This window comes from Vibrio sp. STUT-A11 (assembly GCF_026000435.1).
GTDB lineage: Bacteria > Pseudomonadota > Gammaproteobacteria > Enterobacterales > Vibrionaceae > Vibrio.
The window spans coordinates 1,440,697-1,556,039 of sequence record NZ_AP026764.1 but is presented as its reverse complement, the minus strand read 5'-3'; the positions used below and the strand labels follow the sequence as shown (position 1 = coordinate 1,556,039).

The 115,343-nt window shown below is 42.8% G+C and carries 100 protein-coding genes and 1 pseudogene (1 of these 101 running past the window's edge); 50 read left to right on the top strand and 51 right to left on the bottom strand.

Annotated features, from left to right (window positions below):
- Both OO774_RS22640 and OO774_RS22635 read right to left on the bottom strand, forming a co-directional pair.
- A protein-coding gene (locus OO774_RS22640) for a formate--tetrahydrofolate ligase (RefSeq protein ID WP_264906932.1) crosses the window boundary here: on the bottom strand, positions 1-1,310 show its 5' portion. Its footprint begins 439 nt before the window's first position; only the first 1,310 of its 1,749 coding nucleotides appear in the window; the start codon lies at positions 1,308-1,310; its stop codon lies beyond the left edge, outside the window.
- 221 nt (positions 1,311-1,531) lie between these two features.
- Entirely contained in the window at positions 1,532-2,836 is a 1,305-nt protein-coding gene (locus OO774_RS22635; protein ID WP_264906931.1) for an inosine/guanosine kinase, read from the bottom strand.
- Positions 2,837-3,272: 436 nt separating this feature from the next.
- Here OO774_RS22635 and OO774_RS22630 point away from each other — a divergent pair, with 436 nt between their 5' ends.
- On the top strand, positions 3,273-5,261 hold the full coding sequence (locus OO774_RS22630) for a hypothetical protein (RefSeq protein ID WP_264906930.1): 1,989 nt from the start codon (positions 3,273-3,275) through the stop codon (positions 5,259-5,261).
- 52 nt (positions 5,262-5,313) lie between these two features.
- Here the strand turns inward: OO774_RS22630 and OO774_RS22625 are convergent, their stop codons facing one another.
- Both OO774_RS22625 and OO774_RS22620 read right to left on the bottom strand, forming a co-directional pair.
- Entirely contained in the window at positions 5,314-6,858 is a 1,545-nt protein-coding gene (locus tag OO774_RS22625) for a hypothetical protein (RefSeq protein ID WP_264906929.1), read from the bottom strand.
- A gap of 81 nt (positions 6,859-6,939) precedes the next feature.
- Positions 6,940-9,456, bottom strand: coding sequence for a hypothetical protein (locus OO774_RS22620; RefSeq protein ID WP_264906928.1), 2,517 nt, complete (start codon positions 9,454-9,456; stop codon positions 6,940-6,942).
- 509 nt (positions 9,457-9,965) lie between these two features.
- Between OO774_RS22620 and OO774_RS22615 the strand changes: the two genes are divergently transcribed.
- From OO774_RS22615 to OO774_RS22580, 8 genes are all read left to right on the top strand, one after another.
- On the top strand, positions 9,966-11,096 hold the full coding sequence (locus OO774_RS22615; RefSeq protein ID WP_264906927.1) for a polysaccharide export protein: 1,131 nt from the start codon (positions 9,966-9,968) through the stop codon (positions 11,094-11,096).
- Between the two features lie 274 nt (positions 11,097-11,370).
- The gene (locus OO774_RS22610; protein WP_264906926.1) at positions 11,371-12,834 is read left to right on the top strand and encodes an undecaprenyl-phosphate glucose phosphotransferase; all 1,464 of its coding nucleotides are present in this window, start codon (positions 11,371-11,373) and stop codon (positions 12,832-12,834) included.
- A 38-nt stretch (positions 12,835-12,872) separates the two neighbouring features.
- Positions 12,873-13,973 carry a glycosyltransferase gene (locus OO774_RS22605; RefSeq protein ID WP_264906925.1) on the top strand — a complete coding sequence of 367 codons (1,101 nt, stop codon included), beginning with the start codon at positions 12,873-12,875 and terminating at the stop codon, positions 13,971-13,973.
- A 254-nt stretch (positions 13,974-14,227) separates the two neighbouring features.
- Positions 14,228-15,283: an O-antigen ligase family protein gene (locus OO774_RS22600; protein WP_264906924.1), complete on the top strand. Its 1,056-nt coding sequence runs from the start codon at positions 14,228-14,230 to the stop codon at positions 15,281-15,283.
- 257 nt (positions 15,284-15,540) lie between these two features.
- Complete coding sequence (locus OO774_RS22595) at positions 15,541-17,784, top strand: polysaccharide biosynthesis tyrosine autokinase (protein ID WP_264906923.1); 2,244 nt, start codon at positions 15,541-15,543, stop codon at positions 17,782-17,784.
- 93 nt (positions 17,785-17,877) lie between these two features.
- On the top strand, positions 17,878-18,579 hold the full coding sequence (locus tag OO774_RS22590) for a hypothetical protein (RefSeq protein ID WP_321274164.1): 702 nt from the start codon (positions 17,878-17,880) through the stop codon (positions 18,577-18,579).
- Positions 18,566-19,348: a hypothetical protein gene (locus OO774_RS22585; protein WP_264906921.1), complete on the top strand. Its 783-nt coding sequence runs from the start codon at positions 18,566-18,568 to the stop codon at positions 19,346-19,348. Before OO774_RS22590 ends, OO774_RS22585 begins: the two co-directional genes overlap by 14 nt.
- Positions 19,338-21,332 (top strand): lipopolysaccharide biosynthesis protein, encoded by a 1,995-nt coding sequence (locus OO774_RS22580; RefSeq protein ID WP_264906920.1) that lies wholly within the window; start codon positions 19,338-19,340, stop codon positions 21,330-21,332. Before OO774_RS22585 ends, OO774_RS22580 begins: the two co-directional genes overlap by 11 nt.
- A 113-nt stretch (positions 21,333-21,445) precedes the next feature.
- Here the strand turns inward: OO774_RS22580 and OO774_RS22575 are convergent, their stop codons facing one another.
- Positions 21,446-21,913, bottom strand: coding sequence for a CreA family protein (locus OO774_RS22575; protein WP_264906919.1), 468 nt, complete (start codon positions 21,911-21,913; stop codon positions 21,446-21,448).
- A 270-nt stretch (positions 21,914-22,183) separates the two neighbouring features.
- On the opposite strand from OO774_RS22575, the gene OO774_RS22570 reads away from it, so the two are divergent.
- Both OO774_RS22570 and OO774_RS22565 read left to right on the top strand, forming a co-directional pair.
- The gene (locus OO774_RS22570) at positions 22,184-22,693 is read left to right on the top strand and encodes a flavodoxin (RefSeq protein ID WP_264906918.1); all 510 of its coding nucleotides are present in this window, start codon (positions 22,184-22,186) and stop codon (positions 22,691-22,693) included.
- Between the two features lie 311 nt (positions 22,694-23,004).
- The gene (locus OO774_RS22565) at positions 23,005-23,673 is read left to right on the top strand and encodes an HAD-IA family hydrolase (protein ID WP_264906917.1); all 669 of its coding nucleotides are present in this window, start codon (positions 23,005-23,007) and stop codon (positions 23,671-23,673) included.
- A 453-nt stretch (positions 23,674-24,126) separates the two neighbouring features.
- On the opposite strand, the gene OO774_RS22560 is transcribed toward OO774_RS22565, so the two are convergent.
- Positions 24,127-25,557: a methyl-accepting chemotaxis protein gene (locus OO774_RS22560; RefSeq protein ID WP_264906916.1), complete on the bottom strand. Its 1,431-nt coding sequence runs from the start codon at positions 25,555-25,557 to the stop codon at positions 24,127-24,129.
- Between the two features lie 565 nt (positions 25,558-26,122).
- Here OO774_RS22560 and OO774_RS22555 point away from each other — a divergent pair.
- Together OO774_RS22555 and OO774_RS22550 are read left to right on the top strand one after the other, a co-directional pair.
- Positions 26,123-26,719, top strand: coding sequence for an ACP phosphodiesterase (locus OO774_RS22555; RefSeq protein ID WP_264906915.1), 597 nt, complete (start codon positions 26,123-26,125; stop codon positions 26,717-26,719).
- Positions 26,720-26,786: 67 nt separating this feature from the next.
- Positions 26,787-28,037: a DEAD/DEAH box helicase gene (locus OO774_RS22550; protein ID WP_264906914.1), complete on the top strand. Its 1,251-nt coding sequence runs from the start codon at positions 26,787-26,789 to the stop codon at positions 28,035-28,037.
- An 84-nt stretch (positions 28,038-28,121) separates the two neighbouring features.
- On the opposite strand, the gene OO774_RS22545 is transcribed toward OO774_RS22550, so the two are convergent.
- On the bottom strand, positions 28,122-28,754 hold the full coding sequence (locus OO774_RS22545; protein WP_264906913.1) for a hypothetical protein: 633 nt from the start codon (positions 28,752-28,754) through the stop codon (positions 28,122-28,124).
- Positions 28,755-28,956: 202 nt separating this feature from the next.
- Here OO774_RS22545 and OO774_RS22540 point away from each other — a divergent pair, with 202 nt between their 5' ends.
- The 3 genes from OO774_RS22540 to OO774_RS22530 all read left to right on the top strand — a co-directional run bounded on the left by OO774_RS22540 (position 28,957) and on the right by OO774_RS22530 (position 30,475).
- Positions 28,957-29,199, top strand: a complete 243-nt coding sequence (locus tag OO774_RS22540; protein ID WP_264906912.1) for a DUF2164 domain-containing protein — start codon at positions 28,957-28,959, stop codon at positions 29,197-29,199.
- A 170-nt stretch (positions 29,200-29,369) separates the two neighbouring features.
- Positions 29,370-29,909, top strand: coding sequence for a cytochrome b (locus OO774_RS22535; RefSeq protein WP_264906911.1), 540 nt, complete (start codon positions 29,370-29,372; stop codon positions 29,907-29,909).
- Positions 29,906-30,475 (top strand): YceI family protein, encoded by a 570-nt coding sequence (locus tag OO774_RS22530; RefSeq protein WP_264906910.1) that lies wholly within the window; start codon positions 29,906-29,908, stop codon positions 30,473-30,475. The genes OO774_RS22535 and OO774_RS22530 overlap by 4 nt, the downstream gene beginning before the upstream one ends.
- Positions 30,476-30,564: 89 nt before the next feature.
- On the opposite strand, the gene focA is transcribed toward OO774_RS22530, so the two are convergent.
- A complete protein-coding gene (focA, locus tag OO774_RS22525; RefSeq protein WP_264906909.1) occupies positions 30,565-32,016 on the bottom strand; it encodes a formate transporter FocA in 1,452 nt (483 codons plus the stop codon).
- A 256-nt stretch (positions 32,017-32,272) separates the two neighbouring features.
- On the opposite strand from focA, the gene OO774_RS22520 reads away from it, so the two are divergent.
- A complete protein-coding gene (locus OO774_RS22520) occupies positions 32,273-33,178 on the top strand; it encodes a LysR substrate-binding domain-containing protein (protein WP_264906907.1) in 906 nt (301 codons plus the stop codon).
- Between the two features lie 224 nt (positions 33,179-33,402).
- Complete coding sequence (locus tag OO774_RS22515) at positions 33,403-33,888, top strand: DUF1097 domain-containing protein (RefSeq protein ID WP_264906905.1); 486 nt, start codon at positions 33,403-33,405, stop codon at positions 33,886-33,888.
- Positions 33,889-34,015: 127 nt separating this feature from the next.
- Here OO774_RS22515 and OO774_RS22510 read toward each other — a convergent pair whose 3' ends face one another.
- On the bottom strand, positions 34,016-35,650 hold the full coding sequence (locus OO774_RS22510) for an ATP-dependent endonuclease (protein ID WP_264906903.1): 1,635 nt from the start codon (positions 35,648-35,650) through the stop codon (positions 34,016-34,018).
- 258 nt (positions 35,651-35,908) lie between these two features.
- Here OO774_RS22510 and OO774_RS22505 point away from each other — a divergent pair, with 258 nt between their 5' ends.
- The 3 genes from OO774_RS22505 to OO774_RS22495 all read left to right on the top strand — a co-directional run bounded on the left by OO774_RS22505 (position 35,909) and on the right by OO774_RS22495 (position 39,661).
- Entirely contained in the window at positions 35,909-37,651 is a 1,743-nt protein-coding gene (locus OO774_RS22505) for a bifunctional UDP-sugar hydrolase/5'-nucleotidase (RefSeq protein ID WP_264906901.1), read from the top strand.
- A gap of 520 nt (positions 37,652-38,171) precedes the next feature.
- The gene (locus OO774_RS22500) at positions 38,172-39,191 is read left to right on the top strand and encodes a TerC/Alx family metal homeostasis membrane protein (protein WP_264906899.1); all 1,020 of its coding nucleotides are present in this window, start codon (positions 38,172-38,174) and stop codon (positions 39,189-39,191) included.
- 278 nt (positions 39,192-39,469) lie between these two features.
- Positions 39,470-39,661: a hypothetical protein gene (locus OO774_RS22495; protein WP_264906897.1), complete on the top strand. Its 192-nt coding sequence runs from the start codon at positions 39,470-39,472 to the stop codon at positions 39,659-39,661.
- Between the two features lie 163 nt (positions 39,662-39,824).
- Here the strand turns inward: OO774_RS22495 and OO774_RS22490 are convergent, their stop codons facing one another.
- The 3 genes from OO774_RS22490 to OO774_RS22480 all read right to left on the bottom strand — a co-directional run bounded on the left by OO774_RS22490 (position 39,825) and on the right by OO774_RS22480 (position 44,350).
- Positions 39,825-40,382 (bottom strand): alkylphosphonate utilization protein, encoded by a 558-nt coding sequence (locus OO774_RS22490; RefSeq protein ID WP_264906895.1) that lies wholly within the window; start codon positions 40,380-40,382, stop codon positions 39,825-39,827.
- 296 nt (positions 40,383-40,678) lie between these two features.
- Positions 40,679-43,087 (bottom strand): VolA/Pla-1 family phospholipase, encoded by a 2,409-nt coding sequence (locus tag OO774_RS22485; RefSeq protein WP_264906893.1) that lies wholly within the window; start codon positions 43,085-43,087, stop codon positions 40,679-40,681.
- A 21-nt stretch (positions 43,088-43,108) separates the two neighbouring features.
- Positions 43,109-44,350: an outer membrane protein transport protein gene (locus OO774_RS22480; RefSeq protein WP_264906891.1), complete on the bottom strand. Its 1,242-nt coding sequence runs from the start codon at positions 44,348-44,350 to the stop codon at positions 43,109-43,111.
- A gap of 407 nt (positions 44,351-44,757) precedes the next feature.
- Here OO774_RS22480 and OO774_RS22475 point away from each other — a divergent pair, with 407 nt between their 5' ends.
- Complete coding sequence (locus OO774_RS22475) at positions 44,758-45,786, top strand: site-2 protease family protein (RefSeq protein ID WP_264906889.1); 1,029 nt, start codon at positions 44,758-44,760, stop codon at positions 45,784-45,786.
- A 78-nt stretch (positions 45,787-45,864) separates the two neighbouring features.
- On the opposite strand, the gene OO774_RS22470 is transcribed toward OO774_RS22475, so the two are convergent.
- Positions 45,865-46,653 (bottom strand): M48 family metallopeptidase, encoded by a 789-nt coding sequence (locus tag OO774_RS22470; RefSeq protein ID WP_264906886.1) that lies wholly within the window; start codon positions 46,651-46,653, stop codon positions 45,865-45,867.
- A 169-nt stretch (positions 46,654-46,822) separates the two neighbouring features.
- Between OO774_RS22470 and OO774_RS22465 the strand changes: the two genes are divergently transcribed.
- The 5 genes from OO774_RS22465 (at position 46,823) to cutA (ending at position 49,876) form a co-directional block, all read left to right on the top strand.
- Positions 46,823-47,251: a hotdog fold thioesterase gene (locus tag OO774_RS22465; RefSeq protein WP_264906885.1), complete on the top strand. Its 429-nt coding sequence runs from the start codon at positions 46,823-46,825 to the stop codon at positions 47,249-47,251.
- Between the two features lie 12 nt (positions 47,252-47,263).
- A complete protein-coding gene (locus OO774_RS22460; protein ID WP_264906883.1) occupies positions 47,264-47,497 on the top strand; it encodes a DUF3389 domain-containing protein in 234 nt (77 codons plus the stop codon).
- 79 nt (positions 47,498-47,576) lie between these two features.
- Positions 47,577-49,298 (top strand): SgrR family transcriptional regulator, encoded by a 1,722-nt coding sequence (locus tag OO774_RS22455; protein ID WP_264906882.1) that lies wholly within the window; start codon positions 47,577-47,579, stop codon positions 49,296-49,298.
- The gene (locus OO774_RS22450; RefSeq protein ID WP_264906880.1) at positions 49,282-49,533 is read left to right on the top strand and encodes a hypothetical protein; all 252 of its coding nucleotides are present in this window, start codon (positions 49,282-49,284) and stop codon (positions 49,531-49,533) included. Before OO774_RS22455 ends, OO774_RS22450 begins: the two co-directional genes overlap by 17 nt.
- 10 nt (positions 49,534-49,543) lie before the next feature.
- Positions 49,544-49,876 carry a divalent-cation tolerance protein CutA gene (gene cutA, locus OO774_RS22445; RefSeq protein ID WP_264906879.1) on the top strand — a complete coding sequence of 111 codons (333 nt, stop codon included), beginning with the start codon at positions 49,544-49,546 and terminating at the stop codon, positions 49,874-49,876.
- On the opposite strand, the gene OO774_RS22440 is transcribed toward cutA, so the two are convergent.
- Positions 49,838-50,434: a DUF2238 domain-containing protein gene (locus OO774_RS22440; protein ID WP_264906878.1), complete on the bottom strand. Its 597-nt coding sequence runs from the start codon at positions 50,432-50,434 to the stop codon at positions 49,838-49,840. The genes cutA and OO774_RS22440 overlap by 39 nt on opposite strands.
- A 262-nt stretch (positions 50,435-50,696) precedes the next feature.
- Between OO774_RS22440 and OO774_RS22435 the strand changes: the two genes are divergently transcribed.
- Both OO774_RS22435 and OO774_RS22430 read left to right on the top strand, forming a co-directional pair.
- The gene (locus OO774_RS22435) at positions 50,697-51,536 is read left to right on the top strand and encodes a 2OG-Fe(II) oxygenase family protein (RefSeq protein WP_264906876.1); all 840 of its coding nucleotides are present in this window, start codon (positions 50,697-50,699) and stop codon (positions 51,534-51,536) included.
- A gap of 71 nt (positions 51,537-51,607) precedes the next feature.
- The gene (locus OO774_RS22430) at positions 51,608-52,222 is read left to right on the top strand and encodes a DNA-J related domain-containing protein (RefSeq protein ID WP_264906875.1); all 615 of its coding nucleotides are present in this window, start codon (positions 51,608-51,610) and stop codon (positions 52,220-52,222) included.
- Between the two features lie 47 nt (positions 52,223-52,269).
- On the opposite strand, the gene OO774_RS22425 is transcribed toward OO774_RS22430, so the two are convergent.
- From OO774_RS22425 to OO774_RS22410, 4 genes are all read right to left on the bottom strand, one after another.
- On the bottom strand, positions 52,270-53,925 hold the full coding sequence (locus tag OO774_RS22425; protein WP_264906873.1) for an ABC-ATPase domain-containing protein: 1,656 nt from the start codon (positions 53,923-53,925) through the stop codon (positions 52,270-52,272).
- A 123-nt stretch (positions 53,926-54,048) separates the two neighbouring features.
- Positions 54,049-55,971: a sensor domain-containing phosphodiesterase gene (locus OO774_RS22420; protein WP_264906872.1), complete on the bottom strand. Its 1,923-nt coding sequence runs from the start codon at positions 55,969-55,971 to the stop codon at positions 54,049-54,051.
- A 188-nt stretch (positions 55,972-56,159) separates the two neighbouring features.
- Positions 56,160-57,359 (bottom strand): enoyl-ACP reductase FabV, encoded by a 1,200-nt coding sequence (gene fabV, locus OO774_RS22415; RefSeq protein WP_264906870.1) that lies wholly within the window; start codon positions 57,357-57,359, stop codon positions 56,160-56,162.
- Between the two features lie 82 nt (positions 57,360-57,441).
- Entirely contained in the window at positions 57,442-58,044 is a 603-nt protein-coding gene (locus OO774_RS22410) for an arylesterase (RefSeq protein WP_264906868.1), read from the bottom strand.
- Here OO774_RS22410 and OO774_RS22405 point away from each other — a divergent pair.
- The 3 genes from OO774_RS22405 to OO774_RS22395 all read left to right on the top strand — a co-directional run bounded on the left by OO774_RS22405 (position 58,043) and on the right by OO774_RS22395 (position 62,967).
- The gene (locus OO774_RS22405) at positions 58,043-58,735 is read left to right on the top strand and encodes an ABC transporter ATP-binding protein (RefSeq protein WP_264906866.1); all 693 of its coding nucleotides are present in this window, start codon (positions 58,043-58,045) and stop codon (positions 58,733-58,735) included. The two genes, OO774_RS22410 and OO774_RS22405, sit on opposite strands and share 2 nt — an antisense overlap.
- Positions 58,735-61,191 (top strand): FtsX-like permease family protein, encoded by a 2,457-nt coding sequence (locus tag OO774_RS22400; RefSeq protein ID WP_264906865.1) that lies wholly within the window; start codon positions 58,735-58,737, stop codon positions 61,189-61,191. Before OO774_RS22405 ends, OO774_RS22400 begins: the two co-directional genes overlap by 1 nt.
- 342 nt (positions 61,192-61,533) lie before the next feature.
- A complete protein-coding gene (locus OO774_RS22395; RefSeq protein WP_264906863.1) occupies positions 61,534-62,967 on the top strand; it encodes an FAD-dependent oxidoreductase in 1,434 nt (477 codons plus the stop codon).
- A 53-nt stretch (positions 62,968-63,020) separates the two neighbouring features.
- On the opposite strand, the gene OO774_RS22390 is transcribed toward OO774_RS22395, so the two are convergent.
- The 3 genes from OO774_RS22390 to OO774_RS22380 are packed head-to-tail and all read right to left on the bottom strand — an operon-like array spanning position 63,021 to position 65,391.
- Positions 63,021-63,956, bottom strand: a complete 936-nt coding sequence (locus OO774_RS22390) for a biotin-dependent carboxyltransferase family protein (protein ID WP_264906862.1) — start codon at positions 63,954-63,956, stop codon at positions 63,021-63,023.
- Positions 63,953-64,636, bottom strand: a complete 684-nt coding sequence (locus tag OO774_RS22385; protein ID WP_264906860.1) for an allophanate hydrolase subunit 1 — start codon at positions 64,634-64,636, stop codon at positions 63,953-63,955. Before OO774_RS22385 ends, OO774_RS22390 begins: the two co-directional genes overlap by 4 nt.
- Positions 64,636-65,391, bottom strand: a complete 756-nt coding sequence (locus OO774_RS22380; protein ID WP_264906858.1) for a 5-oxoprolinase subunit PxpA — start codon at positions 65,389-65,391, stop codon at positions 64,636-64,638. The genes OO774_RS22385 and OO774_RS22380 overlap by 1 nt, the downstream gene beginning before the upstream one ends.
- Positions 65,392-65,863: 472 nt before the next feature.
- On the opposite strand from OO774_RS22380, the gene galE reads away from it, so the two are divergent.
- The gene (gene galE, locus OO774_RS22375; RefSeq protein WP_264906856.1) at positions 65,864-66,883 is read left to right on the top strand and encodes a UDP-glucose 4-epimerase GalE; all 1,020 of its coding nucleotides are present in this window, start codon (positions 65,864-65,866) and stop codon (positions 66,881-66,883) included.
- A 577-nt stretch (positions 66,884-67,460) separates the two neighbouring features.
- Positions 67,461-68,351: a LysR family transcriptional regulator gene (locus tag OO774_RS22370; RefSeq protein WP_264906855.1), complete on the top strand. Its 891-nt coding sequence runs from the start codon at positions 67,461-67,463 to the stop codon at positions 68,349-68,351.
- A gap of 102 nt (positions 68,352-68,453) precedes the next feature.
- On the opposite strand, the gene OO774_RS22365 is transcribed toward OO774_RS22370, so the two are convergent.
- On the bottom strand, positions 68,454-71,087 hold the full coding sequence (locus tag OO774_RS22365) for a bifunctional acetate--CoA ligase family protein/GNAT family N-acetyltransferase (protein WP_264906853.1): 2,634 nt from the start codon (positions 71,085-71,087) through the stop codon (positions 68,454-68,456).
- Between the two features lie 243 nt (positions 71,088-71,330).
- On the opposite strand from OO774_RS22365, the gene OO774_RS22360 reads away from it, so the two are divergent.
- The 4 genes from OO774_RS22360 to yciH all read left to right on the top strand — a co-directional run bounded on the left by OO774_RS22360 (position 71,331) and on the right by yciH (position 73,853).
- Positions 71,331-71,900, top strand: coding sequence for an SPOR domain-containing protein (locus OO774_RS22360; RefSeq protein WP_264906851.1), 570 nt, complete (start codon positions 71,331-71,333; stop codon positions 71,898-71,900).
- 149 nt (positions 71,901-72,049) lie between these two features.
- The gene (locus tag OO774_RS22355; protein ID WP_264906849.1) at positions 72,050-73,039 is read left to right on the top strand and encodes a D-alanine--D-alanine ligase; all 990 of its coding nucleotides are present in this window, start codon (positions 72,050-72,052) and stop codon (positions 73,037-73,039) included.
- Positions 73,040-73,156: 117 nt separating this feature from the next.
- Positions 73,157-73,537 carry a DUF3319 domain-containing protein gene (locus tag OO774_RS22350; protein ID WP_264906848.1) on the top strand — a complete coding sequence of 127 codons (381 nt, stop codon included), beginning with the start codon at positions 73,157-73,159 and terminating at the stop codon, positions 73,535-73,537.
- A 4-nt stretch (positions 73,538-73,541) separates the two neighbouring features.
- On the top strand, positions 73,542-73,853 hold the full coding sequence (gene yciH, locus OO774_RS22345; RefSeq protein WP_264906846.1) for a stress response translation initiation inhibitor YciH: 312 nt from the start codon (positions 73,542-73,544) through the stop codon (positions 73,851-73,853).
- A gap of 283 nt (positions 73,854-74,136) precedes the next feature.
- Here the strand turns inward: yciH and OO774_RS22340 are convergent, their stop codons facing one another.
- From OO774_RS22340 to OO774_RS22325, 4 genes are read right to left on the bottom strand one after another with little or no spacing between them, the layout of a single operon-like run.
- Positions 74,137-74,502, bottom strand: coding sequence for a hypothetical protein (locus OO774_RS22340; RefSeq protein WP_264906845.1), 366 nt, complete (start codon positions 74,500-74,502; stop codon positions 74,137-74,139).
- A 23-nt stretch (positions 74,503-74,525) separates the two neighbouring features.
- Positions 74,526-74,732: a hypothetical protein gene (locus OO774_RS22335; protein ID WP_186809021.1), complete on the bottom strand. Its 207-nt coding sequence runs from the start codon at positions 74,730-74,732 to the stop codon at positions 74,526-74,528.
- Positions 74,733-74,744: 12 nt separating this feature from the next.
- A complete protein-coding gene (locus tag OO774_RS22330) occupies positions 74,745-75,026 on the bottom strand; it encodes a G5P family DNA-binding protein (protein ID WP_264906844.1) in 282 nt (93 codons plus the stop codon).
- Positions 75,027-75,042: 16 nt separating this feature from the next.
- Positions 75,043-76,341: a phage/plasmid replication protein, II/X family gene (locus tag OO774_RS22325; RefSeq protein ID WP_264906842.1), complete on the bottom strand. Its 1,299-nt coding sequence runs from the start codon at positions 76,339-76,341 to the stop codon at positions 75,043-75,045.
- 96 nt (positions 76,342-76,437) lie between these two features.
- Between OO774_RS22325 and OO774_RS22320 the strand changes: the two genes are divergently transcribed.
- Positions 76,438-76,866 (top strand): helix-turn-helix transcriptional regulator, encoded by a 429-nt coding sequence (locus tag OO774_RS22320; protein ID WP_264906841.1) that lies wholly within the window; start codon positions 76,438-76,440, stop codon positions 76,864-76,866.
- A gap of 548 nt (positions 76,867-77,414) precedes the next feature.
- On the opposite strand, the gene OO774_RS22315 is transcribed toward OO774_RS22320, so the two are convergent.
- Positions 77,415-77,600: a hypothetical protein gene (locus tag OO774_RS22315; protein ID WP_180770818.1), complete on the bottom strand. Its 186-nt coding sequence runs from the start codon at positions 77,598-77,600 to the stop codon at positions 77,415-77,417.
- Between the two features lie 350 nt (positions 77,601-77,950).
- Between OO774_RS22315 and OO774_RS22310 the strand changes: the two genes are divergently transcribed.
- Both OO774_RS22310 and OO774_RS22305 read left to right on the top strand, forming a co-directional pair.
- Complete coding sequence (locus OO774_RS22310) at positions 77,951-78,406, top strand: helix-turn-helix domain-containing protein (RefSeq protein ID WP_264906839.1); 456 nt, start codon at positions 77,951-77,953, stop codon at positions 78,404-78,406.
- Between the two features lie 159 nt (positions 78,407-78,565).
- Positions 78,566-78,838: a hypothetical protein gene (locus tag OO774_RS22305; RefSeq protein WP_264906838.1), complete on the top strand. Its 273-nt coding sequence runs from the start codon at positions 78,566-78,568 to the stop codon at positions 78,836-78,838.
- Here the strand turns inward: OO774_RS22305 and OO774_RS22300 are convergent.
- The 3 genes from OO774_RS22300 to OO774_RS22290 form a co-directional block, all read right to left on the bottom strand.
- Positions 78,804-81,809 carry a Tn3 family transposase gene (locus OO774_RS22300; RefSeq protein WP_140116173.1) on the bottom strand — a complete coding sequence of 1,002 codons (3,006 nt, stop codon included), beginning with the start codon at positions 81,807-81,809 and terminating at the stop codon, positions 78,804-78,806. The two genes, OO774_RS22305 and OO774_RS22300, sit on opposite strands and share 35 nt — an antisense overlap.
- A gap of 83 nt (positions 81,810-81,892) precedes the next feature.
- Positions 81,893-82,192, bottom strand: a complete 300-nt coding sequence (locus OO774_RS22295; protein ID WP_016151372.1) for a type II toxin-antitoxin system RelE/ParE family toxin — start codon at positions 82,190-82,192, stop codon at positions 81,893-81,895.
- Positions 82,185-82,427 carry a type II toxin-antitoxin system ParD family antitoxin gene (locus OO774_RS22290; protein WP_016151373.1) on the bottom strand — a complete coding sequence of 81 codons (243 nt, stop codon included), beginning with the start codon at positions 82,425-82,427 and terminating at the stop codon, positions 82,185-82,187. Before OO774_RS22290 ends, OO774_RS22295 begins: the two co-directional genes overlap by 8 nt.
- A gap of 195 nt (positions 82,428-82,622) precedes the next feature.
- On the opposite strand from OO774_RS22290, the gene OO774_RS22285 reads away from it, so the two are divergent.
- Positions 82,623-83,258, top strand: a complete 636-nt coding sequence (locus OO774_RS22285; protein ID WP_031847521.1) for a recombinase family protein — start codon at positions 82,623-82,625, stop codon at positions 83,256-83,258.
- 585 nt (positions 83,259-83,843) lie between these two features.
- Here the strand turns inward: OO774_RS22285 and OO774_RS22280 are convergent.
- Positions 83,844-84,476, bottom strand: a complete 633-nt coding sequence (locus OO774_RS22280; protein WP_102969726.1) for a thioredoxin domain-containing protein — start codon at positions 84,474-84,476, stop codon at positions 83,844-83,846.
- A gap of 601 nt (positions 84,477-85,077) precedes the next feature.
- On the bottom strand, positions 85,078-87,390 hold the full coding sequence (locus OO774_RS22275) for a heavy metal translocating P-type ATPase (RefSeq protein WP_213968112.1): 2,313 nt from the start codon (positions 87,388-87,390) through the stop codon (positions 85,078-85,080).
- 62 nt (positions 87,391-87,452) lie between these two features.
- On the opposite strand from OO774_RS22275, the gene OO774_RS22270 reads away from it, so the two are divergent.
- From OO774_RS22270 to OO774_RS22260, 3 genes and pseudogenes are all read left to right on the top strand, one after another.
- A complete protein-coding gene (locus OO774_RS22270; protein ID WP_025590161.1) occupies positions 87,453-87,902 on the top strand; it encodes a Cd(II)/Pb(II)-responsive transcriptional regulator in 450 nt (149 codons plus the stop codon).
- 447 nt (positions 87,903-88,349) lie between these two features.
- Positions 88,350-88,631 (top strand): annotated as a pseudogene (locus OO774_RS22265) (recombinase family protein); the annotation flags it as partial.
- Positions 88,632-89,085: 454 nt separating this feature from the next.
- Complete coding sequence (locus tag OO774_RS22260) at positions 89,086-89,307, top strand: hypothetical protein (RefSeq protein ID WP_264906826.1); 222 nt, start codon at positions 89,086-89,088, stop codon at positions 89,305-89,307.
- Positions 89,308-89,384: 77 nt separating this feature from the next.
- Here the strand turns inward: OO774_RS22260 and OO774_RS22255 are convergent, their stop codons facing one another.
- The 9 genes from OO774_RS22255 to OO774_RS22215 all read right to left on the bottom strand — a co-directional run bounded on the left by OO774_RS22255 (position 89,385) and on the right by OO774_RS22215 (position 98,606).
- Positions 89,385-89,777, bottom strand: coding sequence for a universal stress protein (locus OO774_RS22255; RefSeq protein WP_264906824.1), 393 nt, complete (start codon positions 89,775-89,777; stop codon positions 89,385-89,387).
- A 636-nt stretch (positions 89,778-90,413) separates the two neighbouring features.
- Positions 90,414-90,578 carry a YoaH family protein gene (locus OO774_RS22250; protein WP_020334875.1) on the bottom strand — a complete coding sequence of 55 codons (165 nt, stop codon included), beginning with the start codon at positions 90,576-90,578 and terminating at the stop codon, positions 90,414-90,416.
- Between the two features lie 42 nt (positions 90,579-90,620).
- Complete coding sequence (locus OO774_RS22245; RefSeq protein ID WP_264906821.1) at positions 90,621-91,748, bottom strand: conjugal transfer protein TraF; 1,128 nt, start codon at positions 91,746-91,748, stop codon at positions 90,621-90,623.
- Between the two features lie 59 nt (positions 91,749-91,807).
- Positions 91,808-92,689, bottom strand: coding sequence for a DUF2861 family protein (locus OO774_RS22240; protein WP_264906820.1), 882 nt, complete (start codon positions 92,687-92,689; stop codon positions 91,808-91,810).
- A 5-nt stretch (positions 92,690-92,694) separates the two neighbouring features.
- The gene (vxrB, locus tag OO774_RS22235; RefSeq protein ID WP_264906819.1) at positions 92,695-93,363 is read right to left on the bottom strand and encodes a response regulator transcription factor VxrB; all 669 of its coding nucleotides are present in this window, start codon (positions 93,361-93,363) and stop codon (positions 92,695-92,697) included.
- Positions 93,338-94,792 carry a sensor histidine kinase VxrA gene (vxrA, locus tag OO774_RS22230; RefSeq protein ID WP_264906817.1) on the bottom strand — a complete coding sequence of 485 codons (1,455 nt, stop codon included), beginning with the start codon at positions 94,790-94,792 and terminating at the stop codon, positions 93,338-93,340. The genes vxrB and vxrA overlap by 26 nt, the downstream gene beginning before the upstream one ends.
- Positions 94,793-94,948: 156 nt before the next feature.
- Positions 94,949-96,325: a Re/Si-specific NAD(P)(+) transhydrogenase subunit beta gene (gene pntB, locus OO774_RS22225; RefSeq protein WP_264906815.1), complete on the bottom strand. Its 1,377-nt coding sequence runs from the start codon at positions 96,323-96,325 to the stop codon at positions 94,949-94,951.
- Positions 96,326-96,334: 9 nt separating this feature from the next.
- On the bottom strand, positions 96,335-97,891 hold the full coding sequence (locus OO774_RS22220; RefSeq protein ID WP_264906814.1) for a Re/Si-specific NAD(P)(+) transhydrogenase subunit alpha: 1,557 nt from the start codon (positions 97,889-97,891) through the stop codon (positions 96,335-96,337).
- Between the two features lie 433 nt (positions 97,892-98,324).
- Entirely contained in the window at positions 98,325-98,606 is a 282-nt protein-coding gene (locus tag OO774_RS22215) for an HlyU family transcriptional regulator (RefSeq protein WP_264906813.1), read from the bottom strand.
- A 343-nt stretch (positions 98,607-98,949) separates the two neighbouring features.
- On the opposite strand from OO774_RS22215, the gene OO774_RS22210 reads away from it, so the two are divergent.
- Positions 98,950-100,215: a GGDEF domain-containing protein gene (locus tag OO774_RS22210; protein ID WP_264906811.1), complete on the top strand. Its 1,266-nt coding sequence runs from the start codon at positions 98,950-98,952 to the stop codon at positions 100,213-100,215.
- A 117-nt stretch (positions 100,216-100,332) separates the two neighbouring features.
- On the opposite strand, the gene OO774_RS22205 is transcribed toward OO774_RS22210, so the two are convergent.
- Positions 100,333-101,298: a diguanylate cyclase gene (locus OO774_RS22205; RefSeq protein ID WP_264906809.1), complete on the bottom strand. Its 966-nt coding sequence runs from the start codon at positions 101,296-101,298 to the stop codon at positions 100,333-100,335.
- A 234-nt stretch (positions 101,299-101,532) separates the two neighbouring features.
- Here OO774_RS22205 and OO774_RS22200 point away from each other — a divergent pair, with 234 nt between their 5' ends.
- From OO774_RS22200 to OO774_RS22190, 3 genes are all read left to right on the top strand, one after another.
- Positions 101,533-101,970, top strand: a complete 438-nt coding sequence (locus OO774_RS22200; protein ID WP_176293407.1) for a DUF3069 domain-containing protein — start codon at positions 101,533-101,535, stop codon at positions 101,968-101,970.
- A gap of 481 nt (positions 101,971-102,451) precedes the next feature.
- Positions 102,452-103,615 (top strand): YjgN family protein, encoded by a 1,164-nt coding sequence (locus tag OO774_RS22195; RefSeq protein ID WP_264906807.1) that lies wholly within the window; start codon positions 102,452-102,454, stop codon positions 103,613-103,615.
- Entirely contained in the window at positions 103,615-104,412 is a 798-nt protein-coding gene (locus OO774_RS22190; protein ID WP_264906805.1) for a M48 family metallopeptidase, read from the top strand. The genes OO774_RS22195 and OO774_RS22190 overlap by 1 nt, the downstream gene beginning before the upstream one ends.
- Positions 104,413-104,515: 103 nt before the next feature.
- Here the strand turns inward: OO774_RS22190 and modC are convergent, their stop codons facing one another.
- Genes modC through OO774_RS22170 form a run of 4 tightly spaced genes read right to left on the bottom strand, consistent with a single transcriptional unit; the run spans position 104,516 to position 108,592 of the window.
- A complete protein-coding gene (gene modC / locus OO774_RS22185; protein WP_264906803.1) occupies positions 104,516-105,631 on the bottom strand; it encodes a molybdenum ABC transporter ATP-binding protein ModC in 1,116 nt (371 codons plus the stop codon).
- On the bottom strand, positions 105,631-106,317 hold the full coding sequence (modB, locus tag OO774_RS22180; protein ID WP_264906801.1) for a molybdate ABC transporter permease subunit: 687 nt from the start codon (positions 106,315-106,317) through the stop codon (positions 105,631-105,633). Before modB ends, modC begins: the two co-directional genes overlap by 1 nt.
- Positions 106,318-106,319: 2 nt before the next feature.
- Positions 106,320-107,081, bottom strand: a complete 762-nt coding sequence (gene modA, locus OO774_RS22175) for a molybdate ABC transporter substrate-binding protein (protein ID WP_264906800.1) — start codon at positions 107,079-107,081, stop codon at positions 106,320-106,322.
- 59 nt (positions 107,082-107,140) lie between these two features.
- Positions 107,141-108,592 (bottom strand): cobyric acid synthase, encoded by a 1,452-nt coding sequence (locus tag OO774_RS22170; protein WP_264906799.1) that lies wholly within the window; start codon positions 108,590-108,592, stop codon positions 107,141-107,143.
- Between the two features lie 245 nt (positions 108,593-108,837).
- Between OO774_RS22170 and OO774_RS22165 the strand changes: the two genes are divergently transcribed.
- Positions 108,838-109,374, top strand: coding sequence for a hypothetical protein (locus OO774_RS22165; RefSeq protein ID WP_264906798.1), 537 nt, complete (start codon positions 108,838-108,840; stop codon positions 109,372-109,374).
- 67 nt (positions 109,375-109,441) lie between these two features.
- On the opposite strand, the gene OO774_RS22160 is transcribed toward OO774_RS22165, so the two are convergent.
- The 5 genes from OO774_RS22160 to nrdD form a co-directional block, all read right to left on the bottom strand.
- Positions 109,442-110,122 (bottom strand): ATP-dependent zinc protease, encoded by a 681-nt coding sequence (locus OO774_RS22160; RefSeq protein ID WP_264906797.1) that lies wholly within the window; start codon positions 110,120-110,122, stop codon positions 109,442-109,444.
- 12 nt (positions 110,123-110,134) lie between these two features.
- Positions 110,135-111,322, bottom strand: a complete 1,188-nt coding sequence (locus OO774_RS22155; RefSeq protein ID WP_264906795.1) for an amino acid aminotransferase — start codon at positions 111,320-111,322, stop codon at positions 110,135-110,137.
- Positions 111,323-111,479: 157 nt separating this feature from the next.
- Positions 111,480-112,334, bottom strand: coding sequence for an AraC family transcriptional regulator (locus OO774_RS22150; protein ID WP_264906794.1), 855 nt, complete (start codon positions 112,332-112,334; stop codon positions 111,480-111,482).
- A gap of 312 nt (positions 112,335-112,646) precedes the next feature.
- On the bottom strand, positions 112,647-113,117 hold the full coding sequence (gene nrdG, locus OO774_RS22145; protein ID WP_264906792.1) for an anaerobic ribonucleoside-triphosphate reductase-activating protein: 471 nt from the start codon (positions 113,115-113,117) through the stop codon (positions 112,647-112,649).
- 81 nt (positions 113,118-113,198) lie between these two features.
- A complete protein-coding gene (nrdD, locus tag OO774_RS22140; protein ID WP_264906790.1) occupies positions 113,199-115,319 on the bottom strand; it encodes an anaerobic ribonucleoside-triphosphate reductase in 2,121 nt (706 codons plus the stop codon).
- Positions 115,320-115,343 lie beyond the last annotated feature (24 nt).

Here is a 115,343-nt window from a genome sequence, read left to right as displayed (position 1 = left end):
GAAAACGCGGTACTTATGGCAACATTGACACGTGGGTCATACTCACGAATCAAATGACGCAGCGCTGAGAGCTCCTGTTCGCAGTCTTGCGGAAATTGGTTAATCGCGACAACGGCCGGGAGGCCATACTTCTTAACGTTATCTATATGCCACTTTAAGTTTTCGAATCCGGCTTCTAGTGCTGGTTTATCTGGGTTAAATATCGAATCAGGAATCGCAACGCCCGGGCGAAGGTCATAATGTCCTGAATTCGCTTTAATACCACGCAGAGTTGCAACGATAACAACACAGTCGGGAGCGTGGTTTGAGGCTGCTGCTTTTATATTGCAGGCCTTTTCTAGCCCCATATCCGATCCAAAACCGGCTTCAGTTACGGTGTAACTAGAAAGTTTTAGTGCAATTTCATCTGCAATGATAGAAGAGTTACCGTGAGCAATATTAGCAAACGGACCAGCGTGAATAAGAGTAGGGACTCCTTCTAACGTCTGCATCAATGTCGGTGCAATAGCTTCTTTTAATGTGACTGCCATTGCCCCAGCGACTTGAAGATCTTCGGTTGTGACAGGGTGACCATCCAAATCATATGCGACAACGATTTGACCGATCCGCTTACGCAGATCTTTTAGATCTTTAGCTAACGCGATGATCGCCATTAGCTCAGAGGCCGCAGTAATGTCGAACCCTTCGCTTCGTTCGATACCATTAATGGTTTTTTCTGGTTCATTTAAACCAATCGTTACCATGCGTAAAGCACGATCATTGTGGTCCATCACGCGTTTCCACGTGATACTGTTGATATCAATTTTCAACGCTTTTAAACCGGTACGAGCTTCAAATGCGTTATAGCCTTGACGTTGTTCGTGATAGATACGTGCATCTAGCGCGGCTGAAGCAAGGTTATGAGCAGCGGTAACAGCGTGAATATCACCAGTTAAATGTAAGTTTAACTCTTCCATTGGTGCAACCTGAGAGTACCCACCACCTGCTGCACCTCCTTTGACCCCAAAGACTGGCCCCATAGAAGGCTGTCTAATACAAGCCATTACCGATTGGTTCAGCTTTGCTAAACCTTGTGCCAGTCCAATCGTTGTAACCGTTTTACCTTCGCCGAGGGGGGTTGGTGTTATAGCAGTGACTAATACTAATTTACCGTCTTTGTTATCTTTGAGACGATTTAAACATCTTGGATGAACTTTGGCTTTGTGTTTGCCGTGCGTATCATATTCATCAGGCTGTAAACCTGCATTCGCGGCAATAGTATCGATTGAGGATAGAGGGGTGTTTCGGCAAATTTCAATGTCGGACTGCATGGATGCTCCCAAAGTGACTAAACCGTAGTGCATAAAGCGAAGGCATTGCTGTTACGCAATCGTTTGCGCGAGAATAATACTGGTAAAAAACTAACTGTAAAGAATTTAATGCGAATCTTTGCGGTGCATATTAGCAAAAACAACCAAACACTGCTCTAGATCAAAACAAAAAGGCCACCAAATGGTGACCTAAGTGAATTTTTACACTGAAAATCAGCTTATTAGCGATCCCAGTATGCCTCTTCTAAACTGTCTTCGCGTTCAGGAAGTGCACGAGACAGGCGAGGAGAGTGCTGTGTTAATACTTCATAACTCACTCGGTTTGCGTATTTACAAATTTGGGAGAGCGAAGAGTATGTTAAGCAGCGTACTTCGTGCTTTTCTGACCCCGGCACTTCTTTCTGGTGGAATGAGTTTGCTGCCATATCATGCAGAAGTGCTGAAAGTGCTGCATCGCCAGCACCATTAGTATTCTTAATTTCCAGTGGTCCGCCTAAGTATGGGCCAATGTGAGAGTACACTTTCATCGCATTTTTACAGTCAGATTTGCGCATTGCTCGGCTAAATTCGTATTGGTTGAATTCACCAATGCTGCTTTCCAAAATGTCATGCGTGGTTTCACGTTTTACTGTCTCGTCAGTGTATCCTGCCATGTACAAGCCATTTGGACCTGCGGTGCACAGAACTAGGTCGACCCAATCAAGCGTTTTATCGGCTGCTGCTAGTGGATCGGTTAATCCAGTTAGAGCCGCGCCTTCCTCTTCATTCATAGCAACTACAGATACATTTTCACGAATGTATTCCTGCCACCACTCTGCATTACCTTCGATCACGTATTTCGTTCCTAGCGTAAGTACAACCGGGACATCGTGCTTTTTAGCATAATCGATCGCTTTCTGTACCGCTTGTGGCATTGGGTCTTCTTTTTTGCCACGCATGAGATAAGAAGAGACGACCAACGCTGATGCTTTGCTGAATACTTCTTCCGGAATACTTTCTGGTAGAAGTTGGTTCATGTGACCTTCGTTTATCGCAAAGGTACGTTCGCCATCTTGAGAAATAAGGGTATAGCAACGACCAATAGGGCCATCTACCGTTTGTAGATGATTAAGGTTCATGCGAGAAGAAGTTTTACATAGGTATCGGTATGCAAATGAACCTACTTGAATGTTCTTAGACATGACGCCTAGAAGTACTGATTTACTGTCTGCAAGTACTGAGTAGTTGTGCAGCGTATTACCAATGGTATCTCCAGGATATTGGTGCGTAATCAGGCCTTGTTCAACCAGCTCTTCGTACAGTGCATCGGCTTTGTTCTCTTCAAGAACGAGAGAGTGTCCTTTACTTAAGTTGTACTTCTCTAAAAACGCATCGTCTACACGCGCTTCGATATCGACGATGGTTTGGCCTACACCGACAATCGTTGGACGATATAACTTTGGTGTTTGTCGAATTTGGTTAACGATTGGATCACGAGCGTGAGTTGGAAAGTAGTGTTTAGATTTACGCTGGCCGGGAAACTTCATGCTTGTTCTTGAGTGAGAAAAAAAGAGGCGGGATTGTATCACATAAAAAATGAAATTAGATGATGTTTGTTGCAATAAAAAGTGGCAACCAACACGTTTTTATGGGCTTTAGAACCACAAATAATAAGATATTAGTTGGCTTTTGCTTCGGTAGGCTCGACGTAAGCTTTCGTAGCCGACAATGGCTCCGTGGGTAAACTGTGTTTGAAACTTCCCGATGTCTCTTTGGTTGAGTACATAAATTTTGGATTTTTGAATCAGAAATCTGGCGAACCTTCATCGATTTAAAGCTAGGGTGGATACTCTATGCAGTGTTGACTACTCTTTATGAGTAGATATCTATCTTGAATAACATCGAAATCACCCCTTTATTTATAAGGGGTGGGGGAAGTTTTTGAAGAAACATTGTTTTCTTCATATGCTTAGGTATTGAATTATGGGTTTTAAAAAAAATATTTTTTTAGTGTGTTGTGTGTTTACGTCTGCATTGGCAAGTATATCTGTGTCATCGGCAAACACTTATTTCGTTGCTCCATATGGGAGCGATGAAAGTTCTGGTTTGGCTGATAGCCCATATCAGAGTATTAATCATGCTGTTAAGAATTTGAAACCAGGCGACACTCTTTATTTATACGGTGGTACATATTATGAGTCAGTGGAAATTGAAGTTAGTGGTACACAAGAGAAACCAATTTTAATTTCTTCTGTTGAAGGTGAGAGAGCTGTAATTGACTCGGGGTTTCAAGAATTTCGACAACCGGGCAATGAGGATTGGGAGTTGGTGAATGAAAAGCTTGGTGAATACCGATCCGTTAGAGAATGTGATAGTGACGATATATACGGATATGTCTTAGGGGTTCCTGGTTATGTCAATGAAAGAGTGAAACTTATTCCTTATGAGAAAGAAAAATATTTTCGTGCGACTACGGATGAGTACGATGGGAGAAAAAGTGAGTTTTACGTTGGTCCCGGCACGATGGAAATAGACGATAGATGTCACATTCGTCTTTCAAAGACAGAAGCGTTGAGAAATGCAGAGGCTCGCTATGGACAGGTATTTGAACATGAAAATAGTGATCCCAGAAACTTTCAAATTATTTTGTCTCAAGAATCCAATACGTTGTTAGTTAAAGGGAGTTATCTGACTTTTAAGGATATAACTATCAATCAGGCTAAAGATACCATTGAGCTTGATGATGGCGCACAGCATGTGACCTTTGATGGTATTACAGCATGGATGGGTAATACGACGATTTCAACAAAGGATACTGACGTTAACAATATCACGATTACCCACTCACAGATTTTGGGTGATGATCCTTATTGGATTTTTTGGAGTGATATGAAAGACGATCCCGAACCAGCGACACGCGCCAGAGGAACCTCCATTAATTTGAAAGGAGGCTCGAAAAACTGGTTTATTTCCTGGAATTTGATTAGAGGGTCAGGACAAGACTTGATCGCCACATCTAATGGCGAAGATAGGATCTTTGTGCACCACAATCGCATCGAAAACTGTGGTGATGATGCCTTCGAGTTGGAAGCGGATGAGAAATATGGCGGTACGGGTGACATCGGCCAGATAGTCATTCACGATAACTTTATCTTAAACTGTTTGGTTGCTGTGTCTTTAGGGCAGGATACCGATGACATGATAGGTCCGCTACTCTTTTATCGCAACGTCGTACTGTTATTACGCGATCATCCTGTAAATCGTCAAGAAGGGATAAATTCATGGAACGGGGGCGGGCAGTTTGGGTATGGAAAAATGTTTAAGCAAGCTGGTAGTGGCTATGCCTCAGAAAATGCCCATTACTATCAGAATACGTTGGTCATGCTGAACTCACACAAAGGTATTGTACCCATTCCGAAGGAGCCAAAGGGCAGTACGTTTGCTAATAACATTGTAGTTATGATTAATGGTGAAATCATCGAGTCCTATGACTTAGACAAAGATCAGATAGTCGATGGCAATTTATATTGGAAAGTGAATGAACAGGATGATGAGCCGTTATTAGATGGCGAATCTACTGTCGGAGACTTATCGCTTCGATACGGTGCTGAGCAGAACAGTATCGGTGATATACCCAAGCGTGGTAGCAATCCCGAGTTTAGCCATTTTATCCTCAACATCGTAGATAAAACTCAGAAATATTGGGCCCTAGAGCCGGATTCCGAGGTGTTTGGTTTTGCAGATTTTATTTTGACGAGTGAAAGCCCGGGAGTGGGTAAATCAATAGCCGTTACTTGTCGTAATATTACAGGCACTGATGAAAAAGGCGATGGTTTTTGCTCCCCTAATGGCGTGTTGGTTGGTTCTTCACTTGGCGGAAATATGGGGGCTTTTCCTTCGGCTATCGACGCGAGCGAGTACGCGGTATTTCCCTTTGTGTTAGAGAATACTTCTCCCACTGTTGAACCTTGATCTTAACATTATGGTTTCTTTTCCGGGTGCAACACCGGAAAAGAAACATTATTCAGAACTCACGCCAGATTACATGTTTAACTTCAAGTAAAACATGTTCTATTGGCTGGTTAGCATCGATATCTACGACGCGTGTAGCTGCTGGGTATTGTAGACTGTTTATAGCGTTAATACGCTTATTACACTGTTCATAACTAATATCTGACTTTCTTTGCACCGCAACGTCCGGTGACACATTCAGCCTGATAACAACGTCGGGAAAATAAGTTTCTGCTTCACGATAAGGCTTACCCTCCCATTCGGCGAGAGCACGAAGTATCTTCCACGGATGATTTAACCAAGAGTTAAGCAGAGGCCCATCGTTGAATCCCATAATTTGATTTTGCGGATAACGGTCGCAGAGCACAACCATCCCGCGGTTGCGAGCCAACGTCGCCCGGCGAAGCTTGCGATGTTTCTCAATACACAGAGTTGTCGCCCAGACAGCTTTGGCCCATTGTTTAAATAATGATGGGTTTGACGGATTACTTTCTTCCCCCTCACTACCAACATCAGTGTGATTTAGATTGCTCGATGTCTTGGAAGATTTGGGTAACAGCTTAGCGATTAGCTTTAACGGCCAGCGTATCAAAGAACTTGGACCATCCCCACTGCCAAAATAGAGGCTAATGACGTCCATCTTCCAGGATAACCATTGTTGCACTGCTTTCACATGCGTTGATTTACCGGAGCCATCACACCCCATTATCGCGATTAACAGACCACCACTGGCACTGATTCGTCGCAGCGGAATAGGAGCATGAATGTACCTCTTGTTAATACCACCACATACCCAATAAAGCTCGCGTACGGTTCTGCGCCATCGAGCATGTAAGGGGGAATATGTTCTGAAAAGTTGAATAGTCTGCTTGGTACTTTTACGAAAGTGCAGGATCTGGCTAAGGGAAGGGGCGTCTGAGGAGATGATACTTTTAATTTGTGTTGCCGCCTCTTCTCCTAGCAGGGGACCAGTCAGTTCATACATACCTGAAGAGGATATTCGTTCCTTCAACCATATAAATTCCTTGAGTCTTTCTCCGCGGAAATAAGGTTTACCGAATTTATCAAGCATCCGGTCTCGGGTTCGGAATTTGAGTATGGAGCGGACGATGAGGAGGAGCATTTCCATATGTGGTTCTACCACATAAACTTTCTCCTTTTCGTCATAGTGACGGCTTAATAGTATTTGATGCTCCCAAGGTAAACGGTATCCCTTCAGATGTGGTTCACCACAAATTAACTGGTAGTGAAGATGTAAGTGAACCATTCTTCCGGTAGAAGCATCAACAGATAGGTAGTCTTCTACCGCCGGATATCCGTGAGTTGCCATCGCATTAAAAAGTTTAAAGCCTGAGTCAGCTAATGCTCTGTTAAGGGCATGGGTTTTACCTTTCTCAACTAAAACATCGAGATCAGTAATACCCAGTAAGCCTTCTCTTAAATGTTCGTTACTTTTCCAGTGACAGTACAAGATATTCGATTGTTCCATTTTACTGAAAAGTTTGGTGACGACATCCAATCCGTCAATGGAGTTCAATTCTGGACTTACGATACCCACTCTCTTGGTTCCTTATGCATCAATGAAAATGGGATGATGTCCTATCTTCATTTACTTTCGGTTCGTGTCATATCAGGCAACTCAATTATTCAGCGTATATTCAACATAGAGAAGAGGAGCACCGTCTGAGTCACCATCGTATGATTCGGCTACCCGCTCACCAGTCCCAGTTATAATGATAGCCAGTGAATTACCAGTGATCCAATTACCCTGAGAGGTAATTTCGGCAATCAATGTACTGATATCAGGTGTTTTTTGTGTACTGCCCGCTTCTCCAACGGCTAACCAAGAGTCAGGACTCCAGTTCACCTTCGCTTCTGTAAGTGGTCGCGATGAGATGTTTAAATTTTCGGCTGTAAACCCCGCTGCGTTGACTGATTTTTCTCCCTGAATAGTCAGAGCCGTGACCGTTGATTTCACTTCATCAACCTGAAATTGGATGTATGCCGCTGTAATGGTTGATCCTGATGGAATATCTATATTATTAAAACGAATACCTACAGTTTGATCAGAACCGTCATACACAAGTTCTAAATCGCTGCTGTATAATTTTATGCGGCCTCCCGCTTTTTCTTCGGCGTCATCAGTGCTTGATTCTACACGGCGAGTTAATGTCTGAGCGCCTTCCTGAGTAACGGTTATGGCAATGTCATCGAAACCAATAAGTTCTCCGTCATTGGCTGTAAGACGTAACACATAATCACCAAGAGCAGAGAATGAGGCTGTGGTTTGCGTATCGTTGATGTTTGCAAACGTCACATCACCTTCGCCACTGACCTTACTCCAGCTTGTCGTTAATGCACTACCGGGGATGCCATCATCAGTAACCTCACCCACTAGGTTTGCCGAGTTCGAAAAAGTGATTAACTGATCTTCACCTGCATAGACTTCTGGTGGTAAGTTTCCTGGGATATAGGTGTATTCTATGTAAAGCAGAGGAGCACCATTCTGGTCGCCGTCATATGCTTCAGCAACACGTTCACCCGTTCCTGAAATAATAATGGCAAGTGAATTACCACTGACCCAGCCGCCTTGGCTGATAACTTCGCTAATGATGGGTTGAAGGTCAGGGGTTCGCTGATTTGTTCCCGCTTCTCCAACGGATAACCATGGATCAGGATTCCAGTTGTTGACGGATGCACTAGTTCGAGGCCGTGAGGAAATGTTCATATTCTCTTTTACAAAGCCTGCTGCGTTAGCTGAAAGTTCGCCTTCAATAGTAAGCGACGTGTCAGTTGACTTGACTTCATCAGCCTGGAACTGGATGTATGCCGCGGTAATAGTAGAGCCCTGTGGAATGTCAATATTATTAAAACGCATGCCGACAGTTTGATAAGAACCATCATAGACCAACTCTAAATCGCTGCTAGCGATAGATACACGGCCACTTGCTTTCTCTTCAGCGTCATCAGCACTGGCCTCAATACGACGACTCAAAACGTATTGACCATTTTGTAGGGCCACATTGATAGTAACCTCATCGTAACTTTGTAGTTCTCCATCACTGGTAGTCAGGCGCAATACGTAATTGCCTGCCACAGAAAATGAAACCGTCGTCTGCGGATCACTGTCGTTTTCGAAGGTAACTTCTCCTTCACCGCTGATCACAGACCAGTAACTAGTCAGTGTGCTGGTAGGAATACCATCGTCAGAAACCTCACCCGAGAGGGTGGTGGGGTCAGGTAAAGTGATTGATTGGTCTTCTCCTGCTGAGACGATGGGTGCAGAGTTACCCTGTGTAAAAGGTGGTATCTCCATGACATATATTTTACCGTCATTTTCATTTGGGTCACTGTCATTATCCCAACCACGAGCAGTCATATAGACAGTGATGGAATCCCCCAAATTGCTAGGAGGTATCATCGTTATTCCTGATGGCTTTTTGGGATCAGCAATAGAAATATCTATAGTTCGAACCAGTTGCCCGTCTGGGGTGATCTGAATAGCAAATTGACCATTCGCATCAATCAGGTAGAGCGTATCTGTGGTTACGTCGTAGTAGATGCTTTCTGGATTAGTCACTCCCAAACTACTGAGATTAACACTGGTGACTAAATCGTCAACACCGTCGAATAGACCATTAGGTCCGGGGTCAACGCGAAAAATAGTATCTAACACTCCGTCGACGATATACAAGACACCCTGACCGAATGTGACATCTTCAGGGTCGTTAGAGCCAAACGCTGAAGTAGAGAACGACGTGACAATATCATCAGATGTCATACAAACTCCATCGGTACCAGGGTCAATTTCATAAATTGACTTGCTACCTGTATCATCAGAGATAAAGCAGTGATGGTTGTTTGGATTGACTGTTATACCCGTTGGCTCATCAGAAAACGAAATCGTCGAATAGCGACCATTCGCAACCACGCCGCCGGTTGTTGGGTCAATTTTGAAGGCGTTAACCTGGTCGGTAGGGAAAAGCCAGGACATCTCATTGATTTCACTATCTGTCATCAACAATTTATTCTCTGATGGCAAGTAAACAATACCTGCTGGATCGGGACTTGGGTAATTTGAAGTATCAATGACTTGAATGAGGTTAGCCTGCACTTCATCTGCCATCGAATAAGAAGGGGAACATATTGAAAACACAATGAAAACAGTGAATGCGTAGGCGGCGATAGTCGTATTTATGCAACTTGAATACACACTGGTTTTTTTTATTTTTATGTTACTGATAAACATAATATTAACCCTCTATTGCCATTGATTCTTCGTAGAAACTATAAAATACAACAGTGTTATATAGTGTCTATTATTCAATTATAATTCAGTAGTAAGCATAGAGAATCTAATGTCATTAATCTCGTTCTTATTTTTAAGAAAACAGGGGAAGTTTTTCTATTAAGACCGAGAATTTAATGATAACTAGTTATTTTCCCTAAAATAGTTCAACAGAGTCTTAGTGATTTAAAAATGCTAAATAAGTTATGAGTGTTAGAGATACTAATTCAAAGAAATGTATTTGATTTTTATCCTAGCCTAGCCTTGCTTAAACTACATATGTTTACTTTTATTAATAGAAACTAGGCATAGCAGTCTCTTGTCTTCGCAGCTTCCCTAATACAGGGGAGTGAATGATTTTCCGGGAGTCAGCACAAATGAAATCAAAAACAACACTTCTACTCGCCATAGTACTAACAACATTTCTTGCAGGTTGCACCGTAGTACCAGGCTCGGACATTTCTCTAGGTGACAAGACCGTTATTGTGTCTGATGCCTCAAACAGTGAAGTATCAGAAAAAATCAATATCTATCGGCTAGATGCCTATTCTGTCGCGAGATTTAGAACGGTTACCAATACAGGTTCCCAGCCAAACAGAACGCTGGATAAAAAAATCGCTAATTATGAATACATCATTGGTCCTGGTGATATTTTGAATGTAACGGTGTGGGATCACCCAGAACTGACCATACCTGCAGGCTCGTACCGTAGTGCCTCGGAAGCAGGAAATTGGGTTCATGCAGATGGCACTATCTTCTATCCTTATATCGGTGCAATAAAGGTAAGCGGCAAGACTGTTACACAAATCCGTGCGGAAATTGCTCGTAAACTTAATGCGTACATAGAAAGGCCTCAGGTAGATGTGAATGTCGCGGCATTTCGATCACAAAAAGCTTATATCACTGGTGAGGTTTCTTCCCCAGGCCAACAACCTATTACGAACGTACCGTTAACTCTGTTGGATGCGGTCAATAATGCAGGAGGGTTAGCGCCAGATGCTGACTGGCGTAATGTCACATTGACTCGTAGTGGAGAGGAACAACAAATTTCGCTATATGCTTTGATGCAGCGTGGTGATCTCACACAAAATCGGCTACTAAAAGCAGGCGACATTATTCACGTACCTCGTAATGATTCACAGAAGGTATTTGTTATGGGGGATGTGAATGATCCGAAGTTACTGAAGATTGATCGATCTGGAATGAGTCTCACTGAAGCATTAAGTAGTGTGGGTGGTATTAATGAACTGTCGGCCGATGCAACAGGGGTATTCGTTATTCGCATCTCCAAAAACAAGAAAGAGCGTTTGGCAGATCTTTATCAACTTAACATAAAAGACGCGTCAGCATTGGTCATTGGTACTGAGTTTGATTTACAGCCTTATGATGTTGTCTATGTAACAGCTGCACCAATCGCACGTTGGAATCGCGTGATAAGTTTGATGTTGCCGACGATTACAGGCTTTAATGAATTGAGTGAAGGCACACTTCGAGTACGAAACTGGTAGTGTCGTCAGGAAGGGTATCGGTGTTGAGATACGATTTCTTGAACACGCATTTGTTGAGCGACTGTTACTGAATGATATCATCCATTGCATCAAGTCTTTATTATTTCTTGAATTTTTTCTTTTGAGAAAATAAACAAGCTTGTATCGATAAAAATAATGTTCCGATTGCATGCATAGATTAAAAAACTCACTATAATTAGGTTTGTTAGTAATTGCAATTTTTATTAGTAATTACATTTGTTTATTAATAATCATAATAATGGTGGTACTGAAAATGCCTGACAGGGAGAACAATAAAAATAACGTCGCTACTAAACAGTATGCGCATAAAAGGCTGTATCGATATCATCAAACACTGTCTGTTCACATTCAACTTTTTTTAAGTATGGCTTCTTCTTGCTTAGTTTTGATTGGAGTAGCCTATTGGCTCAATGAGTCGAATATTGAAACTTATAAAATCTTAGCCATCATTAACTGCATGACTATCTTCATCGTATTCCAAATGATTGGCGTTTATCATCAATCTAGCGGGATCTTACTTGGACGACGAAGAACTCTGTTGTTCGGACTCTGGGTTCTTAGTAAAGCTTGGTGTGTCGTAATAATAGTTATGGCATTATATATTTATCTGATAGACACTTTCAATGTCCTTAATTTAGAGGTGTTAATTATATGGTCTGTAGTTGGATTCTTCATTCAAGCCGGTTGCTACAGCTTTATTTATCTCGTATCAAAAAAATATCGCTCTCGTTTAACTAACTCGGTACCTTGTTTGATTGTTGGTACCAATGAACTTAGTAAAAATCTCCTCGTTAATATCAACAGTAACATATGGCTCACTGAACGTGTGATTGGTGTTCTAAATACCTCAGGGGCATGGGATAACTCTGCTCCCATACTAGGGGAGGTAAATGATATTCGCGAAGTGATTGAAAAACATAAAATTAAAAGAGTCTATATCACTCTGATGTTAAGTGAGTTGAATAAAATAGAGGATATAGTAAATCTTCTAGATAATAAGTGTGTCGATATTATTTGGGTACCTGATATATTATCATTTCATACCATTGATAGAGGCATCAGAGAATTATCCGGTCTGCCATTACTTGTTTTATCTGGAAGCCCAATGAAGAAAATGACGGCAGTGTTAGTCAAATCCTTAATGGATAGAGTGCTTGCGTTTGTAATGTTGATTCTTCTGTCACCAGTTTTCATCATAACAGCTGTGGCGATAAAACTCACATCACCTGGCGCAGTGTTTTTCAAACAGAAACGGCATGGTTGGGATGGTAGTTATATTGAAATCTGGAAGTTTCGTTCTATGTATACGCCAAAGGTTGGTAGTGAGTTTGAATTGGCGAAGCGTAATGACCCTCGTGTCACCAACGTAGGTAAATTTATTCGTAAAACAAGTATTGATGAACTACCACAGCTCTTTAATGTGTTACAAGGTAACATGTCACTTGTTGGACCTAGACCACATGCGGTAGAGGTAAACCAATTCTACAGTCAATATATTCCAGATTTTATGCTGCGCCATCGCATCAAACCCGGTATTACGGGACTTGCTCAAATATGCGGATACAGAGGTGGTGATGATTGCACTATTGGAACTTTGGATATTATGAAGAAAAGAGCGACGTATGATATTGAATACATTAATAACTGGAGTTTGTTCCTTGATATGAAAATATTACTTCTGACACCGTTAAAAATATTTTCACACGACGCATACTAGTTATTCATCATGAAATTCTAATCATTAAGGATTGAGTCATGGAAAATAATAATAAGCGGAAAATAATTCAAGTTACAGAAAGCTTTGCTTATGGAACGGCTAAATCGATCAAGCAGTTATGTGCGCTTCTGAAGGAAGATTATGAAATAACGGTTTTTTACTGCCATCGTGATGAAACCCAAGCAGAAATTAAAGATATTGATTGTGATATCACTTGGATAGAGATGTCTTCCGAAGGGAAACTACGTCATTTGAAAAATGTACTTTTGATTCGCAAGTTTATTAATAAAGACACTTTTGCTATTCATGGACACAGCAGTTTTGGCGGTTTATACGTACGTCTCGCTGCTATAGGAAAGAATATACCATTTGTTTTTTATTCTCCCAGAGGATATGCATTTCTTAGGCAAGATATGAATGTTGTCAGTAGATTCATATTTTTGCTTGTTGAAATGTTTTTATCTCTATTTGGTCATACTGTAACTTGCGGTATGGGAGAGTATGAAGTAGGAAAAAAATTCACTAGAAATATTTCTAATATCAATAATGCAGTAACAGTTAAAGAAATTCCAAAATCGCATGACGATCATATGTTTAAAGTAATATCAGTCGGGCGAATCTGTTACCAAAAAGGGTTTGATATTTTTATACAAGTCGCTAGAGAGTTAAAAGATAGTGAATTTACTTGGGTTGGTTCATCTGACCCTGAATACCTTTCTTCTGTCATAAAAAAATATGGGGAATTACCTGGTAATGTTAAAATAATAGGATTTACTGAACAAGCTGAGTTATTTGAAAAAATAAGTCAATCATCACTGCTGTTTCATCCTTCAAGGTGGGAAGGGCTTTCGCGAGTTTTGATCGAGTCACTGTCTTTAGCTATGCCCATTGTGACCTCAACTTGCCACCAAAATTTGGATTGCTTATATCCTAGACGTGATGACGTCGTTAATGGTGAATATAATAATGGATTTGCATGTAATAGTGTAGAAGATTATATCTATGCGATACAAACATTAAAAAATAGCCCTGAACGCATTTCAAATATGAGAAAGAGTTCGTTCGAACTTGCAAAAAATAATTTTAATACAAGCGATATGAAAATGAAATGGCTAAAGTTATATCAGGGAGAGTACTAGGATAGCATTGTTGAATAATGAGCTTAAAGGAAACATGATGTAAAATGAGCAGACACTACTTAACTAACACTTTTTCATCATTGATGACAATTGGTTTAGCTTTAGCTTGTATGCCCAGTCTGATGAGGATTGGTAATTCAAGTGTAAGTCTTACTTATGTATACATATTGTTATGTTTTACCATATTGTTGTTCATAGTATTGAAAGACAAGACTATGTTGTCTTTCTACCATTACGAAGCACGGAAAAATCGCATGTTATTCATTTCAGTACTGATGCTATTTTTTCTACATGTCGTAAGTGTGGCGCTTTCTGATGACGGATTAGTGTCCAGGGCACTAATTTCGCTAATAATTTTCATTACCTCTTTTCTTTATTTTTCGTTTGTTTTTTATAATGATAATAAATTTTTTGAGCGTTTTTACTTCTTTATTACTATAGGGTTATTACTGAATCTTATTGCAGCTTTAATGCAGAAAGCAGGGTTTAACCTTGGAACTTCTTACTATGAAGGCCATGATCGTTTTACTGGTCTTTTTTCGAATCCAAATCAGTTATCCATTGTTGTAACAACGACATTTATCTTTTACGTGGATAAAATTGAAACGTATCAACGGCGAGTAAACAAGATTTTGGCTTTAGCTATGGTAGGTGTTTGTTTCATGTTGTTGCTATTGGCAGGATCTAAAACTGGAATTATTGTTTCGTTTTTAATTGTATTGTGTTTTTTTGTTGCCCGTAAGAGCCTTACTAAATTTATACTTGGGATTGTTTTTCTTTTTTTAGCGCTATTCTTAATCAAAGAGAGTGGGGTCTTACAGTCTGTTAATCCACGACTTTTCGACGTTCTCTCTACTCTATCTCCAGATACTGTGCTCGAATACCGTACTGTTTCCTCGAGAATAGAATTATGGGAATACTCGTGGAAGATAGGCACCAGTTACCCGTATCTTGGAGAAGGGTTAACCAGTACTTTACCTGAACCTATACGTCACAGCCATAATATAGTGATAGACTATTTGCGGATGTTTGGACCAGCTGGTCTGATAGCTATATTATTTTTTATTTATGCAATAGTTTCATACCGTATCTATATACCTGATAATTCGTCTGGAAACCAAAGAGCTAAAATCTGCAAGATTTCGATAATTGCTTATCTGCTGTCTAATATGATGAGTGATTCTATGGGGCCTCAGACTGTGTTTTTCTTAGCTTTTTTTGCCTCTTATCTTGCTGTCCATTCGTCTATGTCCGTTAGCTATACTAATATTAATAAAGCAAAGTTAGATAGTGATCTCGTGGCAAGGTAATCATATGAAGCACAACTTTTGATAACTTACTTTCGTTTCCGGTTAGATCAGCTCTTCTATTAGGTGAGTTTCAGGCGTTTTCCGTTGAACCAATAGCAGCAGAGCCGGAGTTAAAAAAGCTATACATGATTTTGTGTGAAAGGGCAGAGTGATCGACTCTGTCAGAGATAACTATTAATCAGGAGTTACTGTCAGTAGAACTGGTCAAATTGCAAAAGTAGACGATCTGATCATGTTAGCTAGGAGCTTGTTTAATCATGTTTAACAACATACCACAATTTGAGCAAGACACACCATGGAGCAAGGAAAATCAAGTTTCTCTCCGTGATTATTTTGCCGTGATCAAGAGAGTCTGGTGGAAAATACTGCTCATATCCGTAATTACCACCTTGCTGGTTGCAATTGTCGTTTCGTTTATCCCACCAGTTTATAAGGCTAATGCCACTCTCATTTTCGAACCTGAAACGCCAAGAATGATCTCGATTGAACAAATCTATATACCCGATAGCAGAAATAATGACGAGTTTTATAAGACGCAAACCGAGATCCTGAAGTCTCGTCCCTTAGCAGAAGAAGTTATCAATAAATTAGGGTTGGTTGATGTTCTTAGTAGTAGTAGCAGTGATAAATTCAGTGTGGGTTTTATTATTGAAAGTATTTCAGGTTATCTGAGTGATGCTAGGGAATGGGCGACTCATTTTTTTGGTATTGCTCCATCAACAACAGAGATGATAACACCTGTAGATCCGATGAATCGTGCGATAGAGAAGTATTTTGAGAATCTCGAGATTGCTCCGGTAAACAATACTCAGTTAGTAAAAATAAAGTTCAGTTCTACAGTTCCTAAGTTGGCCGCTGCTGTTGTCAACACTCATGCTGATGTGTATTTAGAGAGTGCTTTGGACGCAAAATTGTCTGTTACTAAGTCTACCGAGCAGTGGATGACGAATAGACTGTCAACCTTAAAAGGTACTCTTGAGCAGTCTGAGCAGGAGCTGCAAGCTTTTCGTGAGAAAGAAAAGCTGGTTGATTCAGATGGTTTACAACATTTACCTACGTTGACGTTGAATGAATTAACAACCAAGTTGGTCGAAACTCAACAGCAACTGTCTTTAACAAAAAATGCTTATTCACAGGTCGCCAGTTGGGGGGGGAATGCTTCTAAGACAGTTAACTCCATTCCATCCGTACCAGAAATACTCAATGATCCTTTGATACAACAACTCAAGAGCCAGCTGGGAATCGCTAAACAGAAAGTCAGAGAACTTAGCGTTCGCTATCGGTCACTTCATCCTGCGATGGTGGCCGCCCGAGAAAATGTAAAAACCATAGAGGATACTTTACTTAGTCAGGCAACAAGCGTCATTCAAGGAATCAAGACAAAATATGAAGCGACTGCTGCTAATGAGAAGTCTATTCAAGAAGCCATTGAAGCAACAAAAAATCGCTATCATGAATTGGGTAGAAAAGCCTCTGCACTGGATGCTTTAAAGCGAGAAGTGGACGCGAATCGTGAGCTTTATGCACTCTTTTTGAAAAGAATAAAAGAAACGACGGAAATGAGTTTTGCCGATTCGGTGAATGCGAGGGTAATTGTTCCAGCCATTGTACCTTATGAACCGTTTAAGCCACAGAAAGCGTTAACCATTTCCATGACTTTCGCCGTCAGTTTATTTTTTGGCGTTTTTATCTCATTTGTCCGAGACTCAATGGATAACCGCCTGACTAATATCGGGGACGTTGAACTTAAACTGGGATATCAGTTGTTGGGCGTTGTGCCTATGCTTGAAACAAAACAAACAAAACAAACAAAACAACAGCCCGCTTTGTTACTCAATAAGTTTAGAGATGATGATGCCCCTGAGAGACGTTTTATTGAGGCAATGCATTCTTTGCGTGCCGGGATCATTCTTAGTGAAAAACCGAGTAAAACGATCATGGTCACATCGAGTTTAAGCAGCGAAGGTAAATCTAATCTTGCGATGAATCTGGCTTATGTTTGCAGCTTATTTGAACGAGTTGTGCTTGTTGAATGTGACTTGTGCCGCCCAGTCGTGGCTAACGGGCTCAATATTGATTCTAGAACTCCGGGATTACTAGAGTTAGTTGAAGGAAAAGCATGTTTAGAAGACGGTTTGGTTGAGCATAAAAACTTTCATGTTATTCATGCAGGCAGCAGCCGTGCTCAAGATTCTAAGGTGGTCATTGGCTCTTCTGAATTTAAGCATTTGCTGGAATCGTTAGCATCAAAATATGACAGGGTTATTCTTGATTGCCCTCCTGTTTTGTTAGTCAGTGACCCTGAAATTATTTCTACTTATACCGACATGGTGGTTTATGTGGTGAGAACTGGCTCGACACAGATTACTCAGATTAAAAACGGTATAGAGAAACTGATGCGGATAAAAGATCAACCGATCAAAGTTGTCGCAAACGGGTTTGATGATCCTTTTACCTCAAACTACAAATATTACAGTGATTATTACGGTCACTCGAAGTAGTGATAACGTTTTGGTTTTGGGGAGAAGATTATTTTGATCGTCGAGTTAGTAGGGTGTACCAGCTCCGGGAAGTCGACGTTGCTGAGAAAAATAGTGGACAGGCATCAGGACAATTGCCCTGAAGTGATAGCTGCGCAGACGTTTGTTTTTCGAGTGACACACCTGTCCTGGTTAAAACACGCAATGCTCAGGCGTATTGCTACTAACCTGATCGGCTTAGTCTATTGTTTACTTAATTTTCATAAAAACATAACTATACTTAATTTTTCTTTTGCTTACCTTAAACGACTTCCTTCTACAATCAGTTTACGCGAGCGGATAAAAATAGCCCGGATAGTGCTTCGTAATACCGGTATTTATGAGTTGATTCGTCGTTATGATAGCAAGGAGACGATCGTCGTTCTTGACGAAGGTTTCTTACAAATTGTTCACTATTTATTTGTCTATGAGTCGATGGCTCCTGATATAAAACAGGTAGATAAACTTCTCTCACAGATACCTATTCCAGACGCTGTGATCCTCCTGTCCGCACCTAAACGGGTGCTTAAAGAGCGAACGCTGGCTCGCGGTCATGACCGAATCAAAGCTGGTTCTTCCGAAGCGGTTGAAGCCTTCATTAGTCATGCGTTAGAAGTATTTGAATGCCTTAAAGCATCTCCAGAAATCAGACAAAGGTTAGTCGCCGTCAATTCCTGTAGCAATGTCCAACCTTTCGTCACTAACGGGGATCAAAGTTCTGATGTAAATAGAATCATCGAAATTTTGATTAGTGGATGTATATATGGCAAAGCATGAACAGGGGAATGGTCGTGCAGCGGTGATAGCATTAGTTGGACCTGAAGCGACAGGTAAGAGTACGATAGCTCGAGAGTTGGAAAGTTGGCTAGCCTCCATGTACAACGTTCGTTCCATACATGTTGGAAAACCCCCCGCAACCTGGTTAACATTTCCTGTACGTATATTATTGCCCTTGGTTAAAAGACTCTTTCCAAAAAGTAGGACATCTAGGTTAAAGGGGTACGTTACCTCGGCGCAAAATTCTGATATCAGCGATGTAGACGAACCCCAACGAAATACTATTTGCTTTTCAGCATTGGTCAATGCTGTCTGGAATGTTTGTATTGCCTGGGAGCGCTGTAATCTACTCGTGTCCAGCCATAAAGCTGCTAATAACCATACGTTTATTGTGTGTGACCGTTACCCTTCCTATCAGCCCGGAGCGATGGACAGTGCCAGGCTGACTTTGCATGTCGAGCAAAAAGGGCTTAAGGCGTCTTTATACAATCAATTAGCATTGATAGAACATCGAATATATCAGCAAATTCCAGCCCCAGATATTGTTTTGCAGCTCAGTGTTTCTCTTGAAACAGCAAAACAGCGCAACAGAGAGAGAGTCAAAGAAGACAAAGAAGGCGATCGATATATAGAAGCTCGTCGCCTGCATACGCAAAGCTGGCAGCGAATGGGGAATGAAGTCATCTACCACATTGATACTGAGCAGCCTTTCGCTGATACGGTTAACAGGGTCATCGATGTTATTAAGAAGGCAGTAAATGGTAAATGACAAATCACATTCGTCTCGTGTGCTCGATGGTGCCGCGATAACTACAGTTGCAGCGGTGACTCAGGGTATAGGTCAAATATTACTGCTTGCAGTATTGGCTAGGCATATCAGTCAAGAAGGGTTTGGACTGGTCACGGCAACATTGGTGGTTATTGGTTTAGGGCGTCAGTTCACAGAGGCATTGATAAGACCTGTCATTATCCAGAGAGAGCATTTGTCTGTGCAAGATATCGGCACCGCATCACTGATTTCATGGTGTTTTGCATTTTGTGCCGTTATGTTGCTATTTTTCTTTGCACCCCAGATAGGGAACGTATTATCTGAACCAGATATCGTCCCCATAATTAAAGCGCTTTCATTTATTTTTGTCATTCAGGCACCATCTCTGGTCGCTGAGGGGGTGCTATACCGTGAACTCAAGTACCCATCAATCGCTTTTGCAGAAATGATGTCATTTTTGTTCGGCTATACACTGGTTGGCGTAGTTCTGGCTCTAGAAGGATTTGGTGTATGGGCTTTGGTTTGGGCCTATTTAGCTCAGGTAGGAGTCAAATGCATTTTCTTGATCTGGCAAAAGCCTAAAACGCTGATAATCGCTTTTCATCTTCGAACATTTCGTCACATTATATGGATGTCTGGCGGATTTAGTGTCGCTAAAGTATTAGGATACATCGCTACTCAGATCGACTATCTGGTTGTTGCTGCAACAATGAACTCCACGGCTGTTGGTATATACGGCAGGGCTTATCAATTAGTTGGTATGCCATCAATGCTGATTGGACAAGTGCTAGAGCGTATCATGTTTCCCATTTATTCCCGGCTGCAGAATGATCGTCAAAAAGCAAAGGATTACTATGGTAACGCGGTAGCACTCAGCTCCACAATAATGGCTCCTATGACGGTCCTGTTTGTCGTGCTCGGGCCGGAAATTGTGCATCTTATTCTAGGACCTGATTGGTCAGAGACAGTATTACCATTACAGATATTGTCATGCGCTATAATTTTTCGTATGGGCTATAAAGTGAATGACCCCTTAACTAAGGCAACTGGTTTGGTGTATCAAAGGGCATTTAGACTGGCGATTTACGCCTGTGCTGTAGCTGCAGGTGCTTATGTGGGGTCATGGTGGGGCTTGCCTGGCGTCTCATTGGGAGTGTCATTAGCGATTGTTCTGAATTTTTTCTTGATGGCTCAGTTAACCCTAAATTGGTTAAAGGTTTCTTGGCATTGGTTTGCCTTGAAACATATGCGAGCCGGAGTGTTAGTGTTGTTTTATTTTCCGTTATTACAGGGAACCTCCTCACTATTACACTATTTTGAAGTCGGTTATTTAGGCGTTATTTTCGGCGTTCTTACCGTCTTATTTGTTTCAGTTTTACTGCAAGCGATTATTTGGCCTTCACATGTTTTTAATTCTGATGTGCGTTGGTTCTTTCGAATTCTTGCTTTGCGTGTTCAGCCACAACGAAAAAGCAAACCGTCTTTAGACAAAAGGAATGAAGGCGTTGTCGTAGAACTTGATGGTTTAACCAAAGGTGAGCGAACAAGTATTCCAAATATCATAGTCAACAAATTAAGTAATGAAGGTATCCCTTCATCTGAGGTTTTAAAGCCTTTAAAACAGTACAAGTCAATGGTTGTCTATTACCTACATTGTCTAAACTTGGTTTGCCACGCATTGAAGCGATCTCCAAGGGCGACACTCTATGAGGTGCTGATGATTATTGGCTCCGAAACGCACATACCACATAATCTAGTAACAAATCTTATCTCATCTATCGCTTATCGGGAGCTTGTATCCAGAGCACAGTTTAAACGAGGTATTCATTTACTAGTGAGTGAGCCTGAAAAACCAGGTTCGAAATTATTTAAGCCAGACATATATCTTAATTTGACGGATTCTGAAGAGGAGAGCGGGTTACGGGAGCAGCGAATAGCAATGTTACTGAAGTCTAGTTGGTATGCGCGTAACGTCGAAGTTTAAACCATTACCTGCTACTTGAACCATATTAACTAGATAGACGCGGATGAGGCTCTGAGATTACTGAAGTGTTGGAAAGAGGATATTGGCCGCCATGAGATGGCGGCACTCTATTGTTAATTTTCTTTACTTGGTTGAATGTAAGCTTTTGTTCCCCACAGCGGTACCGTTGACAAACTGTGTTTGAAACTACCAGACGTCTCTTTGGTTGAGTATGAAAGGTACATCAGTGTTTGATTTTCTGGATCAAAAATACGGCGAATCTTCATCGATTTAAAAAAGATACTTTTTGATTTTTTAAAAACAACCTCGCCAGATTTGCTCATATCAATATTAGCGAGCATTTCAGGTGTAATTTCACCCGTTTGGCGACAAGAGATAGAGCTATCACTCGGGTCTGCCAGACTAAAATCCGCTTCAATACTGGCTACGTGACAAGTAACTCCCGGAACTTCGGGATCGACAAGCGTATTGAGTTTGATATCTTTCAGGGTGAACATGCCTAGTGACACATCACCGACCTCATCACTACCACACCCAGCAAGTAGGGTAACTAAGCCTAAAGCAAGTATGCTTTTTTTCATTATTTGAGCCTTCTTAACAAAAGTTTGTGGATTTAATCTATCAGACGTTAGCAAGTAAAACAAAATTTGGCGTTACCTCAGGACTTTAGCTAGGTTTGTTATAGGCTTCATGCTAAGGTACGGCCTCAAAACGAAGCTATGCGACATCTCTTTCGAGTTTCGAGTGTAGAACGACTCGACACGGGTTTGTTGTTGTCGATACAAGGTGCAAATATGCTTTTGTTTTTGACTTGCTACTCCTTTGTAGCCTGTGATTGTTAAGGTATGTAAATGAATGAAATACAGTTAGCCAGCATAGAGCGCAAGAACGCGTGGCTGCATGATCTGGTCGAAGTCGAATTTCCCACTGCTGAGAGCTTGAAAGGACGAGACATCTACTTTCAAACTCTAGAACAGCAACAATACCAAGTCGTTGATAAAAAGGTGTTGCTAGACCCAGAGGTGGATTGTAGAGCCGAAGAACTATTTCTGGTGGATTTTCATCGCCTGACCATCATGTTTTCAATCCTTCAGTCGCAGCGATGGGATAAACAATACGATCAAGAGATGGTCGTTGAATACCTGACCCAAATCATTTTGACACCTGATTTTGAACTCTACGTTGGGTTCAAAGACGGAAATCCGGTTGGAGCGGCAATCGTGAGTCAATTTCGAGGTAACACCCTTATTTCAGACGTCGCGGTTTCTGATTCAATAGAGAAAACCCAATTCGAGTCTGATCTTGCTAAAAGATTAAATAGCGAAGAAAAGCTATGTGAAAAGATAATCCTCGAGCGCTAATACCGTCAATAGCACTTGTATAACGCAGCAATCATCAATTTCATTATTCGCGATGCTACGTCTGCGACTTCTTACCCTTTCTTCTGTATGCGTAGATTAATTGCTGCCCTTGTACGAACATCTTATTGAAAAATTCACATTTTTAATGGTAGTTATCTGTAAATCGGTGATCTTGATTTAAAAACAGATAATTGTTCGAACTCAATTTTGCGAAATGCAGTGTTCATCGTTCAATCAATCCTAAACTCAAATATTATTGCTCTACATAATAAAAAGTTCAGCGATAGCTTTAAGGCGTTTGGGGGAAGGTAATGGCAATTAACAAAGTTAAATGCGTGATTTTTGATTGTGATGGAACACTGGTCGATAGCGAACGTTTGTGTTGTCAGGCTTTAGTCCATGTATTCAACCAGCATGGTGCTGAGCTCACAATGGATGAGTGTGTCTCCCACTTCAAAGGTGGCAAACTCGTCGACATTCTTCTGGATGCCAAAGCGTTAATGAACGTTAATGTGCCGATTGATGTACTGGAGCCAGAATATCGTCAAGAACTTCAAAAGCTCTTCGTGCGTCACTTGCAACCAATGGATGGTGCTAAGCGACTGCTCAACTTTTTTGATTCTCACAACATTGAATATTGTGTTGCATCCAATGGTCCAAAAGACAAAATAGAATATGCACTAGAGTTAACGGGGCTGTTGGATTGTTTTAAAGGGAAGGTGTTTTCTGCGTTTGATGCAAATAGCTGGAAACCCGAACCAGATCTTCTTATGTATTCTGCAATGAATATGGGGTTCTTGCCCGGTGATTGTCTTTACATCGATGATACGCCAAAAGGGGTGGAGGCAGGAATAAATGCCGGTATCAAAACTGTTCATCTTTTTAATGGTGAAGACATCAATCGTGTTGACGACGAACGCGTGATCAAAATCCAACATTTGGACGAATTAAAAGAGCAGTTGTTAGGCTGCTCTATATAGGTTTTACAATCACAAGCTCGAAACAGTTAGTGAAACATACGGCTTATACTATGAATGTGCTTAACTTTAGATTGTAAGTACGGCGTTTGGTGTAAACACTGGACTGAAGAAAAGTTCTTGGTGTGAAAACCGCAAGCTGAACAAGTGAACTTTTCGCCGTCTGAAGAAATTAAATATTCATCGCATTGGCATAGGGGACAGTTAAGGTTTTCGTTATTGTTTGTATCTTTGTACTTATTCATATTGTTTATCCAGCAGCAATTGGAACCGACAAGTTCAAGCATAGCGGAACGTAAGCTTGTTGAACATTCTTTCACAAGGTACAAATTGAACTTTCGATTCACTTCAAATATTTCAATTAAGTCGACGGTTTGTAAAATTCCAGTTAATAGAATTGAAGTGAAATTCAGATCGATAAGTTCACTGGGCTCTGTTTTAGGAGCCCAGTTCGCGCTATTTAGTACGATAACGAAGTAATACCTCTCCCAAATCAATGGTCGCTTTGGTTAAATTTGCAACCCCAATAGTTGACTGCTGGGCCACTTCTCTAATCGTACTGGATTGTGTACGGATGTCTGTCAGTTCCGAAGCAATGTCGTTGGCAACAGCACTTTGCTCTTCTGCTGAAGTAGAAATTTGGATACTCATGTCCATTAGCGAACGAGCTGAGTCAGCAATGGAAGAAATATCATGACCAATTTCATCAATTAACTGGCTACTGGTTTGTGCCTGTTTTACGGTACGATCAGTGATAGACGCGATGGTTTGGCTTTCAGTTTGTAATTTCTCAATCATCGCCTGAATTTCAACAGTAGCTTGCTGTGTTCGGCTTGCTAATGTACGCACTTCATCCGCGACTACCGCAAAACCGCGCCCTTGTTCACCCGCACGAGCGGCTTCAATAGCAGCGTTTAGAGCCAGTAAATTAGTTTGTTCAGAAATTGCATTAATGGTGGTTATTACATCATTAATTTGCGTAGTATTCTCATTTAAATGGGTAACGGAGTTTGCCGCTTGCTCAATATAGCCAGATAAGGTCTCTATTTCACCAATGACATTTTGTACGCGCCCACGGCTTAGTTCAATTTTATGCGCATCCTGGTCGGATTGTGTGGTCGCTTGTTGTGAGATGCTAGAAACTTCCTTAGCTGAAGCTGTCATCTCTTCCATTGCTGTCGCGACTGAGTCGAGCGTTTGATACTGGTGAGCGATTTGGGTTTCGCTTAAGTGCATGTCTTTTTCGAAAGCAGACGATGTCTCACTCAACGTGTTGGCGTTATTTTTAACACTGTTGACCAGCTCGGTCAGAGTATCCATGGATTTATCGAGCGCACAGCCAATAGTACCAAATTCATCACGGCCTGGATGAAACCCCAGCCGAGACGTTAGGTCACCTTCACCAATCTTTTGAGTCGTGCTGTACAGCACCCAAAGCGCACCGCCAATGAAAGTGGCAACCCAGTAGCAAAATAGAGCGAAAGGTAGGATCCAAACTAAGCTCAGAAGCAGCGAGTTTAGCGCGTTGGACTTGGCTTGTTGATACTCTGTGCTCAGGTTAGCGGTTAATTTAACCACTTCACCATGGTCGCTCCTTGAATAGACGGTAACGGTTCCGTCGATAAATTGATTTTGTTTCTGGCTATTCGCTTTGACAATCCCATTTACCTGGTAAATATCGGTTGGTTTTGCATCAATAATCCCTGACAGCTTTGCTTGTGCTGAAACGATCGATTGATGTTCAAACAGGTTGATCTCGTTGTAGTAGCGACTTCCTGCAACCGAAGTTAGAGCCAGTAGAAACAGTAGGAAGATAACCCAGACCTTGTCATTTATAGACATCTTAATAAAGAGCCGATCTATAGTTCTAAACTCAACTTCTCTCATTTAACACTCCGTTTGAGATGTAAGGTATTTGAACTCTTATATCGTCAGGGAAGCAGAAAACATGAGACTAAAATCATCAAAATATGTAACAAATATAACGCACAAACATAAATGCGTGACAATGGTCACATTAATGCGCTAGTGCAACGATTAGATTCAGACTTCGCGTTCTACTGAAGTGAGGGACAACTTTAATGGTGATCAACGTGCAATCGATTGCTTTTGACGCTGCTCATAGGAATTAAAATCTTTACTTTTCGCTGTCATAAATGTGTCATATAAAGGTTATAAAAAGGGAGTCACTGATACTTAAGCGGAAACATAGAGTGTCAGTACGAAGAGGCAAGTAAGCTTCAGCATAAAACAAAGGAGGTCACAATGAGCGACCAATATCAAAACGATGAGAATCTAGAGTTACTCGATGCGCTTGAAATCGGTATCATCTTGTCAGATTACATCGGCCCAGAAAACGAATCTGAGTAGGGTTCACTTATTCTCAACGCCGTGCTTAAGCCGTTATACTAAGTTCATCTTACATCAAATCTAACGGCATACATGGCGTCTAATGAATTTTCTTGCCCATTTACACATCGCAGATCACTGCAGTAGCCACTTATTAGGCAATTTGCTTGGAGACTTCGTAAAAGGAGATCCAAGCAAACAGTATCAAGCTGATATTTCCAATGGTATCAAACTGCATCGTTTTGTAGACCGTATTACTGACCATCATCCTATCGTTGAAGAGTGCAAGCCTCATTTTACGGGGGCTGCGCGGCGCTTCGCTCCCATTGCTCTGGATATGTTTTGGGACCACTGTTTAGCGAAACATTGGCATACCTTTCATCAGTGTTCGTTGGATAAATTTGTGAGTGATACGCATCAGCGGGTCGACAGAGACGTGGGCGATGACCTGCCAGAGCGATTTTTACTCTTGCATAGCAAAATGTGGAGTGGCGGATGGCTTCAGTCTTATCAGGATTTCGAAAATATCGAATTTGCACTGCACCGGATGTCAAAAAGAAGCCCAAGATTGGCAGATCTTACGACCACATTCGCCATTTTAGATCAAGAATACGCAATTCTGGAGGCAAAGTTTCCGCCTCTTTACAGCGATGTACTTCAACAAGCACTTGAGTACCATCAGAATTTACTCAATGCATAGGGTGTAAAGGTAGTATGGTCTGAAGGGCTCTGGTAAACTCTGCGCTCCAAAAATTATGAGGTTTATCATGTCCGTTAATTTTGCTGACCTTGGCATTGAACAAAACCTGGTGGAAACGCTGAGCAGGTTAAATATCGTGATCCCGACACCGGTGCAAGAAAAGTCGATTCCCCATGTATTGGAAGGGAAAAACCTGCTCGCTGCCGCGCAGACGGGTACGGGTAAAACGGCTGCGTTTGGCTTGCCGATTATTCAAAGCGTACAGCAAGAAAAACTTAACGGAACGCCAAAAGCTCTGATTCTGGTGCCTACGCGTGAATTAGCGCAACAAGTCTTCGAAAGCCTGTCCCAGTACGCGTCACAAACGGCATTAAACATTGTCTGTGTTTATGGTGGTACCAGTATTGGTGTGCAGAAGAAAAAACTGGAGGAAGGTGCAGATATTCTGATCGCAACCCCAGGACGCCTGTTGGACCATCTGTTTAACGGCAATGTAAACATTTCAAAGACGAGTACGCTTGTGCTCGATGAAGCCGACCGTATGCTGGACATGGGCTTTTGGCCTGATCTACAACGAATCTTACGTCGCATGCCGGAAGATAAACAGACCATGCTATTTTCCGCGACTTTTGAAAAGCGGATTAAAACCATTGCTTATAAGCTGATGGATTCTCCGGTTGAGATCGAAGTTACTCCGCCAAATACGACCGCAGAAACGGTTAAACAGATGGTTTATCCCGTCGATAAAAAACGTAAGCGTGAGTTGCTCGCCTACTTAATTGGTTCGAAAAACTGGCAACAAGTGCTGGTGTTTACCAAAACCAAACAGGGTAGTGATGAACTTGCGAAAGAATTAAAGCTTGATGGCATTAAAGCGGTGTCGATTAATGGCGATAAGTCGCAAGGCGCACGTCAACGAGCGTTAGATGAATTCAAACAAGGTAAAGTGCGTGCCTTGATTGCGACTGACGTTGCAGCCCGAGGGTTGGATATTCAGGAGCTTGAGCAAGTGGTTAACTTTGACATGCCATTTAAAGCAGAAGATTACGTACACCGGATCGGGCGGACAGGACGTGCAGGTAACTCTGGACTTGCTGTATCCTTAATGAGCCGAGACGAAGAGTATTTACTGCATGCGATTGAGAACTTACTCGATCAGCGCTTGCCTCAAGAATGGTTAGCGGGCTTCGAGCCAAGCCTAATTGAAGAGGTTGAGCCTGAGCGTAACGGTGGTGGTCGTAAGAGCCGCTCGGCAGAAAAACGCAAACTAAAAGCCAAGTTAGCCATCCACAAAAATCGTGGTAAAAACCGCCGTTAACTTAGAGTGCTTGTCGTTGATGCGAATACATCAAATACGATAACGATTTAGCTACATTAATAAGGTAAGTATTTCCGATTTGGTCTACCACTGCAGTACAGCGTAAAGCTGCAAGTATTTTCGAACCAGCTGTTGCTTGTTTGAACGTCGCAGTGGGTGACCAAACTTTATATAGCATGGGTTGATATCAAACCGCGAACTGAGGGAATGCGTAAGCTGTGATTCACTGGTGTATAAAGTAATGCCTTGCTCAGTGTATTCGTTTATCGGTTCTGGTAGCTCTCCCATCCACCAATGCAAAAGTTCTCTGCTGGTTTTACTTCTGCTCATCCAATGATCACAAACAAGAAAAAGTAGATCGTTAGGTTGCAACGCGTAACCATATTCACTTTGCCATTCCGTAATCGAAGAAAGCATTTTTTCGCGACAAGGCTTACCCGCACTGACCATGTGATAACTCAAAACCCATACCGTGCCGATTTCTGAGGTAATGCGATAATGGTGGGGAAGGTCGGGAGCATTGAGCACTTCAAGTGATTTAATCACAGTACTGTGACCAAAGTGACGAAGTGTATGCTCCATGCGTCTCGAAAATGCGAGACCTAAATGATGTTCGCTCATCCCTTGGTTGTGAACCGCGGGGTAATGCTTTTCGCAGATCTTTAGGCAGTCTTCCTGAAAATCATTAACACTTTGTATGACTAAATCGAGTAGCAAAGAATATCCCTTAACGGTTATCAAAATGATGAGCGAAAGTTAGCATAGCCTTTTTAGCATAGACTAAGTTGGATCGGCAACTTCTTGATCTAAACATCAAAATTGGGAATGCTATTCATCAATATCTTAGATAGTCCGATTTTTGGATAGAACGAATAGTCGTGAATTCGAGAATTGGACGATAAAACTCAAAGGGCAGTAAATGATTAAACTGGATAGAGCACAGAAAGAAACCTTAGCAACGGCGATTCAAGATTATATGGAAGATGAACTGAGTGTAGAAATTGGTCAGTTCGATTGTGAGTTCCTGATTGACTTTATCACTGAAAAGCTTGGCGCGGTGTACTACAACAAAGGCGTTGAAGACGCTAAAGCCCTATTAGAGCGCCGCATGCTAGAGGTTTCCGACGAACTGTACGAGATAGAACAGGAAGTAAAAATGTAAAATTCATGAATTCTTACATTTAACTTATTCAAAAAATTCGAACAGGTTGGTAGATGTGCTGTAATTGGCTAGATGTAAATATTGGTAAATAATCTGTTTCATATAAAGTAAATCGGTTAATGTGTTGTTTCTTGTTCAACATCGACACAGATAAACTCTTGGGAATTGAGATGGATACATCCGTAAAAAACTACAACCTTCTTACCCGCATCATGCACTGGTTATCCGCCATATGTATTGTTGGCTTATTTGCAGTGGGTTTATGGATGGTTGACTTAAGTTACTACAGTGAGTGGTATCGTACAGCCCCTCATTACCATCGTTCTATCGGCATATTGCTTGCGATCGTCACTGTGTTGAGGATCGTTTGGAAGCACATGAGCGCTTCACCTAAGCCTGAAGGCAAACCCTATGAAATCGTAGCGGCTAAGCTTGCGCATAGTGTGATGTATTTATTACTCATTACCATTTTTGCGACAGGATATCTTATTTCAACCTCAGATGGCCGCGGCATCGAAGTATTTGACTGGTTCACCGTACCCGGTGCCGGGGAGCTATTCCCACAACAGTCAGATATTGCGGGCGAAATACATTTCTACGCAGCATGGGCGATTATACTCATTGCTGGTTTGCATGCCGTTGCTGCACTCAAACACCATTTTATCGATAAAGACAACACATTAAGAAAAATGTTAGGAGCTTCAAAATGAAAAAGGCACTCTTTGCTACAGGACTAGCGATGGCTATGGCACTTCCGTTTGGTGCGCAAGCTGCAGATTATGTTATCGATACGAAAGGAGCGCACGCTTCTGTTAACTTCAAGGTAAGCCATTTGGGTTACAGCTTCATCAAAGGTCGTTTTAATACATTTTCTGGTGACTTTTCTTTTGATGAGAACAACGTTGCTGACTCTAAAGTGAATGTTATTGTTGATACCACAAGTCTGGATTCAAACCATGCAGAGCGTGATAAGCACATCCGTAGCGGTGATTTCATCGATGCAGGTAAATTTGGTCAAGCAACATTTACCAGTACAAAAGTTACCGATAAAGGTGACGGCAAACTTGATGTAACTGGTGATTTGACACTTCACGGTGTAACCAAGCCTATCACTATTGAAGCGGAATTCGTTGGTGCAGGTAACGACCCATGGGGTGGTGAGCGTGCTGGTTTCGTTGGTACTACTCGTCTAGAGCTAGCAGATTTTGATATCCCTGTAATGGGTTCTTCTAGCTATGTGGATATGGAACTTCATATCGAAGGCGTTAAGAAGTAATTTATTGCCACTCGTACAACAATATTAAAGCGCTCTTCAAACGAAGAGCGCTTTTTTAGTGCCAACTAACTAAAGTTAGTGTTTTATTGTTATGCGGTTTCTAATTCGTCTTGTTCTACTAGATTCAAACGCTCACCGTAAACGGGGCGCAATGCGTTCAGTATTTCGGCGCGTGTTACTACGCCAACCAGAAGACCATTCTCTAATACTGGAAGCACTTGAGGCTTACTGACGTTCATACTCTTGGCACGTTCCTCGAGTGAAAGAGACGTTAAGCGCGTTGCTATGCCCATATTGCTTGTAGGGAACAGTTTTTCTTTATCAATACACATGAATTCCACCACATCGACAAGTCGGTCATTAGCATCAATTGCAACTATGTCACGGCTCATTAAATCAACCACTTTCTGACCTTTAACGGGAATATAATCCTCACACCAAAGATCAACCATGATATCGTGCGCTGAAAAGAAGCCTACTAAGCGGTTATGTAGATCAACGACAGGGGCGCTTGTTAAATGATTATCCAGTAAGGTATCAAGTGCGGTGACAACAGGAGTTTCTGCGCTGATAGTCACTGGGGCTGGGTTCATTACGTCCTTAACAAAAGAGCTGTTTTTCATGTTGGATTCCTTAACTGACATGAGTTGTGTAGTTTTAGTGATGGTTTCAATGTTGGCGGCTTTTAGTTCTGGTCGACGGAAAATACACCAGTTTGATAAGCCAACTAATACTGCGCCGCCGACAATATTTCCAAGAGTGACTGGGATTAAGTTTGCTGTGACAAAGTGAAATACATTTAGATCAGCGTATTGAGATGCCGGGACGCCGAGAGAGACCCAAAATGACTCTGGAGCAAAATTCGCGATAACGATACCTAGCGGGACCATGAACATATTGGCGACACAGTGCTCAAAGCCACTACTGACGAACATCGCGACAGGTAAAATGGTCATTACCGCTTTTGTCATTGCATTCGCAGAGCTAAAAGTCAGCCAGATTGCGAGACAGACCAAAAGGTTACACAGAATACCGAGAGCAAATGCCTGAATTAACGTGTGATGAAGTTTGTGCTGCGCAATGTTGAGCGCATTTAACCCCCACTGGCCGCCATCCATCTGGTATAAACCTGCAGCCGTGACCAGTGCGAGTAACAGCATTGCTCCTATAAAGTTACCAACATAGACCTTGCCCCAAATAGATAGCATTTTTGCAAAAGAGATCTGCTTATTCGCCCAAGATATGCTTGAAAGCACAGAGCTAGTAAACAGTTCACCGCCACAGATAACGATAAGAATCAAACCCATACTGAAAGCCAGTCCGCCTGCAAGACGACTTAATCCCCAACCTGCGCCTGCACTGCCCGTTGTCACCGTGATATAGAACAAGAACGCTAAACCGATAAATGCGCCAGCCATAGTGGCAAGACTGAGCGTCATTGAGCTCGTTTTTTGTGCTTTGCTCAGTGCAAACTTCTCTGCCTCAGCCATCATTTCTTTCGGAGAAAAGTACTGGTGATTGTCAGAGTTGATCACCGCCATATAGACTCCTTAGTTCTTGATGCCATAGAAACTCCTTGATTTATAAACTCAAACTATTGTTGTTGTATTTAGAACTGCGATATTCCTGAACCGCACAATCAGGCTAATAGGAAAATAGCGACAGGGAAAATTGATATTGTTTAAGGTTCACATCAATTACATTGATAACTGATCAAAGATGAGTAAAATGAACGCCGTTGCTTATGTTTTTAATCAAGTGAGGGTATGAGAATACTCGCTCGTAAAGGAGGACACATTGCGCTATTCATTAAAGCAATTAGCCGTTTTTAATGCAGTTGCCGATTCTGGAAGTGTAAGCCAGGCTGCAGACAAGCTGGCTTTAACACAATCGGCGACAAGTATGTCGCTCTCACAATTAGAAAAAATGCTTGGCCGACCATTATTTGAAAGGCAGGGCAAACAAATGGCATTAACGCATTGGGGGATGTGGCTGAGGCCGAAAGCAAAGCGTTTGTTACAAGATGCTTTACAGATTGAAATGGGCTTTTACGAGCAACACTTATTAAGCGGAGAAGTTCGCCTTTGTGCGAGTCAAACGCCAGCAGAGCACTTAGTTCCTGATCTTATCAGTATTATTGATAATGACTTCCCTGAGATGCGTATCTCTTTAAAGGTGAAAAGTACCAGAAGCGTCCTTGAAGGCGTATTGGATTACAAGTACGACTTGGGCATCATTGAAGGCCGTTGCGATGACAACCGTTTGCATCAGGAAGTCTGGTGTCGCGACCATCTGACGGTTGTCGCGGCTTCACATCATCCTTTTGCAAAGCGTCAAACCGTAAGTTTAGCCCAGTTAGAACAAGCAAAGTGGGTATTGCGAGAAGATGGCTCTGGGACACGCAAAACCTTTGATAGCTCGATCAATAAACTGATAGAGGATCTTGATGTTTGGCGTGAATACGAACACGTACCTGTACTCCGTAGTCTTGTTGCCAATGGGCAGTATTTAACTTGCTTGCCCTATTTGGATGTGGAGCGTTATATCCAAGCCGGTCTGCTGGTTGCTTTAGATGTTCCAGAGCTAAAAATGGAGCGTACGCTTTCTTTTATTTGGCGAGCTGACATGGCAGAAAACCCACTAGTAGACTGCATTAAGCGTGAAGGTCTACGTATGATGAAAGGGAAACCAACTGTTTTATAAGCGACTAGGTTTGTATGTGGTGGGGGTTTAATTATTTACTAAATCTGTTGATTTATCGTTTACGTCAAATTTATAGTGTAATAAATGAAACATAAACAAGTTATTTGTGATCAATGTCACCGATAAGGTCGAGGAATACTTCTAGTATCGGTTCTTGATTTCAATGTTTAAAGCCAGTTATCAAACCAGAAGGGTCTGATACTAGCTAAGCAGGTACGAATACCATGACGACACTATTAGCGATTTCTATTACTACTGGGATTTTGTCCGGCGTTTGGGGATGGATAGCTATCTCTTTAGGCCTTCTATCCTGGGCGGGATTTTTAGGTTGTACTAGTTACTTTGCCTCCCCGACAAGTGGCCTGAAAGGATTGGCAACCAGTCTTATTACTAATTTAACTGGTGTGTTTTGGGCTATGGTTATTATTCATGGTTCTACTTACGCAGGGTTAGAAATTTTGGGCTACGTAATAACGGCTATCGTAGCTTTCTTTATGTGTATTCAAGCCAAGCAAGCCTGGTTATCTTACATTCCTGGTACATTTATTGGCTCCTGTGCAACCTTTGCAGCCGATGGGAACTGGCAACTTGTCGTACCATCGCTTGTGTTAGGTGGTGTATTTGGTTACCTAATGAAGGCGACTGGTCTTTGGTTACACTCGAAATCAAATGCTACTCCTACCTCTTCGCTCGCTGAGCAAGTGCAGTAGTGACCCCCGATCTAATTGGTATCCACTGAGAATTGAGTATTCTTTTTCTCAATTTTATTCATCAAACTTATTGATATTTGATACAAGCACACTTTGACAGTGTGCTTTTTTTTACTAATTATTCGTTCTAGGTATTACCACTTGCCATAGTGACGATGCGTTTTAGCGTCCAACGCAAGAGTACTGGTATACATTCCATGCCATTCTCTTCACAATGCGAAACAATCGCTAGCGCTAAATCTGGCTTAGCATGTTTTTTTAGCACTCGGTTTACCACTTTTTTGGCAGGGATTTGATGATCATGAGGAATCTTTATCATGTCCTTAAAGAAAATTTCAAATCCATGGTTGTAAAGGAAATGTTCGATATCTCGATCAGGTAACTCTGTTAAGCGGTGGCGCTCTTGATCATGTTCTAGTTGTGATCGAACCGTATGAGCGTACTTTTTACCCGCCGCATCACCGTCTGTTACTACGTGCCAGTCAATACCAAATTCTTTGGCAACTTTGATAATTGAACGCAAGCCGGATTGGGCAAACTCGACTATTTGAACGCCCTCGGCCGCTAAATCATAACCACATTGACGTGCCAGTTCATTAAAAAGCCAAACTTCGGTTTCACCTTCAACCAAAAGCCAGCAACGAGCAAAGAGCGCACCTGCACGGTGAAAGCGAATGTGAAATCCAATTCGCCTTAATTCATCTCGACCAAACTTAGACGAGTTAAGGCTTTTCGCAATAGTGCGATCTGATAAGCGGTACAAGCGACGTATTGAATAGAGAGGAACAGAGCCAAGCAAACTCCCGCTGTTGGTCGTAAGGATTTTTTGCATCGGCAATAGCTGAAGTAAGGACCAGGCTCTCGCTAAATGGGTAGGATGTAAGCGACCTTCAGGGTCTTCAATGATTAAGATTGGTCGTGCACAACGTCTTAGCTCTGTTGGGCCTTTTGCTTGCAAGTAAGTGTTGAGCAAGCCCATTAGAAGTAAGCGACTTTGCTTGTCCTTAGTTTCCCTCAAGTATTGGCTCAGACCTTTATCAGAAGGGTGGCTGTTATAAAACAGACCATCTCTTGGTTTCCTTGGATTCCCTCTGCTGGTAGTGCGGAATGCAAAATAGTGGTCAACCAGAGTCTGCATAGAGGCAAGGCTACTGCGAATTTCGCCCTTGTTGACTTGACCTGGCATGGCTAATAGTCGTCGACATGTATTGTCAATACGCTTTTCAATTCGGGCGTTCTTACCATCTCCATTAACATGAGATGAATGAGGGAAGCGACGAGAGTCCCTTAAGCGAATAACAGGATGCAGTGTCATCAACTCGACTGCGATCTTTTCAGAATGATGTATCTGTTTAGTTTTACCCTCGCGGTCTAGGAATCCGTAACTAGTCGTAATGTTATGTTCATCTCGAGCGCCACTGATACGATAGTAGATGACGTGTCCACCGCTTTCTTTGGTACACCAAACAGGTTTTAGACGGCGGTAACGACCCGCTTTTATCTCTTGTTTGTCTTGTGCTCGAAAGCAAAGAATGATCTCAATATGTTGAGTTTGTGGATGAGCGATAGCGTAGTCAACATGAAAATCTTTCAGTTCAAACTCGTAAAGCTTGCCGTCTGGTGGTAATGCAATAGACAAGGCATCGAGTAATGAAGACTTACCCCATGTATTCTCACCAATGAGAGTGGTGAGTTCATCAAAAGAGAGTGAAAGGCGTTTGATGCCTCTAAACCCGGAGATTTCGATGCGTTCTAGTCTCATCTCAATCCTCCTCGCAATTATTTGAATTATAGAGAATTATCTTGCTGTCTCTAAGCATATAGTAATTCTTAAATGTTGCTATAAGCTCAGTTCACAAATTTACGAGAGCCTGCATAGGAAGTGGATCGATACGTTTATGAAATGTGAGTTAACCTAAGTAGGGTCTCGTAAAACTGAAATGGAAATTCGCTGTTTCATAAAATTCATGATTCTGTCATGATCCACTCCTTATTATTATAAGGAATGAAAAGAGAGAAGATGAAAATGAATAAAAATCATAAGCCAGTAAGAATCAAACTGGCACACATCAATGACACTCATTCCTACTTTGAGCCAACGTCATTACAGCTAAAACTAAAAATCAACAAAGAAGTTACTTTAGAGCCTTATGTTAGTGCCGGTGGCTTTTCGCGCATTGCAACACGAGTTGAACAACTACGCGACGATGCTAAACGTCAAGGGCACGGAATGTTGTTTTTACATGCCGGAGATTGCTTCCAGGGCACGTTGTACTTTTCTCTGTTTAAAGGCAAAGCCAATGCTGACCTACTAAACGCGCTACAAATCGACGCGATGGCATTAGGCAACCATGAATTAGACATGGGAAATGAGCCCGTAGCGCAGTTCTGTCAGCGTACCAATTTCCCGTTGCTTGCTGGTAACTGGGATCTGTCTAACGAGTCAGTCTCTAAATCTCATCGTGTGAGTGATTGTGGCGATGTACTGAGCTACCAGCATCAAACTCAAAGCGCACAATATATGGTGAAAGAGTTTGATGGCGTGCCAGTGGCGATTTTTGGTCTGTCGATCGATAAAATGAGTGATATAGCGAACCCCGACGCCGATACGCCATTCGTGGCCGCAATTGATACTGCCAAAGCGACCGTCGACCAAATCCACGCTGCTGGGATAAAAAATATTATTTTGCTTAGCCATCTGGGTTATGAAGGTGACTTAGAACTGGCAGAAAAAGTCGCCGGGATTGGTATCATCGTCGGTGGTCACAGTCATCGATTGCAAGGTGACTTTTCATCGATAGGCTTAGGTAAAGACGACCCATACGGCGTAAACGTGAACGGTACTTATGTGGTGCAGGCCGGTTACCACGCATTGACGATTGGCCATTGTGTGCTTGAGTTCGATGAAGAGGGAATAGCGACGATGCTAAGTGGTCAAAATGAGCTGTTGCTTGGCCGTCGTATATTTTGGGACTCCTCACTCAACCAACAACTGGACCAGGGCGTATTTGAAACAGCGTGTGACTTTATTCATGGCCAGTCAAATGTCGTCGTGTGTAAAAAACACCCTGAGACACAGGCTATTTTAACGGACAAGTACATCCCACGCGTGCGCGCACTTCAATCTCAGGTTATCGCGAATATCGAAAATAAAAAGCGCCATGTACGTATCCCAGATGAATTTGGAGGCAGTGAGCTTGCTTCTGCGGTTGCACATTCATTCCTGCATAGCTTAAATCAACGTGGACATGAGATTCAGTTCGCGATTCATAATGCTGGTGGCGTCAGAACGTCACTTAATCCGGGAAAACTTACGATTGCCGACGTTGCCGGACGTTTATTGCCATTTGCCGTCCCTATTGGTTTTTATAACGTGCAAGGAAGTGTGATTCGCCGAGCTTTAGAAGGCGCAATTAACAATGCGTTGAACAATGGTGTCGAAGGCACTGGCTCTGGTAGTTACCCGTACACATACAACCTGAACTTTGAGTACAAAGCCCACCTCCCTAAAGGAAAACGTATCACCGTATTAGAAATTTTCAGCGAGAGTCGTTGGGTTAAGGTACAAGATGAGGTTTGGTATCGTGGTGCATCATCGGCATATACAATGAAAGGCAAAGAAGGTTACGAAGCCCTATTGGATATGGAAGGAGAGGGCAGTGTCAGCAATCTGTCTATGGCGGATTGTTTCATTGAACTGCTTACTGATGATCCTAACTGTTTGAACCAAAGTCACAAATTCTATACTCAGCAGCGCAGTTAGCCATTTTTGGTGCCCATCTTGCTTATCATCTCACGATAAATGTGGTGAAGGTAAAACGGATGTGGAATAAAGACTGGAGTGATGTTGCGGTAGTTGTTGCATGGGTTGCCGCTTGGTCATTACTAGCACATGTTATGCCTGTGGTGGGGTATTGACCTGAGTAAAATATTAACAAAGGGGCGCGGTTGTGCTCCTTTTTTAGTTGGAAAAGATTCATCTAGCTAATGCACTGAATATTATAAAGTATCTCTGCTTTATCGATAGCAATTCTTTGTTGGAAAATAAAAATGACAGGCGTATGATTGCCTCGTTTGGGGAGTAGTTAGCGCAAGTTTACTTATCGTCATCTCGTTAAGCGTATGCTTATCCGGTAAGTAAAGGTGTCATAGATTCAATAAATTTGGCACTTCAACGAGACCAACGCATTCAGCAACTAACAGACACATTATCAATGTGACTGTTGGTTTAGTTTGTATGCGGAAGGTCACCAAACCAGTGGTTCTTCCGCGTAGGAGGAAGCATGTCTTTTATTGAAAATACCACTCAAGTTAGTCAATCGGTTCTGTTTCAAGAGTCTCTCAACATGTATGCCGTTTTCGGGCTATTTACACTCGTTTTAGTCGCTCTGGATATTTACCAAACGCGTGGCGGCGTTGTTACGATGAAAAAAGCCATTGTTTGGAGCATCTTTTGGTTTTTGTTGGCTTTTGTGTTTGCAGGTTCAATCTATCTGTTTTGGGATTTTTATGCGGCCCACAGCGACTATTCGAATACTAAAGCGGCAGTTTCGTTCCTCACCGGTTATCTGCTCGAAAAATCACTCAGTGTTGATAATCTATTTGTATTCGCGATCATTTTTGCTCAGTACAAAGTTCCTGAACACCTACGACCAAGAGCGCTGCTTTGGGGTGTCATCGGTGCTCTGTTACTTCGTGCCGTTATGATTGCTGTCGGGGTGCAGCTATTGGCTCAATATCACTGGGTATTGTACTTATTCGCGGCATTTCTGATCTGGACCGGCATACAACTCGCAAAGGGAAATGATGAAAACGAGGAGATTAATCCATATCCGGAGAAGTTCATCCGCAAGCTAATTCCAATAACCGATGATTACTACAGTAATCACATGATATTGAAACAGGCAGGTAAGTGGGTGGCGACTCCGATGTTGATCGTCGTAGGTGTGATTGCTGTAATGGATGTGATGTTTGCACTAGACTCCATTCCCGCGATTTTTGCAGTCACACGAGAACCTTTTTTGGTGCTTGCCGCAAACGTATTTGCTTTACTTGGGCTTCGCTCATTGTACTTTGTATTACAAGCCATGCTGGATAAGTTTGTTTACTTAAAGCCTGCTTTGTCAGTGATCATGATGTTCATTGGTGTGAAAATGCTTTTGGTTGGTACGGACTATGAAATACCGACGATTTGGTCTCTCACATTCCTAATTCTGGTGATGACCTCTGCCGTTGTCGCTTCGGTTCATAAGAACAAAGAAAGCACAGCCTCTAGGGTTAATATTACTAATCAAAAATATTGACGTGTTTAGTGTGTTAATTTGATATTGAATATTATATAGGTTAATGAAATGTTGCTAAATCGGATTTAAATATGAGGTAACTTAAAGTTATTCAAGCAGTGTTGGGCTATTTTGAATAAATATTCGTCTGGCGAGTATTAGTATATCCAGTGTTTGTTATAGGTTTGTTCCATTAGAAAAAGTAATTCGAAAGGGTAGTTTTTGTCACTTTTTAAACTGAAACGATATGACTATTATACACCCAACAACACAGATTACTGCTTTAAAGAGAGGCAATCATGGCACAAGCAATGCAAATGACAACTGTAGCTTTACCAACCTCTATGGATAAGAAAACCTATACGGTAAATTTCAAAGGATTGCTAACTCACTTACTCGACATTCTTTTTGTAGATAACTCAGTACCACGCGGTTACTACGCAGAAGATTTGTCAGCTCATATTCAGAAAGATATCGGTATGTATCGTTAATCTGAAGACAGTAAATGAACAGAGCCAGCTTACTTAATAGCTGGCTTTTTTGTAATTATTTGATGGTCACTACGATGTGATATCACTATCCGTAGAGGACGTCGCCTGAAACAAAAACAGGGTTCCGACTGGAACCCTGTTTTTACGATAAAAGTAACGTCTATTACTTCTTACGGCAGTACTCTGCGATCACATACATAGACTGACCACCGTTTGCCTTACCTGAAACCAATTTTGGATCGTCACCAAGACTGATACCACGGATAACCGTACCTTGTTTAATCACTTGGTTTGTGCCTTTAACTGGTAGATCTTTAATTACCGTTACATCGTCACCTTTTTTAAGTTCGGTGCCGTTACAGTCAAGAGTTTTGTCATCGTCAGACATCCCCTTCATTGCCCAGTTCATTTGCTCTTCTTCCATGTACATCATGTCAAGAGCATCTTGAGCCCAGCTTTCAGTGTTTAGGCGAGTCAGTTGACGCCATGCCGTTACTTGTACTGCTGGCACTTGGCTCCACATGCTGTCATTTAGGCAACGCCAGTGGTTAATGTCTTTAGGTTCTTCGATCTCGCTTAGACATTTGTCACAAACCATAATAGCGGTATCAACTGTTACGTTACCGTGTGGTGGAACAGCGTAAGCAGTTAATGGAGATTCAGATGAACATAGTTCACATTTTGACTCGCAGCGTGCAAGCAAAGTAGATTCGATAGACATAAGGACTCACCTTAGTAATGTTATTTTGTGGCGGTATTATCCACTTTATCCTGATAAATAAAAGGGTGTTAGGAAATTTAGGTTTGGTTTTTACAATATTGCAACCTGATTAATGTAAATATGTAAAACATTTGGTAATAAAATTGATGTCGAAATATGAAAGTTCATCGTAACTATAGACAGCTATGAGTATTTAAGCAGCCCAGGCATGCAAATGCCCCCAATAATTGAATCTCAACTATTGAGGGCATGACAACAAGACGTAGGATTTTAGTCTTAGATTTTACATCTGATGTTTATTTCAGAACTGACGTGTTAGAGACACCAGTTAACACATTATCCATCAGGAAATCGGTGTTCTCTGTTTGCATTTCGACGTGGTGGTCGAGATCAGCCAAGGTGCCACTTGGTGAAGCAAACGTACTGTGTGTCGCTGTTGAGTTGAACTGAACGAAGCTTGCAGTTGCTGACACTGAAGTGTCCAAACTATTAACTTCCTTTAAGCCAAGTTTCTCAGCCAGTGGTTCTGTGCCTGCGAATCGCGCGTTAGCAACGCTATTTGGCACGACTGAATCGCCATCCGTTTCTGTCATAAAGAATGGCGTTGATAGCGTACCTGAAGACATCAAATCACTAGCGTTAGTGAATGGGTCAACGGTATCAAGCGTTGTCTGGGCAGCGTAGATGAACTGAGAGAAGCCAGAACTTAGCTCGGCTAGCTGATCTGCAGTGGCCATCCCTTCAAAGTTTTCATAACAGGTTTTAGTATCTAAATCAGCACATTGTGCGTCAGCATATGACATGTAATCTGCTGAAGCAGAGTAGGCCACGCTATGTTTTATCTGAGGGCCGAATCTCTCAGAACCAAGTAACAAGTTACCAATTTGGCCACCTGAGTTCTGGATAGAAGCCGCACTAAATGAATAGAGCGCATCTGCCGTTGGGCTACCTAGAGAATTATTGGCTGCTGCAACCGCAGATGTACCTACGATGCCACCAAGAGAGTGACCGAGCATTTTAACCTGCGAGCCTGACATTGGGTTGAAGCCCTGAAGAGGACCACTTGCTAAAAGGCCACCTTGTGCGGATACCACCAAGCTAGCACGAAGACCTAAAACATCCAGCACACTTTGACGTAAGTTGTCACGCGCCACCGCTAAGTTCGACAGGTTCAGGTAAGCAAGCGCGTTTGCATTTGCAGAACGTTGTTCATCAAGACTACGTGTGCCATGAATAGGCAAGTCTATCGCAATCACGGCTAACCCAGCTTTCACCATGTTGTAGGCAAATGCATAGGCCGTTTCTTTTGATGACGTGATTCCATGTTGATAAACCACAATGTCTGTTGCGACACCTGATTGCGGCGTGAAGAGAAGAAACTCAACATCTTCAAGAGACTTGACTACAGGTACAGGAGAGTATCGCGTAATAATACGTTCACTGTCTAATTGGCTACCGTCGCTTAGATACAGCGTAGAACCAACCAGCTTAAGCTGTTCCGTAGGATCACTTGCCAACTTCGTCACATCCACAGGGTTCTCTGCAAAAACACCGGTAGAGAGCTGCTGAACCATGTTCGCTTGTTCGTTTGGATCGGCGAGAGCTGCGCTAAGTTTCGCAAGGCTTGGCATTGCAGAAACCATTGGTTGCATGTTCCAATCTGCGCCTTTTTCAAGGTAGTAAGGGAGCTTTACTGAGCCTTGAGTGACATTCACGCTAGCACCTGAAGCGTTGTAGAGGCCTTTTATCGCTGTCTTAGCTGCGTCTAGGTCACTAACGTATTGATTGAAATCCTGATCACTATCCAGAGCAGTTACAAAATCTTCAGTCGTACCAAACGTCATGGTATAAGCGGCATTGAGATCAACTGAGTTGTCATTTGAATCCGCTTTGTAAACGTCATTGAGCGTGTTTGCACCGGTAGAGAATCCCGTTGCCGTCATACCTTTAACTGCGGCAAGTGTTTCGCCGACAGATTGAGTGCTAAACCAAGATGAGTAGACGATATCATCAGAGTTAACGTTTGCTAAGCCCAAAATACCTTCAACTGCCGTTGTCACCGCTTGGACAGAAGCAAGATCGCCAGTTTCGTACACGACCTCCTTACTTTTCGCGGTAGCGTAGCTCGAAGAGGTGCCGATTGGTTCACCATTAACATCGGTGATGTCTTGCGTTACTGCAAAAATATATTCACTTGATTCGTCCAGCGAATCCATAAACTGAATGTAAAGCGAATTGCCATTGGTTTGTACAACGTAATCCGTGCCGAGCGTAAGAACTTCTTCGATCGGATTGCTGGTACCGTCCCAATCTGTCAGGCGCGTATTGATTTTGATGACTTGTACACCCGACGTCACCATACCTGATGAAAAACCATCGCCGTCGAAGTTTAATACGATGGGCATTGAAGTTGACCATCCATCCATCGTGTTCATGGAGGCTTTCGGGTTGGTAAGTGCGTTATCGCCTTCTGTCGGTATCCCTAAAGTACCATCGGTCGAATCCATCAGTAGATAAGATGGAGTTGGAACTGCAGCATTAGCGCCTTGTAGGGTAAATTGTATCGACGTTTGACGTTCAAGTAATGCCTGAACGGCTGATTCAAAACCTACTTGTGCCGATGTGCCTTGACTACCGGATTCGTCACCACAGCCAGCCAGTAGGATCGCAGAACAAAGTAAAGATAATTTAAAAGTATGTTTCATTGGTTTACTCCGTTGAACCTACTAATTGAAGGTGTAATTCATTTGTACTGAACTGATATATGCAGCGCCATCCGCGTCAAACGTGAGTTCTTGACCTGACGCATTAGTTTCGGTGAAAGAGTTGTCGTCAAATTGAACTAGAGCAAAACCGGCATCGAAAGTCAGGTTGTCGCTCCACGCATAAGTTAAACCAGCGCTGTACCAGTAGCGGTCTGTATCTGGAATACTCAATGTTGGCTTACCTGCTTGTTCGTCGTAAGCAACACCCGCTCGGAATGTCCAGTTAGGATTGAGCGTGTAAGTTGCACCTATCGAATAGCGGTTATTGTCATCATATTTTTCCTGTTTATTGAAACACACGCCGCCATTACATTGATCACTGGTCGCACGTAGTTCAGTAAATTTGCTCCAGTTGGTTAACATCCAACTGTAGTGAAACGCCCATTGGTCATTGACTTGATGGAAACCTGATAGCTCAAAAATGGAAGGCAGCTTGATCTTTATACGTCCGTCAACTTTCGCGGCAGTTGCGATGCCAGAGTCGTAGCTACTGAATTCACCATCATCAAAATCTAGTTCGACTTTAGAACGGTAACCGAAACCAAAGCGGTGATTCTCATTAATTTCATAGAGAGCACCTAGGTTCCAACCCCAAGAAAATGTCTCACCTTCCATGCCGATCAGTTTGTCTGAGGTTTGGCTTCCCGGTCCAAACAACGGAGCTAAAGCCCCTTTATGGCGTGTTAACTCCGCTTCTGCATAAACAAGGCTAACACCGCCAGCGATACTAAATGCATCATTAATACGATATGCAAGGTTCGGGTTTATATTAACCGATATCAATGATGTATAACCCGCCAGATCGCCAGCAGAGATGTCTTCTGGGTAGTCCGTCGCAACACCATAGGTTGTAAACATGCCGATGCCCCAAGCGAACTTGTCGTTGATTGGGCTCACATAGTAACCAGCCGGTACCAGGGCTACAGGTGCGATATCTTTTGAGTGTTCGTCATTAAAAGTGTCATAAATATCCACTTCAGGGTCAATGACGCTGATCGCGCCTGAAAATTGAGCTTGTTTAAAAAGCGTCATGGCCGCCGGATTTCGTGCCAGGACACTGGCATTGTCTGCGACAGCGGCTTCGCCTGAAAATGCTCGACCAAGACCAGATGCTGAGTGTTCAACAACTTGAAAGCCCGCTGACTGGGCATTACACGCAAACAATATTGATATTGTCAGCAGAGAGCAGCGCTTTTTGTTCATCCTTGACCCTCCTAGGGTGTCTTTAGCTAGACCGTAGTCCTTTTAATTGTTGTGTGGTGATTAGATTGCTTTTTTGTTATTAAAGTTATTTATAATGTAAATGCAATGTTAAACGCATGTTTAATTAATTGTCAAAGATTGAGGTGGATTTGTTTTTGAAATTTGATATATAGGTCAAATGATGAGAGGTAATATCATGTATTAACTATGTATTTTCTTAGTGAATGGTTAGACCAGAAATATTTCGTAACGCTAATGGGTAAATTGCGTTCAAATAGCTAACATTCGGTTTTTACCCAAGCCATGTAACCTCTGTTAAACTTAGTATTTTCAGGTCACTAGGCTAGAACACGTTGGAATTACTACATATTGAATTTTTAGGTCGACCACTCAGGTTGGAAGGATCAATGGCGGGATGGCAGCAGTTGTATTGGGACAACACATTAGTCTCTCAAATTGATGCCAATGAAAGTGAATCTGAGGAAAGTAAACATCTATTTAAACTCGTTGCAGGTGATGAGGTTTTGCAGTGTGAGCTCGGTTGTACGGTGCAGTGGCAGCCATTCAGTTTGTCTTATCAGGTCACGATGAATGACACGCTAGTGACGAGTGGCTCTCGTAATGAAAAAGACATCGAGCGTCAGACGCCACAAGTTACACCCCCAAGTGAAAAGCGCTTTAGCCTAATTGGTATCGTATCTCTGGGTATGAAAGCACTGAAAAGCGCAAAAGTGATTAAAGTTGCATTAGCTTCCGCTAGTCTGGCCGCATACTCTTGGTTGTTCTCAATCGAGTTTGCTCTCGCGCTGATTGCTTGTTTGATGTTTCACGAGTGGGGACACATTAAAGCGATGAAATACTTTGGTATGAAAACCAAAGGCATTTACCTGATTCCATTTCTGGGTGGGCTCGCACTAAGTGATGACAAAATTAACACCCGCTGGCAGGATATGGTTATCTCCATTATGGGGCCGTTTTTGGGTTTGGTATTGAGTATTATTTTTACCATCCTGTATTGGGTGACTGGCGAAATGATCTTCGCTGGTCTCGCGGTATTTAACGCGCTATTAAACCTATTCAATTTATTGCCAATCTTGCCTTTAGACGGCGGGCATGTTCTCAAAAGCATAACCTTCTCAATGAACACCTGGGTTGGGTTAGCGGGCAGTATAGTGACAGCGATATTTGGTGTTGTACTCAGCTATTCATTTGGATTAGCTTTGCTTGGATTTCTATTAATTATGGGGATGTTAGAAGTGGTGATGGAATGGCGGACACGTCACCATAGCCACTTATTGCCACTAACCCGTTACGGTCAATTATTCTCTTTTGCCTGGTATATCGCATCTGTTGGTGGTTTCGTAGCTATTATTTGGTATTTCGCGAGCCTCGGAGATAGTTTACTCAGTTTACCGATGCAGATTTTAGGAACTTAACCTCTAACGCCGAATGTTAAAAAAGCTCCACAATGGAGCTTTTTTAGTGTTCGCAACAACTTACTTTCTTAATCGCGGTTAGCCACACTTCGGCGCTTTAACGTTGTAATTAGGCAACTTTGTTATTGTCTCTTGTAGTTCTTTAATACGCGTACTGTGCGAAGGGTGAGTGGAGAAAAACTCTGGCGGTTGAGCGCCACCCGATGCTGCACTCATGTTTTTCCACAACGCAATGCTTTGATTTGGATCGAAACCGGCTTTTGCCATGTAATCGAGGCCAACAACATCCGCCTCAGATTCCTGAGTTCTTCCGTATGGTAAAATCACACCGTATTGGACACCAGCACCTAATGCTGCCATCGTCATTTCTTGATATTGCTTATATTCTGAAGCACCAATGGCAATATTTGCCAGCGATAGACCTGCGTTAGCTAGTTGGCTTTGGGATAAACGTTCATTACTGTGGTCTGCCAGAACGTGTGCGACTTCGTGACCAATGACAGTTGCCAACTGAGCCTGGTTTTTCGCGACACCAAGAAGCCCGGTATAGACACCAATCTTTCCGCCAGGCAGGGCAAAGGCGTTGACTTGTTCACTGTCAAACACGACGACTTCCCAATTCTGGAATCCCGTTTGTGGCGGAATGACATCTGTCACGTGTTTAGCCACACACTGCACGTAAGCATTGACCTTTTTGTCTTTGCTAATTGGAATGTCTTTCTTCATTTGGTCGAAAGATTTCGCTCCGAGAGAAGACATCTCTTGATCAGAAAACATCAAAAGCTGATTACGACCAGTAGGAGAGGCACTACAAGCGGTTAAACCTGCAACGGCCAACAGAGCAGAAGCTTTAATCCATACCTTCATATTTGGTTCCACACATTTATTTCTATTTCGTTCAACAGTATATACGTAATTATCGCTGATAAAAGTGCATCTGGCACTTGGAGAATATCTTGAAGTTTAGGCTCGATACCGACTATGCTACCTCATCCCTAATCCATAATTACCAACACTTTAAAAATAAGAGCACAAAATGAGCATTTGGAAAAAGCCAATCAGTGTAGAGATACTTAATGCAACGTCAAAAAATACCATGATGGAGCATTTACAAATTGAATATACCGAATTCACAGAAGACTCCATTAGCGCCACCATGCCCGTGTGCAGTATTACCCATCAACCATTAGGGCTGTTGCATGGAGGCGCTTCTGTTGTACTTGCGGAAACGCTCGGGTCTGTCGCTGCAAACTTCTGTGTGAGCGAAGGGAGCTACTGCGTTGGTTTGGATATCAATGCTAACCATGTCAGAGCGATGCGCAGTGGCTATGTTATAGGTACGGCTAAGCCATTGCATTTGGGTGTGTCAACTCAGGTTTGGCAGATCAATATTACCGACGAGCGTGATCGTTTAGTTTGTACCAGTCGTTTAACTATCGCTGTGAAACAGCAAAAATCGAAGTGAGTATAAGCCAAGATGGTGATTGAATTTTCACTGGGTAAAATCATCGCGACCCAGCGCGAAGTCGTCATTAAATTAAATGGTGCTTCAATGGTCACGCTACAGGCTCAGACCGACGCGATTCAACTTCTCGGCAGAGGGGCTAATGTCGTTTTGTGTCACGGAGCGGAATGTAAATGGTCTATAAAGCTGGATAACGACTCGCAATTAACTGAGCTTTCACATGAAATTGGTTTGGATATTCAATAAATCACCCATCTAAATTTGCACTTTTTCATAAAAATGAGGAAACTTGTCTTATTGACCTCTAAACAAGATTTTCCTCTTTATGAGTAGTCCGCGACTACGTGTTCAGTTTGAAACACTATTTGAAAAATTTTCTGGAAACGATACGGAAGTTCAGCTTGAAGATATTACTGAAACGCTTTTTTGTACGCGTCGTAATGCCCGAATTGTTCTCAATAAACTAGAAGAAGAGGGTTGGATTGAGTGGCATCCTGCTGCTGGCCGAGGAAAACTCTCAAAACTGGTGTTCAAGCGCAGTCGTAGTGATGTTAGTGAGAATCTAGCAAGACGCTACTTAGACGAAGGCAAAATTGGCCAAGCGTTGGAAGCGTTAGACAACGACGCAACCAAACTCACTCAGGTAATTCAAGGCTATTTAGGGCTTCAGCACAGCCAAGGTGAGCAAGTTATCCGTTTGCCGTATTATCGCCCACTGTCCATGCTCAATCCACAAAAGCCAATGCGTCGTTCAGAACAACATATCGCCAGACAAGTTTTTAGTGGCCTGACTCGACTTGATGAAAATGAACAGCTTAAGCCCGACCTGGCTCATACCTGGGAGTCGTTAAGTGATACACACTGGCGTTTTTATTTACGCCGAGGCGTGCGTTTTCATAACGGTGAGCTTCTTACTACGGACTGTGTATTGGAAAGTGTTCGTGCGCTTAGCAGTTTAAATCTCTTTGCTCATATAGCGAAAGTATCATCACCACTGCCTTGGACTGTCGATATTGAGCTAATGCGTCCAGACCGTTATTTGCCACTTGCACTAAGTGAATCTCAAGCCAAAATCCTATTACCTAAGGCGCAGCGTTCAGAGGAGTTTGATAGAAAACCCATAGGAACTGGCCCTTTTCAGGTTAAAGTGAACGATGATAAGCGTCTTATTCTGACCGCGTTCGATGGCTATTTCGGCTTACGGCCTTTACTGGATCAAGTTGAGGTGTGGGTGATAGATGAAGCCTACTCATCCATGGTTTACCCAAGTTTATCCAAACCTCAGATGAACAAGCATGCTTCAACCGATGAGGTGGAGCTGGATCCTGGCTGTACATTTTTGTTACTCAACAAGAATACAGGCATAGCCAAAGATCCAAGATGGGCCGAGCTTTTAAGTCAGGTGTTAAACAGTCACCAGATATACACACATGTACCACAAGATAAAGTCATAGAGCTTGGAGTGTTACAAGCTTTTGGGATCAAACCGGGCTGGATTGATTTAAGACCAACACAAGCGGGTAGTGTGCCTCAGCAGGGGAAAATCATCTCTGTTGCGTATCAAAAGAAACACCCAATGTTTCCTGTTATTGCTAAAGCCATCAAGAGTCTCCTGAAGCCTCATGGTATCGAAGTTGAGTTCATTCGATATGATAGCCAGCCGCCAGAGCCAAACGCAGTAGACATTTGGATTAAAGCGATGGGTATCGCTACGAATCGAGATGATGCGCTCGCTGGTTGGCTGCTGGACTACAGTGACATTGAGACGTTTAGCTCCAGTTATGACTTTGCCGATTGGGCTGCACTTGTTGATCAATGGCGTGCAGGCGTATATCCAGAGTTTCCTGCTCGTGAACTTGGTAGACAGTTAGTCAAAAGTCATCAGGTGGTTCCTATGTTCCATTGCTGGCTGGGCGTGAACAAAGATCATAGCGGCGCATTACAAAACGCGAAATGCAACGCTTTAGGTTGGTTTGATTTTAGTAACGTATGGGTAAAGCCAGATATCCCCAAAGAAGTTATAGATAACGATGGCAAAACCGAATAAAAAACAGCCGACGAAAACCGTCGAGATTTATTGCGCAAAATGTAAAACCCAGCTGTTTAAATACCGTAAAGGTGGTAAAGGCGCGTTGGTGAAATGTTTTAAAGAGCGCATTGTGGAAGACTTCACGCAAACACCTTGTATTTGCCCGGGTTGCCAGCAAGAGTTTGCGAGAGACACACTGGTAAGAGGCACACCAGCATATAAAATGATTGGTGGTAAAGTGACAATGAAGTAGGGAGTGAGTAATGTCCGTAGAGAATGATTACTGTATCGTATTAAGCACCACGGCTAATGAAAAGAACCGAGATCTAATCATTAAAGGTCTGTTAGAAGCAGAATTGGCAGCGTGCATTCAAACGATGCCAATCGAAAGTCATTATGTATGGAAAGGCGAAATTTGCACTGATACCGAATGGCTGTTGGTGATTAAAACTCGGCGTGAATTATACGAACTTGTTGAAGAAAAAATTGAGAACTTGCACGAATATGAAGTCGCCCAGATCGTACAAGTTCCTATTGTTGACGGTTTTAATCCGTATTTAGAGTGGCTTCGCGAGTCGACGCTGAGTCGTCATTAAGATCAAGGCGACGATCGCACCTACCGTGTCACATAGGATGTCTTTCTGGGCATCCCATGTATCGCCCTGTGAGCCCAAAAATGCGATACCCTCATCACCACCAGCGATAGCGGCGTACCACCACTCAATGATTTCATAGCCTGCCGCCAAAGACATAATGGCAAATAAAGCAAACCAACAAGAAAACTTAATATTGATCTTCTTTTTGTAGATCAAATATTCTGCGATCGGGTAGGCGTATAGCCCGATAGAGAAGTGAGCGACACGATCAAAATTGTTTCTTTCTGATCCAATTAAGTTGTTAAACCAGTCAAAAGGGACTTCCGAAAAAGTATATTTTGCGCCAACCGTATGGATACATAACCAAATAAACATTAAGACATAAGCCGTATTACTAAATTGGTAGCGAATAGATAACACCCAAATTGCTATCAGGATACCAATTGCAGGGAAAATCTCCGCAAACCAAACGGCCCGTGAGTTAGGCTCCAATGCTGAAAACAAAAACACGACGGCATAAATAATCGTTAGACCCAACAATGTAGAAGTACTTTTCATAAGTTGATTCGATCCTTCACTTGGTTTTTTACGACAAGTCGAACGAATTGAGAATTGCTCAACCTACCGAGTTAATGATTACATTTAATTGAACGCTGTGCAATTGTTTGTTTTCGCTTAATATTAATAACGATAACTGTTGGATAGTTTACACAGCGCGCAACATTGAAGCATTTGCACGTGCACATTTCATTAAAGTTTGATTTACAACATGCCGGTACATAGAATCCGTGACTCAACTAAATAAAAAAGAAGTAAAGTCATGAAACTGGAAACTGTCGATTACCTTGCTGATAACGCCGCTGAGCAGTTCGTTGCATCTCTACGTGAAACTGGGTTTGGTGTGTTAAAAAACCATCCTATTCCCCAAGAGTTGGTGGAATCAATTTATACTAACTGGCAGGCGTTTTTTAGCTCTGAACAGAAAAATGATTTTCATTTTAACGTTGATACCCAAGATGGTTATTTTCCACCCTCTGTTTCTGAAGTAGCGAAAGGGCACTCAGTAAAAGATATTAAAGAATATTTTCATGTTTACCCTTGGGGTCAGATCCCAGAGCAGCTGAAAGCCGAAATTCTGGAGTATTACCAACGTGCGGATGCTTTTGCTCAAGAACTTTTGGGTTGGGTTGAGCAATACGCCCCTGAAGAAGTTCAGGAGAGATTCTCAATCGCGCTGTCTGAGATGATCAATAACAGCGAAAAAACCTTGCTTCGAGTATTGCATTACCCACCAATGACTGGAGAAGAAGAGCCGGGTGCGATTCGTGCTGCAGCGCATGAAGACATCAACTTACTTACTGTATTGCCAGCTGCAAACGAGCCAGGTCTACAGGTTAAGAGCAGAGAAGGTGAGTGGATCGATGTGCCATGTGATTTCGGTAACTTGATCATTAATATTGGTGACATGCTTCAAGAAGCATCGGGTGGATATTTCCCGTCAACCACGCATCGCGTTATCAACCCAACTGGTGGTCGTCAGGACAAGTCTCGTATTTCATTACCGCTGTTCTTACACCCAAAACCTGATGTTGTGCTTTCAGAACGTTACACTGCACATAGCTACTTGATGGAGCGTTTACGCGAACTTGGCGTAATTTAAAACGAGTTTAATTAAAGAGTACTAAGGCTGGTGGTTTACTGCTATTGGCGTTTTTATTTAGGTAAGGAAAGATGGCAAGACGAAGCGACATGGGTCAATATGCTGATATAGAGAATCCGTTGTTGTGGCCAATATTTGAGCTCCTTAAAGAATATCCTTCAGGCTGGAAAGTACACACATTAGCCAGTCAGTTAAGTGCAAGAGGATGTCTTCACCAGCTTGACTCATCTCAAGATAAAGATTTGTTTAAAAAGAATTTCCTTATCATGAATGCGTTATATCAATTGCAAGAGATACTGCATCCAGAGCATTGGCTAAATGTCCAGGCGATGAATATTACGCTAACGGATACAATAGATTCATCACTCACCGCTATGGATCATACTGATCCATTACGTGGGTATTATTTGGATTGGGATCATTACGACACCAGTGAGGACGAAGTGCGTGGCCTACTCGACGAGTTTTGGCAGTCCTATCAAAAATATATTGGAGGACATTCTGTCACTCATATGGATAGAGCCAAGGCTCTCTCTTTATTTGAGTTAGATAGCGCTGCTACTCGTGCAGATATCAGAAAACAGTGGCGTAAACTGGCTTTTCGTTGTCACCCTGATCGTGAGGGTGGTAACGCTGAACGTTTTAGAGCGTTATGTGAGGCTTGGAACGTACTTAGGTCGGAATAATTGAGGCAGCGAAAAAGCTGCTGCCTCTACTTCTAAACTATTATTGGCTAGCGTGATGGTTTAAACTGCGATTTACGCATACGGTTCAACGCTGCCATCACATCTAATGTGCGAGGTTTCGCTAAATCCCCTTGTTTTGGCAACGATGTATGCCAGTCTGCTGACAACAATTCTTCGATTTCTTTCGCTGGGTTATCACACCAGCCAGGAAGCTGTGCTAACTGGAACCACAACCAACCAATCGTGTTTACTTCGTCTGCGGATTCCAGCTGCTCTAACGCACTCAAATCGGTAAACTCTTTGCCGAAGCGAAGTGAATCTTTGCCTTTGGCATTAATACGGAACTTACCATCAGTAAGGATGTTCATTAATGCTACGCGGTTTAACGCTCGTGGACGGAACGTTTTTAACGCTTGTTCCGATTCGTTGTGACGCTGAGTCGGATGCTGGGCAATAACCTGTTTCGCTTTTTCGGTAACATCAACCGCTTGGTAGTCATGCATCTGAATGACGGTATCAGCCACATCAAGGTAGTCGCCAGAACCGCCCATAACGATAATCGTCGAAACATCGAGCTCGTCTCTAAGTTGCCCGATACGATCGACCAGTGGGGTAATTGGCTCATCGCCTTTCGCCACTAATGCTTGCATGCGCTCATCGCGAATCATAAAGTTCGTTGCTGACGTATCCTCGTCAATAAGCAGGGAAGTTGCTCCCGCTTCTATGGACTCTTGCAGCCAAGCTGCCTGAGACGTTGAACCCGATGCATCTTGGGTCGCAAAGTCTGCAGTATCCTTACCCATTGGCAGATGGTTAATGTAATTCGCCAGATTCAAATGATGGACGCAGCGACCATCTTCAGCGCGAATCTTCATTGATTTATTGTCGGTGACTACATACTCACGACCATCTTCTGGAACGTGATCGTAAATAGATCGTTCAATCGCATTTAATAAGGTTGATTTACCATGGAAACCGCCGCCTACAATCAGAGAGATGCCCTTCGGAATGCCTAAGCCGGTAACATAACCCTTATTTGGCGCATGTAGCGTGACTTGCAGTGATTCTGGCGCTTTAAATTCAACCGCATCTTTCATTGGCAAATCGCAGTTGCCTGCCACACGAGGAAGAATGCTGCCGTTAGCAACAAACGCGACTAGATTATGCGCTTCTAATTGATCTCGAAGCGCTTCTTGATCTTCCACTACCTGGCAGTGCTTCATCAGAGCATCTTTATCTAACTCACGTTCGAGCGTGGCACGTCGAATAAACTTAGGTAAGTGGAAAGTCAGAATGTTGTTGGCCTTTTTACCAAGCACTGAGCGGCCTTCGGCTGGAAGATTTACTCGAAAACGCAGTTCAATACCTTCTTCAGTAAACAGAACGGCAGTATTGTCGAGTACTGTTTGGCCATTTAAAGCGATGGAAACTGAGTTTTCTTGCTTGGCAAAAAGGTCAAAACTGCGAGCGATAAAATCTCGTGCAGCTCGTTGGAAAGCCGCAGATTCATTTCTCAGCCACTCAAGACCGGTTAGAGACCATTCGCGAGTTGCACGCAAGCGAGAAGCAGAAGCATAAGGGTCACCTTGAATGTGGTCGATAAACAAAGTGAAATCAGTAAAGTCATATTGACCTTTGATTTGCTGGTAAGCACGGTAGTTCTGCTTTTCAATTTTCTTAAGCGTGGCAGTTAACTGATCCATGAAAATATTGGCCTTTTTAATAGAAGCGGGCGGCGATTATAGGAATCACCGACAATAGAGTAAAGCAGTATACGGCAATATACAGGTAACAGAGACAGCTAAACTGGAAGATCTATAGCAAATTTATTTAGGTGCAAACTCAGAGGAATGGGAAGGCCTCTCATCGAATGGGTGTTGACTGAGTAAACCTTGCTCAAATTCATTGCAAGGCATCGGCTTGCCGTAAAGAAAACCTTGTGCGATGTCACAGCCTTCTTCAATCAAAAACTTCTCCTGACTTGTTGATTCAACGCCTTCAACGACCACTTGAAGATCTAACTTTTTTGCAATGTGGATAATGGATCGAATAATGGCCCGATCGTTATCCGACTTATCCATTTGCTGGACAAAGCTCTTGTCAATTTTTATGGTATCAAACGGGTACTTCTTCAAATAACTAAAGGAAGCAAATCCGGTGCCGAAGTCATCGAGTGACAATGTCACACCCAACTGATGCAATTTGTTGAGTGTTGTAACCGCAATCGTTTCATCTGCGATTAAAGCACTTTCAGTGACTTCCAATTCGACGAACTGTGCTGGTAGGTGAAATGCTTCTAGTAGGTGCTCAATCTGGTCGGCAAAATTAACGTTTTGTAACTGGATAGGAGAAACATTTACCGCAATTTTAAAGTCATCCGTCAATTCTGACCACTGTTTGGCTTTTGCGACTGCCGTGCGGAGAACAAACAATCCGACTTCAAATATCAAGCCGTTCTGCTCTGCCATTCGGATCAAGGCTTCATTGGATACATCACCTAACACTGGATGACGCCAGCGCAATAAAGCTTCGGCTCCAATCCATTCGTGAGTGTTTGGGTTAACCTTTGGTTGAAAATAAAGCATGAGATCATCATTACGTACGGCTTGTAACAAGTAGCCTTCCAGTTGACTATGGTTGTTTAGATCGTTTGAGTGACTTTCGCTAAAGTATCTGTACGCTTCTCCAGACTCTTTGCATAACAGCATCGCATAGCTGGCATTTTGTAATAGTTGCTTGGCATTGCTATTTTTTTGAGCCCTTACAACACCGATGTAGGTGTGTAAATGCACTTCGGTCCCATTATTGTAAAAATTGCCTACGCTTACATTGGATATTTCTTCAAGCAATTGATTGAGTTTTGTCTCAACATAATCTCCGGAAATTAACAGCACCAAATCATTTGAACTTGGTCTTCCTGAAACAAAACTGGATTCATGCTTAGTTAGGCGAGAGTGAAATTCTTTGAGTATTTCATCAAAGGCTTCGAATCCATATCGTGTTTGTATACTTCTCGCGTTACTAAACCCAATATTGATGATAACGAGAGATTGCTGATCGTCTTCGAGCGCTTGAAGAAATTTTGCCACTATTTCCTCTAACGCAGAGCGGTTTAACAGCCCTGTTCCTTGGTCATGTGTTTTTTGATAGCTCACTTGTTTTTCAGCCGCTTTACGCCGATCAATTTCTTTGGTCAGTGAATAACTAAGTTGAGCAAGGTCTGTGGTCCTGTTTTCTACACGATTCTGTAGTTCATGGTTTAGACGTAATAACTTGTGCTGTTGAAACACTACGGCGAGCTGTGCCTCAATGGAATCTTTGAAAGTGCTCATTAGCTGAAGATATGTTTCACTGAACTGATTAGCTTTGGAGTCGAGCATGCAGAGGGTGCCGAAAACTTCACCATTCGGCCAGAGCAAGGGCAGGCCAGAGTAGGATATCATCCCTAGGTCTATATCGGGGTTGTTGCACCAATCTTTGTCTTCAGGGGCATTGGAGACGACAAGGGCTTGCTGGTTGTTAATCACATATTCGCAATATAGCCCACTGCCATATGATTCTTTGTCTCCGGGCTTATAGGGATTTCCTGGCGTATGACTCGAAATGTTAACTTCAAGGTAATCTTGGTGGGCACGCATTATGAGTGTGGTTGGCACTTCACCAATTTGAGCCAACAGGTTAACTATCTCTTGCCAACTTTTCTGCATTGAATCTGGGATAGTATAGCTTAATGTTTGAATTCTCCCCATACTGTTGTCCTTTACCTTCGAATCACACCCTGTGAATTGAACCTTATTACGGTTTGCGTTTTGATATCACTACTTATACCCATTAATTATAGAGGTGGGTCAGTGCGAAACATAAAAAAGTCCTGAAAATGGCTCAGGACTCTTAATAGTTGCTAGCTGTCTCAAATGTGATACGTGTGAGACGGAGTTTATGGTTTAAGTGACGCTAATTCTTCGCTCGATATGTCTTGGGAATAATCGATGTCTTCAAAGTTGAAACCATTTAGTTTCATGAATTCATCTTTAAAACCTTGATAGTCACCAATTTGCATGAAGTTATCACCGTTCATCTGTTCAACAAGTTGTTTTACTTCTTGTTGTACTTGCGGGTCTAACTCAAAATCGTCGATTCTGATCAATCTTTCTCCATCTACAGGGACGGGTGAGTGACTAAATAGTTTGGTGGTGAACAAGCGTTGCATCTGCTCAATGCACCTCTCGTGCGTGCCTTTTTCTTTCATCACACGATAAAGTGCGAGCAGATAAGGCGACATTGCCGGTATGAAAACACTTGCTTTTGTTACCAGTGCTTTGCAGACGGAAGCATAAGCGCCGCCACCAAAGTTAGCCAGCTTCAGGTTTAAAGCATGGCTGGTCTGGTGCAGATCGACTTTCGCACGACCTAATGTCCCATCTAAATAAATAGGATGTGTCAGTTCTGGCCCCATGTAGGAGAAAGCAATAGTCTGGCAGCCCTCAGCAAGGGATTCTGCATTGATCAACGCGTCAATCCAGCTTTCCCAGTCTTCGCCGCCCATCACCTTGATGGTTGCTTCTGCTTCTTGCTCTGTTGCTGGTTGCAGAGTGGTCTCAACCCACTGATCATTCTCCAGCATGATGGAAGCGCCGGTGACTGGAACACCAATCGGCTTAATGACACTACGCCATAGCTCGTCACTGTTTGGATTTGGACGAACGCCAGTCGCCAAACTGTAAATCACCAAGTCTACTTCGCCTTCGAAATAGGTTTCTATAGCTTCAATGACTTCGTTGCGCACAGAGTCTGAAAATGCATCGCCTATAATATTGATCGCTGTCCGGCCTGCATCGTTTGCCTCTTGTTTGAAAAAGACATTGTTATACCAGCCTGCGCTACCTACGCCTTTCTCTGATGGACCGTGTTCAAACGAGACGCCAATGGTATCGGCTTCTGCACCACCAAAAGTAAGGGCAATGCGAGCGGCAAGCCCGAAACCAGAAGAGGCACCAATAATCAAAACCCGTTTAGGTCCGTTTTTAATTTGCGGTGCTTGTTTTACGTAATCTATTTGCTCTTTTATTGATGCATGGCACCCGTATGGATGTGCAGAACGAGCAACAACACCTTGAATTAAAGGTTCTATTCGCATGTTGTTATCTAACCTCGATGAATGAAATCGTGTTCAGAATAACCTAAAGTTAGATAACACTTATTGAGCTAGACCATTAAAACTATAAGTGTTTAATCAATTCTTGAGCAACGAAATCAGCGATCCATGGCTGTGCTTCTGGTTTAGGGTGAAGACCGTCATTCATCATCCAGTCTGGCTTTGTAACCAGGTGCTCTAGAAAGAATGGCATTAATTGCACTTGTTGATGTTCTGCTAATTTTGGATATATATCGTAAAACATGTCGCTGTAACGTTTGCCGTAATTCGGCGGAACACGGATTTGCATCATGACGACTTCCGCTCCAAAATCTTTGATCATAGTAATCATTTTAGAAAGATTTGACGTAATAAGATTAGGGGGGAAACCGCGAAGGCCATCATTGGCCCCCAGTTCAATTAGAACGATAGAGGGTGAATGTTGTTCCAGAAGTTGCGGCAAGCGAGCCAGGCCATTACCTGTAGTGTCGCCAGAGATACTGCCATTAATAACTGTTACATTTTGGCCATGTTCTAACAAAACGTCAGGGAGTAAGCTAGGCCAACTTTTCTCAATCGGCATATTGTAACCAGCACTAAGGCTGTCACCCAAAACAAGCAGTTTTTCGTTCGCGAAGGCCGTAACGGAAAAACAGAAAAAGAGAACTAAGGAAAGTAATCGAATCATGCAAACACCTGTACTCAAAGCACCTATTGTTCAAGCGAATTTAGTTTCTAAACAAGTCTCTACTAATCACGAACGATTAACAATCCTTAAAAATGTAAATATTGACATCAGGAAAGGCGAAAAAATAGCGATCGTCGGAACTTCAGGTGCAGGTAAATCAACGTTAATGACATTATTAGCAGGCCTGGATACGCCAACGTCTGGAGAAATCACCTTACTGGGTAACGAACTTTCCAAGTTAGACGATGAAGCACGAGCAAAGATTCGGGCAGATTCACTAGGCTTTGTTTTTCAGAGTTTCTTGTTGATTCCAAGCCTGACTGCTTTACGCAACGTTACTCTGCCATGTTTATTGCGCGGTGATGTAGAAGATGAAGCCAGAGCGTCAGAACTACTTAAAGCGGTTGGATTAGAAAAACGTCTTGACCATTTGCCAAGTCAGCTTTCTGGCGGTGAACAGCAGCGAGTAGCCCTTGCTCGAGCTTTTATGACACAGCCGGAACTTCTCTTTGCCGATGAACCAACGGGCAACTTAGATCACCAGACGGCAGACAAAGTGATTGAGCTGCTATTTGATCTCAACGAACAGCATGGCACTACACTTATTTTGGTTACGCACGATAGTCATTTAGCCGATCGATGTGATCGTATTTATCGCATGGAGGCGGGTGAGCTTAAGGAGGCAGTGTAATGTCTGCAGTATCTTCAAGTGACCAGAGCTCGACAGAACAGGGCGCAACACAGAAACACTCTTCAACCAAAAGCTTAATTCGTTGGAGTTTAGGAGAAATAAAGCAAGGTAGCCTTTGGCCAATAAGCGTGGCGCTTGTTCTCGTTATAGCCAGTATATTTGCTCTTTCTGCTCTAGCGTCAAGGATGGAGCAGGTTATTGTAAAACAGGGGAAAGATGCGTTAACCGCAGATGCGGTATTTGTATCTGCTAATCCTTTAACAGAATCGATTCTAAGCTCGACTGAAACGCTCGAAACGTCACAAATGACGCGATTTCCAACTATGGCTTTTAGTGATAAAGGCATGCAATTGATATCCGTACGAGCGGTCGATGAACAATACCCATTAATGGGTGACTTAGTTCTAGATAACAACCCTTCTGGACGTTTAAAAGCGGGAGAGCTCTGGCTTGATGAACGTATCATGGCACAGCTGGATGTCGAAAAAGGTGACAATGTCACCATTGGAGATGCGGACTTTACTGTTTCTGGCGCTGTTTTGATGGAACCTGGTTTAAGTTTCAACCCCTTTCAGCAAATGCCTTCCGCGTACATCCATCAAAGTGATGTTGTGAAAACGGGGGCGATACAAGTCGGTAGTCGAGTGCAATACCGTCTGTTTATCAAAGCGGACAACAAAACACTAAAGGAACTACAGGATACCACCGAATTATCACCGAGTGATCGATGGCGAACGCAGGACAGTTCCAGTCGTAGTAACGAAATATTTGAAAGAACAACGCAGTATTTATCACTCACTGTCGCGATTGTGATCATCATGGCATCCACCACATTGGTTCTGACCTGCCAGAATTATGTGAATAGCCGCACTCAAACTATCGCTATGTTAAAGAGTCTTGGCGCTAGTCGACGTTGGATCGAAAAGTGGCTAATCATTCAAGTGGCGATTTTGCTCATCAGTGCGAGTTTGGTTGGGTTGATATTGGGAAGTGGCCTCGAGTACTTGTTACGAATTCCATTGAAAGACTTGCTACCTGAACCACTGCCTAGTTACGGCGTCACTCCATTTTTGGTTGCTTTCGTCTCTGCGGTGTTGATCACCGTACCTGCACTGGGGATTCCGTTGCTAGGACTCATTAGAACGCCCGCTTTAGAGGTGCTTCAGCAAGGTAAAGCACAACGTTCCTGGAAAACCATGTTGCTAGTTTTAGTACCGGTTATCCCTTTATTAGCGTTATACGCAAACAATACACTGGTGTGGATTGTTCTGATTGGAATTGCGGCGCTGTTTGTTGTTCTGGCATTAGTCAGTGTCTCGCTGACCAAGTTGTTTGCAAGACTTTCGACACAACCAGCAATGAAACTGGCGCTGAGCCGAATCAACCGAACCCCAGTCACCAGTGGATTGCAATTCGGTGCTCTGGCTTTATCGCTCATGCTGTTATCCATTATCTGGTTGGTTCGTAGCGATATTTTGGCGGATTGGGAAAGGACGCTACCAGCCGATGCCCCCAATGTTTTTGCTTTAAATATTGCTGAATATGAACTTCCTGCCTATCTGGAAACATTGGATAATAGTGGCGTTACCCGGTCACAGGCTTTTCCTATTATTCGAGGACGTTTAGCCGAAATTAACGGTCAAAACGTAAAAGAGATTGAGTATGAGGGAGAAGAGTCTGATGCGATCCGGCGAGAACTCAATCTTACTTGGGGAGATAACTTGCCCGAATATAATGAAGTACTTGCAGGGAAGTGGACAAATAAGGCGAGTGTTTCAGTCGAAGCTGAAGTGGCAAATGAGCTTGGTCTTGAGTTAGGTGACAAATTACGCTTTGTTATCAACAGCCAAAACTTTGATGTAACCGTGGACACGATACGACATGTAGAATGGAGAGATATGAAGCCTAACTTCTATTTCATATTCTCTTCCGATGTGATGGAAAGTTTGCCTGGCTCATATCTCATCAGTTATCGAATTACTGAAGACAACCAAGCGCTACTAACATCAATGTCTCGTTCGCACCCGACGGTATCTGTTTTGGATATCCGTACGATGGGGGAAAAAATTCAAGCATTGATCGAACAAATCGTTTCTGCAATTACCATTCTCGCTTTACTGGGCGTAGTGGCGGGTTTACTACTGATTTTCACCTTGCTGCGTTTGAGTTTATCACAGCGGCAGCAGGAAATTCGTTTGTATCGAACGTTAGGATCGAGCAAAAAACGCATCAGTACGACGTTGTGGGCTGAGTATGGGATCATGGCGTTAATCGCGAGTAGTGTGGCTGTCTTTGCCGCGGAACTTTGTGTTGCTGCAGTGATGACGTATGGGCTTGAACTCAATGCCCAGATACACCCAGAACTGTGGATAGCTTTACCGCTGGCAACCTTCGTGACGTTAGCATTGGTAGTCATGAGTTTACTGAAAAGATTGCTAACACCAATAAACACTTAGTTGCTCAAGCACTAATACAGTGATAACTCATCCATTACACTTTTATTGTAGTTATCCACAAAAACAGTGGATAACTTTTGGGATAACTGAAGAGTACAAAAAGTAAGGTATTTCGGCAGGCTTTACGCCGTGGGTGTTGTGGTAAATATCTTATTCACATCTAGCTAAAAATTGCTTTTACAAAGAACGCAGTCAAGCATTTTTTCGCACTTTTTTCCTTTTTAAAAACGGGTTTTGAGTACTATGCAAACCCATGAACTTTTTGTGATTTTAATCATGCTCAAAGACGAGTAGAATTAACCACTAGTAAAGAATTTCCCTTATAAAATATTCAGTGAAGCAATGAAGTCTGAGTTTCCAAGTTATAAAGAAAAACACATCGTTGTTGTTGGTGGCGGAGTCGCCGGATCTACAGCCGCCATTCATTTTGCAGAGCTAGGGTTTAAAGTATCCGTGATTGAAAAGGGTGCGTCCTTAGTGAATGGACCACCTATCTGTCATCTGCACGCAGGTGGCAACTTGTATCGAGAGATCTCTGAGCAACAGTGTCTAGACTTGCTTTCTCAATCGATTGATACGGTTCGGCTATATCCACTCTCACTGAATATTCGCCCAACCATTATTGCAGTACCACATTCTGATGGTGGCGACCCATCGACTCTTATCCCGCGTCTTGAGGTGATCAAAAGCGCTTATCGAACATTAGTGGATACGGATGAGTCCAATAGGGTACTTGGCGAGCCAGATGAATACTACAAATTGTATTCAAAACAAGACTTAATTGAACTTTCTAAGCGTATTCAACCAGCTAAGCCAGTTAGCTTCGATGACTGGACTATCCCATTCGCTCAACACGCAGATTTAGAGGCGTTAAAATATCCGGTTGTCTCTGTCCAGGAATATGGTTGGAGTGTGTTCAGGCTGGCTGCAATTGCATCTCTTACCTTAGAGCAATTACCTAATGCTGATGTTCTCACACAAGCTGAACTTAAACGAGCTGAGTGGGCGGGCGATCACTGGCAATTGAACTATCAGCAAAATGGGTCGGATTATGAGTTAACTTGTGACTATCTGGTGAATGCTTGTGGTTTTGAAACCGGTTCTGTTGATAATGCTGTTGGAGCGAAACGTGACCGATTAGTTGAGTTTAAAGCCGCTTATATCACTCAGTGGCAAGCGTGTGATCAGCAATGGCCAGAGGTCATTTTTCATGGCCCTCGCGGTACTGACAAAGGAATGGCACAGCTGACGCCATATGGCAATGGTTATTTCCAACTGCACGGGATGACAAAAGGCATTACCTTGTTTGATGATGGCTTGGTCGCGAGTACAAGTACTTCAGCTCAACCTGAACTTCCAAATCTTCTCCTGTCTAAAATTCGTCAGGGCTGGCAAGAAAAGGCGTTAGAGGCGAGAACCAACAGCGCAATTCAACATATGGCGCAGTTTATCCCGGCATATCACTCAGCGGTTAAGGGCGGTAAAGCGTTATTTGGAGCTCAGCAGATCCCGGGAATGGACCCGGTATTAAGGGCGGCGGATGTGACTTTTGAACAAAATAACTACGCACGTATTGAAATTGTAAAAGCCTCTTCGACCTTGCTAGCGGCACAAAAGATACTACAGCATTGGTTTGATATTGAACCGCAACAAGATGTCGAGTTACAACACCCAGTCGCGATACATTGGAGTGAACAAGATGTCGAGCAGTATGCAATACAACTGACGCAGGAGCGAGGTTATCCCAAGTCGCTGGCTGAACGTTACGGTATGTAGCTATTTTTGTTTAGTGCTTATCACTTTTTCCTTGCTTATCATTAGACTAGGGCTTAGTAACCGAAAAACTGAGCCCATTGACACCACAAGTCCTGCAATTCCAATCGATCACCTTTGACAAAGCTGACCTTTTGACCTGGTTTTGCTTGTGCGAGTCTGGGTAGGTCTATTCTTGCGACACATCCTAGCTTGGGGTAGCCACCGATTGTTTGATGATCGTTCAACAGGACAATCGGGTTGCCATCGTTGGGAACCTGTATTGAGCCAAGTGCGATGCCTTCAGAGAGTATTCCATCAAAAGGAGGGGAAATCGTATTACCCTGAAGTCGGTAACCCATGCGATTAGAGTCTGGTGAGATGGTAAACTCACTTGAGTAAAACGTATTTAAAGCCTCATTATCAAAGTCATCGTTTTGGTAGCTTTCTATTACACGTAACTTAACGGGTAAGTTGTAATCGGGCTTAAATCGGAAGGTCATTTGTTTTGGTTTATGTCGGGGTAATCGATGTGAGGTAAAGGACAATACATCTCCCACTTTTAAAGCACTACCTTGACCGTCCAGTCCACCCAGTGACTCTCTACTCACCGTTGATGAGCTACCAAGATGTTCAGCAATATTGAACCCGCCTTTCACCGCCAAATAAGCGCGCAATCCATTTTTAGGCATACCAAAACGCAGTTTTTGTCCCGTCTTCAGTATAAAGTCAGACCAATTCGAAATGGGTACACCATCAACTTTCGCGTTTAAGTCGCCACCACAGATAGCGAGATGGCAGTTGTGTAACGCAACAAACGTCGCATTGCCTAAAGTGATTTCGACTGCTGAACAATTCACCGGGTTTCCGAGTAGGTAGTTTGCCCAGCTATATGCGTAATCATCGACAGGACCACCTTGGGTAATACCGATATGTGCTAAACCAAAACGACCAAAGTCTTGAATCAGTGACAGAGGTCCAGGTTTTTCTACCAACAATCCAGCGTCACTCATAAAACCCCTCCTAACTCGATAAACTCTTGTTTAGTAATGGAAGTAAACGTCACCCTGTCACCAACATCAAACGGAATAAAAGGAGGAGTATCAGAAAATAAAACAATCGGGCTTCGACCAATAATATTCCACCCGCCTGGGCTATCCGCTGGATAAACGGCAGTTTTACTGTCTGCGATACCGACGCTACCAGCAGGAACGTGAGTTCTTGGGGTGGTAAGTCTTGGCATGATGAGCTTGTCACAAACATCCGAAAGAAATGCAAAGCCTGGTGCAAATCCGATCGCTGAAACACTGTAGTCCGTTTGAGTATGCAAATGGATTACATCTTGCAAAGACAACCCACAATCGTTAAATCGAGCTAAATCCAATGCGGTTTCTTCTGAGTAATAAACGGGGATCGAAATATCGTTTGGCTGCCGACGGTCATACACGGCAGGGTCGAACTGACTAATAACTTGGTTTACGTTTTCAATCAGTGTGCTTTCACCGACTCTAAAGGGCAGGTAGTCAATTAAGATGGTTCGATAGGAAGGAACAACATTCATGATAACACTCGCCAGTTGTTCCCTTATTTGGCGTGTGAGTTCTCCAATATAATCCTCAAGAATGCTATCCTCGAATTTGATAAGGATACTGCACTCTGAGACAGTCGAAATACTAAATGTTTCCTGTTGCATTAACTCCCTCCCGCATACAGGCTTTGACGAATTTTCTTTATCAAAGCAATGGATTCTTCGTTATCCCCATGCACACAAATGGTATCTGCTTCGAGAAGAATGTAATTACCCGATGCGGTTTTTACACGGCCAGACTCTCCCAGCATACGAACTTGTTCCAAAATTGCGTGTTCAGTTTTTAACACCGCATTTGGCTGAGTTCTTGGCGTGAGCATACCATCATCTTGATACAACCTATCTGCAAACGCTTCGAAGAGCAGAGGTACATCAAAATCGTCGGCAATTTCTAAATATTTTTCGTTCTCTTGTGAAGCGAGAATCATCAACGGGACTTTGAAAAGGGCTGCAGCTTTCACAACGGCTCGAAAGATCCCATCGTTCTTCATCATGTCGTTATACAACGCGCCATGGGGTTTGATATAGCCAATATCAGCATGCTGGGCTCGACAAAGTGCTTGCAACGCTCCAACCTGATAAACAACCATGTTAGTAATCTCATCGCCAGTCATACTCAATGAACGTCGGCCAAAACCCTGTATATCCGGATAGCCGGGGTGGGCGCCAATTTCCACATCATTCATATTGGCGAGAGTGATTGTTTCATGCATCACGTTTGGATCGGAGGCGTGAAATCCACAAGCGATATTGGCCATATCTACATGAGGCATCACTTCTTCGTCAGCCCCCATTTTCCAAGAGCCAAAGCTTTCGCCCATATCGCAATTTAATGTAACTTGTTGTTTATTCAATGTCATAGGTTCAATTTACCCAAGCAATCCACTGACGATTCAGGAAGATAAGCCTGGCTTCAGTGATTCAGTTCATTATTTTAACATTCAAACGAGGCTGGACTCGCTACAGTAATGGTTCCTTAGATTATTTGAATTGATTAAAGTTTTCACGTAATTCATTCAATTTAATCTATTTTTAAAGTCGTTTACGATGTACCTATTCAAACCCGCTTCACACTAAATTAAAGATTCGCTTGGTGTAAACGACAAGCAAAAACTCAAATTATTTCTGTCTGCGCTCGTTAAGCTATCCAAGGTTACATCGTTAAAGCCGTTGTCACATAGTTCAAGTAGAAATGACATTGACATCTTTGTATCAAACTTAAAAATCTGCAAAAGAATAAGCGATATTAATGGGATATGAGTTGTAAGAGATAGTTTAAATTATAGCGTTAAAGTTTTAGACTACGTTTATTCGCGTCAGAAGGAACATAAAATGAAAGTACTTGTTACAGGCGGTATGGGCTATATCGGAAGCCATACTTGTATTCAGATGATTGAAGCTGGTATGACACCGGTGATTTTAGACAACCTATATAACAGTAATCCTGCCGTATTACACCGTATCGAAAAAGTTTGTGGTGTAAGCCCGAAGTTCATTAGGGCTGATATTCGCGATAAAGCGGCGCTAGTTGATGCACTTAAAACCAATAATATAGAAGCGGTTATTCATTTCGCTGGCTTAAAAGCCGTGGGAGAATCTGTCGCTAAACCGTTAGAATACTATGACAATAACGTAAACGGTACATTGGTGTTGGTTGATGCAATGCGAGAAGCTGGCGTTAAGTCATTGGTATTTAGTTCTTCAGCGACAGTTTACGGTGATCCAGCTTCAGTGCCAATTACCGAAGATTTTCCAACAAGCGCCACAAACCCTTACGGACGCAGTAAATTGATGGTAGAAGAGTGCCTGACCGATTTCCAAAAAGCGAACCCTGATTGGAGCATCACTCTATTACGCTATTTCAACCCGGTTGGCTCTCACCCGACAGGAGAGCTTGGCGAAGATCCTCAAGGAATTCCAAACAACCTAATGCCATTTATCTCACAAGTTGCTGTTGGTCGTCGTGACTTCCTATCGGTATTTGGCAACGACTATCCAACTCCGGATGGCACTGGTGTTCGCGACTATATTCACGTCATGGACTTATCTGATGGACACGTCGCTGCATTAGAGAAAGTAGGTAACAAATCAGGACTGCATATTTATAACTTAGGTACAGGCAAAGGTTATAGTGTCCTTGAAATGGTTGAGGCTTTCCAAACGGCAAGCGGTAAAGAAGTACCTTACAAATTAGTTGACCGTCGCCCAGGTGATATCGCTGAGTGTTGGGCGGATCCTTGTAAAGCGGCCACAGAATTAGGCTGGAAAGCAACTCGCACACTCGAAGAAATGACCAGTGATACTTGGAGATGGCAATCAAATAACCCACAAGGTTACCCTGATCTGAGCTAGGTGATTTAACAAGTTAACAACAAAAAAGGCGCATTCTTGCGCCTTTTTTGATCTTAATCGTAAAAATAGTAAATTTGAGGTTAAAAGGTAGCAACGAATCATAGACGTGGTAGAATACGCACGATTTAAAATTTTGGTCTTTTATTTCTCATAATCACTAGGGTAGTAGTTCATGGAACTCGGTCTAATCATCGCTTTCATCGTTGCAGCAGCTGTAATGGTGAAAAAAGAGATGGCACAACAGTAAGTTTTCTTTTCCCAAACTTTTCTTTACCTTTTAGAACTGAAAACTTTATAAAAAGCCAGCTTTAAGTTGGCTTTGTTGTATCTAGAACTAAAGTAGTCATTTTCTGCCCAAGAAAAGGGGAGTCAGCGATTCCCACACATCTATTTATTTTCTTCTGCGCTCATTTAGCCGGGCTATGTAAACCAAACTAATCGTTGAACGCTCAGAAGAGCCTTGCAAAATAAGCATTTCTCGTCTTTGTTAATCAATGTGTTATATTGTCGTTTCTTGATTCCTTAACTGTCTGTTTAGACACTATTAATGTGATGATTTCATGTAAGGGAAGGTAACGTGCACAGTCCGATTACTTTAGAAGCACTCCATATCCTGGATGCGATAGACCGACGAGGCAGCTTTGCTGCAGCAGCTAATGAATTAGACAGAGCTCCTTCATCACTTAGCTACCAAATTCAAAAACTTGAGCAAGATTTAGATATTATTATTTTCGATCGCTCAGGGCATAAAGCTCATTTTACCGAAGCTGGTAAACTCATTCTTGAACGCGGGCGAGATATATTGAAAGCCAGTGAAAAGCTGGTAAACGACGCTACGGTATTGGCAAATGGGTGGGAATTAGATATCACCGTTGCATTTGATGGCATTATTCCTGTTTGTAACTTTTTTCCTATGGTGGATGCGCTATCTGAAGTCAGTTCTACCCGAGTCAGATTGCAAGAAGAGATTTTGGCAGGTGGTTGGGAATCGCTCAACACAGGCCGTTCTGATCTATTAATTTGTCCATCCCTAGACACGCTACCTCAAGAAGTTAAATCAGAAAAAATCGGTAAGATGACCATGCTCTGGGTTGCTGGGGCGCGTCACTATGTTCATAAACGCAGTAGTGGTGATTTTGATGATGCAGCAAGAGAAAAGTATCGTATTATTGCGATCGCAGACACTGCGCGTGAACAACCAGCACTCTCAATGAATATCATTCAGAAGCAACCACGCTTAACGGTGACAAATTTTACAGCAAAGGTTGATGCACTCAGAGCTGGGTTAGGAATTGGAACACTGCCAAGCCAAATTGCTCAGCCATTGATTGATAGTGGCGAACTCAAGCTAATCGAGGGTACTGAACCATTACCGATGGATATCATCCTGGCGTGGCGTCGAAATACAATGGGAGAGGCGAAATCCTGGTGTATTCAATATTTGAAGAAGAACTGGGCGTTAAAGTAACACTGTCACGTTAGAAGCTCATTTTTCATTACCCAAGCGAGTAAAGCCCAGCTGGTAACGGCTCTAATAAACATAGAGGCCGTACACAACTGGGCTTTCTTACTAGTTTAAAGGTAAGACCATATCTGCAATGCCATCCTCAAACTGAACATCAATATCAAACCCGAGGCTTTGTGCCAACATCAGCATTCCTCGGTTAGTTGGCATCGTCATTCCTGATATTTGCTTGGTGCCTTTTACTTGGCAATAGCTAATAATCTTTTGCATCAGTACCTTGCCAAGCCCTTTTCCTTTGAGATCAGAACGGATCAGAATCGCAAATTCAGCGTCGCTATTATCAGGGGTGATCAGTGCACGTGCGACGCCAATAATTGACGGGCCACTTTTATCAAATGCAACGGCAACAAATGCCATTTCTCTGTCGTAATCGATTTGAGTAAAGTTAGCCAACGCCTCGTGGTTGAACTCACCAACTTCAGAGAAAAATCGCTTATAGAGGTCTTCTCTGGATACATTATTGATGAATTGAGCATGTAGCGGTTCATCTTCAGGCAAGATAGGGCGAAGTAAGACAGGTTGCCCATCTCGCAGAGTAACGGTTTCAACGAACTCGGCAGGGAAAGGGCGGATAGCAAGACGTGTTTGCGCATCGCCTTCATATTTTGTCAGGGTTAAATCCGCATCAATGATAGTCAGTTCGTTTCCAGATACGAGTACTGGATGGATATCCAGTCTATGGACTTCAGGTAACTCAACCGCCATTTGAGAGATACGGACCAAGAATTTCGACAATTCAGTGATGTCTAACGCATCTTTATGTTTTTGTAAGCGGATCTTGCCCGACTTTAAAGCAACGACGACGAGATAACGTGCCAGAGTCATGTTCAATGGAGGAAGCGCTGCCACGGCATCTTGAGCAATATTCCATTCGGATCCGCCCTGACCAAGTAAAATCACTGGCCCAAACACTTTGTCCACAGCAATACTGATTCGTATTTCTTCTGCACTACCGAGTTTAGCCATGCCTTGCACCAGCAGGCCATGGACGTTGGCGGATGGATAACTCAGCTTCACCGCATCTAAAATAGAATTTGATGCACTTGCGACTTCATTACTGTTTCTCAGATTGAGTGCAACACCGTGAACGTCTGACTTATGCGGGATATCGGGAGAACGAAGTTTCACCGCGACCGGATAACCGATATTTTCCGCCATATGTACCGCTTCTATCGCATCAGACGCAATCCAGGTTGGCAGCACATTGAAACCAAACAGTTTAAAAAGTGGGCTAGTTTGGTGTGTATCTAATGTAACTGTGTTTTTATCCAGTAGTCGTTCATTTACCCATTCCATTGCAGAATGGATGCTACCTGAGTGCAAAGGCTCTGCCGTTGTGGGCGTTTCCATCAGTTGTTTTTGGTTTCTCCTGTACTCAACAAGGTGCATGTAGGCAACAACCGCACTTTCTGGTGTACGGTAAGTCGGTATCCCTGCTTGAGTAAACGCCAGGCGCGCCTCACGAGACGTTTGTTCTCCCGACCAGTTAGTTAGGATATTAAAATGCTTGTGCCTTGGGTGGGATTTAATCGCCTCAATGACATCATAGGCCGTATCCAATGGATCGGAGACCGCAGACGGACTGTGCATGATCAATATTGCATCTGCACAATCGTTATTCATGAGTGCATTTACCGTATCGACGTAGCGTTTTTTAGTCGCATCTCCGGAAAGGTCAATCGGATTCGCTTGCCGCCAGTTTGGTGGTAGAACGGCTTTTAACTGCTCGGTCGAGGTTTCATCAAGCGTCGCTAAATTGCCGCCACGTTCAAAGAGCGTATCCACTGCCATCACAGCAGGGCCGCCACCATTTGTGATTATCGCTAACCTTTCTCCGCGTAGTGGGACAGAGTGTGTTAGGGTTTCTACTGCAGCAAATAGTTCATGAGTATTACTCACTCTCAACATACCGGTTCTACGGATCGCAGAATCGTAAATGATGTCTAAGGTGTCACCATCTTGTTGTTCGAGCGTATTCATCTCTTTAGAACGTCCTGCTTTTAAAACCAGAATGCGGCGATTTCGCGAGGCGGCCCGAGCGGCTGACAAGAATCGGCGAGCATCTTGTATGGAATCGACGTAGAGCAAGATGGCTTCGGTATGACCATCCATACTCAAATGATCAAGCAGCTCCGCGAAATCAATATCTTGACCTCGGCCAATGGAGATAAATGAGGAAAAACCGATATTTTTGTCGTTTGCCCAATCTAACACAGTAGTGCATACGGCGGCGGACTGAGATATAAAAGCAATTTTACCGGGCTTAGCGGCAACGGGAGAGAACGTACAGTTAAAGTTGTGCCAAGGAAGAATAATTCCTAGGCTGTTCGAACCCAGTACCCGAATATTTATTGAAGACACATCGATGATTTGGGCGTCGTCGGAGATCACGATGGCAAACTGAGTACCACGTTCGTCCAGCTCCTTTAGTAGACTTTCGTTGCGCGACGCATTAGTACAAAGAATTGCGATATCAGGGCTAAAGGGCAGGGAGGCAATGTTTGGGTATGCGATAACGCCCAATACGGTTTTGTGTTTTGGTGTTACCGGCATAATTGCACCACCAAAGCCACTTTGAAGGAGGTTACGCATGACCACATGCCCAGCGCGTAACTCTCTCGGTGATGCGCCCACTACCGCAACCGAATCAGGTTTAAAAAGCTTATGTAGTTTATTCATGCAGATTCCTTGCCTTTAACACGAGATTGTTGAGAGCTTTACTGTATGGATACCAACAATCATAAACGAATACGTCTTAGAGAAAACATGTCCGCGATAAACAACGGAGAAAAACTGTACAAAGCTTGTAGAGTTTGTGTCTCTCATCACATCAAATAGGCAGATTATTGTATTTGATGCTTGATAATCGAGCCTCCTATCGGCATGATTTATCGTAATATTTATTCAGAGCGTTTGTTATTCATGAAAAAGACCGCAATCATCGGCTTAACCCTTCTTCTTTCCGCTTGTGCATCTGAAACTTACACTACGGATGTTACCTCAGAGAGTTTTCAAGAGGATTATTCTTCAGATGTCATATCAAAACCAATTATGGCGTCTGAAAATTCAGTTGTTGAGAAAGACGTAACACCGGCCGTGGTTAAGATGGCACCTAAGCCAGCAGAGAAGAAGGTCGTAAAACTGACTCCAAACGATCAGGTAAAACCAGTTAAGATCATCCCGCCAAGTAATGAGCAATCAGCCATTCAACGTTTCGGATACACCATTCAAGTTGTCGCAGTTGGTAGTGAAGATAAAGTGACTCAGTTTGCCAACAAATTGCCGCAAAGTGAGCAGCCGATATGGGCGAACTACAAAGTCGTTAATGGCACAAAATGGTACTCAATTTTATACGGAGATTACGCAACGAGTGCGGAAGCAAAACAGGCGATTTCATCACTTCCAGCGCAATTTCGTCATCTAAAACCTTTTGTTAAAAGCATTGATGCGATTAAAAACTCGGCATACCCATCGCTTAAAAAGCTCAACTGACCAAACCAACCAGGGGGCATATCGCTCCCTTTTTATTTTGTTCAAATCGTACCCGAACGATACGCCTCACAGTAAAATAACTGTACCTCACTACTCAAAGGGTTATCATAACAACAAGTATCTTTTGTAGGTCACGGAAAGATTGATTCATGATTAAAAATATTCTTCTATTATGCGGTGGTGGCTCTTCAGAGCACGAGATATCATTGCTGTCTGCTAATTTTATCGAACAACAGCTGAATCTTATTGAGAACATCAAGGTAACGCGTGTAGAAATCAAAAATGAAGGTTGGATGACCGACCAAGGCGAACTGGTTTACTTGGATCTCAACACCAAAAGCTTATGTTCTAGCGAGTCTAATCAGCTCATCGACTTTATCGTACCTTGCATCCATGGCTTTCCTGGCGAAACGGGTGACATTCAATCCCTGTTTGAAATTTCAGGTATTCCTTACCTTGGCTGTGGGCCAGAAGCGAGCTGCAACAGCTTTAACAAAATTACATCAAAGCTTTGGTACGACGCGCTCGGCATACCGAATACACCATACTTGTTCCTTACCAAAAATAATGAACAGGCTCACTCTCAAGCGCATCAAGCATTTGATAAGTGGGGAAAAGTATTCGTCAAAGCCGCAAGACAAGGTTCTTCAGTCGGGTGTTACAGTGTAACGGAAAGAGAAATGCTTTCGGATGCGGTTAACGCTGCTTTTGGTTACTCTGACCAAGTTTTAGTAGAAAAGTCTGTTAAGCCTCGAGAATTAGAAGTTGCCGCTTATGAAATGAACGGCGAACTCTACGTTACTAAACCAGGTGAGGTAATTGCACCTGACGGTACGTTCTATTCTTACGATGAGAAATACAGCAGTGCCAGCCACTCATTGACAGAAGTTGAAGCGAAAGATCTTACTCCTGAGCAGGTAGAGACGATCAAACAAGAGTCAGAGACCGTGTTTAAACAGATGAATCTTCGTCATTTATCTCGTATTGACTTCTTCTTGACCGAAGAGGGAGAGATTTACCTGAACGAAGTAAATACGTTCCCGGGTATGACACCAATCTCCATGTTCCCGAAAATGCTTCAAAATAATGGTCACAAATTCCACGAGTTTCTCGAAGGCTGTATCAATAGTGCAGTGTAATTAACGTCACTTAACAACAGGTTGTGTTAAAAGTATTTATGCAGGGCATCTAGAGCTACGGATGCTCATTAAACATTCTGAGTCCACCGAAATTAATACAAAAAATGGGGCATTGGTATGGCAGTTGCGACGTATAGAGGCTTTAACTTAAAATCCAGTTTGGATGGGAGCCTGTGGAAAGTAAAGATCAAAAGCCACGTTTTGCAAGGTAATCTAACCTCAGTTAAAAAGAGTATTGATTGGTGGTGCGATACCGCCTCAATCATCGATCCGAAAGAGTTTGCATCTCTCGCTCAAACAAGGCAAAACACCGTGGGAACACAATCAGTCGATTTTAACGGCTATACTTTAAAAAATGACTCTGGCGAGCCAAATGAGTGGTATTGCATGTTTAATGGCAAGCTACTTAAAGGCAGTAAAAGCGCTATTCAACGTCATATTGAAGCTTATTTAGTCGCGAAGAAAAAAGCGCTGCAAACTCAACAACACAAGAAATAACAGTATGACCTTAGTATATTCAACGGAAACCGGCCGAATTAAACCGGAAGAAGAGAAAATTGCTCGTCCTAAGGGTGACGGCATCGTGCGTATTCAACGCCAAACGAAAGGCCGTAAAGGCAAAGGGGTTTGTATTGTCACTGGGTTAGATCTCGATGACGCTCCATTAAAATTGCTCGCAGCAGAACTCAAGAAAGTGTGTGGTTGCGGCGGCTCAGTTAAAGACGGCAATATTGAAATCCAAGGTGATGCTCGAGATAAAATCAAAGCACATCTGGAAAAGAAAGGCATGACCGTTAAGCTAGCTGGCGGCTAACAATCTAGATTGAATAAAAGCGTCGATACAGACGCTTTTTTATTTTCACGTTTGTATAGTATTCAACATCTTGTTTAACCGCTAATTGAAGATTGAGCAATCGCAGATTGATAGATCGATATTAGCTATTTTATGGTAAATAGCCATTATGTTTAATGAAAGCCTCAAAACCCTGGATGGAATTGAAATAAGAGAGGGATAGGAGGCTAATATCGATAAGATCTGGCGTAGCGTTACATTTCATTTAACATAACACATATAATACGCACTTAAGGTGTAGGAGCTATTTAGAACTGTCCGGTTCGTTTCCATGAGTTATCGAACAATAGCTCTTGAGATGCTTTGCGGCTTTCATGCAACGCGTTCCTTGCTTCGTTATTGCTTTGCAGCGTTCAACCATTCTAGCTTCTGTAAACTTATATGTAGCAATACCATTTTCCAAGTTTGATTTTTCATACACATCGACGCTGTAGCTCTCCCAGTCTGACGGCAGTTTTTCATAACGGACAACTTCACAACTCTCTGTGATACACACATCGCTTGGGACCGTTATTACTTCGGTTAAAGCACGACTATTAAAATCGACTAGCTCGATATTTTCATTGCTTGGGTGTTCCGTCAGATGGACTGTAACTTTTCCTTTTGCCATTTATTTTTCCCACAAGGTTTCTTTTAAGCCGGTTCGTATCCATCGAAGTCGCCACTTTGTCGCATAGACTCGTACATTTCCGGTGTAAATTCGATAAGCTCTAACTGTTCACCGAACTCAGAACCCAGTGATGCATGCATCATGTCCATCGACTTGAACGTATACCAGCCTTCACCTGGTGTGAACGTTGAGATCATATCTGGTGCAACTTGTTCGTAGTAAATCTTCATTTGGTAGTTCCTCTAAGCATTTTTTGTCATAGGTTCAATAAGTAAGCCAAAGCGCTTCAACTCTAATGACCCATATTGATTGATAGCGAAGCTAGATGGATGGATTGTGTAAAGCCCCGCAGTATATGCAGGTTGGCCTTGATCCAGTTGAATTTTCATCTCTACAGGGAACTTTCCACCTAAATGTGCATAAGCGACTTGTTCATAGATGTTACGCGACGGCTTATCATCTCTGGCTGGGATAATACGAGTTTCTGTTTGTTCATTTTCTGAGAAGATTTCGATTTTTAGCATAGTATTTTCCTATTTTTTAAGCAGTTAAACGGATCACGTTGTCTCCACCATAGCCATACATTCGAGATATATGCCCTACTTTTGGCTCTATATAGTCATCAGGGTGCTGTTGTGAGAAGTCGATTTTGATGACCTGTAAAAGTGGAACAACATTATCTTTTTCATTTCCTTGAAGATTTTGTAATTGGGCCTTTGAGAAGCCTATATCGAGCAGCGCATTTAGTTGTCTAGAGAACGTAGCTCTTGAAGTAAACGACTGATAGACAGCGTGATAGCCGTCAGATACCAGAGAACGGTAAAAACGGAACAACTTGTCAGCTTTGGCATATGAGATATTTCCTTTGGGCGTATATCGGAAGTAAGTTTGTTTAAGCTTTCTATGCACTTCTTCATCGTTAAATATGGTCATGTGTTGCCCCTCTAATGCTTCAAGTAACGGTGTGAACGCCTTTGTCCAGATATCTGCGATTAAGTTGCGGCCTGATGATTCGTATTCTTTCTGGTAAATAATGGCGTCAGATAATTTGTGTGGGATGTTTAGAGCGTCTAAGTATCTTCGGTGCGCACCAGCTTCTAAGCGAACTAAGTAGCGGGCATAATTGATCAACTTTGGATCCGACATTACATCGATAACTCGATCATATGAGTTATCACCTTTCTCCTTTAATGAGCGTAAGTCACGAAGTTGTCGATTAAACTCTGGGCCTTTTAAATACGCTTTTCGATCGCAGTGGCGCGAGTTTTTATTGAAGTAAACGGTGGTTTCATGATCATTACGTACAGCTGTACGCATCTGTTTATTCGATACATTCTTCAGTTGCTGGATTACTTGTTTAGCCTGTAACTCAGTTCTCAACCGAGCTGAGTAAGTTGCGTCAAGCGCATCCAATGTCGCTGATGGAACATCAAGCATTTCATACACTTCAGGATAGTTATTGAAGAACGCCATCAACATTTCTGTAGCTCCAACTTCGATAGAAGTTGGCCCGTAGACGTTGTGTCCTTGGAGGATTTTGGCTGGAGATGCCTTTAACTCGATACAAGGAGATCGTAGACGAGTTCCCTGATAAATTTTGAATGCCATTCCAGTAAAGTGAGTGGGCAATGACTCAAAAGCATGACGAAGGTCTGCTACTTCATACTCAGTAGAACCAACATCACCAGTAAAGAAGATTGTTTTAGCTTCAAGGCCGATCCCACGACGAGAGCACTCTTTAATATCGACGTAAGACACGACTTCACCCGACTTCGCTTGATGCGTAGTAAAGGTAAATTCTGTCTTAAAAGGTATCGATATTTTGAGTTTGTCTATCACACCAAAAACCTGTCAATAATCCTAGAGAATGTTTTTAATTAATCCTGTAGGATTAGTTTTGTCCTATGTGGTGAATATAAGGGGTTATAATTGTGCTTGCAAGATAAATTTGAGGTCAATAATGTGGCTATAGGCGAAAACTTAAGACGTCTCAGAAGAGATAAACACCTAACTCAAGGTGACCTAGCAGAGCTATGTAATGTACGAGTTGGGCAAATTTCAAAGATAGAAAGAAACGAAGTAGATCCAAAGTTGAGTACAATCTATTCGTTGATCGATGCTCTAGAGTGCAGTCCAAACGCACTCCTTAATGACGTATCTGAAACAAATTTAGATGGTCTGTTATCGATGGTGTTAGAAAGAGTTCAAAAACTCCCAGACGCAAGCAAAAACAGTCTCATAGATATAATGGATAAATACTGTATAGCGATGAGTATGCAGGTATTACTGGATAGGACTGATAATAGAGTCTTCGGTTTGGCTAGCTTTGCTGGAAGCAATGAAGAGATGAGCAAGAAAAAATAGTTATCCCCAAACGTTTCAAATTGAAACAAGAGTACACTATTAACAAGAGTACACTATTAAAGATAGTGTACCTTCGGCACGAAAGAGCCATTTTCGAATGGCTCCTTCCCCGACGAAACGGGGCCCCTTCCATTCGTAAATGTCTTGCCCTGACCTGCTCCTCAATTCTCCTCGCTCAGTCTCGCTCGTCGATATTCGTCATAGGTCTGGCTAACTGGTATGGCAGCTTCTTGAACACCAATAGCAACCATTAGAATTGAGATAAAACTTTTTAGCTGCTTTTACAGCATCCTCGCAGTTATCAAACCAACCAACCAATGTTCTTTCAGTATTTGGTAAGTGATTACAGTCTAAGGTATGAACTTCATGGTCACCGTTATCATCCATAAGATTATTAACAAAATAAAACTTGTGCATATATAGGTCCTTGGAACATTGGGAACTGCTAAAGCTGCCGCGCGATTAAGCAGGACAGACAGCTTTGAGAAAGGTGGAGCTTGGCTACTCATTTTCTCTCTACAAGCAAGCTTATAGCAGAGAAAATCGAGTTAAGATTGTTCGTCGTGAATTAGTCGAAGAGCTTCACTAATCACCGCCTCACAGCAACCAGAAACCTGAATCTCAGAAGTTTCTGGGTCATATGAAACTTTAGGGTGTTGATTGTGAATTTCACATACTAATTCAGAAACATCTTCTTGAATTGTTTCAGAAATAAGTTCATCTAAGTCAAACATGTCAACCTTCCTTTATTGTGATGTAGATCACAATATTACCACAAGGGAGAGGGGGTGATATGAAGAAAGGTGAACAAAGTTACAAAAATTGCACAAGTACGCATTATACGAGTTTATGTTACGGGCTATCGTTTCAAAGCGATTCTCTCTCATAGCATGTACGCAGCAAGCTGCGACAATGAGCAATTCGCCCCGCCCACCCTTTGTTCACACTAGGTCTACGACAAACCACTCAACATAAACACCGGATATAACACGCACTTATAGTGTAAACACAAAGTGAAAATGTCCTAATATTACTAAGTGAATTTGTCCTATATTTGCTTGGAGATTTAAGGATGCTTATTGCCATGAACGATCGCGAACTACAACGACTAACTGTTATCCAAGACGTTTTGTATTGTCATCTTTCTCGACAAGATGCGCCGAGAATTCTTGGTATCAGCTATCGGCAGCTTTCCCGACTGATAAAATCTTTTCTCAGGTTCGGTGCGGCTTCTTTAGCACACTACAACCGAGGCAAACCTTCACCCAATCGAATCGATGACAAAGTAAAAGCCCAGGCGTTAAAAATCCTTTCTGGAATCGATGACAAAGTAAAAGCCCAGGCGTTAAAAATCCTTTCTGAGCGGTATCCAGACTTCGGCCCCACGTTCGCGCATGAAAAGTTAACAGAACAACATCATATCAATGTATCGCTTGAAACCCTTCGTCAATGGATGATCGCCGATGGCCTTTGGGTGCCACATTCACAGCGTAAGCCCCGTGTTTATCAACCTCGTTATCGCCGTGACTGCTTTGGGTGAGCTCATCCAAATTGATGGCTCTCATCATGACTGGTTTGAAGGACGCTTTTAACAAAATTAAGTACGAGCTTTCATGATTTGGAACCAATATCAATTGACCTTATCACCCTGCAGTACTAACTTTACTCCATTCCCCTATAAATAATAAGGATTAGTACTATGGATAAGCTACTTGAATCTGCATTACAAATAAAACAGAGAACAATGGTGACTGGATTCTTCGCGAAAAACGGATTTAAGATCGCGATGACCGATTTTGATGATATGACATTTGAACGAGAAGGCGTTCAAGTTAATGTACATTTTGATATGGAATCGAATGTTGAATCAGCTGACATTCTGAACCAAAGCACCAACATTATACGGGGTCTGAAGCCCAATGGAACGAAAACGTACGCTAAGCAAAATCTTCCTGTTCTGACGGCTGTTTAAGCGGTCTTAACTCACCATTTAAAACCTGTTCGGTCAATGTAAATGAGTAATGCCCCAACATATTCACATGTTTATGGCTGAGTGGTGATAGTCTTGCAATGTCTTCATCTTTTAGTGTTTCACCTTGTCGTTCTACGTGCTCTAATGCAGCTTGCATATAGATGGTATTCCACAGCACAACGGCATTAGTGACTAAGCCAAGCGAACCCAATTGATCTTCTTGCCCTTCTCGGTAACGTTTGCGGATTTCACCGCGTTGACCGTGACAAATAGCTCTGGCAACGGCATGACGACTTTCGCCTCGGTTTAATTGGGTTAGTATTCTGCGTCGATAGTCTTCATCATCGATGTAATTCAGTAAATATAATGTCTTATTGATACGACCAGCTTCGATAATGGCCTGAGCAAGACTCGATGGTCGGTCACTTTTGAGCAACGACCGAATCAGTTCTGATGCCTGCACTTTTCCCAGTTTAAGAGAGCCTGCTATACGCATCATGTCATCCCAGTGAAGCTCTATTTTTTGTGGATTTACGCAGTTTCGTGCTAGCTCATCGAGTACACCGTAATCCGCTTCTTTATCTACGCGCCAAAATACCGATTCGCCTGCATCGGCTAACCTTGGCGAGAACTGATATCCCAATAACCAGAATAAGCCGAAGACCATGTCACTGGCTCCTGCTGTATCTGTCATGATTTCAGTAGGGTTTAATCCGGTTTGCTGTTCCAATAACCCTTCGAGTACGAATATGGAATCTCGTAGTGTTCCTGGTATAACGATTCCGTGAAATCCAGAAAACTGATCGGAGACGAAGTTATACCATGTGATACCACGGCTGGAGCCAAAGTATTTTCGGTTCGCACCTGAATTGACGGTTCTTATTGGTGTGATAAATCGCATCCCATCAGCAGAGGCAACTTCACCTCCGCCCCAATGCTTAGCTAGTGCAAGAGTAGACTGAAAATCGACCAGTTTCGCGTTGGCTTTTACTAACGTTTCAGCACGTAAATAATTTTGTTTAACCCAACTGAGTCGGTGTCTGGTTAAAGCAGGGATATGAGACTTTATCAGTGGCTCAAGGCCGATATTGCAAGCTTCGGACAGTAACACGGCGCAGATACTTACCGTTAAATCATTGGCACGTGCGTTAGATTCGCTAATATGAGTGAATTCATCGGCAAAGCCAGTATGAGCATTGACTTCAAGTAGTAGTTCTGTGAGGTCTACGGCAGGAAGTAACGCCTCAACTTGTTTGGATAATCCCTGTAAGCTCGGAGGGTTATCTAGTCTATCAATATTTGTGATGGTCAGAGCTGGTCGTTTCCCCGAGATATCAATATCCACCGAACCATTATCGTCAAAATTTGCGGCAACCTGATGATAGGTTGTATCCAGTTGCCTGACTAACGCATCGATGGCTTCTTTTGCGTTTAGCGGATGTCCCAGTGATCGACAGACCTGAATTCGGTTGGACTGCCACTCTTGCCCCTGCAAAAGTTTGGCTCTCGGATCGCCCCAGCGATCGCTGTTTTCGACATAGATATCTCGTCGGCGCAAGCTATCCTGTAATTTATCCAAAAAACACAGTGTGTAGCCTCGTTTAGTCACCCGACCACCTTTATCTAATACCAATCGCTTCCATGGATTAGATACGATATCCACTGGCGCATCATCAAGAATTTGTTTTTTTGAGTCGAGTAATTGCGCTAAGTACTGGTGAACTTCAAGCGTTTTGTCTCCCGCAGGAGCGGCGGAAAATTCGATATCACGGAGCAGTTTTGGTAGAAAACGCCGAACTCGCCCGTACTGTTCAACCATCTCTTCATGAAAATTGTCATCATAAGGTCGGGCTAACTCGTGTACGGTAGAAATAGATTGCGCTAGCTTTTCCCGTGAAAATTTAGCAAAGATTGACGGACGTAGCGACTCATCATCTAAGTTGTCGTCTAGCAGCAGAGCACAAACTTTAGCTAAAGCCAGTGCAGATTTATCCAAATCTTTTAGAGTACGAAGACGCTTTTTCTGTCCTAATTTCTTCGCTTCGCCAGCGATATTTGTAATCAAAAGATCCAGTACATCCAACGCTTCATCTAATGCAATAATTTCATAGGCTTTCACAAAAGCCACGAGTATCGCAGTACGCTTAGTCTCCGGCATACGGCCTATTTTGTATGCCGAGATCATTCCAGCATGACGGGCAATATGTTTAAACCGGACGGGAGGAATACCAGTAAAATCCAGTTCAGTTATTCCATAGGTTTGAAGTGCTTTGTAACGTTCAATAGCCTCATTAAATGCAGGGCCACTGACATTGACCGGCCCCTTACGAAAACGGTCGAAGTGTGTTGTTCTGGCTGCTTCAGGAATTTGTAGTAAGGAATCCAACCTAGCTTGCTGATCCGAATTTGGGAGACTGGATAGTTGCTGCCACAATCGGTTTTCTGCTCGGTCTCTGATTTGTGAAATTAAACGGGTTAAAGTTGATGCGCCTGGTAAAAGGATTTTATGTTGGATCAGCCATCCGGTCGCTAAATCAAACAGTAAACTCGGGCGTTCATTACTGATCCAACTCCGGCTATAGAGAAGGCGGGATAACCGGAATGACCACGGCCAAACAAACTCACGATAACCATACTGATTGCGGATCAGAGCGGTATGCTCGCGGCGTGTGGTTTCGCGCTGAGAATAGTCAGACAAAATACCAATATTGGTTATATTCAGTTGCCTTGCGACAAACCATTGGGTATTCGTTGGGATTTGATTTAAATCGATCAAGAAAGTACCAAGAAAGCGAACACAACCTAATTGCAGCGCAACTCCAAATCGATTGTGTTCACCACGTCTTTGTGTAACAAAAGCTAAGTCAGCCTCGTCCAAATGGAAGTACCGCGCCAATTGAACATCATTCGGCTCCCCATTAAATTGCCCGTAACTATTTTTTTGTTCAGTGGTTAAAAAATCTACGGGCATAGCCAAAACCTCTTATTGGTTACACAAACTCAAATCAGTGACGTATTGTTTTCCCATTTCCGGCATGTAAGCCATGAGGAATTTTAATAAATATCTGGATGGAAATGCCGCAATGGTTCCATCTGCTGATGAAGAATACGGATTATGTAAATACTATGAGGTTGTGGGCGATAAAAAATAGCATGTTTATGGTGATCGTGGCGGCGAAGCCCTTCGGCAATTTCGGGGCACTCGTAACCCATCAAAGGTTGTTCTGCAAGCGTTAGCAAAACGTCATGCATACTGTCTGTATAAGCATCCGCTTGCTCTATGCCAAAGTTCAATAGGGTGTATTCAAAGATATGCTCAAAGTCTTCTGCGGCGAGGTTGGAAAGTTTATACATTGTGTCTCTGCTTTACTTTAGTCGCAATGTCATGAAGTGATAATGAGCATTGACCACTCTGCTCTCCGGCTTCAATCGCCATTTTTAGAGCCGTGGTTTGTTTCTCTTGCCTTTCGAGTAGCCGCAATGCAGAACGAACTACTTCGCTTGTTGAGCCATAGCGACCAGTCGCTATGAGTTGGCCGACAAACTCATCTAGCTGAGACCCAATCGTAACACTAGTTGTGCGTGACATATTTCCACCTACATGTGTGAATAATTAACACACCAATAATAGGTCAACTAAAATTCAAAATCAAATCACGATCTTCGTATGACAATGAAGTATACTTATAAGTCACACGTAAAAATTGACACGAAAAGTAGATTTGTCATAACCTATTTGTCACACTTGTTTAGATCATAATCTAAATGTCACTTTGAGGGGCTTATGTACATCTTTGGATACTTAAGAGCATCAACCTCTGATCAGAATGCAAAACGTGCTCAAGGTGCTTTACAGGAGTTTGCACAGCAAAAGGGCTTTCGAATAGCAGGTTGGTATATTGAGAATGAATCGGGAGCCTCATTACAAAGACCTGAATTACTCCGATTACTTGATGATGCTGCAATTGGTGATGCGATCATAATAGAGCAAATTGATCGTCTTTCTCGACTTGATGAAGAAAGTTGGTTCAAATTAAAAGAAATGCTGAACCAAAAGGAACTTAAGGTAATCAGTATCGATTTACCAACTAGCCATATCGCTTTTGCGCCACACATTCCCGACGAGTTCACTCGTTCGATGATCAGGGCTATTAATGGGATGATGATGGATATGCTCGCTGCAATTGCACGAAAAGATTACCAAGATCGACGGCGGCGGCAAGCTGAAGGGATCATGAAGGCTCGAGAAGAGGGAAAATATCGAGGAAGACAAGCAGATCTCCAGCTTCATGAAAAAATCTATCAGTTAAGAGTTATCAATGGGTTAAGTATCAGTGATACCGCTAAATTGACGAATGTGTCCACTAGAACGGTAATTCGGGTGGCTAAGAAGTTAGCAAGTGAGCGTTCATTGGGATAAGAAGCTTAACGTTTCTGTTCCTTATGGGCTTTAGTCCCCTAAACAAGAAATGCCCCATTTGGTGTTAACTCAATTACTCAGTGGCAGATCGTGCCACTGGTATAGCAGTACTTTTCCTCATGGCTGACGGTTGAGGGGCGGTGCTCAGAAACTCCCAGAACTGAGCAAAATGCCGAATTTATACAGGTAAACTTAAAATGAATACTCATATAACTGTACTGACTATAAAGAGAGAAGTGGCGGTGAATCTTGTGGGATATCATTGGGTGTATCCAAACATTCCGACTTAATTGAGTTTACGATCTCAGATACGGGTGTGAGTATCGAGATCGAGAAGTTAAAAGAGGTCATAAACCCCTTTACTCGTCTAGACTCAGCAAGAAGTGCAGATTACTCTAATGTCGGATTAGGCCTCTCTATCACGAAAGCATTGGCGAACAATTACGGTGGAAATCTACTGTTAAGTCGCAATAAACCTCATGGTTTGAAGTGTACATTTACGATTGCCATACATTGACACCATTCCTCTACACCTAAGGTACCTTGACGGTGTTTATCTTCAAGGTACTTAATGAGGTATTGCGCCTATTTGAGCTCGCTTTGCACTAAGTCATAGAGCTGCTGTGAACCAAAGCTCTCTAAAGGTTTCCCGTTTACAAAAAATGTTGGCGTTTTTTGAATCCCTAACGATTTTACATCCGCTGTATCTTGTTCAAGTACTTGAATTATGTCTGGATCTTCCATGTCTTCGCGAGCTTTAGAAATATCCAATCCTGCACTTTCAGCAATGTTCCAGACATTTGCTAAATTTGGTTTACTGTGTGAAGCCCAAGAGTTTTGTCCTGCTAATATAGATACAAGCACCTCACTATAAAGCCCTTGGCGCCTTGCCGCCTCTAACATTAATACGACTTCATCTGAGCCTTCATGAAACGCAGCGTAACGCAATACGAGGCGAATATCGTCTGGGTTTTCGTTCATGATTTTCTTAACAAAAGGGTAAAATGCTCTGCAAGCCTCACAAGCAGGGTCAAAAAACTCTACGATGGTTACTTTGGCTGTTTCGGGACCAAAGCTTACTGAGTATTGCCGTTCGAGCTCATTGTTTTTAACTGAAATATCAACATTATTTTGCTGTTGATACCAACTAAACATAAAAGCAGTGAGCAGTGCTCCCATTAGCAAAGTAATTGAAAGTACGATTTTATTTTGGTTCATTATGCATTTTTTCCTTAACCTTATAGAGGTTTGCACCAAGTGTTATCGTTATCATTGCGAGCAACAAGGATAAGCCAAAAATCGATAGGTCAGTAAAAGTTATGTTTCCATACAGTGGAGATGGTGTCCCGCATGGGCCTTTAGCTTCGAACATGGTTGGGAACCATGAATCTAAAGGCATGAAACTCGGAAATGGAGAGCCATAGCTACAACTTGAAAGTTTTTGACCTGTTTCAATCAAGTGGTTATCCCACGAAAACTGCAATGCAAAGTAGGTGCCGATGAGCGATAACAACAACGTCGAAATCTTAGTTATGTCATTCTGATTTGCAAAGATGTGTAATATACCCGCTATACCAAGAAACAATATAAATAGTCGAATCTGAACACAGTTCGCACAAGGTTCGAAGCCTAGGTAGTATTGTGTGAAGAGGCCAAATAGCTCCATCCCAACACTCGATAAAAGTAAGAATATCCCAACAAATGTCGAGTTAGTTAATGTCTTCAAAGTAACTCCATATTAATAAAAATGTATATCATTCTTTATTGTTATTAAAGGCGAATCCATGATGATATTTATCAAAATGAGTAGTTTAAGCCATCACTTCTTCAGCAGCCTCAACCCATTGGCGACAACAAGTAAACTTGCGCCAACATCAGCAAAAACTGCCATCCACATAGTACCCACGCCAACAAAAGTTAGGGCTAAAAATAGGGCTTTTATAGCAAGAGCAAAGCTAATATTCTGTATCAGTATTTGGTAGGTACGTTTAGACAAGCTGACAAATGTCGGGATTTTTCGTAGATCATCATCCATCAATGCGACATCAGATGTTTCAATGGCGGTATCAGTTCCCATAGCTCCCATTGAGAATCCAATATTTGCAGCCGCCAGTGCAGGCGCATCATTAATGCCATCTCCCACCATACCTATAACACCGTTACTGGAATAAGCTTCAACAGTACGATACTTATCTTCTGGAAGCTGATTGCCATGAGCTTCGTCAATACCGACTTGAGACGCAACTGCTGATGCGGTATGTGAGTTGTCTCCAGACAACATAATCGTTTTTATGCCCAACTCATGGAGTTGTTGAACCGCGGCACGACTACTTTCCTTTACAGTATCTGCCACTGAAAATAGTCCCAGAACTTGGATACCGTTATGAAGCAATGACACGGTCTTACCTTGTTTTTCTAACTTGTGAATATGGCTTCTAATGTCCGTGGGGATAGTAAAATGTCTCTCTACAAGATTCTGATTACCCAAGTAATATTTATGTTTGGCGATTGTTCCAGATACGCCTTCGCCAGCAATAGCTTTAAAATCGTCTACATCAAGCCTTTTTTGAGTAGATAGCGCGGTGGCAATGGCGGTAGAGACTGGGTGGTCAGATAGATTTGTAAGATTAAACCCTATTGAGTAAACGGAATCTTCTGTCCATTCGTTGAAAGTCATTACGTCAATCAACATTGGTTTTCCGTGGGTAATCGTCCCAGTTTTATCTAAAGCTAGTGCTTCTAATTTTCTCCCCAGTTCAAGATACACACCTCCTTTAATCAGGATGCCTTTACGTGCTGCCGCTGTCAGGCCGCTAACAATAGTGACAGGCGTAGAGATAACAAGTGCACAAGGACAAGCAATCACCAACATAACAAGCGCTTTGTAAATCCAATCTAACCACTCACCATACCCCAAAACGGGTGGTAACACAGCAACTGCGAATGCAATCGCAATGACAGCGGGTGTGTAGATTTGAGAAAAACGATCAACAAAACGTTGAGTTGGAGCCTGAGCACCTTGAGCTTCTTCTACTGCATGAATAATGCGTGCCAAAGTTGTATTGTTAGCTGCTGCGGTCACTCTATACTCAATAGCTCCAGCCTGATTAATCGTTCCTGCAAAAACTGAGTCACCTTCAATCTTATCGACAGGCATACTTTCACCAGTAATAGGGGCTTGGTTGATGGTGGTTTGCCCTTTAATGATATTGCCATCGAGACCAATACGTTCCCCCGGTTTTACTCTGACAATGTCACCAAGTTGCACGGTTTGAGCATCAGCTTCTTTCCAAGAGTTATCTGATTGCTGAACTATCACCGTATCAGGTGTTAAACTCATTAATGAGCTGATAGCGTTTCTAGCTCGGTCGAGTGATTTTGCTTCAACTAGTTCAGCAATAGTAAACAATACCATTACCATGGCCGCTTCTGGCCATTGACCAATAATAAATGCACCAGTAACCGCGATACTCATCAATGCATTCATGTTGAGATTAGCATTGCGTATAGATATCCATCCTTTTTTATAAGTTGTTAACCCACAAGACAGTACAGCAATTAATGCTAATGTGGCTTGAACCCACTCCGGTATCCCAGTCCAATGTGCCACTTCCGACCCTATCGCTGAGATACCAGCCAAAACCAATGGCCACAATGGTTTCTCCTTTTCATGAGGAACTTTGTGAATCTGACTGTCATCAGATACATCTGGTTCAAACCCAAGCGAACGGATAGCAACTAGTATCATATCCAAGGAGTCTGGTGTGTGAGTGATAGTTAGCACCCTTTGCATTAAATTGAACTCAAGTTTCTTTACCTGATTCATCCCACCAAGTTTTTTCTGAATTAACTGCTCTTCAACGGGGCAGTCCATCTGCATAATACGAACTTCAGTACGGACATCATTTCCGATCTTTTCAGAGCCAGATAAGCTCTTAAGTTTGCTAGGAGCAGACGTACAACATGAATCACAGCCATTTTTATCATGCTGGAGAACCGTTTCAGCATGTTGGTGAGCACCCATGTTATCTTTTGTTATATGAGAATGCTTATGTGTTGAACTACAGCATGTATTAGCATCCTCACTAAGATGTTTGTCCGTACAATCACTCATTTTCATCATCTCTATCATTGACTATAATCAACATTAAAAAACCTGATCCTACTACAGAGTCAAGACTTAAAGAGGCATAGATGAAAATTGGTGAACTCGCGAAAAAAGCGGACTGTCCGGTGGAAACCGTTCGATACTATGAAAAACAAGGGCTATTACCTAAAGCTCAAAGAGAATTGGAGAACAATTACCGCCGTTATAATGTCACTCACCTAGAAAGGCTTTTGTTTATCCGCCGTTGCAGGGCTTTGGATATGGCCCATGATGAAATACGAACGCTGTTGCAAGCGATGAGCTCAGATAGTACATCTTGCTCTCCCATTGATAATGTTATTAGTCAGCATCTGGAGCATGTGCAAGATCGAGTTAAAGAGTTGAAACTATTAGAGAGCGAGTTGAAAAAATTGAGAAATGAATGCGATTCTAGGCGTTCGCTGGAAGAATGTGGCATTGTAGAAAAACTAAATGCTAACGAAAAGGTTGTCTCTACGAACCGCAATAAAAGCAAGCATTTAGGTGGGGTTCATTAAAAGTACAGGCTTCACATGTCCGTGTCGTTGTGATGGTGTTTAGCGTGAATTAGAATATTTCTTTCAAGATACTCATTTATCAACATTCCCAGCCAAGTTTTGCATATTCTTAGGAGCACATTGCATAAATTCACAACTGATAACTCTATCAATAATGAATGATTTTGTCCAATTCCGCGCAGATAGACCATCGCTAACAACGGTGGTCTTTGACGTTTTAGGGTACGAAAAGTTATCCGTAATAGCCTAAATTAGCAAAGCAGCTAGCACGTTTCTGTCCAAAACCTTCTCAAAAATGGTTCAGAAATCTTGTGAACACCAAGCGATTTTGTCATATGTTCGTATTTTATAGGGCTAAGAAAGAAAATATGCCGTAGCCCTCAGCCCTTATAAATAAAAGGCTGAGGGCTCACATTGGACTTTTCGCTGAAATGGGCGCAAAAACCCATGATCAAATCTATAAATAGCATGATGATGGATATGCTAGCTGCTATCGCGAGAAAAGATTACCAAGATCGCCGCCGCCGTCAGGCTGAAGGAATAAAGAAAGCCAAAGAGGAAGGGAAATACAGAGGGCGGCAAGCCGATTCAGAACTACACGAAAAAATCTATCAGCTACGAGTAGTCAACAAGCTGAGTATCAGTGATACCGCCAAACTTACCAATGTTTCAGGTCGTACAGTAATACGGGTTGCTAAAAAGTTGGCAAGTGAGCGTTCAGCGGGGTAAGAAGCTTAGCGTACGTTTTCGTTCCATTGGGCTTCAGACCCCTATACCAAGTCGTTCTCGTTAGCCTCCCTACAAGTCTAAAGATGTAACCTTAAATGCCGTTCTCCAAGGAGTTCGGCTTTTTTAGCGCCTAGTCGCCAGATAGGCTCAAAACCAAAAAATCGGCTTCGACTATTCTGTCAGTTTGTTATTTATAGCGTCATGCGAAGCTCGATAATTTGTAACAATAGGTATCTATTCTTAGACCCAAGATAAGCAATAGTTTGGTTGAAATCACATAAAAACCTATAAGCTATTAAGATCATAATCAATAAAGCGTCGTTTTAAGACAATCGAAGATACTTACGAAGTATGTGATCGTAAACAAGTTAGGCATATAATAATATTAAATTGATTTCATATTCAATAAGAGCTATGTTTGTTGGATACCCCACAACTAAGAAGGAGAATTGCCATGGATAAACTGTTAGCGTCAGCACTAAAAATAAAAAAACGGACCATGGTTACAGGCCTTTTTGCTAGAAACGGATTTAAGATCGCGATGACTGATTTTGATGACGTGACATTTGAGAAAGAAGGCGTGCAAGTCAATGTGCATTTCGATATGAAGTCGAATGCTGAATCGGCTGATATATTAACTAAAAAGACCAGAATGATACCAAGTGTTTCTCGCTAGCTCCCCCCTATAGCGAAGACAATTAAAAAACGAGGACTGAAGAGCCGAGCTGACATAGCTCGGCTCTTTTGGCTTTGTTATTGGTCATGAAGGTACACGACTAATAAATCGGCTTCTACTGAATTGGCGAGTTTCGGAACTGAGGAAAAGAAACGACTCAATAAGTTGTGGTGATGACCGCAAACAACTAAATCAATGTCTTCCTGCTTGACTATCCCTTCCAGTTTAATGTGGAGATCACCAATGACAACCATCGTATCAGAAACTGGATATTTACATTCTGATGCAAGCGCTTGTAACTTCCTGTTGTATTCCTCTTCTTCTTTAGGTTCTAACACAACTCTATCAACATCTACGTACACAAAAGAGAGCTTGCAGTTGGGATCCGATGCCTGACTAATCGCTTTATCGATAACCATTTTGCTAGAATCTGATAAATCAACTGCGACTAATATATGCTTATAGCTCATTACTTTTCTCCCGATTAGTTTTCATAGACTTACAATAAGTCTAGTTCACTTGAACTAATTCAAGGCACGCATTAGTTCAAAACATCAAAACTTCATCAATATTTCTAGCTTGAGATTTCTACTGTTACCGTTGAAACAGATACAACATCATCAGCTCAAATCTTTAGAAAATGTGCAAGTGCTTACTGTTACTCAACTTCAAGTATTTAGTGACTTCTATTTTTACAAATAAAAGTGACAACGTAGCGAGCGCAATATATCAGCATAACTCACTACCCGATTAATACGTAAGCCATCCTTATGTAATTTAATTACAACAGTAACTGTGAGTTACGCCATACCCAGAGTTAAACTCCGTAGTAACATATTGTTTTTAAATCATTTTTTATTTTAAAAGTTAAAAATAGCAAGGCCGTTTTGCTTTTTGTGTGGCAGTTAATACTATTTTGGTAAAATTTTACCTTTTGTTTGCAGTACTATTTTCAATAATAGAATAGCTTGCGTAAACCAATATACGTGACAATGTCACTGCTATAATGAGTGAGTAGTATTGTTGGAGTTACTTGTTTAGGTATGCGTCAGGCACAAAAAAAAGCAGAACATTTTACTGCCCTGCTTCTTTGCTTATCATTTTGTTTATTCTTCGTCTTGTTGCTGTTTCGCTGCGTACTCAGCTCGAATATTTTCAGCAACAATTTTTATTGCTTCAGCCGTACTTGTGCCTTGAGACATTAGCTCTTGAATCTTTACCACGGCTTGCTGTTGTTCTTCGTGAGATAGAGGGGGTAGATCGTCAAACATAAAAAAGCTCCTCATTTAGAGGAGCCGACTATAACGATTCGTTTAATAGGTCGCAAGGAAATTAATTGACGCACCCATCGCGTTTTCATTTGTATAACGAGCTGCTATATCCAGCTCAAGCAAGTTTAGTGGCGAGAGCCCTATTCCCGCGGTGATCGTCCCATCATCATGGCTTCGAGCTAAGTTTTTCATATAACCAGCCCTCAGTGCCATTTGGCGCAGAATATCAAATTCAACACCGGCGCGAATCATTTGCGTATTATCATCAAAGGACGAAAAGCGTTTTTCTTCATTTAAGTCGTAGTCGACACTCATGGTAAAGTAATCTGCGACGAAGCCTGCACCTATCGTATAAAGTGGTCTCATGCTGTATTGATAGGACTCGATGGTTTTACTGTTATACTGAAACGACTTGGTTTCCACATCTCTTCCGATTAAATTCTTTGCCGCAATACCTAATCGGTAGGGCCCAAAAAACCAAAGTGCACCTGCGTCCAAGTTAAACATGGTTTCAGCGGTTTCATTTTCACGTAAGTCAGCGGCGTCAAAGTTATTGAAGCTTGTTGCGTATGAATAAGTGTAAATGCGTTGAAGTTTTGGTGTGATACCAACAGAGAGATGCTGCCCCATGTAATTGGTGTATTTTGCCAATGAGATACCCGCTTCCGCTACGCCAATACTCACGCCTTGAACATAAGTATTGTCCATTGGGTTAGCGCCAGAGGTATCAATGGATGGCTGTACAAAAGATTCTGTGTATAGTTTTCCGTAAACTGTTGCTGATAGAAATTTGTTAGGGATGCCAACAGCAACGACACCACCAAGGTCAAAGTTTAATTTTTGATTACCTTGAGCAAGTGCATTCAATGAACTCTCTATTTCGCCATCGTCATTAAGCTTGCTGATACGATCAATTTCATCAATCAAATCGTATTGATCGTCAAAGCTAATACCAAAACTTGGGGCAATGATACCCGCGTCATCATTGCGGCGATAGATGGCACTTAAAGCAGGGTTAAAAAATGGTGCGGTAAGGTAACTGGCGGAGACTGTGCCAACACCACCCATCGCATCACTGCGGGCTTCAATTGAGTAGTTAGCAGCTGAAGCCACATTGGAAAACAGTGCTGCGCTGATGACGGTTGATAATATTCTGAATTGAGTTTTCATACTACACTTGTGATTTTGTTCTTCCTGAACTTATATCGGCACAAATGTAATTTCTTTAGTTATTCTTCTTGTGAAAGATCATAAGTACGACTTATCGTTTGAGCTTGCTCAACAATGATATCACCTTGCCAACGGCGGCTATTGATACTTACTGCAAGAACGTAGCGATCATTTGGTACACCCGCGAGTTCTAATGATTCAGGATAGTTCGACTCATAGGCCTTTTTCCACATTTGCTCATACTGACCTTCGATGTAGTCATAAAGCCCTACTTCAAGCTGTGGCAATGGACAATGCGGATTTCTCAATGCGCTCTTTTCAACTTTCCAGTTTTCTTTAGAAGTCCAGCGAACGTACTGACTTGAGTTTGAATCTCCCAAGATAACCCAAGTCCGATACTCAGATTTATCTTTGGCGACGACCGTTAAATGATATAGCCCAGATTCAAGCTGGCCAGTTAAGTTATAGCGTTTGAGAAAACTGCGCTCATTTGCGATTTCAGTTCCCGGTGGTGTTTCTTCTATCGCAAATGAACTGTCTGCCGAAATCGAGCTATCAACCCAACGTTTGAATGTGATCTGCTCTACTTCAGTGGTTGCTCTTACCTTAACAACTAAACGGAACGTGTCACGCCCAGGACTCTGAATGGTTTGGCGTATGACGTTAACACCACTAATCCAGGCTGGCAAAGTCACAGCCGTTAGTGATTTCCCGCAATCCTTAGTCAGAGACTGACCAAGCAGATCGTTTAAGTGTGAGGTTAAGTCGCGACTGGGTTCTGTCTGCCACAGTTCAACTAATGTGTTGAACATCCCTGAAAGATCATCTTCAAGCAGGTGTTGATGAGCCTGAGTTAAGGGCGTATTGGTTCGAAACCAGTCCATCGCTTGGACTGGCTTCACTAACACTAATGACAAAACTACCGGGAGTAGTATTTTCATTATTCTTAAGCTTTCATTTTGTATCCGACACCACGTAGTGTCTCTATTTCTAAGCCAGGTAGTTTCTGGCGTAACTGAAGTACGTGAGTATCAACAGTTCGTGTTGTTGGGAAGTGATTGTAACCCCAGACATGATCAAGTAGCTCATCTCGAGTAAACACACGACCTAGATTAGACGCTAGGAACAATAGTAGATCGAACTCTGTACGTGTCAGTGTAATTAATTCGTCTTTAAACAGGACTTCACGAGTCGCGCGATCAATTTCTAAATCTTTTGTGATCACTTTATCTGAACTTGCACCATCTTGTTCTGCGGAATCCGGAGCGCGTAATTGTGCACGAATACGTGCAAACAGCTCCGCCTCTGCAAAAGGTTTAGTCAAGTAGTCGTTTGCACCTGAATCCAATCCCGCCACTTTATCTTTTACTGTCACAAGGGCTGTTAGCAGAATGACTGGAACATCCTTGATATTTTTCCATTCAGGAAGATGTTGTACAGAGTCACCGTCAGGCAACTGGCGATCGAGAATCACTAAATCGGCTTTCTTCCATTGCGATTCAACGTCCGCAATACGCTCCACATGTAAACACTCATATCCTGCTTGTTCCAGGCTTACTAACAGGCCATCAGCCAAGTTTTTATCGTCCTCAACGAGAAGCAGTGTCTGTTTCACAAGGTATCTCCAATATAAAGGTTGTAGGTGGTCCAATAAGGGACATTTTTCCGCCCATGCGGCCTACCATAGATTCAACGATTGTTAGTCCAAGCCCTAATCCGCTCTTACTTACGAACGGTTTTTTCAAATTTGTCCAGTCTTTTGCGGTTAAGTCACCGGCATCACGGACTTGGAAAACGATTTTATCTTCACTCGTTTGAACGTTCAGCTCAACCGGTGGAACACCATACTTAAGTGCATTACGAAGCAAGTTATCAATACAGGTACCAAGCCAGTACACGTTAACTTTAGCAGCCACGTCTTCGTTTATGTTGATAAGTACAGCGTTATCAAATTCTTCTTCAATCTTAAATTCTAACCATTCAGCAACAGATGGAACCCAATCTGTTGCAAGCATTTGGTTATCAGACTGCAAATAATCCTTACTCGCCTCCGCCAACTGGCGTAATCGACGTGTATCTTCGCACAGCCTACGGAATTCGTCATATACACTTTCTGGTAAGTGCTCAAACTCTCGACGAAACCCTTCAACGGTCATGGACAGAGATGCAATTGGCGTTCTCAATTCATGAGTCAAAATTTGCAGTACCAGCATACGGCTGCGTAATTCTTCACGTTTACTGTTCCAACGATACACCGCCCAACCAATAACGAGAAGTATGTTCGCGATGACCAAGACAATCATGCTGATACGAAGAATTTGTGAATGATCTTCTACATCCCAGCAAATATTGCCTCGTTTCACGAAACAGCTTTTGTTTTCTGACGCTAGTGAATAGGACAAACCTGCATTCGCAACGTTTTCCTGCCATAACTCTCTTTCGAACACAAAATAGCGATCACCTCGGCGTAACCAAAGTTCACTCCCTTCAATGAACATACTCGCTCCGGCGATCAGCGCATTAATGGCGTCGTCGTTCATATTTTGCAAGCTTTCGAGTAATTCATCACCCTCTTCGTTGCCACGCTCTTTAATATGCATGTATTGAGCGAGCTTTGGTCTAAGTTCTGGATGCTTATCTACATATCGAGCCGCGTAGGTCCCTCCTCCTGGGTGGATGAGCCCACTACGAGAAAACCATCGAGGTGTAAGCTCTGTGCCCTTACAGATAGCCCGGGTGAATACGAGTGGCTCAGTAATCAAAGGACTGAGAGGCAATTTACCACGACAAGTCTTATCTAAATTATAAAGTTGTTGTACGTCTTTTAACGGGTAGTCTGACGTTTGCGGCAGTAATGAGTCAGGCGCAAGTAACTTGGTTGGATAATTTGATTGCAGAATACGAATATCATACGACTTAAGCGCTACTTCATAGTTAAATAGCTCTGTAAACGTATCTATTCTCTCTGGTAATGAATCGGCTGCTGCCGTTGCCGAAAAAACCGGCAGGATAGTAGCTAAACCGAGCAAAATCTTGTTAATCAAACTGTTACCGTTACTTATTAAATTACGCCAAACTATACAACAATCTAGAATCAATTGACATTAGGTAACTTCAGGATTTGCATTACTATAACATTGAACCAGAACAAAAAAGGGCCAGCAATTGCTGACCCTGAGTGATTTTAAAGCAGTCTGCTATTACAACGCTTTAAAAATGTTCTCCACGCTTTCTTTCGCATCGCCAAATAGCATTGACGTGTTTTCTTTAAAGAACAACGGGTTTTGTACGCCAGCGTAACCAGTATTCATTGAACGCTTGAATACAACTACGTTTTTAGCATTCCAAACTTCCAGTACAGGCATGCCTGCAATAGGACTATTTGGATCTTCTAGCGCTGCTGGGTTAACCGTATCGTTAGCGCCAATAACAAGTACCGTATCGGTTTCAGGGAAGTCATCATTGATTTCGTCCATTTCAAGAACGATATCATAAGGAACTTTCGCCTCTGCCAACAACACGTTCATGTGACCTGGAAGACGGCCCGCGACAGGGTGAATACCAAAACGTACTTCAATACCTTGTGAGCGAAGTGCGTCAGTGATCTCATGTACTGGGTATTGAGCTTGCGCTACCGCCATACCGTACCCCGGAGTGATAATGACTGATTTTGAGTTTTTCAGCATTTCTGCAACTTCTTCAGCACTCGTTTCACGGTGTTCACCCTGCTCTTCATCACTAGAAATAACGATCTCCTGACCAAATCCACCAGCAATTACACTAATGAAAGAGCGGTTCATCGCTTTACACATGATGTAAGACAGAATCGCACCTGAAGAACCAACCAACGCACCAGTTACGATCAATAGGTCGTTTGCAAGCATGAAACCTGCCGCCGCCGCTGCCCAACCCGAGTATGAGTTCAGCATTGAAACGACTACCGGCATATCCGCACCACCGATTGATGCTACCAGATGGTAACCAAACGCAAATGCAATCAGCGTCATTACGATAAGAGCAAACATGCTGCCGTCAGCTTTTACGAAGTAAATCATAAGAAGCGTAGACACAACAATCGCAGCCAGATTCAGTTTGTGCTTGTGAGGAAGATTCAGCGGTGAAGAAGAAATCACACCACGCAACTTGCCAAATGCAACGATAGAACCAGTAAACGTTACCGCACCGATAAACACACCTAGGAATACTTCCACAAGGTGGATTACGTGCTCAGCGTGCGTTGCCGCTTCAGGCGCATCCAAGTAGCTGTTGTAACCAACAAGAACCGCAGCCAAACCTACGAAGCTGTGAAGAATCGCAACCAGTTCTGGCATCTCGGTCATCTCTACTTTCTTAGCGTAGAAAATACCGATCGCACCACCGATCGCCATCGCGATAATGATCCAGCCAAAACCTTGAGCATCCGGGCTAAAGATCGTCGCGATCAACGCGATCGTCATACCTGCGATGCCGTAGTAGTTACCGTTACGTGCAGACTCTTGCTTAGAAAGCCCCGCCAAACTCATGATGAAAAATAATGCAGCAACAATGTAAGCTGCTTGTACTAATCCTGCAGACATTGTGACCCCTTATTTATCTTTGCGGAACATTTCAAGCATACGCTTGGTGACGGTGAAACCACCGAATATGTTGATACTCGCAATCAACACGGCGATGAACGAAAGGAAGGATACAACGCCATTACCTTGTCCAATTTGAAGTAGAGCACCAACAACAATAATGCCCGAGATAGCGTTAGTCACCGACATAAGCGGCGTGTGTAGCGCATGCGTTACGTTCCAGACTACGTAGTAACCCACAACACACGCTAATACGAATACCGTAAAGTGTGAAAGGAACGCCGCAGGAGCGACCGATGCAATCCATGCAAAAGCACCAACACCAACGGCCAAACCAACAAGCTTTTTGGTCGGAGAAGTTGGTTCTTCAACTTTTGGCTCTTTCTTAGCAACAGGTTCTTGCTTAGCCTGAGGTTGAGCAGAAACTTGAATTGGTGGTGCAGGCCAAGTGATTTCGCCTTCTTTAACAACAGTCACACCGCGAAGTACCACGTCTTCAAAGTCGATATCAATATTGCCGTCTTTCTCTTTACAAAGAAGTTTAAGTAGGTTCACAAGGTTTGTTGCGTAAAGCTGAGAAGATTGCGTTGGCAAACGGCCTACCATGTCAGTGTAACCAACAACTTTTACGCCGTTGCTTGTCGTAATGACTTGGTCTTTTACTGTGTTTTCACAGTTACCACCGTTCGCTGCCGCTAAGTCAACGATTACGCTACCCGCTTTCATGCTGTCCACCATTTCTTTGGTGATCAACTTCGGTGCAGGTTTGCCTGGAATCAATGCCGTAGTAATAATGATATCAACGTCTTTTGCTTGATCAGCGTATAGTTCAGCCGCTTTCTTGTTGAATTCATCTGACATTTCTTTCGCGTAGCCGTCGCCCGAGCCAGAATCTTCTTGATAGTTCACTGTTAGGAATTCAGCGCCCATCGATTCAACTTGCTCTTTTACTTCAGGACGTACGTCAAATGAACGTACAATCGCCCCAAGGCTACCAGCAGCACCGATCGCCGCCAAACCCGCAACACCAGCACCAGCCACAAGAACTTTAGCCGGTGGAACTTTACCTGCTGCCGTAATTTGACCTGTAAAGAAACGGCCAAACTCGTGAGCCGCCTCAACGACTGCGCGGTAACCAGCAATGTTAGCCATTGATGACAGTGCATCTAATGCTTGAGCTCGAGAGATACGAGGAACTGAGTCCATCGCCAGAACGTTAATGTTCTTACTTGAAAGCTGCTCCATTAGCTCTGCATTTTGTGCAGGCCAAATAAAGCTAATCAGAGTCGCACCATCTTGTAGTAATGCAATTTCGTCGATGCCTTTTTCTTCATCTACGAGTGGCGCATTTACTTTTAGGATAAGACCTGATGTCCAAACTTCGTCACTAGAAACGATTTTCGCACCTGCAGCTTCATAAGCGGCATCATCGAAACTCGCTAGCACCCCCGCCTGAGATTCGATCGCGACATCGAACCCCAACTTAATTAACTGCTCAACCGACTTTGGTGATGCAGCTACTCGCGATTCACCCGCGAGTATCTCTCTAGGTACACCGATTTGCAAAACGCATACTCCTTGTATACATATCTATTAATTAGTCCCAATTAAGAGCCGTGCTCTACTCTAATTCTTTTTTATTTCTTTCTGTTTAACTACACAAGATAAATGCAAATAAAAACCGATGTTTGGGTCCATCTATTTACACTGTCATATCCTGTTCAACAGCCCTGTTATATTCTTTTTGTATCTAAGGCGCGCTGTGACTGCAAGTATTTTGTTATATAAACACTAAATTTCATTACATATAACGTTTAGTAATCAAATTTTCTCGATTTTGAACCCAAAACCCTGAAATATCGTACACAAACAAGAGGTCCAACCAGGGCTTAACTAACTCCTTAGTTAACAGGTATTTAAGCCTTAAAAAAGAAAGAGCCATCAGCATATATACTAATGGCTCCTATTAAGATGATTCGTATCAAATTACAGTGATTTGTTAATCGAAGATCTTGTTACCCATTTGATCAATGAACAGTTGCGATTTTTTCAGCATCAGCTCGTTGGCATCTTCTTCTGAATTCAATAAGTCTGAACGAATGAAACGATGTGTCTTTAGCTCGCCATCAAACTCTTTTTCTATTCGACCAGCAATTCGAAATTGGCCGCCTTCTGCAATGCTTTCCTTGTATATCTGGAAGCCTTTGTATTCGACTGGCTCTACGGTTTTCACTTCGACAGATTTCTCACTGCCACCAAATAAACGAGAAAAGAATCCCACAATTCCTCCTTGGGCCAACACAACCTCTATACTTAGACAGATACCATGTTGAACATTCATGATCGATGTTACTTAAGAATTGGTTTTTCATACCAATCCAGCGATTTATGTTCATCATAACGGGTATGTGAAAAAAGTAACAGGCGCATTGTTGTTGTGATTTTTGCTTTTATTGCTGATGTTGTACTGCTAGTAGGTAGTTAACCACTTAGTTGACAACTGGAGTGCACTTATTGTGGAAATAGATTAGGTACCGAAAGCATATAGTCTACAATGATAATGTTATCTTGAGTGTATTGTGATGTATTTGTGTATTCAACTAATCTTGTAGGCAATTTCCCAAATGTCCTATTCCTTAACGACATCATCAGGCTTTAAGTTCGTGTTCCCAATAGTACTATTGGGTTTAGCGATATCAGGTATGAATAGTATTATTCAGATGACTGAGTCAAACTGGGGAATTGCCGCAAATTTGCCTTATATACTGCTGGGTTGCGCGCTTTTGTTTTGCTACTCTTTTAAGCAGGGGCGAGAGTCCATGGTATGCCTCTCGATGCTAGTAGCTTACTTTATTATCCAGCATCGTCTTCAGATACCTGGTAATAGCGATACAGTGCTGATCGAACTGACGATGCTTGCAACTCTGCTGCCGATTTCTTTTTTAGCCGTGTATCTATTCAGAAAAGATGGCGCAAACTCAAAAGCCATGTTTGTCTATGTTTTTATGTTGGCGACATTTCTGCTGTGGTCATACATTACTCTGAAATTTCAGATTAATGGCCAAGTTGAGGGCTGGACAAACGGTATTTTATTTATCGTACCAAGTATCTCCAAACTCCCTTTCATCCTCGTCTTATATTGTATTGGCATTGTCGGGGTTTTAGGCATTTTGGTCTTAGTGACGAACAAAATCATCCATGCGATGACTTACTCTGCGATGGCTTTAGCCTCCATTACGTTTATTTTTTTCGATGTTCAATACATAGCAAGCACCATGTTTACTTTGGCGGGGTTGCTTATGATCGTGTATTCAACAATGGCTAGCCATCATCTTGCTTTTACAGACAGTTTAACTCAGATTCCTAGCCGTAGAGCGCTTGATCTTGATTTTAAAGATCTAGATGGTAAATACACCATCGTAATGTTAGATGTAGACCGTTTTAAAAACTTTAACGATACCTACGGACATGAAACCGGTGATGACGTACTTAAACTCGTCGCAGCATTGTTAATAAAAACGCGTGGTGGTGCGAAAGTTTATCGTTTTGGTGGTGAAGAATTCACTATTTTATTTAAAGGCAAATACTCTGAAGATTGTTTGAAACAGGTCGAAGAAGTCCATAAATTGATTGCAAATTATAAGATGGTCTTACGCGATTCCGCTTCTCGTCTAGACGATCATAAACAAGGAAAAATGAAGCGCGGAAATGAAAAATCGAAAAGAACGTCAGTATCAGTGACGGTGAGCATCGGTGTTGCAGACAGCCGGAACGCATTGGATCCGGAAGATGTCCTATCATTTGCGGATGAAGCTTTGTATCAAGCAAAAGATTCTGGCCGAAATTGCATTAAGTGTTCCAACAGTGGGTTTAGGTCACGCCTTTCCTGATGATAAACGACGCCAGCTGTTTCCATTTTTAACTGCACTTCCATTGTTAGTTCTACTATTTACAATACAGCGTCTACAGCACTGAGTGACAACGTCACTAGCATCAAGATAATTGATTTAGTTTGAGTTTTTATTTACCAATGTATGAGTATCACGACCTTGTGATTTTGATGTGTAGAGCGCTCTATCGACCATCGCATACAAATCGGCTTTGTTTTCTTTTCCGGTAGCCTGAAAGGCAAGCACACCCTGTGACACTGTCACTCTATTTGTAATGCTTGAATACTCATGAGGATAGTTAAGGAACGCTATCGCCTCTTGAATACGTGCAGCCTCTCTTTCTGCCATTTGTCCATCGGTGCCACTAAGTAATACGACAAACTCTTCCCCACCATAACGCCCAACGTATTCACCCGAGCGACAAAAGGTCGCTTCTAGTTCACTTGCAATCGCCTGCAAGCATCTATCCCCTTCTATATGGCCATAGTTATCGTTAAACGCCTTAAAAAAGTCGACATCTAACAAAATCATTGCCATCGGCATATGGCGGCGCCCATGCCACGCAACCATTGATTCAAGCTTCTGATCAATGTATCTGCGGTTATAAAGCTTTGTTAATCCATCCTCATTCGCCTGCTGGGTTAAGAGTTGATTGACTTTTTCGAGTTGTGCTGTCGCTTGTTTTAACTCGCACCTCATGCGAGCAATACGCTGCATAGCGATGAGTTTTGAATTTAGGACAAGTTTATCAACAGGTTTGATAAGGTAATCATCACCGCCAACTTCTATCGCTTTAGCGATGATCTCAGGCTCTTCATGGCTACTCAGGAAAATGATAGGAATCCAGTCGGTAAAAGCTTCTCTGATGGATAATGAAAGCTCAAAGCCATCCATTTCCGGCATTGTGATATCGAGCAAAACCAACTCGGGATCAAAGCTTTTATAAATGTTTAACGCTTCAGCGCCGCTGCCTACTGTTTCGACGATATGTCCCAGTTGTTTAAGACGAATAGCCAATTGCATTCTGTCTAATTGAACATCATCAACCAGCAGAATGCGCATTGATGTCCCTTTAGGCCGCATAAGGTGTTCCACTATCTTATTATGTCTTAATTAACCATATATCATATTCAACGACTTGGTACCTATCACTAAAATTTAACCACTATATTTTTGTTTAATTGACCCGTAATTAAAAGACTGTGTGTCCAAATAACCTCACCCTTTGGGCGCAACTTGACGTCATTTGGGTATAATGGTAGATATTTGAAACATTTGGTATTACTATTCCCGCCTTTTTGTAATGAGAGACACAGCATGTCAGAAGCAACTAACACCGAAAGCAAAAAAATCGATCTAGAAACCATTTCTCCAGAGCTACGTAAAGTTATTGAATTCGACGAAGTTCCAGAGGAAATGTTCGAAATGGTTACCTCTATCCATGAAGTGTCAGAAGAAGCGGTTCGCGCGTCTTGGGACGAAATGCCAGCAAGCGCACAAAACATTCTTGATAACTTTGAACAGTTTCATGCTCTAGTTTCAGTAGGCCAAGCATTCGCTGGAATTAACGTAATGGAAGAATTCCCAACTCTTAATCTGCCAGAAAACATGACAGATGAAGATAAAGAAGAGTACCGCGCTCAGTTGCTGGACAATGTTCTTCACAACTGCGTGAAAGACATGGTTAAGCAAATGAAAAAAGCGCGCCGTGATCCTCTGCTAAAACGTGAATTCAAAGAAGTGTTTGCGAAGTAACCTGAACTCGGGTTAATTAATACTTAGTGGGTTAGAAAGGGCTGCATTGCGCAGCCCTTTGTTTTAATTAGGTATGAAGGTTCGATTGCCACCGTCTGTGAGGAGCAGAGTGTTGTTGCTAAAGATGTGGCAGAAAATGTGGTCGGCATTTCCGATATGGCGACCAATATAGCTCAGGATGCACAAAAACTGGCCCGCAACAGTGAATCTTTAAATCAGTTATCCAGTGAGCAGAGCGATCTTGTATCGCAGTTTAAGATCTGAGTGTTGCCTCTCTGATATTGGTATATCTATATAAAATAAAGGCAGAGTCATAGGAGCACCCCGTGGCTCTGCCTTTTTTGTGATGCCTCGAAAAAACGCTTTAACATCAGCAGATTAATTTCATCTCTCTTCTGTTTCATCAGTAAAGTATGCTTGTTATTGATATGAGCTTAAGGGCTTACATTGGTTAGTAGACAAATTATCAGGTACCTATTGAATGAAACAGAGCAACACCAAAGAGTATCCCGTTTCTTTTTACGGTAACGGGAAGGCATTTTTTCGTATATGGATTGTGAACGTATTGCTTTCGGTGGTGACCCTTGGCATTTATTCCGCCTGGGCCAAGGTCAGAACCCGGAAGTATTTTTATGGTAATACGGAACTTGCGGATCACCGGTTTGACTACCATGCCAAGCCAGTGCAGATCCTGAAAGGACGGCTGGTTGCGATTGTCTGTGTATTAACCTGGTATTTTTCCAGTCAGCTATACCCTGTTGCCTCTTTAATTCTTATGGCGGCGTTCTTCTTACTTTCCCCAATCCTCATTCGTAACAATACCCGGTTTGATGCTGCGATGACCAGTTACCGGGAGGAGCGCTTCTCTTTTATCGGTAGTCTGGGTGAGGCGTACTTCTGTTATGTTGGCAGACCCTTTGTGTCTCTTTTAGTTATGTATTTTATGTTCACCCTATCCATTATGCTCTTCTCCAGAAGCACGTTAGTGGGGGCGATGATGATCCTGGCAACCATGGTGATGGGGATTTATCTGTGGAGCGGCATAGCCCGCCGGATCACGGAATATCATATTGATAATTATCAATATGGAGAGCATTACTTTACGACTCATTTAAGTGCACGTTATTTCGTTGTGACATATTTTCTGGCATCGGGGGTTGCTCTCGTGGCACTGCTTATTATCGGCGGTGCGGCCTATGTTTTCTCTGATGAACTTATTCAGCAGGTGACCATGGAGGAAGGAGAGCCGTCGCTAACTTATGCCATTACTGTGCTGACGTACGCTGCCTCTTTTGTGTTTGGTATTATTGCGAATGCGATTATCAGGGTCAGAGTCCGGAACTATGTGTTTGCCCAGACTGCTTTCCATTTGAATCGTGCGAACAGCTCTGAGAAGCAGCACCTGTGTTCTGAGATGATGCTGGGGAGTTATTTGTGGCTGGTGATCAGCAACTTTCTGGCTCAGCTGTTCACGCTGGGGCTGGCCAGACCCTGGGTACTGGTCAGAACCCAGTCGTATCTGGCTGAGGTAACCAGTCTGAAAGGTGATTTGAGTGAACTGACTGTGACCAGCCAGAGCTCAGATTCAGGTTCAGCGGTCGCAGATGAAGTGGTGCAGGCATTTGATATGGAGTTAGGGCTCTGATGAGCAGACCGGATGGCTGGATCACCCGGATGGAAAACAGCAGCCGTGTGGCGGTAGTCAGTACGGTGATACTGATCCTACTGATGTCCGGTGGCTTTGTATACGGGATACCCTGGGTTAGTCAGAAAGCGGTGATGTTCTTGCCTGATACAGTGGCAACGCATGTGGGTAAACAGGTATTAACCACTCTGGACGAAAAGTGGTTTGAGCCGTCGGAGCTTCCCTTGTCACAACAGCAAGAGATTCGGCAACGTTTTCAGTCACATATTGACAGTCTGGTGGCGGATGGGGAAGCGTTCCCTTCCCCGCCTAATCTGGTTTTTCGCCACTGGGATGAAGGGGTTAATGCTTTTGCCCTTAGCAATGGCACCATCATCGTAACGGACGATATTGTGGAAGCTATGGTGACACCAGCTCAGCTAGACAGTGTTTTATTTCACGAGCTGGGACATGTGAAATATGAGCATGTTATGCAGTCTGTAATTCGGGCCAGTCTTTTATCGGTTGCTGTGGCTCTGGTTACCGGAGAAAGTTCTGGTGTGATAGACAACCTGGTTGGTGCCGGTGTCTTTCTGTTTTCTAATGGGTATTCACGGGATAATGAAGCCGAAGCTGATCAGTATGCCTTAAAAGCGATGCTCAGAATTTACGGAACGACAGTGCCTATGCAGGAGATGTTTAAGCTATTACAGGCATCTTCGTCGGGTCACATGCCTGAATGGCTGAGTACTCATCCAGATATTAATGCCAGAATCGAGGCATCAATCACGTTTAATGAATCGACAAGCGAAAATTAACAAAAGTTAATCTTATGAAAACAGTGGATTAATCCGCCTCTCTACACCCTCAACCAGAGGTTTGATGCTCTGCCAGATAGTCTCAGTGTGGCTGTATAAACCATCAATGATAAGAGTGTGGTGAAAAGGCAATGTCACGTTGTGTGACACTCACCCCTTTGACTTGCGCGTAGACTGCATCTCCGAGCTTTAAGTTAAGATCATCAAGTGCCCAAGGGGTAATTTTTGCCCACAAGCAACAATTCTCGTCCAGTTGCAAAGAGACAGTAATGCTTTGCTTATCGTCTCCGACATTAACTTGCTCTATAGACTGAACCGTCGCAGGCAAAACATTTCGAATCGATGTGCCAACGGGACGCTCTAGTGCGATAGAGACATCACTAGCTCGCACCTGAAGTCGAATCGGTGTACCCGGCTCACCCTCAACCTTTTGTACCCAAAGCGACGCGCTATGACCCAGCGTTACTGAAGTCAGAGCATATTGAGCGTGATGCGCTGCAATCTTTCCTTCAAATAAGCTACTGTGTTCTGAGAATGACTGCCATGGTCTCATCGCATGAGAAGCCCAGACATCTTCCAGCTTCCCTGAGGTGACAATTCGACCGTGGTCAATAATCGCCAGGTTCTGTGCCAGTCTGATGATCTCTTGTAGACTGTGCGTCACATACACGATGGGAATATTTACTTTTTCAGACAGTTCTTCGAGAAAAGGCATCACTTCTCGTTTTCTGGGCATATCTAAGGATGCTAATGGCTCATCCATTAACAATAAGTTTGGTTTAGACAACAATGCGCGCGCGATGGCAACTCGCTGTCTTTCACCACCAGAAAGCGAGGTAGGAAAACGCTTCAGTAGCGGCTTTATGGAAAGAAGCTCTGTCACGGTATCAAAGTAAGCGTCGTCTTTCTCTTTAACGCCATACATCAAGTTCCCTTTAACTGAATAGTGTGGGAATAAACGTGAGTCCTGAAAAACGTAGCCAATCTTACGCTTGTGTGTCGGTAAGTTTATCGACTCGTCACTATCATACAAAACGTGCTCACCAATGGTGACTTTGCCTTGTGTCGGCGTGACTAGCCCACTGATCACATTGATTAAGGTTGTTTTGCCTGCACCTGATCGACCAAACAGCGCGCTTATTCCGTTACAGGGTAATTCTAAGTTAATATCAAAGTCAGTTTCACCAAGCGACTGTTTAAATTTAACTTTAATGCTCATTATTTAGCTCCCAGCCGGCTTGATGCTTTTCGATTCAGCCACTCAGATGCCATTAATGTCGATAACGCCAGTGCAATTGAAATAATACAAAGGCGTGCCGCTTCCATCTCGGCACCAGGCGTTTCTATAAAGTTGTACATCGCGAGCGGTATCGTTTGTGTCTCTCCCGGAATATTAGACACAAAGCTAATTGTTGCACCAAATTCGCCCAGGCTACGCGCGAAAGACAACATGGTTCCGGTAATGATGCCAGGGAGAGTCAACGGCAGTGTAATTGTCATAAATACTTTTAGCCGAGAAGCACCGAGTGTTGACGCTGCATGTTCAAGTTTAGGGTCAACACTTTCTAGGCTTAAACGTACAGAACGAACCATAAGTGGCAGTGCGACGACAATACAAGCGACAACCGCCCCTTTCCAATTAAAGCTAAATACCAAGCCGAAATGTTCATAGAGCCAACTACCGATGACCCCCTGCCGCCCAAGGGATAACAGTAGCAAATAACCAATAACAACCGGTGGCAAGACCAAAGGCAGATGAATCAGGCTATCGAGCACAGACTTGCCAAAAAAGGTTTTGCGAGAAAGTAACCATGCCAGTAAAACCCCTAAAGGGATGAGCCAAAGTACCGCGAACGCACCTACTTTGAGACTTAAGATTAAGGCTTGGTATTCCAGTTCAGTCACGCTTATTCCTTATTACTGAAACCGTATTTGACAAAGACAGCTTTGGCTTGATCTGTACTCAGGTATTGGAAAAACTGCTTTGATTCCGTTGAGTCACTGATCATTGCCGCCGGATAGACAATGGCAGAGTGCGTGTCACTCGAGAACTCGTCTACTATTGTTACTTTGTCTGTCAGCAACGCGTCGGTTTTGTACACAATGCCTAATGGCGCTTCTCCACGCTCTACCAGAGCTAACGCGAGACGAACATTCTTGGCAGGAGCGACTTTAGATTCAATATTTTCCCATACGTCCAGTGTAGTCAGTGATTCTTTAGCGTACATACCCACAGGTACCGATGTCGGATTACCGAGTGCAAGACGTTCATCATTTAACGCAGCTAGCCACGCGTTACTATCTGAAAAATTAAAACTCTTCGTGTTAGACGGTTTAGGAGCAATCAAAACCAGACTATTCCCCACCAAATTTGTGACATTGTCACGTAAAATGACCTTTTCATCCACAAGATAGTCCATCCACTTGGTATTTGCTGAGATGAAAACATCGGCGGGAGCTCCGTTCATTATCTGACGAGCAATAGACGAGGAACCACCGTAAACGGGTGTGATAGTTACATCGAACTTATCTGAGAAATTTCCGCTAATTTCGTTGATCGCATTGGTCATAGAGGATGCAGCGTACACTTTAAGATCTGCTGCAGCATGAGCAGAAAAGACAACGCTTAACAATGCCGTTAAGCACACAGGTGTTTTCCATATTTTCATTAATAGGCTCCTTTACGAGACAAGCTTTAGACAGATATTACGTTCATCAACTAATTATTTTATTTGAACAAAAAATCTAAGTTCATGTGTTGCTCTATCGCGTCTGCAATACGATTAATCCCAAGCTCTTTAATCTCTTCAAAATTTTGCTGTTTAATTTGAGCGCCATTTACCCACTCGGCAATTAGATTTAACACTTCCACTTCATCAAAGAAGCCGTGTAAATAGGTGCCCATAACCTGACCACATTCACTTAGCGCACCATCCACAGCTCCATTTTCAAGTTTAAGTGGCTGTACTCCTGAAACTTCGCTTCGGCCAACATGAATTTCGTAGCCTTTTGCGGTCGCACGTTTACCATTTAGGCTCACGACAGCTTCTGTCTTTGTCAGTTGCTTACTACCAGTAAGGACAGTATGAACGTCAAGCAGCCCTAAGCCTTCACTTGTGCCCGCTGCACTTTCCACACCATCAGGATCGTCAATGGTTTTACCAAGCATCTGGTAACCGCCACAGATACCCATGACTTTTCCACCTAGGCGAATATGGCGCAATATATCTTTATCCCAGCCCTGGCTTCTTAAATACGCTAAATCGTCTCTGACAGACTTTGTCCCTGGCAGGATAACCAAATCAGCCTTGTCGATTTTTTCGCCTTTCCCCACATAGCGTAAGTTAATGTCTGGGTTGAGACGTAACGCGTCAAAATCAGTATGGTTACTGATGCGAGTTAGTACGGGTACCACAACATTGAGCTTTACTTCAGAGCTTAATTCTTGCTGCTCAGTAATGGCATCTTCAGCTTCGAGGTTAAAACCATGCAGGTAAGGCAACACCCCTAAGACTGGCTTACCTGTTTTTTCTTCAAGCCAGTCCAAACCTGATTGCAACAAACGAATATCGCCCCGGAATCGGTTAATCACAAAGCCTTTAACACGTGCTTGTTCTGATTCTGAAAGTAACGCTAAGGTGCCGTATAAGTGAGCAAAAACACCGCCTCGATCGATATCAGCAACAATAATCACGGGGACGTCGGCGGCTTCTGCAAAGCCCATATTGGCAATATCCCCTTCGCGAAGGTTGATTTCTGCCGGGCTGCCTGCGCCTTCAATCATGATCGAGTCAAACTCTTCAGTTAGACGAGAAAAGGAATCGAGTACAGTATTCATTGCGACTTTTTTGTAATCATGGAAGCCCGCAGCATCCATATCAGACAACGCTTTACCTTGCAGAATGATCTGTGCGCCTGTATCGCTGTTCGGTTTTATAAGCACCGGGTTCATATGAACAGTGGATTCAATATTGCAGGCTTGTGCCTGAACTTCCTGAGCGCGCCCTATTTCACCACCATCTTTGGTTACCGCGCTATTGAGCGCCATGTTTTGCGGCTTAAATGGGGCAACTTTAATCCCTCTTCGAGCTAATACACGGCATAAACCTGCCACAAGTACACTTTTTCCGGCATCCGATGTGGTGCCTTGAACCATTAAAGAAGGGATTGCTGATTTCATGAATATTCGTAAGAGAAGAAATAGATGAGCAATCATAACGTTATCGTTGCAGGTTACTCAAGCAAATGAACCGAATAACAAGGTGAATCATCGCTATTCTTTTGCTTTTCGTATCCGGACAGAGGATTAAAATGGTAATGGGCTGGTTGGAAACCATAATATTGGTTAAAAGCCCCCCATTATCATTTGTGGCCTGATTTTTGCTTTGCTCCCAGTTAATTTTAATGATCTTGTCTGGAGTCACCATGCTAGGTAAAGCGCTAAAGGTCACGGCCTTTGGTTTGTGCGCGATACTGCCACTTTCCTCTTATGCCAATAATTTTAACTACAATACATTGGAAGTCCGTATGGGTACCAGTCCAGCGACTTTTGGTGGCGAGATGACTAGCTACTTTACTGAGAACACCCACTTTATTGGTCGCGCTGATAGTGAATTTAGTGGTGATTGGGATGTAGCCGGTGGTATTGGCTTTAATGGCCCTGCCGGGCAATTTGCTGATATTTATGGCCAGATGTTGCTGCACAATATTAAGCAAAACAGTAGCGATAAAGTAGGCGATGAGTGGCACGCAGAAGTCAATATTGGTACTCGTATCTGGTTTACGCAAAATGTAGAGCTTCACGCTCGATTAGGCCAGTTGATGGACAGTGACGATTCCCACACTGTTTACAATTTCGGAGCGCGATTCCATTCGACTCAGCAGTTGTCACTTGGTGCCGATTTAAAAAACAACGGTGTTTACGGACAGCAACTCGTAATGTCTGCCCGCTTTGGGTTCTGAATGACCAAGAAGTTTAAATAAAAAATGGCCTCCAATTATGGAGGCCATTTCAGTTTTGAACATGTGGCTATTTATTGCTCGGTTTGTCCTGAATGTATTTTTTCGATACGTCCACGACAGCAATATCTCTGAAGAAGCTACGTCCCAATAACATTGGGAACTTCATATGCCCTCTTTCAGCCAAGGTAAACTCCGTCTTTTCTTTATAATCACCGACTTGGATGTAGGCCACTACAACCGCACGTTTATTTACCTCATCTGATGATGACTGTTTTACCTTTGCCCAACGCTCTACGGGCAGCTTAAATTCTTTGCTCGCCTTGTCACCAAGGTCGATTTTAAACTGTACCCAATCTTTGCCATCACGTTCAAACGGCACGATATCAAGCGCACTGATTGACGATGTCGTAGCACCAGTATCGACACGTGCTTTAAACGTTTCATCAATGCCTGGTACATAAACCCACTCTTCTGAGCCAAGTATCAGCATTCCGTCAGGCGTTTTTTGTACCTTAACTGGCTTTTCTGGTTTAGGTTCAGGTTTCTTTTCTGGCTCTGGCTTGATTTCCGGCTTTGGTTCTACTTCTGGCTTAGGCTCAACCTCTGGCTTAATTTCCGGTTCTACCACAACAGGTTGTTCTACTTCTGGTGTTTCTGGCTCAACAGGCTCTGTCGTCGTTTGCGTTGACGTACAAGCAATTAAACTACCACTCATCATAAGCGGTAGAATCAGTTTCCAGTTTTTCATCCACACTCCGAATTAAAGTTGAGAGACTTTATTGATGGCGTCAGCTACGTAAGGAATATGTGTTTCGGTTAGGCCTGCGATATTAATTCGGCCATCACCGACACCATAAATGCCATAATCTTCACGCAGAAGCGACATTTGCTTTTCAGTAAAGCCTAGCACAGTAAACATGCCTTTGTGACTCTCAATGAAGTCAAATTGATCTGTATTGTGGTTATTTCTCAATTCGTTACACAAGTTTTGACGCAGACTTACCAAACGCTGTTGCATTTCGCTCAGTTCTTGTTTCCAAACTGACGTCATGTTGGTGTCTTGAAGGATCGTTTTGACCAGTGCAGCACCATGATCTGGCGGCATTGTGTAAGTAGAACGAGCCAGAGTTAATAACTTACCTTTCGCGTTAGTCACGTCTTGCGTATTTTTTCCGACGACGATCGCTGCACCAGTACGCTCTCGATAAAGGCCAAAATTCTTCGAGCACGATGTCGTGATGAGCATCTCCTCGACGTTATCAGCCATAAAGCGAAGGCCTTTCGCATCGTCTTCCAGACCGTCACCAAAACCTTGATAGGCGATATCAACAAAAGGGGTGAAACCATTTTTCTGCGATAGCTCTGTAATCGCTTGCCAAGCAGCGAAGTCGATATCTGCACCTGTTGGGTTATGGCAACAACCGTGAAGGAGAACGACATCAGAAGGGCCAGCTTTTGACAAATCGTCGAGCATTTTAGCGGTATCAACTTGCTTGGTTTCTGGAGAGAAGTAATGGTAGAACCTGACCTTGAGCCCTGCAGCTTCCATCACCGGTTTGTGGTTCACGTAACTTGGATTAGAAATCCATACGGTTGTATCTGGTTGTGCAACTTTCATTAAGTCGCCCAACATACGCAAAGCACCACTCGCCCCTGGAGTTTGAATGGCCGCAACACGATCCATTGCGGAAGTTCCGGATAACAAAAGATCAACCATGCTTTGGTTAAACTCTTCGCAGCCCGCTAGGCCAACGTAAGCTTTGGTTTTTTGAGTTTTTACAACAACGTCTTGCGCCATCTGAATGGCTTTCATGATTGGCGTTTCACCAGCGCTGTTTTTGTACACGCCAATGCCAAGATCAACCTTGTTCGGACGAGTATCGTTACGATATGCAACGGATAAAGATAAAATAGGATCTAATACGGGAGTTGGTAGATTAGAAAACATGAAAGTCACAACCCTTTGAAATTCAAGTACAGACTTCACGTTAACACTATCATTTAAAATGACGAAATGATTTTTCACGAATTTCGTCAATTATAGGATAAAACTCTGTATGCAATGGTGCTTTGTGCACTTGGTTGGTTACAAAGAAAGCAAATCATTATTCGATATCTATCTCAAGGCGCCCATTTTGTCTGAATGATCTTGGTGTCAAACCAGACCAAGAGCGAAACCTTGTACTGAAATTAGCACTGGTTGGATAACCTACAATTTCACCTATGTGCTGAATCGGCCATTCAGTAGAACGCAGCAACCTTGCGGCGTATTCCATTCTCATACGCGTTAAATGTGCCATCGGGCTTCGTCCAAATTGCTGTTGGCTTAATCGATACAAGTGCGCTTGGGAGCAAGGGTATAACGCAGCTAATTGTTCCACGGTCCACTCTTTATGCAACTGCCTTTGAACAAGATCAAATACGCGACGTAGCTTTAACTGCTGTCGGGAAATGGATTCTGATTGAGGCATATTTAGCATCAACTCTAATTGAGCAACACTGTGTGCACCTACGGCACCACCACAGTTAATTGGCAAGTTGATACTGCGGAGCAGAGTTTGAATACAAGCGTACATTACCTCTGATGCTGATGTCAGCTGGTAGCTTATGTCTTCTTCCACGATTGACCAATCCGTGTTCTGTGAAAGAAAAACCCATGCTATCTGCCAGGTTTCATCCCCCATACCAAATCCATTTTCAATCCCCGCGGGAACGGTTACCAGAGAACCTGGTTCTAATTCATAGCGACATCCTTTGCTTTCTAGCCAACCTTTTCCACGCACGGTATAGAGCAGCATGTGCTTTTTTTGGTTTTTCCTGTACACCGAAAAGAAATCTCTGCAGGTTGCGATACCGCATTGCACGATACCTCGTTCTTCTAACGCCAAAACACGTGTGTGGTCGATCATTTCCTGATACGTTTTTTCGGAAATGGAGTAACACTCTTGTTTTTCTTCCATATTTCGATCTCTCACACGGTATTTATTGCGTCTTGGCAACATTAGATTTAACGGCTCAAATTACTTGAGAGCTTTGCAAAACTATTGGATGCCTTTGAAAAATACAACGCGAAATCATGGGGATAAACTACTCGCATTATTCTTAAAGGAGAAATGCGAGGCTCTTAACAAGTGAGTAGTTCACCAAGCATTTTGGAAACGGCTTATTGTAAGCGCAGAAGAACGGACAATTGCGCTCAGACTAAAAAGGCACGTTCGCCATTGACGAATATGCCCTTTTTATTTGTTGGTTGAAACCAGCATATGTTTGGTTTAAACAGACTTAAAATGATGTATGACTTGGTTGGAACTGCCACGCCATTCCAAATTCAGGTCTTTCTTATCTTGCTCAAACTTGCCATCGATAAGCACATCGATGTATTTGGTTATTTCTCTTTGGGCATCGTCAAGCTCAGCCAAAGTGTAACCTGTCCAAACCCAGATATCTTTACCCGCACACTCTTCTCTTACCCGCTTCACCAATTTTAGGATGTACGGTACATTTGCCGGATGGAGCGGATCACCTCCCGACAACGATAAACCCCGGCGCTTAATTCGCGTATCATTTAGATCAGCAATAATTTTATCTTCGAGTTCTTGAGTAAATACATGCCCAGAATCCACACGCCAAGTCGATTGATTATAACAACCCCGACACTGGTGAATACAACCTGAAACAAACAGCGTACAACGCGTACCTGGTCCGTTTACAACATCGATTGGATAGTATTGGTGATAGTTCATCGTCGCGTCTCATCGTGTTTGCGAGAAAAGAAAATCAACCCGCTACAGGTTGATTTTCAAAGTGTCCAATTTAGGTATTGATTAGAGGTGTTTTACTCGGCGCTTCACTTCTTCTTGTTTACCGAAGTTAAACGGACGTGCATCAGGACTACCAAGGTAACCACAAACACGGCGCGTTACCGACACTTTGGTGGAATCGTGGTTACCACAACTTGGGCAGGTGAAACCTTTGCTGGCACATTCAAATTCACCCGTGTAACCACACTCGTAACATTCATCGATAGGCGTATTCGTGCCGTAGTAAGGCACTCGGGTGTAGCTGTAATCCCACACATTTTCTAACGCTTCAACGTTACGCTGCATGTTCGGGAATTCACCGTAACAAATAAATCCGCCGCTTGAGATCTCTGGGTACGGCATTTCAAAGTCAATCTTATCGTATGGGTTGACCTTCTTTTCTACGTCTAAGTGGAAACTGTTGGTGTAGTAACCTTTATCTGTCACCCCTTCGATCACGCCGAACTCTTTAGTATCAATACGACAGAAACGGCTACATAAGTTTTCACTCGGTGTCGCGTATAGACTGAAACCATAGCCGGTTTCGTCTGCCCACTGATTCACTGCGTCTTTTAGGTGTTTGATCACCTCAAGCGCTTTTTCACGTAAAACCGCATCGTCATACACGTGCGCTTCGTTGCCAAACAGTGCGTTAATCGTTTCATGCACACCGATATAGCCCAATGAAATTGACGCGCGACCGTTTTTAAAGATCTCGGCAATAGAGTCATCCGCTTTCAGACGAACACCACATGCTCCTTCCATATAAAGGATTGGCGCTACGCGTGCTTTGACGTTTTCCAGGCGCGTAATACGAGTTTCTAACGCTCTGCGCGCCAAACGAAGGCGATCATCAAGTAGTTCATAGAACTTCTTCTCGCTTCCTTTGGCACGAATCGCGATACGAGGCAGGTTCAAGCTCACAACACCAAGGTTATTGCGGCCTTCATGGATTAGCTCGCCCTCTTCTTCATAAGTGCCCAAGAAACTTCTGCATCCCATTGGCGTTTTGAATGAGCCAGTCACTTCAACCACTTTGTCGTAGTTGAGAATGTCTGGATACATACGTTTAGACGCACACTCAAGCGCAAGTTGTTTAATGTCGTAGTTTGGATCTTCCGCTTTATGATTCAGACCGTCTTTAATACCGAATACCAGTTTGGGGAAAACAGCGGTTTTACGGTTTTTTCCAAGCCCCGCAATACGGTTTTTTAGAATCGATTTTTGGATCAAACGAGATGCCCAGCTTGTACCTAAGCCGAAGCCAAAAGTAACGAATGGCGTTTGGCCATTTGCGGTATGCAGGGTGTTTACTTCGTACTCAAGCGATTGGAACGCGTCATAACACTCTTTCTCTGTGCGCGCTTCTGCAAACTTTTCAGGCTCAGCGATGTCCCACTCTTTGGCGATTTTTAGATGCTTCTCGTAACTTGTCATTACGTACGGCGCGAGTACTTCATCAATACGGTTGATCGTTGTGCCGCCGTAAATATGGCTCGCAACCTGTGCGATGATCTGTGCCGTTACTGCGGTTGCTGTGGATATCGATTTCGGCGTATCAATTTCCGCATTACCCATTTTAAAACCGTGCGTCAGCATGCCTTTTAGGTCGATCAGCATACAGTTAAACATCGGGAAGAATGGCGCGTAATCTAAGTCGTGATAATGAATATCACCCACTTCGTGAGCTTGTACGATATCACGAGGAAGGATGTGAGTTTTCGCATAGTGCTTCGCTACGATCCCGGCAAGCAAGTCGCGTTGAGTTGGGATAACTTTGCCATCTTTATTCGCGTTTTCATTAATCAGGTCAAGATTGCTTTCTTCAATCAGACCTTCTATTTCACGCGTTAAAAAGCTCTGTTTCTCTCGGGCAATATCACGATCATGGCGGTACTCGATGTAAGATCGTGCCAGAGATTTGTAAGGACCTTGCATGAGTTCATTCTCAACCAGATCCTGAATCTCATGAATGTGAACTTCATCGTGATCTTTTAGCTGTAACTCGACAGCAAGAGCGACATTGAGAGCATAAATGGCGACATCTTTATCTTTGTTTTCCGCCGCGGCTTCGACTGCTGCTTGAATACGATCCCTGTTGAACGGAGCTCTTGAGCCGTCACGCTTGATTACGATTGGTTTCACTTTCTTCTCCTTACCCCAACATAC

What these genes read in the sequence shown, in the direction of transcription:
- OO774_RS22150 (WP_264906794.1), bottom strand. Translation starts at nt 112,334, where the DNA reads ATGGAAGAAAAACAAGAGTGTTACTCCATTTCCGAAAAAACGTATCAG.
- OO774_RS22270 (WP_025590161.1), top strand. Translation starts at nt 87,453, where the DNA reads ATGAAAATTGGTGAACTCGCGAAAAAAGCGGACTGTCCGGTGGAAACC.
- OO774_RS22335 (WP_186809021.1), bottom strand. Translation starts at nt 74,732, where the DNA reads ATGAAGATTTACTACGAACAAGTTGCACCAGATATGATCTCAACGTTC.
- OO774_RS22330 (WP_264906844.1), bottom strand. Translation starts at nt 75,026, where the DNA reads ATGCTAAAAATCGAAATCTTCTCAGAAAATGAACAAACAGAAACTCGT.
- OO774_RS22495 (WP_264906897.1), top strand. Translation starts at nt 39,470, where the DNA reads ATGGCACAAGCAATGCAAATGACAACTGTAGCTTTACCAACCTCTATG.
- OO774_RS22440 (WP_264906878.1), bottom strand. Translation starts at nt 50,434, where the DNA reads ATGAAAAGTACTTCTACATTGTTGGGTCTAACGATTATTTATGCCGTC.
- OO774_RS22280 (WP_102969726.1), bottom strand. Translation starts at nt 84,476, where the DNA reads ATGAACCAAAATAAAATCGTACTTTCAATTACTTTGCTAATGGGAGCA.
- OO774_RS22250 (WP_020334875.1), bottom strand. Translation starts at nt 90,578, where the DNA reads ATGTTTGACGATCTACCCCCTCTATCTCACGAAGAACAACAGCAAGCC.
- OO774_RS22410 (WP_264906868.1), bottom strand. Translation starts at nt 58,044, where the DNA reads ATGATTCGATTACTTTCCTTAGTTCTCTTTTTCTGTTTTTCCGTTACG.
- OO774_RS22275 (WP_213968112.1), bottom strand. Translation starts at nt 87,390, where the DNA reads ATGATAGAGATGATGAAAATGAGTGATTGTACGGACAAACATCTTAGT.
- OO774_RS22190 (WP_264906805.1), top strand. Translation starts at nt 103,615, where the DNA reads ATGAGCAGACCGGATGGCTGGATCACCCGGATGGAAAACAGCAGCCGT.
- OO774_RS22515 (WP_264906905.1), top strand. Translation starts at nt 33,403, where the DNA reads ATGACGACACTATTAGCGATTTCTATTACTACTGGGATTTTGTCCGGC.
- OO774_RS22315 (WP_180770818.1), bottom strand. Translation starts at nt 77,600, where the DNA reads ATGTTTGACTTAGATGAACTTATTTCTGAAACAATTCAAGAAGATGTT.
- OO774_RS22310 (WP_264906839.1), top strand. Translation starts at nt 77,951, where the DNA reads ATGAACGATCGCGAACTACAACGACTAACTGTTATCCAAGACGTTTTG.
- OO774_RS22210 (WP_264906811.1), top strand. Translation starts at nt 98,950, where the DNA reads ATGTCCTATTCCTTAACGACATCATCAGGCTTTAAGTTCGTGTTCCCA.
- OO774_RS22390 (WP_264906862.1), bottom strand. Translation starts at nt 63,956, where the DNA reads ATGAGTGACGCTGGATTGTTGGTAGAAAAACCTGGACCTCTGTCACTG.
- modC (WP_264906803.1), bottom strand. Translation starts at nt 105,631, where the DNA reads ATGAGCATTAAAGTTAAATTTAAACAGTCGCTTGGTGAAACTGACTTT.
- OO774_RS22285 (WP_031847521.1), top strand. Translation starts at nt 82,623, where the DNA reads ATGTACATCTTTGGATACTTAAGAGCATCAACCTCTGATCAGAATGCA.
- OO774_RS22450 (WP_264906880.1), top strand. Translation starts at nt 49,282, where the DNA reads ATGGCAAAACCGAATAAAAAACAGCCGACGAAAACCGTCGAGATTTAT.
- modA (WP_264906800.1), bottom strand. Translation starts at nt 107,081, where the DNA reads ATGAAAATATGGAAAACACCTGTGTGCTTAACGGCATTGTTAAGCGTT.
- fabV (WP_264906870.1), bottom strand. Translation starts at nt 57,359, where the DNA reads ATGCGAATAGAACCTTTAATTCAAGGTGTTGTTGCTCGTTCTGCACAT.
- OO774_RS22395 (WP_264906863.1), top strand. Translation starts at nt 61,534, where the DNA reads ATGAAGTCTGAGTTTCCAAGTTATAAAGAAAAACACATCGTTGTTGTT.
- OO774_RS22355 (WP_264906849.1), top strand. Translation starts at nt 72,050, where the DNA reads ATGATTAAAAATATTCTTCTATTATGCGGTGGTGGCTCTTCAGAGCAC.
- OO774_RS22530 (WP_264906910.1), top strand. Translation starts at nt 29,906, where the DNA reads ATGAAAAAGGCACTCTTTGCTACAGGACTAGCGATGGCTATGGCACTT.
- OO774_RS22475 (WP_264906889.1), top strand. Translation starts at nt 44,758, where the DNA reads ATGGCGGGATGGCAGCAGTTGTATTGGGACAACACATTAGTCTCTCAA.
- OO774_RS22260 (WP_264906826.1), top strand. Translation starts at nt 89,086, where the DNA reads ATGGATAAACTGTTAGCGTCAGCACTAAAAATAAAAAAACGGACCATG.
- OO774_RS22615 (WP_264906927.1), top strand. Translation starts at nt 9,966, where the DNA reads ATGAAATCAAAAACAACACTTCTACTCGCCATAGTACTAACAACATTT.
- OO774_RS22480 (WP_264906891.1), bottom strand. Translation starts at nt 44,350, where the DNA reads ATGAACAAAAAGCGCTGCTCTCTGCTGACAATATCAATATTGTTTGCG.
- OO774_RS22575 (WP_264906919.1), bottom strand. Translation starts at nt 21,913, where the DNA reads ATGAAAAAAAGCATACTTGCTTTAGGCTTAGTTACCCTACTTGCTGGG.
- OO774_RS22400 (WP_264906865.1), top strand. Translation starts at nt 58,735, where the DNA reads ATGTCTGCAGTATCTTCAAGTGACCAGAGCTCGACAGAACAGGGCGCA.
- OO774_RS22340 (WP_264906845.1), bottom strand. Translation starts at nt 74,502, where the DNA reads ATGGCAAAAGGAAAAGTTACAGTCCATCTGACGGAACACCCAAGCAAT.
- galE (WP_264906856.1), top strand. Translation starts at nt 65,864, where the DNA reads ATGAAAGTACTTGTTACAGGCGGTATGGGCTATATCGGAAGCCATACT.
- OO774_RS22305 (WP_264906838.1), top strand. Translation starts at nt 78,566, where the DNA reads ATGGATAAGCTACTTGAATCTGCATTACAAATAAAACAGAGAACAATG.
- OO774_RS22585 (WP_264906921.1), top strand. Translation starts at nt 18,566, where the DNA reads ATGGCAAAGCATGAACAGGGGAATGGTCGTGCAGCGGTGATAGCATTA.
- OO774_RS22605 (WP_264906925.1), top strand. Translation starts at nt 12,873, where the DNA reads ATGGAAAATAATAATAAGCGGAAAATAATTCAAGTTACAGAAAGCTTT.
- OO774_RS22170 (WP_264906799.1), bottom strand. Translation starts at nt 108,592, where the DNA reads ATGAAATCAGCAATCCCTTCTTTAATGGTTCAAGGCACCACATCGGAT.
- cutA (WP_264906879.1), top strand. Translation starts at nt 49,544, where the DNA reads ATGTCCGTAGAGAATGATTACTGTATCGTATTAAGCACCACGGCTAAT.
- OO774_RS22160 (WP_264906797.1), bottom strand. Translation starts at nt 110,122, where the DNA reads ATGAAAAACTGGAAACTGATTCTACCGCTTATGATGAGTGGTAGTTTA.
- nrdG (WP_264906792.1), bottom strand. Translation starts at nt 113,117, where the DNA reads ATGAACTATCACCAATACTATCCAATCGATGTTGTAAACGGACCAGGT.
- OO774_RS22580 (WP_264906920.1), top strand. Translation starts at nt 19,338, where the DNA reads ATGGTAAATGACAAATCACATTCGTCTCGTGTGCTCGATGGTGCCGCG.
- OO774_RS22610 (WP_264906926.1), top strand. Translation starts at nt 11,371, where the DNA reads ATGCCTGACAGGGAGAACAATAAAAATAACGTCGCTACTAAACAGTAT.
- OO774_RS22510 (WP_264906903.1), bottom strand. Translation starts at nt 35,650, where the DNA reads ATGAGACTAGAACGCATCGAAATCTCCGGGTTTAGAGGCATCAAACGC.
- OO774_RS22470 (WP_264906886.1), bottom strand. Translation starts at nt 46,653, where the DNA reads ATGAAGGTATGGATTAAAGCTTCTGCTCTGTTGGCCGTTGCAGGTTTA.
- OO774_RS22485 (WP_264906893.1), bottom strand. Translation starts at nt 43,087, where the DNA reads ATGAAACATACTTTTAAATTATCTTTACTTTGTTCTGCGATCCTACTG.
- OO774_RS22535 (WP_264906911.1), top strand. Translation starts at nt 29,370, where the DNA reads ATGGATACATCCGTAAAAAACTACAACCTTCTTACCCGCATCATGCAC.
- OO774_RS22200 (WP_176293407.1), top strand. Translation starts at nt 101,533, where the DNA reads ATGTCAGAAGCAACTAACACCGAAAGCAAAAAAATCGATCTAGAAACC.
- OO774_RS22600 (WP_264906924.1), top strand. Translation starts at nt 14,228, where the DNA reads ATGTTATTCATTTCAGTACTGATGCTATTTTTTCTACATGTCGTAAGT.
- OO774_RS22195 (WP_264906807.1), top strand. Translation starts at nt 102,452, where the DNA reads ATGAAACAGAGCAACACCAAAGAGTATCCCGTTTCTTTTTACGGTAAC.
- OO774_RS22420 (WP_264906872.1), bottom strand. Translation starts at nt 55,971, where the DNA reads ATGGGGAGAATTCAAACATTAAGCTATACTATCCCAGATTCAATGCAG.
- OO774_RS22300 (WP_140116173.1), bottom strand. Translation starts at nt 81,809, where the DNA reads ATGCCCGTAGATTTTTTAACCACTGAACAAAAAAATAGTTACGGGCAA.
- OO774_RS22290 (WP_016151373.1), bottom strand. Translation starts at nt 82,427, where the DNA reads ATGTCACGCACAACTAGTGTTACGATTGGGTCTCAGCTAGATGAGTTT.
- OO774_RS22500 (WP_264906899.1), top strand. Translation starts at nt 38,172, where the DNA reads ATGTCTTTTATTGAAAATACCACTCAAGTTAGTCAATCGGTTCTGTTT.
- OO774_RS22490 (WP_264906895.1), bottom strand. Translation starts at nt 40,382, where the DNA reads ATGTCTATCGAATCTACTTTGCTTGCACGCTGCGAGTCAAAATGTGAA.
- OO774_RS22165 (WP_264906798.1), top strand. Translation starts at nt 108,838, where the DNA reads ATGCTAGGTAAAGCGCTAAAGGTCACGGCCTTTGGTTTGTGCGCGATA.
- OO774_RS22425 (WP_264906873.1), bottom strand. Translation starts at nt 53,925, where the DNA reads ATGGATCAGTTAACTGCCACGCTTAAGAAAATTGAAAAGCAGAACTAC.
- OO774_RS22635 (WP_264906931.1), bottom strand. Translation starts at nt 2,836, where the DNA reads ATGAAGTTTCCCGGCCAGCGTAAATCTAAACACTACTTTCCAACTCAC.
- OO774_RS22570 (WP_264906918.1), top strand. Translation starts at nt 22,184, where the DNA reads ATGAATGAAATACAGTTAGCCAGCATAGAGCGCAAGAACGCGTGGCTG.
- OO774_RS22560 (WP_264906916.1), bottom strand. Translation starts at nt 25,557, where the DNA reads ATGAGAGAAGTTGAGTTTAGAACTATAGATCGGCTCTTTATTAAGATG.
- OO774_RS22240 (WP_264906820.1), bottom strand. Translation starts at nt 92,689, where the DNA reads ATGAAAATACTACTCCCGGTAGTTTTGTCATTAGTGTTAGTGAAGCCA.
- OO774_RS22430 (WP_264906875.1), top strand. Translation starts at nt 51,608, where the DNA reads ATGGCAAGACGAAGCGACATGGGTCAATATGCTGATATAGAGAATCCG.
- OO774_RS22505 (WP_264906901.1), top strand. Translation starts at nt 35,909, where the DNA reads ATGAAAATGAATAAAAATCATAAGCCAGTAAGAATCAAACTGGCACAC.
- yciH (WP_264906846.1), top strand. Translation starts at nt 73,542, where the DNA reads ATGACCTTAGTATATTCAACGGAAACCGGCCGAATTAAACCGGAAGAA.
- OO774_RS22595 (WP_264906923.1), top strand. Translation starts at nt 15,541, where the DNA reads ATGTTTAACAACATACCACAATTTGAGCAAGACACACCATGGAGCAAG.
- OO774_RS22380 (WP_264906858.1), bottom strand. Translation starts at nt 65,391, where the DNA reads ATGACATTGAATAAACAACAAGTTACATTAAATTGCGATATGGGCGAA.
- OO774_RS22550 (WP_264906914.1), top strand. Translation starts at nt 26,787, where the DNA reads ATGTCCGTTAATTTTGCTGACCTTGGCATTGAACAAAACCTGGTGGAA.
- OO774_RS22555 (WP_264906915.1), top strand. Translation starts at nt 26,123, where the DNA reads ATGAATTTTCTTGCCCATTTACACATCGCAGATCACTGCAGTAGCCAC.
- OO774_RS22540 (WP_264906912.1), top strand. Translation starts at nt 28,957, where the DNA reads ATGATTAAACTGGATAGAGCACAGAAAGAAACCTTAGCAACGGCGATT.
- OO774_RS22155 (WP_264906795.1), bottom strand. Translation starts at nt 111,322, where the DNA reads ATGTTTTCTAATCTACCAACTCCCGTATTAGATCCTATTTTATCTTTA.
- OO774_RS22405 (WP_264906866.1), top strand. Translation starts at nt 58,043, where the DNA reads ATGCAAACACCTGTACTCAAAGCACCTATTGTTCAAGCGAATTTAGTT.
- pntB (WP_264906815.1), bottom strand. Translation starts at nt 96,325, where the DNA reads ATGTCTGCAGGATTAGTACAAGCAGCTTACATTGTTGCTGCATTATTT.
- OO774_RS22435 (WP_264906876.1), top strand. Translation starts at nt 50,697, where the DNA reads ATGAAACTGGAAACTGTCGATTACCTTGCTGATAACGCCGCTGAGCAG.
- OO774_RS22455 (WP_264906882.1), top strand. Translation starts at nt 47,577, where the DNA reads ATGAGTAGTCCGCGACTACGTGTTCAGTTTGAAACACTATTTGAAAAA.
- OO774_RS22350 (WP_264906848.1), top strand. Translation starts at nt 73,157, where the DNA reads ATGGCAGTTGCGACGTATAGAGGCTTTAACTTAAAATCCAGTTTGGAT.
- OO774_RS22205 (WP_264906809.1), bottom strand. Translation starts at nt 101,298, where the DNA reads ATGCGGCCTAAAGGGACATCAATGCGCATTCTGCTGGTTGATGATGTT.
- OO774_RS22385 (WP_264906860.1), bottom strand. Translation starts at nt 64,636, where the DNA reads ATGCAACAGGAAACATTTAGTATTTCGACTGTCTCAGAGTGCAGTATC.
- OO774_RS22255 (WP_264906824.1), bottom strand. Translation starts at nt 89,777, where the DNA reads ATGAGCTATAAGCATATATTAGTCGCAGTTGATTTATCAGATTCTAGC.
- OO774_RS22245 (WP_264906821.1), bottom strand. Translation starts at nt 91,748, where the DNA reads ATGAAAACTCAATTCAGAATATTATCAACCGTCATCAGCGCAGCACTG.
- OO774_RS22630 (WP_264906930.1), top strand. Translation starts at nt 3,273, where the DNA reads ATGGGTTTTAAAAAAAATATTTTTTTAGTGTGTTGTGTGTTTACGTCT.
- OO774_RS22360 (WP_264906851.1), top strand. Translation starts at nt 71,331, where the DNA reads ATGAAAAAGACCGCAATCATCGGCTTAACCCTTCTTCTTTCCGCTTGT.
- OO774_RS22565 (WP_264906917.1), top strand. Translation starts at nt 23,005, where the DNA reads ATGGCAATTAACAAAGTTAAATGCGTGATTTTTGATTGTGATGGAACA.
- OO774_RS22460 (WP_264906883.1), top strand. Translation starts at nt 47,264, where the DNA reads ATGGTGATTGAATTTTCACTGGGTAAAATCATCGCGACCCAGCGCGAA.
- OO774_RS22465 (WP_264906885.1), top strand. Translation starts at nt 46,823, where the DNA reads ATGAGCATTTGGAAAAAGCCAATCAGTGTAGAGATACTTAATGCAACG.
- OO774_RS22295 (WP_016151372.1), bottom strand. Translation starts at nt 82,192, where the DNA reads ATGTATAAACTTTCCAACCTCGCCGCAGAAGACTTTGAGCATATCTTT.
- focA (WP_264906909.1), bottom strand. Translation starts at nt 32,016, where the DNA reads ATGGCGGTGATCAACTCTGACAATCACCAGTACTTTTCTCCGAAAGAA.
- OO774_RS22365 (WP_264906853.1), bottom strand. Translation starts at nt 71,087, where the DNA reads ATGAATAAACTACATAAGCTTTTTAAACCTGATTCGGTTGCGGTAGTG.